Source organism: Pseudomonas viridiflava, from assembly GCF_001642795.1.
Classification (GTDB): Bacteria; Pseudomonadota; Gammaproteobacteria; order Pseudomonadales; family Pseudomonadaceae; genus Aquipseudomonas; species Aquipseudomonas viridiflava.
In genome coordinates, this window is record NZ_LKEH01000026.1 from 1 (window position 1) to 115,343 (window position 115,343).

Consider the following 115,343-nt stretch of genomic DNA (forward strand, 5'->3'; position numbering starts at 1 on the left):
TTCGTTTCCGTCTGCGCCGGAAGTGGGGCGAATTATAGACACCTCAACGAGCGCGTCAACCGTTATTTTCAGGTTTTTGCCGGCCGGCTCGCTCCGACATTAACAAGACGCGGGATTCGCCTAGCAATTACGGGGATTCGCAGCAAAAGCAGCCCTGCCCCTATTGCCGCATAAAGCGCCCACTCCTTGAGATCGGCCCGGACAATCCAGAACATATGCAGCAAACCAAGCCCGAGAATCACGTAGACCAGCCGATGCAGCTTCTTCCAACGCGCGCCCAACCGGCGCTGACTGTATCGATTCGACGTCACCGCCAGCACCAGAAGACAGAGAAACGCGAGCGCTCCGACAATAATGTAGGGTCGCTTGACCAACTCAACGCCCAACTGCCCGAAATCCAGCCCGAGAACAAAGAGCGTATACATGGTCATGTGCAAAACCACATACGCAAAACACCAAAGGCCCAACTGCCGACGCACTACAATCCAGAACGGCCAGCCGCTCAGCTTCTGCAGCGGCGTCATGGCCAGGGTGATCAACAGCAGTATCAGCGCCCCCAACCCGAAGTTCTCGACCAGCGCCTTGCCCGGATCAGGACCCAGCGCAAATATCCAGGCCTGATAAAGCCACAGGACGGGCGCAACACAGGCAGCAAGAAATACGCAAAGACGTAGCAACGGATAGCGCATCAATAGTCCTTCCGCAGATCCATGCCTGTATAGAGAGAAGCCACCTCCTCCTCATACCCGTTGAACATCTTTGTATCCATGACATTGGGACTGAACAGCCCGCTTGGCAGACGTCGTTCGCGGGCCTGCGTCCAGCGCGGGTGATCCACGGTCGGATTGACGTTGGCATAGAAGCCGTACTCATTGGCCGCGATGCTTTGCCAGGTCGTCTTGGGCTGCTCGCTTACCAAGCTTATGCGCACAATGGATTTCACGCTCTTGAAGCCATACTTCCATGGCACCACCAACCGAAGCGGCGCGCCGTTCTGATTGGGCAATTCGCGGCCATACATCCCTACCGCCAGAATCGCCAGTGGATTCATCGCCTCATCCAGACGCAGCCCTTCTACATAAGGCCAGTCAATCAGTGCGAAATCGGAACGCTGTCCGGGCATCGACTTGGAATCTTCAAGTGTCTCGAAACGAATGTATTTGGCCTTGGACGTCGGCTCGACCTGCTTGAGCAATGCCGAGATGGGAAACCCGATCCACGGGATGACCATCGACCACGCTTCCACGCAACGCAGACGATAGATGCGCTCCTCAAGTTGATAAGGCTTCATGAAGTCTTCGAGTGCATAGCGGCCCGGTTTACCGACCTCACCATCGATCACCACACTCCACGGCTCGGCTTTCAAGGAACCTGCGTTTTTCGCCGGATCGCCCTTGTCAGTCCCGAACTCATAAAAGTTGTTGTAGTGCGTCGCGTCCTTGAAAGGCGTGATTGCCTCGCCCTTGACGTCGACCGCCTGCCATTTGGTATTGGGAAGTTTTTCAGCAAACCAGCCCGGCGCCTTGCCCGCCTCCACATCGGCGTAACGGGAAGGGTCTGCGGCACTGGCCCAGCGCGGCAAGGCGCTCACGGCCAATCCGGCCAGAGAACTGGCCATCAGCGTACGTCGGGAAAGGTAAATGGATTCAGGCGTAACGTCGGACTCTTTGGAGTCGGACGCAGAAGGAAGCTTTATTAGCATGATGACTCCGCAGCCTAGGGGAACTGATGCACCAATAGACTACGGAGTATGGGGGAAAATAGATCAGTTGGAGGATTTGTGGCGACGAAGACGCAACAAATACTGAGCTGGCCCCGATAGCGCGTAACCGAGGAAGATCAGCAGCAGAATACGCGGCGGATCACTGAACACCACAGCGAATACCAGAACCACTGCCAGAATCGCAACGAACGGTACGCGCCCTCTCAGATCCAGCTCCTTGAAGCTGTTGTACTTGATGTTGCTGACCATCAACATACCGGCACCGGCCACCAGCAGCGCGACCAGGAACGACAACTTGGAACCCTGAATGCCGAAGTCGCTGAACGCCCAGACAGTACCTGCCACCACACCCGCAGCAGCCGGACTGGCCAGCCCGATGAAGTAACGCTTGTCAGCCTTGCCCACCTGAGTGTTGAAACGCGCCAGACGCAACGCCGCACCGGCCACATAGATGAAGGCAACCATCCAGCCGACCTTGCCCATATCGCCCAGCGCCCAGCCAAATGCCAGCAAGGCAGGCGCCACACCAAAGGCAACCATGTCGGACAGCGAGTCGTACTCGGCGCCGAACGCACTTTGCGTGTTGGTCATGCGTGCCACACGGCCGTCGAGACCGTCCAGCACCATGGCCACGAAGATGGCGATGGCGGCAAAGGCGAAGTACTTGCTGGCACCTGCCGTATCACCTGCGCTCAAGGCGCTCTGGGCGCTCATGGAACTGATGATGGAATAGAAGCCCGCAAACAGATTGGCGGTGGTGAACAGATTGGGTAGCAGATAGATGCCGCGGTGACGGACCTTGCGGCCTTCGTCATCGTGCCCTTCTTCAACGTGTTCATCGATTGGTAGCAGACTTTCAGCGTCAGAGGCCTTGTTCGGCTCTTCAGGACGTTCGCTCATGGACATTACCTTGCAGCGGTTTGAAAAGGTTCGACAGATGTCTGCGACGAGGGTTCGTCGGCAAACGATGCAGCTTTATACCAGAGCCAGGCCCCATAACGAAAAAACGCGGCCTGTTGGCCGCGTTTTTTCATGAACTGAAAGAGATCAGTTCTTGTCCTTGTCGACGATTTTGTTCGCCGCGATCCAAGGCATCATCGAGCGCAGTTTCTCGCCGATGATTTCGATGCCGTGCGCAGCGTTGTTGCGACGCTTGGCGGTCATCGATGGGTAGCCGGTAGCACCTTCGCTGATGAACATCTTGGCGTATTCGCCGTCCTGGATGCGCTTCAGAGCGTTGCGCATGGCCTGACGGGATTCAGCGTTGATGACTTCAGGGCCCGTCACGTACTCGCCGTATTCGGCGTTGTTGGAGATCGAGTAGTTCATGTTGGCGATACCGCCTTCGTACATGAGGTCAACGATCAGCTTCAGTTCGTGCAGGCACTCGAAGTAAGCCATTTCCGGCGCGTAACCGGCTTCAACCAGGGTTTCGAAGCCAGCCTTGACCAGCTCGACGGTACCGCCACACAGAACAGCCTGCTCGCCGAACAGGTCGGTTTCGGTTTCGTCCTTGAAGGTGGTTTCGATGATACCGGTACGGCCGCCGCCAACGCCCGAAGCGTAGGACAGCGCGACGTTCTTGGCGTTGCCCGAAGCGTCCTGGTAAACAGCGATCAGGTCAGGAATACCGCCGCCCTTGACGAACTCGGTACGCACGGTGTGGCCTGGAGCCTTCGGCGCGATCATGATCACGTCCAGGTCAGCGCGTGGCACGACCTGGTTGTAGTGAATGGCGAAACCGTGGGAGAAGGCCAGTGTTGCGCCCTTCTTCAGGTTCGGCTCGACTTCGTTCTTGTACAGCTGGGACTGGAACTCGTCCGGGGTCAGAATCATGACGAGGTCGGCAGCAGCAACGGCGGAAGCAACGTCAGTCACTTTCAGGCCATGAGCTTCAGCTTTGGCGACAGTGGCTGAACCCTTGCGCAGGCCAACGGTGACATCAACGCCGGAGTCTTTCAGGTTGCACGCTTGAGCGTGGCCCTGGGAACCGTAACCGATGATGGCAACTTTCTTGCCCTGGATGATCGAAAGGTCGCAGTCTTTGTCGTAAAAAACTTTCATGGAAATCCCCTGTTATCTTGGCCGTTCAGGCCATTTGCTTAATGAGTTAAACGCTCAGCACTTTGTCGCCACGGGCAATGCCCGTCACGCCACTGCGTACTGTTTCCAGGATGGCGGCAGTGCCGATGGCCTGAATGAAGCTGTCCAGTTTGTCGCTCGTACCGCTCAACTGCACGGTATAGACGCTGGCGGTCACGTCGACGATCTGCCCGCGGAAGATGTCCGTGGTGCGCTTGATCTCGGCACGCTGTGCGCCGGTGGCCTTGACCTTGACCAGCATCAGCTCGCGCTCGATGTGCGCGCTTTCCGACAGATCGACGAGCTTGACCACTTCGACGAGCTTGTTGAGGTTCTTGGTGATCTGCTCGATCACTTCATCATGGCCAACAGTGGTCAGCGTCAGACGCGACAGGGTCGGGTCCTCGGTTGGCGCGACCGTGAGGCTTTCGATGTTGTAGTTACGCTGCGAGAACAGCCCGACGACACGAGACAACGCACCCGGTTCGTTTTCCAGCAGTAGGGAAATGATGTGCCGCATGATTATGTCCGCTCCGTCTTGCTCAACCACATATCGCGCATGGAGCCGTCCTTGATCTGCATCGGATAGACGTGCTCGGTGACATCAACCTGAATGTCGAGGAAGACCAGACGATCAGTCATGGCAAAGGCTTCTTCCATTTTCGGCTTCAAATCTTTCAGGTCAGTGATGCGCATGCCGACGTGGCCGTAAGCTTCGACCAGCTTGACGAAGTCAGGCAGCGATTCCATGTAAGAGTGGGAGTGACGAGCGCCGTAGCTCATGTCCTGCCACTGGCGAACCATGCCCAGTACGCCGTTGTTGAGCAGAATGATCTTCACCGGCAAACCGTACTGCAGGCAGGTCGACAGCTCCTGAATGTTCATCTGGATGCTGCCCTCACCGGTCACACACGCAACGTGCGCATCCGGGAAGTTCAGTTTGACGCCCATGGCTGCCGGAAAACCGAAGCCCATCGTGCCCAGGCCACCCGAGTTGATCCAGCGGTTCGGCTTGTTGAAGCGGTAGTACTGAGCCGCGAACATCTGGTGCTGACCCACGTCGGAAGTGACATAGGCATCACCCTTGGTGACTTCGCACAAAGTTTCAATCACGGTCTGCGGCTTGATGACCGAGCCATCGCCACGGTTGTAAGGGAACAGGTCACCGCCTGCACGCCACTCGTCGATCTGCTTCCACCAGGCAGCAACGGATGCCTTGTCAGGTGTCTCGCCGATGTCTTTGAGGGTGGCGACCATTTCGGTCAACACGCTTTCGACAGGTCCGACGATTGGCACGTCGGCCTTGATGGTCTTGGAGATCGAGGCCGGATCGATGTCGATGTGGATGATCTTGGCGTTCGGGCAGAATTTGCTCGCGCCATTGATGACCCGGTCATCGAAACGCGCGCCGACTGCGAGGATCACATCAGTGTGGTGCATGGCGAGGTTGGCGGTGTAGCTGCCGTGCATGCCGAGCATGCCGACGAACTGACGATCCGTCCCCGGATAGCAACCCAGGCCCATCAGGGTGTTGGTGACCGGCGCGTTGAGCAGTTGAGCCAGCTCGGTCAATTGCGCCGAGGCATTGCCCATGATCACGCCGCCGCCGGCATAAATGATCGGACGCTTGGCCGCCAGCAGCATTTCGACGGCCTTGCGGATCTGACCGGAGTGGCCGCGAACCGCCGGGCTGTAGGAACGCAGCTTGGCTTTCTTCGGGAAGACGTATTCGAACTTCTCGGCCGGGTTGGTCATGTCCTTCGGAATGTCGACGACGACAGGACCAGGACGACCGGATTGCGCCAGATAGAACGCTTTTTTCAGGATTTCCGGGATTTCGGACGCATGCTTGATCATGAAGCTGTGCTTCACGATCGGACGGGAGATACCGATCATGTCGGTCTCCTGGAACGCATCGGTACCCACCAGCGTACTGGCGACCTGACCAGACAGAACCACCATTGGAATGGAGTCCATGTAAGCGGTCGCGATACCGGTGATTGCGTTGGTTGCACCCGGACCGGAAGTGACCAGTACCACACCCGCCTTGCCAGTCGCACGTGCATAGCCATCGGCCATGTGCGTGGCAGCCTGCTCGTGACGAACGAGGATATGGCTCACAGCCGGTTCCTTGAACAGGGCATCGTAGACATGCAGGAGAGCACCACCCGGGTACCCATAGATGTGCTCAACGCCTTCGTCACGCAAAAAGCGGACGATCATTTCAGCGCCAGATAAAAGCTCCACGTTGTTCACCTCTAAAACGCCAGAATACCGCCCACTCCGGGACGGGTCTTAATAGGTTTACTGCCAAGCAGAGCATGAGCGACGGTGGTCGCCGACTACGTCAGCACTGACTGAGCAAGTATTGGGATGCCCCTGAGTGTTTCGGAACATTCCCACCCAGCGCGAGGTAACGCGTTGCGGGTGTTACAGGTCGGCGCGGGTGTGCGCCTCATGATCTACCGAGAGGGTCTGCTTCTGGCAGTCCTTCTACAGCGAACTTTGGATTGTTGTGATTCGCCCCCCTCAAGTCAAGTCATCGTTGAGCTTTCTTGTTACCAAGGCCCTGAAATTGCACTGTTTCAGACTGAAGCGCACCGTTATGGTAGCTTTCCTGTGGCATAGACATTTCAAGGAAACACCATGCAATGGATGATCTTCGCTGCCGCGCTGGCCATGGCAGCGAGCACGAGTAGTCAGGCGGCACCCATCTATAAATGGGTGGACGCCCAGGGTGTCACCCACTTCGACGCCCATCCGCCTGCGGACAAGGAGGCGCAGCAGATTAATGTGCAAACCCCACAGCCTTCGTCTACTCCCTCGCCTTCTGCCACCTCACCATCGGATGACGCCCAGCAACGCGCCGTCGATGCAAAAGTGAAGGCTCAGGTCAAAGTCCAGGAGGCGAAGCGGGAGGAAAGCTGCGAGGGGCTGCGCAACAATCTTGCGCAGTTGCAGAACAATCCGCGGATTCGGGAGCAGGTCGGTGGAGAAATCAGGCGTCTCACGGAAGAAAACCGCAAGACGCGCATCGAAGAGACGGAGAAAGCCATCAGCGAGTACTGCCGCTAGGCAGCACCCGGTCAGCTGACGGCAGTGATCAATTGATCGAAACGGGCCAGACTTTGCTGCAACAGTCTGGTTTCGCCCAAGCGGCCGGAATAGACCATCTCAGCCATTTCAAGAATCCCGGACGCATTGGGCAGCGGCAGGTCGCGCTCGAGGATGATCTTCATCCGGGGCAGAAAAATCCACTGCAGCCACTGCGCAAACTCCAGCGTGTCCACACAGAAAGGCTCCTGACTGGACAGCGCCTGCTCGCTGGGCGGTGTGGTTTCCCACCACCCCAGCACCCGCAGTTCCCGCTCGATCAACAGCAACTGTTCGGCAATTTCAGGAAAGCGCTCGTCCATCAGCGGGCCTTTTGACGCGCCAGTGCCGCACCGGCAGCGTCGCCCTGCTTCTCGCGGGATTGAGCGATCAGTTCCCACAGGCTCGCCTGAAGGCTGGCGCGACCATTGGCATACGTCAGACCACGACGCGCGAGCTGCTCGGCCTGGGCGGCATCACCCTGGGCCAGGCGAACCTGCGCCAGACGGTAAAGCACTTGCGGTTCGCGAGGCGCGACACGCTGGGCACGTTCAAGACTGGACGATGCACCGTTCAGGTCACCCCCGCTCTGCTGTTGCTGGGCGGTGGTCAGCAAGGCCAGCACCGGACCATCCAGCTGCTCATCTTCGGAAAGCCCTCCACCGCTGGACGGAATCCCGGTAGGCGCCGATGAAGGCGGCATGCTGTAACTGGTATTGCCGGCAGGCGCAGGGTTGACCGGAGCCTGGTTGACTGGCGAGGTGTCGATAGCGGGCGCGTCGACACTGAAAGGAGCCTGACTGGCCGGCGGCGAGAAAGTCTGCCCCGGATTGCTGCCACCAGCGCCAGGGATCATCACCACGACACCGGAGTCCTGCGGCACTGCCTGGGGTTGAGCCTGAGCTGTGTTTGTCTGGTTCGCGCCATTACGCGACGCAGAGACACGTTCGCCGTTTGACACTTTCGAACTCGAATCCACAACCGGAATCGAGCCGCGCTCCACACTGGCGCAACCGTTGAGCAACGCCAGAGTCGTTAGAGCTGGAATCCACCATTTATTCACTTCAAACCCTCATTGCTTAGTTCAACCACCCCTTGACCCAGTCCATCACCTCAGTGGCAGGTGCCGGAGTGCCGCCGCATGTGGCGCCGGGCTGGGGTTCACTGCCGCGAATATACGGCATCTGTACGGCATTCGGGCAGCTGGCATCAGAACCCTGTCCGGTCTGGGCGTTGACCCAGGCCTGGACGACGTTATCCGGCATGGCCATGTCCAGTGGCAACGGATCGGCCTTGCGCATGAAACTGGTCCAGACCTGCAACGCACCCGTTGCGCCGGTGAACGGCGTCTTGCCGTTGTCGTCGCGGCCCATCCACACCACGGCCAGCAGGTCCTGGCTGAAGCCAGCGAACCAGCTGTCACGCGAATCGTTACTGGTACCGGTCTTGCCCGCGAGGTTCAGCGAGCTGGGCAACACGTTATAGACCGACTTGCCGGTACCTTCACGCATGACGCGCTGCATCGCATTCTGCACCAGATAAATGGCACCCGGATCGAAGCGCTGTTCGATCTGGAACGGATAGCGCTTGAGCGGCTCGCCTTCAGCAGTCAGCACACTGCGAATTCCGCGCATCGGCGTATTGAAACCACCGCTGGCAATGGTCTGGTACATGGTGGCGACTTCCATCGGCGTCAGCCCGCCAGCACCCAGCAGCATGGACGGATAGGCCGGCCACTCACGCGTCACGCCCAGCTTCGCCAGCGTCTTGAAGACGGTAGGAACACCCAGTTCAAGGCCCAGCTTGGCGGTGGACAGGTTGTAGGAATGCGCCAGCCCCTGATACAGGAAGATATTGCCGTGTGACTTGTGATCGTAGTTCTGGGGCTTCCAGACCTGGCCATCAGCGCCCTTGACCTGAAACAGTTCATCGGCGATCCAGCTGGTCAGCGTGTACTGACTCGGGCGTTCAAGCGCGGTTAGGTAAATAGCCGGCTTGACCAGCGAACCGATCGGGCGCACGGCGTCGATGGCGCGGTTGAAGCCTGCGAATCCGGCCTGACGACTGCCCAGAAGGGCCTGCACTTCACCGGTCTCCGGGTTGGTCACGACCATTGCCGCTTCAACGTCGTCCGAACCCTTGCGCCCGGCCAGCCGCTTGAACGTATCGTCCATGGCCGCCTGAGACTTCATCTGCAGGATCGGGTCGAAGCTGGTGAAAATCCGCAGCCCCTCTTCGGTCAAGTCTTCGTCGCGGTAGTCTTCGCGCAATTGACGTTTGACCAGATCAAGGAAGGCGGGGAACGAGCTGTCGGCCAGCGTACCGGTCTTGGTCACGCCCAATGGCATCTTCTTGGCTGCGGCCACGACTTCAGCCGTGGCAACGCCTTGCTGCTCGAACAGATCAAGCACCAGATTACGGCGCTCGAGCGCGCGCTCGGGATTACGACGTGGGTTATAGAAAGACGGTCCTTTGACCAGCCCGACCAGCATCGCCACCTGATGGATTTTCAGCTCGGACAGAGGCTGACTGAAGAAGTACTGGCTGGCCAGACCGAAACCATGCACTGCACGCTGACCATCCTGACCGACGAACACCTCATTAAGGTAGGCCTCGAGAATCTCCTGCTTGCTGTAATGAATCTCCAGCAGCACGGCCATCATGGCCTCGGTGAGTTTGCGCGAGAGACTGCGCTCGTTGGTCAGGTAGAAGTTCTTCACCAACTGCTGGGTCAGCGTACTGCCGCCCTGACGCATCTGCCCCTGGGACGTGTTGACCCAGATGGCGCGCGCAATGGACTTAGGCGACACACCGAAGTGGTGGTAGAAATCACGGTCCTCAACCGCTACCAGCCCGTCGAGCAGGTATGGCGGTGCCTGATCCAGTTTGATGAGGATCCGGTCTTCAAGATTCTTGGGGTAAAGCCCGCCGATCAGCAGCGGTTCGAGACGGGCCACAGCCAGCTTGCTGCCGTTGCCGGACGACAGGTCGGCCACGTAATCACCGGAGAAGCGCACGCGGACCTGTTGGGCCGGGTCGGTGCCTTCGTAAAACTGGAAGCCACGGGTATTGAGGTCGACTGTATTGCCGTTGACGGCGGCGGCGCCAGGGCCGTTTGCCACGCTTTCACGGCGGTAGCCCAGCGCATCGAGTTCGATGAGAAAGTCATCGCGGCTGAGCTTCTGACCAACGAACAGCTCCAGCGGACGCGCGTAGACCTTCGCAGGAATCGTCCAGCGCTTGCCGGAGAATTTTTCCTGGACGATCGCGTCAAGGTAGATGGCCAGGCCAGCCAGAAGTACCAGACCGACAATGCTGAGCTTCAACGCCCAGCCCAGCCACTTGCGCAGGCTGCCGGAGGGTTGTTTTTTCGAGGGACGAGAGGTGCGGGATCGAGTCATGGGCGCGGATTATACGCACTTTGCATGGCTTCGACAGACGCCCGAGTCGCCGGTTTGCAGCGTCGCGCCAAGCGGCCATAATAGCCGCATCTAACAGTTACATTTTTGAATCCATTCCTGAAGGATCGCCCGTGAGCCAGTCTTTGATCGCAGCCCTGCAAAATCCCGCTCTTTTTCCCCATCCGGTAGAAGATTTTCAGGTTATCGAAACCCATATCTCCTGGGTATTGCTCACCGGCCCCTACGCCTACAAGATCAAAAAGCCCGCGAACTTCGGCTTCCTCGACTTCACCACGCTGTCGTCGCGCGAGCATTTCTGCAACGAAGAACTGCGCCTGAACCAGCGCATGACCGACGATCTGTACCTCGAAGTGCTGCCGATTACCGGTTCTGTCGAAGCCCCGCAACTGGGCGGCAGCGGTGAAGTCATCGAGTACGCGCTCAAGATGCGCCAGTTCTCGCAAGCCAACCTGCTGAGCACCCTGCAGGCCAACGGCGAGCTGACTGCCGGGCATATCGACGAACTGGCGATCCAGATCGCCGGGGTTCATGAGCAGGCACCACGCGTCATGGCTGATACTGATCTCGGTTCGCCCGACAGCGTTATGGCGCCAGTGCTGCAGAACTTCGAGCAGATTCGCCCCCTCATCAGCGAAAAATCTGATCTGACTCAACTCGATGCCTTACAGGCATGGGCAGAATCGAGCTTCGAGCGCCTGAAGCCGTTGATGACTCAGCGCAAGGCAGAAGGCTTTATCCGCGAATGCCATGGCGACATCCATCTGGGCAACGCGACCGTGATCGACGGCAAGGTTGTCCTGTTCGACTGCATCGAGTTCAACGAGCCGTTCCGTAAGACCGATGTCTATGCCGACATCGGCTTTCTGGCCATGGACCTGGAAGACCGCGGCTTGAAATCGCTTTCTCGACGCCTGATCAGCCTGTATCTGGAAAAGACCGGCGACTATGACGGCCTTGAGCTGCTCAACTTCTACAAGGCCTACCGGGCCATGGTGCGCGCCAAGGTTGCGCTGTTCAGCCAGCCCGCCGACGCCGACGGCGTTCAACGTGCTGCGACCCTTCGCCAGTACCGCAATTACGCGAATCTGGCCGAGAGCTACAGCGCCATTCCGTCGTGCTTTATGGTGGTGACCCACGGGGTTTCTGCTGTCGGCAAAAGCCATGTCGCCATGCGTCTGGTCGAATCGCTGGGCGCGATCCGTCTGCGTTCGGACGTCGAGCGCAAGCGCATGTTCTCCGATGAAAGCACCGCGCTTTACGGAGATCAGGCCAGCAGCGCGACTTACAATCGTCTGCACGAGCTGGCGGGAACAGCATTGCGCGCAGGCTTTGCCGTCGTGATTGACGCCACCTATCTCAAGCACGAACAGCGCGTTGCAGCCGCCAAAGTGGCTGAAACCACTGGCGTACCGTTCCTGATTCTGGATTGCGAAGCGCCGGACGCCGTTATCGAAGGCTGGCTGGCACAGCGTCAGGCGCAGAACTCCGATCCTTCGGACGCGACCATGGACGTCATCAAGGCCCAGCAGGCCAGCCGCGAGCCACTGACCGAGGAAGAAATCGTCTACAGCAAGCACGTAGCGACCAACCAGAGCAGTGATCTGGATGGCCTGATCGATCAGTTGCGCCAGCGTCTGCCCGGCCTCTGAAATCAAGGCTCAGCCGTTGGGCAGGTAGTGCTTCACGGCTGAGCAATGGTGGCGATATACTGGCGCCATAATTCCAACGCAAACCACGAGGCCATCATGAGCCAGCCCAAACAGATCGACTCACCGCTTTACATCATGCTGCGTAGAGACGACGTCGAAGGCTTCAACCAGGAAAAGCCGAAGACCGGCACCATCGACATGGCCGGGGGCGATTTCCGGGGGCTGGATCTGCGTGAACTGGATACCACCGGTATCGACTTCACCGATGCCTACTTCCGCTCGGCAGATCTTCGCGGCCTGGATTTGCGCAACACGCCTATGGAAGGTGCGAGCATTGCGCATGCACAGATCTCGGGTGCTTATTTCCCGGCAGAGCTCACCGCAGACGAAATTCTGATGTCGGTGAATTTCGGTACCCGCCTGCGCTATCGCACTCACTGAGCACTGCTTTTCAGCTATTGCTCTTGAAACACCGTCTGAACCGGTATGCGCAACGCATGCCGGATGTGAGCGGTTTTTTGTTCGTTCATGCACGTCCTGCGACGCCCTCCCCCTTGCTGCCCAATGCTTTTTGGCATTGATTTCTGGCACCTGACAGGCGGGAAAAAGAACTGTTGACTTACAAATGAGAATCGTTATGATTATCACATCCGGTCGCGAGACTGGACGATAACTGAAAGACCTTGGTTCGGACTTTCGGATTATCTCCTCATCAGGCTAATCACGGTTTTTGACCCGGCTCTTTGCCGGGTCTTTTTTTTGCCTTCGAAAAATGCTTAGCGACCTGTACATGCATTCAAGCCAAGCCTTCCCAGCAGGTCATCAAGCAGACTCGATCCGCACAGCCGTACTCGCTCACTTACTATCCAGTGAGCTCCAAACCTGGCATGAGCCAACTGGATGAAAAGCCTGGCGTCTTCGAAGGTGCGAAGCCCGCCTGCGACCTTGAAGCCGACCTGCCCGCCCGTGTCGGCAATGGATTCCAGCATGATTCGCGCAGCCTGAGGTGTTGCGTGACGCGCGGACTTGCCGGTGCCGGTTTTGAGAAAGTCGGCCCCCGCCTCGATGGCTGAGCGGCACGCCGTATGAATGATTTCCGAATCTCTCAATTCGCCAGTCTCAAGCGTGGCCGTCAATTTGACCCGCCCATCGAGCCGGGATCGGCAGGCCGAGAGCAGATCCATACCGGTCTGCTGATCGCCGCCGAGCAACGACCTAAAGGGATAGACCACATCGATCTCGTCGGCACCCGCAAGCATAGCCGCGCGCGTCTCGGAAGCCGCTGCCTCGGGATCCGTTCCCCCGTGGGGAAAATTGACCACAGCCACAACCCGGACCTGATGCGCCCGAAATCGATCCAGCGTCGTACGCGCCAGACAGACAAAACGCGGAGACACACAGACTGCAGCTACAGGCCCCAGCGGCGTCAGTGCCCGCTGACAGACCCCGATGATGCGCTGCTCGGTGTCGTCGTGATTGAGGGCGAAGAGTTCCATCAAGGCTATGGCCTGGCGTGCCAGTTGCTCATCATCGGCAGTGATCGCTGTCATGGGTAGATCGCTCGCAAAAACGGGAGCGAGACGATATACGAGCCAGCGCTTCGGAAGGACGCGCCCTTGCTGCTCGGGACAAGTACCACGTCAAACAAGGAAAAATCCGATGCTACCGAATGCCTGGATCCTGCCTGGGCCTGGCAACTGTGTACCAGACGTAGTCGGCACTTCCCTCAGCAATCTCATCCCCGATCTGAGCCAGCAGCAACACGAGCGGCGCGGCGCCCGTATCAAGGTCCGCCATGTGCAAGGGCGCGCCCGCATCCTTGCGCGCATGCCAGAAACCCGCGATGAGAATGGCGGGCGTGGGTGCGTCGAGCAGGCTTTGGGCCAGACGTCGATCACGCTGCTGCTGCACAGCCAGTGTCGCCGCCTCCTGATCTACAGGCAGAAGACCTTCATGCGAGGCACGCAGATGCCCCAGCAACAGTGTCTGCACTTCAGGAGCGGTAGAGCGCGGACCCAGAAGTGCGGGAACGTGCTGATAAATCGACTTTACTTCGCCAAGATCCAGATTGGCTGACAGCAACGGGTAAGGCTGAGCCAGCGCAAATCGCATGACCGGACCATGCAGGGTCCAGTCCCAGCCCGGTTGCCATTGCAAGGCTGCGAGCAAGTCCACAGGCCCGTCCGACTGGGTAATCTGCTCTCTGACCGAGTCGACGGAGGCCTGCTGGTTCGGACTCAGCGCTTCGAGCAGCACACTCCCCTGGGCGCGCTGGTCGGCCAGCACCTGCAAAAGCCATAATTGCACGGCATGGTGATCGGGGTTGTCGTGCTGTTCGCCCACCAGAACCCTGGGGGCGGCAGCGAGGCGCTCAGCAAGCTGCCTGCTTGTCAGCACCAGGCCACTCTGGGTGTCACGAATCATTCCTGAATCCAACTGCTCACGTGTGGCCCGAAAACTCAGGCATCAGGCAACATTACCTGATCACATCGGCGCGCGGCCAGACTAACATCACACCCAATGACCCTGGCGGCAGACATTTCGATCAGGGCAACGTCAAAGACCATTCATGCTTCACGGGGTTTTCTTGAGATTTCTTTGCACATCCAGCCACCTGCCGGAATCACAGAGCCGGGGGTTCGAGCTGGAAGACTACAAGCTTCTGGCGATACGCCGACAGGGCGAGGTTTTCATCTACAGGAATCGCTGCCCGCATCGCGGCATCCCTCTGGAATGGCAGCCCGACCAGTTTCTGGACAGCAGCGCCAGCCTGATCCAGTGCGCCACCCACGGTGCGCTGTTTCTGATCGAGGATGGCGAGTGCGTGGCCGGCCCCTGCGAAGGTCAGTCGCTGACCGGACTCGATTGCCATGAAGATGCGCAGGGCATCTGGGTAACGCTGCCCGAAGACGACCTGCGGGACTGAGCGTTCAGGGCGTCGATGCGTTACTCCAGCCACTGCACCTGCAGGCGCCGGTCAATGCGTACTTCCTGCGGATCCAACTGCACGCCATAGGCCAGAACCTCGACACCGGCATCCATTGCGTCCTTCAACGCCAGCGCATAAGCGGGATCAATCTCCTGCGCCGGTCGCACCGATTCGATCCCGGTGAGGTTGACGCAATACAGCAGGACCGAGCGCACGCCATCCCGTGCCAGCGCCGCCAGTTCACGCAGGTGACGCGCTCCACGTTGTGTCACGGCATCAGGAAATGCCGCGACGGCCGACCCGTCAAAGCCGAGCGTGACGCTCTTTACTTCCAGATACACAAAACCGTCGGGATACTCGAGACGGAAATCGACCCGGCTTTTTTCCTGCCCATACGCCACCTCGCGCTTGAGCGCGGTGAAACCGTCGAGTTCACTGATCACTCCCGCCCGCAAAGCCTCCTCCACCAGGGTGTTGGCGCGCCCGGTATTGATGCACGCGAAACGACCCTGCGGCGTTTCACTGATTTCCCAGGTTCCCGGCAATTTGCGCTTGGGATCACTGGAGCGACTGAACCAGACGCGCCCTCCCGGCATCATGCAATTGAGCATCGAACCGGTGTTGGGGCAATGAATGGTCAACAGCTCGCCGCTGTCGGTCTCGATATCGGCCAGGAAACGTTTGTAGCGAACAATCAGGCGACCCTGCTCCAGCTCAGGCGAAAACCGCATCAGGCGCTCCAGCTGCGCAGGCCGCGGGCGATACGCTCTACAGCCTCCTGCAATCTGGGCAGGCTCTGGGTGTAGGCAAAGCGCACATGGTGTCCGGCCAGATGACGACCAAAGTCCAGCCCGGGCGTGAACGCGACATATTCGGTTTCAAGGAAGTGTCGACAGAAACCAAAGGCATCACCACCGAAGGCGCTGATGTCGGCATACAGGTAAAACGCGCCCTCAGGCTCGACAGCGATGCCAAAACCCAACTCACGCAAGGCAGGCAGCAGAAAGTCCCGACGGCGACAGAACTCTGCGCGGCGCTGCTCAAGGATCTCCAGCGTTTGCGGCTCGAAACAGGCAAGCGCTGCGTATTGCGCCATGCTGGGCGCGCTGATATAGAGGTTTTGAGCCAGCTTTTCCAGGTCGGCAACCGCGTCTGTCGGCGCGACCAGCCAGCCCAGGCGCCAGCCGGTCATGCCGAAGTACTTGGAAAAGCTGTTGAGCACAAAGGCGTCATCATCGACTTCCAGCACGCTGCTGGCGTCCATGCCATAGGTCAGGCCGTGGTAAATCTCGTCGACCACCAGATGCCCGTTGCGCTCCTTCAGGGTCTGCGACAGGGCGGCCAATTCATCGCGATGCAACAGGGTGCCGGTGGGATTGGCGGGCGATGCCACCAGCGCACCGACACTGTCGTCATTCCAGCACTGCTCGACCAATTCGGGCGTCAGTTGGTAGCGCTCCTGCGGGCCGACCGGCACCAGTTGCGCGCCACCTTCGACCAGACGCAGAAAATGCCGATTGCACGGATAACCCGGATCGGCAAGGAGCCAGTGCTTGCCCGGATCCACCAGCAGACTGCTGGCCAGCAGCAGCGCCCCCGAACCGCCCGGCGTGACCAGAATTCGCTCGGGATCGATATCGACCTGATAACGCTGGGCATAGAAACCAGAAATCGCCTCACGCAGCTGGGGCAGCCCACGGGCGGCGGTATAGCGTGTCTTGCCGTCTGCCAGCGCCGCCTGGCCGGCCGCAATAATGGGTGCGGCCGTCGTGAAATCCGGCTCGCCTATCTCCAGATGTATCACGTCGTGGCCCGCCGCCTGCAGTTCATTGGCACGCGCCAGCAGCGCCATGACATGAAACGGTTCGATGGCGCGACTGCGCGCACTGTAAGGCTGGGCCATGGGTCTTCCTTTATGACGAAGGCTTCTGGAAATGTGATTGTCACGACAGAGGCGCACGATTCTACCCACCCTGCGCCAGCGGCACCCTAAATGATCTTGCAGGGCGTATCGATAAACCCGAAAGAAAAGAAAGCTACGACGGCCGTCCAGAGCTAGAGTTCATTTAAGGTACGGCCGGTTTCGTTACGGTCGTCTCTGCAAGCAGACCGCTTCGTCATGCTCGACAACCGGGAGTAGCGCACTCCGATTTGATCTGGTAAGTTCGCCCGCTTGCAGCTGCAGGGCCGACGGGTGTCGGTGATGGAACAATCCTGCGCAATAGATTAGAAGAGTGAGAGGCGGTCCATACATGCCCACCCCAGAAAAGCAACAGAACCATCTAATCAGCGGCTTTTCACCCTACGTTCCGACGAAGGATGAAGAGTACATGAGCGAGCCTATGCGCGCGCACTTCACCAAGATCCTGAACAAGTGGAAACAGGACTTGATGCAAGAGGTCGACCGCACGGTGGACCACATGAAGGACGAAGCTGCCAATTTCCCTGACCCGGCGGACCGCGCCAGTCAGGAAGAAGAGTTCAGCCTTGAACTTCGCGCCCGTGATCGCGAACGCAAACTGATCAAGAAGATCGACAAGACGCTGCAGCTGATCCTTGACGAAGAATATGGCTGGTGCGAATCCTGTGGCGTCGAGATCGGCATCCGCCGCCTCGAAGCCCGCCCGACAGCGGATCTGTGCATCGACTGCAAGACGCTGGCGGAAATCAAGGAAAAACAGGTCGGTAAGTGACCTGCAGGACCTGCCTTGAATAAAAAAGACGCTTCGGCGTCTTTTTTTGTCTTTACGGATCAGGAAGTCGCTTTTGATCGCGCACGTCGCTCTACGTGGAGATGCAGTTCGCCTCACGCTTGCTCGCCAAAGCTGCGCACCCGTAACATCCGGCCCATGAAAAAATCTGCCTACATCGGGCGCTTTGCGCCGACGCCCAGTGGTTATCTGCATTTTGGTTCGCTGGTCGCAGCGCTTGCGTCCTATCTCGACGCGCGCGCAGCAGGCGGAAAGTGGCTGATGCGCATGGAAGATCTGGATCCGCCCCGTGAAGTGACCGGTGCGCAAGCCGCCATTCTCGAAACACTGGAACGTTACGGTTTCGAGTGGGACGGCGAGCTGGTCCGTCAAAGCGAGCGCCACGACGCCTACGCCGCCATTATCGATCGCTGGTTCAGCCATGGCCTGGCCTATGCCTGCACCTGCTCACGCAAACAACTCGAAGAATATAACGGCGTTTATCCCGGCCTGTGCCGCAACGCAGGGCATTCGCCCGACAATGCCGCCATCCGTATTCGTGTACCGGAACTGGAATATCGCTTCGAAGACCGGGTGCAAGGCACGTTCCGCATGCACCTGGGCAATGAAAGCGGAGATTTCGTGATTCGCCGCCGGGATGGCCTGTACGCCTATCAACTGGCAGTCGTCATCGACGATGCCTGGCAAGGCGTGACGGATATCGTGCGCGGCGCGGACCTGCTGGACTCGACTCCCCGCCAGTTGTATCTGCAGGAGTTGCTGGGCATTCCTGAGCCGCGCTACCTGCACGTGCCGCTGATTACCCAACCAGACGGCCACAAGCTCGGAAAATCCTATCGCTCGCCGCCCTTGCCTGCCGATCAGGCCATGCCCCTGCTGCTGCGTGCCTTGCGTGCGCTGGGTCAGCCCACCGATTCGCAGTTGATGTACGGAACAGCGCACGAAGTGTTGGCCTGGGGCGTCGAGCACTGGAATCCGGACCTTATCCCCAGGCTGCACCACATTGAAGAAGCCCGGATAGACTGAGCCAGAGCGGTTGTTGAAAACTACTGCTTATGGCTACTTGCAGCTTGTCGCGCATCCGTTACCATGCCGCTCCTCATCTACCAGCGCAGGGAGACCAGATGTACATATACCGGTTGGTTTTGCTTCTGGTGGTAGGTATTTACCTTTTCTCCCCGGCCATCATGGACTGGTGGATCGACGCGACAGGTGCCTGGTACCGGCCTTATCTGCTTTGGCTGATCCTGATCGTGGTGACGTTCATTCTTCAGAGCCAGCGAGATGCCGATGAGCTTTAGCCTGACGCAGATGTTGCTGGTGAGCGCCGGCTATCTGCTGGTGCTGTTTGGTGTTGCCTGGGTCAGCGAGCGCGGCCTGATTCCGCGCGCAATCATTCGTCATCCACTGACCTACACCCTGTCGTTGGGCGTCTATGCCAGTGCCTGGGCGTTCTACGGCACGGTCGGGCTGGCCTATCAGTACGGCTATGGCTTTCTGTCCAGCTACCTGGGTGTGTCCGGTGCATTCCTGCTGGCACCGGTGCTGCTTTACCCGATTCTGAAAATCACCCGTACCTACCAGCTGTCATCACTGGCCGACCTGTTCGCGTTCCGCTTCCGCAGTACCTGGGCGGGCGCGCTGACCACGGTGTTCATGCTGATTGGTGTGCTGCCCTTGCTGGCGCTGCAGATTCAGGCGGTTGCCGACTCGATCAGCATCCTGACGCGCGAGCCGGTGCAGGACCGTGTGGCCGTGGCGTTTTGCGCGATCATCATGCTGTTCACGATCTTTTTCGGCTCACGGCACATCGCGACGCGTGAAAAACATGAGGGGTTGGTGTTCGCCATCGCCTTTGAATCGCTAGTCAAACTTATCGCTCTGGGCGGCGTTGGTCTGTATGCGCTGTACGGCGTGTTCGATGGCCCGCAGCAACTGGAACTCTGGCTGCTGCAGAATCAGACCGCCCTGGCTTCGCTGCATACACCGCTGCAGGAAGGTCCGTGGCGCACGCTGTTGCTGGTGTTTTTCGCCTCGGCGATCGTGATGCCGCACATGTACCACATGACCTTTACCGAAAACCTCAACCCGCGCTCACTGGTCAGTGCAAGCTGGGGCCTGCCCTTGTTCCTGCTGCTGATCAGCCTCGCCGTCCCGCTGATTCTCTGGGCCGGACTCAAGCTCGGCGCGACCACCAGCCCCGAATACTTCACCCTCGGCATCGGCATGGCCGCCAACAAGCCGGCCCTGGCGCTGCTCGCCTACATTGGCGGTCTGTCAGCGGCCAGCGGACTGATCATCGTCACCACGCTCGCGCTGTCGGGCATGGCGCTCAACCATCTGGTGCTGCCGCTTTATCAGCCTCCGGCTGAAGGCAACATCTATCGCTGGCTGAAATGGACCCGACGCGGGCTGATCGTGGCGATCATCGCCGCAGGCTATGGCTTCTACCTGATGCTCGGCGCCCAGCAGGATCTGGCCAATCTGGGTATCGTGGCCTTCGTTGCGACGCTGCAGTTTCTGCCGGGCGTGCTCTCAGTGCTCTATTGGCCGACGGCGAACCGGCGCGGCTTTATTGCAGGGCTGCTGGCCGGGATCGCGGTCTGGGTGGTGAGCATGCTGCTGCCGCTGATCAGCAACCTGCAGGGCTTCTACATTCCGTTGCTGAACATGATCTACGTGCTGGACGACACCAGTTGGCACATGGCGGCCATCGCATCCCTGGCCGCCAACGTGCTGTTGTTCACCCTGGTGTCGCTGTTCACCAATGCCAGCGCCGAAGAAGTCAGCGCAGCCGAGGCCTGCGCGGTCGACAACGTGCGCAGGCCGCAACGCCGCGAACTGCATGCCGTGTCGCCCCAGGAGTTCGCCACGCAACTGGCCAAGCCGCTGGGCGCGAAGGCGGCGCAGAAAGAAGTCGAACAGGCCTTGCGCGATCTGTATCTGCCCTTCGATGAACGCAGGCCTTACGCCTTGCGGCGCCTGCGCGACAGAATCGAGGCCAATCTGTCCGGCCTGATGGGCCCCAGTGTCGCTCAGGACATGGTGGAGACGTTCCTGCCCTACAAATCGGGCAGCGAAAAATACGTCACCGAAGATATCCACTTCATCGAAAGCCGGCTTGAGGATTACCACTCGCGCCTGACCGGTCTCGCTGCCGAGCTCGATGCGCTGCGCCGCTACCATCGCCAGACCCTGCAGGAACTGCCGATGGGCGTGTGCTCGCTGGCCGAGGATCAGGAAATCCTGATGTGGAACCGGGCCATGGAAGAGTTGACCGGCATCGTCGCGCAGCGCGTCGTGGGTTCGCGCCTTGAAACCATTGCCGATCCATGGAAAGGCCTGCTGACCGGCTTCGTCAGCGTGCCTGATGAGCACTTGCACAAGCAGCGCCTTGGCCTGGACGGGCAGACCCGCTGGCTCAACCTGCACAAGGCGGCCATCAACGAACCGCTCGCGCCAGGCAACAGCGGTCTGGTACTGCTGGTCGAAGACCTGACCGACACTCAGATGCTTGAAGACAAGCTGGTCCACTCGGAACGACTGGCGAGCATTGGCCGCCTGGCGGCCGGTGTCGCCCACGAAATCGGCAATCCGATCACCGGTATTGCCTGTCTGGCGCAGAACCTTCGGGAAGAGCGTGAAGAAGACGACGAACTGAAGGAAATCAGCAGCCAGATTCTCGAACAGACCAAACGCGTGTCGCGTATCGTGCAGTCGCTGATGAGCTTTGCCCACGCCGGTGCTCACCAGCACAGCGACGAAGCCGTCTGTCTGGCCGAAGTGGCTCAGGATGCCATCGGCCTGCTGGCATTGAACCGACGCAATTTCGAAGTGCAGTTCTATAACCTGTGCAACCCCGAACACTGGGTCGATGGTGACCCGCAACGGCTTGCGCAGGTGCTGATCAACCTGCTGTCAAATGCGCGCGATGCTTCGCCTGCGGGCAGCGCGGTCAGGGTCAAGAGTGAAGCATCCGAACACACTGTGGATTTGATCGTCGAGGACGAAGGCAGTGGAATACCCAAGGCAATCATGGATCGATTGTTCGAGCCATTCTTCACCACCAAGGACCCCGGTGAAGGAACAGGACTGGGGCTTGCGCTGGTCTATTCCATCGTTGAAGAGCATTATGGACAAATCACCATCGACAGCCCGGCCGACCCCGAGCACCAGCGTGGTACCCGTATCCGGGTGACTCTGCCACGCCATGTCGACGCGACGTCCACCGCGAACTGAGACCGTCGAGAGAACTGAATCAATGCCGCATATTTTGATCGTCGAAGACGAAACGATTATCCGCTCAGCCCTGCGTCGCCTGCTTGAACGCAATCAGTATGAAGTCAGTGAAGCCGGTTCTGTTCAGGAGGCTCAGGAACGTTTCAGCATCCCGTCCTTTGACCTGATCGTCAGTGACCTGCGGCTGCCGGGCGCGCCCGGTACCGAGCTGATCAAGCTGGGCGAAGGCAAGCCGGTGCTGATCATGACCAGCTACGCCAGCCTGCGCTCGGCAGTCGACTCGATGAAAATGGGTGCGGTGGATTACATCGCCAAGCCCTTTGATCACGACGAAATGCTTCAGGCCGTGTCGCGCATCCTGCGCGACCGCCAGACGGTCAGCAGCCTGCAGGCCGAACGCAGCGCCATGGGCAAGGTGAGCAGTGCCGAAAAAGGTACGGCGCCGAACAACAATGGCGAGATCGGCATCATCGGTTCATGCCCGCCGATGCTCGATCTTTACAGCAAGATTCGCAAAGTCGCGCCGACCGACTCCAATGTGCTGATTCAAGGCGAGTCGGGCACGGGTAAAGAGCTGGTCGCCCGCGCCCTGCACAACCTGTCGCGCCGCGCCAAGGCACCGATGATTTCCGTCAACTGTGCAGCCATTCCAGAGTCGCTCATCGAGTCCGAGCTGTTCGGCCACGAGAAAGGCGCGTTCACCGGCGCCAGCGCCGGGCGTGCCGGTCTGGTGGAAGCGGCGGATGGCGGCACACTGTTTCTCGACGAGATCGGCGAACTGCCGCTTGAAGCCCAGGCGCGCCTGTTACGCGTCCTGCAGGAAGGCGAGATTCGCCGGGTTGGCTCAGTGCAGTCGCAAAAGGTCGATGTGCGACTGATTGCAGCCACTCACCGGGACCTCAAGACCCTGGCCAAGAACGGCGAATTCCGTGAAGACCTTTTTTATCGCCTGCACGTCATCGCCCTCAAGCTTCCGGCATTGCGCGAACGTGGCAGCGATGTGCTGGAAATCGCTCACGCCTTTCTGGCACGTCAGAGCGCCAAGGTCGGCCGCAACGACCTGAAGTTCGCACCGGATGCCGAGCAGGCGATTCGTCACTACAGCTGGCCGGGCAACGTCCGGGAACTGGAAAACGCGGTAGAGCGTTCGGTGATTCTCTGCGAGAACCCGGACATCACCGCCGACCTGCTGGGTATCGACATCGAGCTGGACGGTCTGGGTGACGATGAGTACATGGGCCTTGCGCCGCTGCCCAGTGGTTCGACCTCCGGCAGCAGCGAGCCGACCGAGGACCTGTCACTCGAAGATTATTTCCAGCATTTCGTTCTGGAACATCAGGACCATATGACCGAAACCGAGCTGGCTCGCAAACTCGGGGTCAGCCGCAAGTGCCTGTGGGAACGTCGTCAGCGCCTGGGCATCCCCCGTCGCAAGGGTGTGGCCAACGAAACCTGACACCTTGCGCGAGGCTCTGGCACGCGGTGCTCAGGGTTTTGCGCAAACTGTTACCCTCCTCGCGTCACGTAACAGAAGCCGGGTCTTACGGTAACGAAGTCCCGGCTTTTTTATGTCTGCCGTTCTCGGCAAAAGCCAGCGAAGCCCCGGTTTACGGGACTTTTCAAAAGTTGGCACAGGTCCTGCTATATCTCTTGTACAAGAAGAACAACAAGCAGCACGACACCCATAACAAGAACAATACGAATCGACTCACGCATAACAAGAACAACACGGCGGAGGCGCAGCTAACTGATTCTTTTGGAGAGGAGTTGTATTTGGGGCTTGCCCCGCAACCAGGCCGAGAACAACAAAAACTACCCTTAGGTAGAGCCTGAACTGGTTGGATCGAATGATCATTGCAACGCAGCGACCAAAGCAATCCGTTTGCTCTTGACTCCCGATTGGGAGGTTTCACAGACGAAAGTCTCGTGAATGGGCACTCAACAAAAACAAGAAGCCCTAACAGAAAATAATAATAAAGAGCACACACTTTGGGGGAGCTTCGGCTCCCCCAGTAGCTTCCAGAGTAAAACCCGGCCGCACTTTCCCCGCCTTCAGCGACAGCTTCCTACACCATCCCTCGACTAAATGCTAGAATCCCCGCCCATCATGCGGTCATTCCACGTTTTTGGCCGAATATTCCTTCAAACAGTGCATCCCATGCTGAAGAAGCTGTTCCAGTCATTTCGCTCTCCACTGCGCAAGCCGCAGCAACACACGCGCACCACGCCTGAAGTGCTCAATAGCGGCCAGCATTCGCTGCAGCGCGGTCAGTTCAGTCGCTACGCCGTCAATATCGTCGAGCGCCTGCAGAACGCAGGCTACCAGGCCTATCTGGTCGGTGGCTGCGTCCGTGACATGATGCTCAATATCACGCCCAAGGATTTCGACGTCGCCACCAGCGCCACGCCGGAACAGGTGCGTGCCGAGTTTCGCAACGCCCGCATCATTGGCCGCCGCTTCAAGCTGGTCCATATCCACTTCGGTCGAGAAATCATCGAAGTCGCAACGTTCCGCGCCAATCATCCACAGGATGACGAAGAAGAGGACAGCAATCAGTCCTCGCGCAACGAAAGCGGGCGCATCCTGCGTGACAACGTGTACGGCACCCTTGAAGAGGACGCCCAGCGTCGCGACTTCACGATCAATGCCCTGTATTACGACCCGGTTACCGAGCGCGTGCTGGATTACGCCAACGGCGTGCACGATATCCGCAATCGCCTGATCCGCCTGATTGGCGATCCCGAGCAGCGCTACAAGGAAGACCCGGTGCGCATGCTGCGTGCCGTGCGTTTCGCCGCCAAGCTGGATTTCGGCATTGAAAAGCACAGCGCCCTGCCGATTCGTCCTCTGGCCGCCATGCTGCGTGATATTCCGTCGGCGCGCCTGTTCGAAGAAGTGCTCAAGCTGTTCCTTTCCGGTCATGCCGCATCGACGTTCGAAATGCTGGTAGATCTGGAGCTGTTCGAACCGCTGTTCCCGGCCAGCTCCAAGGCGCTGGAATACAACCCGACCTACACGCACACACTGATCAGCAACGCTTTGATCAACACTGATCTGCGCATCAAGCAGAACAAGCCGGTCACTCCGGCCTTCCTGTTTGCTGCCCTGCTGTGGCCCGCCCTGCCTGCCAAGGTGCTGCGCGCCCAGGAACGCGGCATGCCGCCGATCGCCGCGATGCAGGAAGCGGCACATGAACTGATCATCGAACAATGCCAGCGCATCGCGATTCCGAAGCGCTTCACCATGCCGATCCGCGAGATCTGGGACATGCAGGAGCGCTTGCCACGTCGCTCCGGCAAACGCGCCGATCTGCTGCTCGACAACTCACGCTTCCGCGCCGGTTACGACTTCCTGCTGCTGCGCGAATCCGCAGGCGAACAGACTGATGGTCTGGGCCAGTGGTGGACCGATTATCAGGAGTGCAATGAAAGCGAGCGCCGCGATATGATTCGCGACCTGAGCGGCAAGCCTGAAGCCGCCGGGGCCGCGCCGCGCAAACGTCGTCGCACCAGCGGCGCAAAGCGCAAGCGCACCGGTGCCGAGACATCCGGCGGTGAGTAACACGTTGTTCAAAACCGAACGCGTCTATATCGGCCTGGGCAGCAACCTTGCAGACCCGGCCGAACAACTGCGCAGCGCCCTCAAGGCACTGGAGCAGTTGCCGGGCAGCCAACTGGCGGGCGCCTCATCGTTTTACGTCAGCGACTCGCTGCTCCCCGGCCAACCGCGCTTCACCAACGCGGTCGCCGCACTGGACACGTCTCTCGCCCCGCTGGTCTTGCTCGACGCGCTTCAGTCCATCGAACTGGATCAGGGCCGTGAGCGCCACGAGCGCTGGGGCCCGCGCACACTGGATCTGGATATCCTGCTGTTCGGCAACCACCTGATCGACGAACCCCGTCTCAAGGTGCCGCATTACCACATGCAGGAAAGACCGTTCGTGCTGTACCCGCTGGCCGAGCTGGCACCTGGGCTGATCCTCGCAGACGGTCGCGAACTGGGTCAGTTGCTGAGTAATTGCCCGTTCGTTGGCCTGGAACGTTTGCCCGCTCAGGCGTAGTGTCCTCCTGCCACCCGTTACCCTTGCTGTAACCGCCCCGGCAAACGGTAACACCCGCAATTGACTTCACGCCCCCTCCTCACGAAGATAGGCCTCCCGCCGCCACCCCTGTGGCGAACGGGCGCGAAACAGGCCTTTGCAAAACACCGCGACACGACGGTGTGCCTGCTTTTCCAGGATGACTCTCACGCGCTGAGTCCCGCAGTTTTCAGCGCCTGATGGAGGACTTTACATGCCGAACATAACCGTTACGTCGCTGCTGGGTATGAAACAGAAAGGTGAAAAGATCACCATGCTGACCTGCTACGACGCAACCTTCGCCCACGCTGCCAGTCAGGCGGGCGTCGAAGTGCTGCTGATAGGTGACTCGCTGGGCATGGTCCTGCAGGGTCATGACAGCACGCTGCCTGTTACCACTGCGGAAATGGCTTACCACGTCGCCTGCGTCAAACGCGGCAACCAGGGTGCGCTGATCCTCGCTGACCTGCCGTTCATGGCCAACGCCACCCTCGACCAGACCTTTATCAACAGCACCACGCTGATGCAGGCTGGTGCGCACATGGTCAAGGTCGAAGGCGCTGCCTGGCTGGCCGAGTCGATCCGTTTGCTGGCAGAGCGCGGTATTCCGGTCTGCGCCCACATGGGCCTGACGCCACAGTCGGTGAATGTGCTGGGCGGTTACAAGGTGCAGGGTCGCCTGGAAACACAGGCACGCCAGATGCGTGCCGATGCCATTACGCTGGAACAGGCCGGTGCGGCGATGATTCTGCTCGAATGCGTGCCGAGCGAATTGGCAGAGGAAATTACCCACGCGGTGAAGATCCCGGTCATCGGTATCGGCGCAGGCAGCGCCACCGACGGTCAGGTGCTGGTGTTGCACGACATGCTCGGCCTGTCCATCACCGGACGGGTTCCCAAGTTCGTGAAGAACTTCATGGTCGGCCAGCCTGATATCCAGTCGGCCATCCAGGCGTACGTCAGCGCCGTCAAAGACGTCAGCTTTCCAGCTATCGAACACGGATTCTCGGCATGATTACAGTCTCAACCGTTTCGGAACTGCGCGCAGCGGTCGCCAATGCACGCCGTGAAGGCAAACGCATCGGCCTGACGCCGACCATGGGCAACCTGCACAGTGGCCATGCCGCACTGGTCACTCGAGCGACTCAGTGCGCAGACTTCGTGGTCGCGACCATCTTCGTCAACCCTTTGCAGTTCGGCGCCAACGAAGACCTGGCCACCTACCCGCGCACATTGGCGGCAGATCAGGAACGCCTTCAGGAAGCAGGCTGTGACCTGCTGTTCACGCCCACCGTTGAAGAAATGTACCCCAACGGCATGGGCGTACAGACGCTCGTCAGCGTGCCGCTTGTTTCCGAAGGCCTGTGCGGCGCAAGTCGCCCCGGCCATTTCGACGGCGTCGCAACCGTTGTCAGCAAGCTGTTCAACATGGTCCAGCCCGATGTTGCGGTGTTCGGCGAAAAGGACTTTCAGCAACTGGCCGTGATTCGCGCCATGGTCCGCGACCTGAACATGCCGATCCAGATCATCGGCGAGCCGACAGTACGTGCCGACGACGGTCTGGCGCTGTCCTCACGCAACGGCTACCTGAACGAAGAACAACGTGCCGCTGCGCCCGCGCTCTACCGCGTGCTTCGCCAGATTGGTGAGGCGATCACCGCTGGCGAACAGGATTTCGACGGCCTGCTGCAGCGCAACGGGCAACAACTGGAAGCCGCAGGCTTTCGCATCGACTATCTGGAAATACGCGAGGCCACCGGTCTGCGACCGGCCACAGTGCAGGATCGCGACCTGGTCGTCATAGCCGCCGCGTTCATGGGCAAGACCCGCCTGATCGACAATCTGCACCTGATCAAGGAATAACAACAAGATGCACACCGTGATGCTCAAAGCCAAACTGCACCGCGCGGAAGTCACCCATGCGGTGCTCGACTATGAAGGCTCATGCGCCATCGATGGCGAGTGGCTGGACCTGTCGGGGATTCGCGAGTACGAACAGATCCAGATCTACAACATCGACAATGGCGAACGCTTCACCACCTATGCCATTCGCGGTGAAGAAGGTTCGCGCATGATTTCGGTGAACGGCGCCGCGGCGCACAAGGCGAAAGTCGGCGACCGGGTGATCATTTGCGCCTACGCTCATTATTCGGAAGCAGAACTGGTCCATTTCAAGCCACGCATGCTGTACATGGCGCCGGGCAATGAACTAAGCCACACCAGTAATGCCATACCCGTACAGTTTGCGTAACCGATTGCCGACAGCATTCAACTGAAAAGCCCGCCCGTTGTGTGAGAAATAGTACCGGGCTTACGTACGGCAAAGCGCAGACAAACAGGTAGACGAGGGCGTAGTCTGCGTAATGTGGCCAATGGGTCAAATCGCAACCTCGCTCCATAAAGCCCCAGAAGATCCAGTTAAGGAAACCCGCAGCGATGGCGTACTACCGCACTCCTTCCGATGTGACCGCTCTGCCCGCCTGGCAGGCGTTGAGTGAACACCGCAAAGCCATGCAGGATTTCAGCATGCGCGAGGCGTTCAATGCAGATCCCCAGCGCTTCAGTGAATTCACCCTGAGCAGTGCTGGCCTGTTCCTCGATTACTCGAAAAACCTGATTACCACCGAAACGCGTGACTTGCTGGTAAGCCTGGCCAATGAAGTGGGCCTGAAAGACGCGATCAAGGCACAGTATGACGGCGAGCTGGTCAATTCCTCCGAAGGCCGCCCTGCCCTGCACACGGCACTGCGTCGTCCTGTCGGCGACAAGCTGAAGGTCAATGGCGTCGACGTCATCCCGGATGTACACCGAGTGCTCAACCAGATGACTGAACTGGTCGGCCGCATCCACGACGGTCTGTGGCGCGGCTACACCGAAAAGCCGATTACTGACGTGGTCAATATCGGTATCGGTGGCTCCTTCCTCGGCCCGGAGTTGGTCTCCGAAGCACTGGTTGCCTACGCCCACAAAGGCGTTCGCTGCCATTATCTGGCGAACATCGACGGCAGTGAGTTCCACGAGCTGTCGATGAAGATTCGTGCAGAAACCACGCTGTTCATTGTTTCGTCGAAGTCGTTCAACACCCTCGAAACATTGAAGAACGCTCAGGCTGCACGCGCCTGGTATCTGGCGCAGGGTGGCTCCGAAGCGGAACTGCATCGTCACTTTATCGCGGTCTCCAGCAACAACGCTGCGGCTGTGGCCTTCGGTATTCGCGAAGAAAACATCTTCCCGATGTGGGACTGGGTCGGCGGTCGCTACTCGCTGTGGTCGGCGATCGGTCTGCCGATTGCACTGGCAATCGGCATGTCCAACTTCAAGGAACTGCTGTCCGGTGCCTACACCATGGACCAGCATTTCCAGAGCGCGCCGTTCGAGAAGAACATGCCGGTGCTATTGGCCTTGCTGGGTGTCTGGTACGGCAATTTCTGGAATGCGCAGAGCCATGCGATCCTGCCGTATGACCACTACCTGCGTAACATCACCAAGCATTTGCAGCAGCTGGACATGGAGTCCAACGGCAAGAGCGTGCGCCAGGATGGCACGCCAGTCTCTACCGACACCGGCCCGGTCATCTGGGGCGGCGTAGGCGCCAACGGTCAGCACGCGTATCACCAGCTGCTGCATCAAGGCACCCAGATGATCCCGGCCGACTTCATTGTGCCGATCGTCAGCTTCAACCCGGTTTCCGACCACCATCAGTGGCTGTACGCCAACTGCCTGTCGCAAAGCCAGGCCCTGATGATGGGCAAGACCAAGTCCGAGGCCGAAGCCGAACTGCGCGAAAAAGGCATGGCCGAAGACGAAGTGCAGAAGCTGGCACCGCACAAGGTCATCCCTGGCAACCGTCCGAGCAACACGCTGGTCGTCGAACGCATCAGCCCACGTCGTCTCGGCGCGCTGGTCGCGATGTATGAGCACAAGGTGTTCGTGCAAAGCGTGGTCTGGGGCACCAACGCCTTCGACCAGTGGGGCGTCGAGCTGGGCAAGGAAATGGGCAAGGCGGTCTACCATCGCTTGACCGGCGGCACCGAAGAGCCGGCTGATGATGCTTCGACCCAGGGCCTGATCAACTACTTCCGCGGTCGTCATCGCGGTTGATGCACCCTGTCTGATCCGATCGTGCTCATGCTCTGCGTGAGCACGATCAGCCTGCCATACCTCTCTACGCATTGAACCCCTCTCCCCACGCATGACTCCCATTTCTGTGGATCACAGAATAAGGAAGCCGTCATGTTCGATATCAGCGCTTTCCCCAAGGCCGACGCGGTGCGCAAAAATGCGCAGCTCAGCGAAGCCGACTATCAACGTCTCTATCGCCAATCGATCGATCATCCCGAAGAGTTCTGGGCCGAACAGGCCAACGCCTTTCTCGACTGGTCAGCCCCCTGGAGCCAGGTGCATCAGGCTGATCTCACCACAGGGCACGCCACCTGGTTTAAGGACGGCAAGCTCAACGTCAGCCACAACTGCATCGACCGCCACTTACCCGATCGAGCCGATCAGATCGCGATTATCTGGGAAGGCGACAACCCTTCCGAATCAGCCGAAATCACCTACAGCAAACTGCACCACCACGTTGCCCGGCTGGCGAACGTGCTGAAGATGCGTGGCGTGAAAAAAGGCGACCGTGTGTGCATCTACATGCCGATGATCCCCGAAGCCGCCTACGCCATGCTGGCCTGCGCGCGCATCGGCGCGGTGCATTCGGTCGTGTTTGGCGGCTTCTCGCCCGATGCGCTGCGTGACCGGATTCTCGACGCTGACTGCCGAACCGTGATTACCGCCGATGAAGGCATCCGTGGCGGCAAGTACATACCGCTCAAGGCCAATGTCGATCAAGCGCTGCAAAGTTGTCCCGATGTCAGCACGGTGCTGGTTGTCGAGCGCACCCAAGGCGAAATCGACTGGGTAAAAAACCGTGACATCTGGTATCACGAAGCGATTCACGGCGTTGGTCACGACTGCCCGCCGGAGCAGATGGATGCTGAAGATCCGCTGTTCATTCTGTATACCTCCGGCAGTACCGGAAAACCCAAGGGCGTGTTGCATACGACAGGCGGCTATCTGTTACAGGCGGCCATGACGCACAAACACGTCTTCGATTACCGGGATGGCGAGGTGTTCTGGTGCACGGCGGATGTCGGCTGGGTCACTGGGCACAGTTACATCGTCTACGGGCCGCTGGCCAATGGCGCGACCACATTGATGTTCGAGGGCGTTCCCAACTATCCCGATGCATCGCGTTTCTGGCAGGTCATCGACAAGCATCACGTGAATATCTTCTATACGGCACCCACTGCCCTGCGAGCGCTGATGCGTGAGGGCACGGGACCGCTGCAAGGATCATCCCGCGAGAGCCTGCGATTGCTGGGCAGTGTCGGCGAGCCGATCAACCCGGAAGCCTGGGAATGGTATTTTCATCAGGTTGGCAAACAGCGTTGCCCCATCGTCGATACCTGGTGGCAGACCGAAACCGGCGGCATCATGCTCACGCCTCTCCCCGGCCTCAGCCGGATCAAACCGGGCTGCGCCACCGCACCGCTGTTCGGGGTGCAGCCAGTGTTGCTCGACGAGCAAGGCAAGGAAATAGACGGACCCGGCAGCGGCCTGCTGGCAATCAAAGCGAGCTGGCCGGGGCAGATTCGCAGCGTGTACGGCGATCCGCAGCGCATGATCGATACCTATTTCAAACCCTTCCCCGGCTACTACTTCAACGGTGACGGCGCGCGACGTGACGCAGACGGCGATTACTGGATCACGGGCCGCGTGGATGACGTGATCAACGTCTCGGGGCATCGCATCGGCACGGCTGAAGTCGAAAGCGCGCTGGTCCTGCACGACAACATTGCCGAGGCCGCGGTCGTGGGTTATCCCCACGACGTAAAAGGCATGGGCATCTACGCTTTCGTCACGCCCATCAACGGGATCGACCCCAGTGATGATCTGAAAAAAGAATTGCTCGGTCATGTGAGCAAGGAGATCGGCAGTTTCGCCAAACCTGATCATGTGCAATGGGCATCAGCGCTGCCGAAAACCCGCTCGGGCAAGATCATGCGCCGCATTCTGCGCAAGATTGCCTGCAACGAACTCGACAGCCTTGGGGATACGTCTACCCTGGCAGATCCGGGCGTGGTTGAGGACCTGATCGACAAACGCTTGAATCGCTGAAGCGCACAAGGCATGGTCAGCGCCGCGCATGCAGTATTAATCCTGAGGGAACATGGAATTCATTCGCAGTCGTATCGAAGCTCAGGTGATCAATCTGACCGGCCTGTCACTGGGCCAGCTGGACCTGGAAAACCCCAAGGGCGACCCAGGTCTGTTCGGCCCGCAGGCTGTCTGCTGGAAAGTGCACGGCGACTTCACCAGCATGCTGGTCGGCGGTATCAGCGCACTGATGCTGCAGGCGCTGCATCCACTGGCGCTTGCCGGCATCTGGGACCACTCCAACTTTCGCGATGACATGCTCGGTCGTCTGCGGCGCACCGGGCAGTTTCTGTCGGGCACGACCTTTGGCTCGACTCAGGACGTCAACTGGCTGATAGAAAAAGTGCGCACCATCCATCTGCAAATCACTGGAACCGCTCCGGACGGCCGACCCTACGCAGCCAGCGATCCGGCTCTGCTGACCTGGGTGCACGTGGCCGAAGTCAGCAGTTTCATGGCAGCGCATCTGCGCTACGTAGACCCTCTGCTTTCAACGGCAGATCAGGACACCTACTACGCCGAGACCGCTGTGGTTGCCGAGCGGCTTGGAGCGCAGGACGTGCCGCGCTCACGCGATGCGATTGCCGACTACCTTGTCAGGGTTCGCAAAGACCTTGTGTGCGACGAGCGCAGCCGGGAAGTGCTGCGACTGCTGCTGGACGCGCCAGCGCCGAACTGGCTGGCCAAGCCTTTTGGCGTGCTGATGATGCAGGCCGGTATCGAGCTGTTGCCAACCTGGGCCAGCGACATGCTGGATGTTCCTCAGGGACCGGTGAAACGAAAGATGATCCGTTCAGGGGTAAACACCTGCGCACCTGTTTTGCGCTGGGCAGTGCGCGACGGCTCCTCTCATAGAGCCAGGCGACGAATGGGGCTCTGATCGAGGCGAAAAAGTGACCGACGGGTTCGCAGTTGGAAGGTTGATCCCCATCTGTGACACCATGAGCCACGTGATCACGGCAGGCCCCACTGATCGGCTCGCCATCCAAAAACAATGAGGATCCGCACCATGCAAGACGTCGTTATCGTTGCCGCCACCCGCACTGCCGTGGGCAGTTTTCAAGGCTCTCTGGCCACTGTCCCCGCTGTCGATCTGGGCGCTGCGGTCATTCGCCAGCTTCTGGAACAGACCGGCGTGGACGGTGCGCAGGTCGATGAGGTCATCATGGGCCAGGTGCTCACTGCCGGTGCCGGTCAGAACCCGGCGCGTCAGGCGGCTATCAAGGCTGGTCTGCCCTTCGCCGTACCGGCCATGACCCTGAACAAGGTCTGCGGTTCGGGTCTCAAGGCACTGCATCTGGCAACCCAGGCGATCCGCTGTGGCGACGCTGAAATCATCATTGCCGGCGGTCAGGAAAACATGAGCCTCGCCAACTACGTCCTGCCCGGCGCGCGCACCGGTCTGCGCATGGGCCACGCCACGATGATCGACACCATGATCAGCGATGGCCTCTGGGACGCCTTCAATGACTATCACATGGGCATCACTGCCGAAAATCTGGCTGAGAAGTACGAGATCAGCCGTGAGGCGCAGGATGCTTTCGCCGCGTCATCCCAGCAGAAAGCGATCGCTGCCATCGAAGGCGGACGCTTTGTCGATGAAATCACCCCGATCCTGATTCCGCAGCGTAAAGGCGACCCGCTGTCCTTCGCCACCGATGAACAACCACGCGCTGGCACCACCGCCGAAGCGCTGGCCAAGCTCAAGCCTGCGTTCAAGAAAGACGGGACGGTAACGGCCGGTAATGCGTCGTCGCTGAACGATGGCGCGGCGGCGGTCATGCTGATGAGCGCCGCAAAGGCTGAACAACTGGGCCTGCCTGTACTGGCGCGAATTGCAGGTTACGCCAACGCTGGCGTAGACCCGGCCATCATGGGCATCGGCCCGGTCAGCGCCACCCGCCGCTGCCTGGACAAGGCAGGCTGGACGCTGGAACAACTGGACCTGATCGAAGCCAACGAAGCCTTCGCAGCGCAATCGCTGTCGGTCGGCAAGGAACTGGGCCTGGATCCCGCGAAACTCAACGTCAACGGCGGCGCCATCGCCCTCGGCCATCCCATTGGCGCATCAGGCTGCCGCGTACTGGTCACCCTGTTGCACGAAATGATCAAACGCGACGCCAAAAAGGGTCTCGCGACTTTGTGCATTGGTGGCGGTCAGGGTGTGGCGCTGGCGTTGGCTCGATAAGTGACGCCTACTCCGGGCCGTGGGAGGCGGCTTGCCGGCGATGCAGTCGACGCGGTATCTCAGGATAAATCGCGTCATCGTTCATCGCCGGCAAGCCGCCTATTATCAAACACTCTGTAATCTACTGAATGCGTGCACGCCTGCTTATGCCCGGAGGGCGTGGGAGCTCTCGGAGGCTACGACGGCAGCGATGGGCTGCGCAGCGGCCCCAGATTGCCCCTGACACACTGCATGTGAATGTGCAGGTTTTGCTACCGATTCCCGGCAGATCGCCGGCAAGCCGCCTCCCACAGTCCCGTGTTTACTGCCTGACAGTGCTACAGGAAGACGTGGTGGCGCCTCCCACAGAAAAGGCGTTTACATCTACGAACAGGTATCTGCTGTGAGACGCGAAGGCGTCGTTTGCAGCGATGCATCTCCAGACTGCCAGTAACTGGTAAACTCCCGCGCCTCATTCCATCCAGCCCGAGGCGCGTTGTATGTCTTCCTTGAATCAGGCGCTCAGCGTCGCCCTCGATAATCGTCAGCGCCTGCTGGGCGAACTTCATGAGCAAGGGACCGATTGTTATCGTCTGTTCCATGGCAGCCAGGAGGGTGCGAGCGGCCTGACCATCGACCGTTATGGCCCGCAGCTGCTGGTGCAGAGCTTTCACACAGGGCTTGATCGCGAAGCGCTGCTCGAGCTGCATGCACAGGTGAACCGTCATCTGGGGCTGGAAACACTGCTGGTATACAACGATCGTACGCAGGGCAATTCGCGTATTGATCGTCAGGACGCCGTCTACAAGGCCGATGATGCCGCGCTTGAAGATCAGGTCGGTCACGAGTGGGGCTTGAATTATCGGGTCCGTGGTCGCCATGCCGGGCAGGATCCGCTGCTGTTTCTCGACCTGCGTAATACGCGCGGCTGGGTCAAAGAGCACAGCGCAGGCAAAAGTGTCCTCAACCTGTTCGCTTATACCTGCGGCGTCGGGCTGAGCGCCGCGGCCGGTGGTGCGAGCGAGGTGTGCAATCTGGATTTTGCCGAGGGCAATCTGGCCGTCGGCCGCGAGAATGGCGCGCTGAATCCGCAACTGCCGACCATGCAGTTCATCCAGTCGGATTACTTTCCGGCGATCCGCCAACTGGCTGGCCTGCCGGTTTCGGCGCGACGCAGCCAGAAACTGCCTGATTACATCAAGCTGCAGCCACGCCAGTACGATCTGGTGCTTCTGGATCCACCTGCCTGGGCCAAGAGCGCATTCGGCACCGTCGACCTGTTGCGCGACTACCAGAGCCTGCTCAAGCCTGCGCTGTTGAGCACCGCAGATGACGGCGTGCTGATCTGCTGCAACAACCTGGCGAAGGTCAGCATGGAAGACTGGCGCGAACAGGTGCTGCGCTGCGCCACCAAGGCGGGTCGTCCGGTGCGCGAATGGCAGGTAATGAAGCCTGCCGAGGATTTTCCGTCCATGGATAATCAGCCGCCCCTGAAAACCCTGATCCTGCAATTCTAGATCGCCGGAATACCAGAAACTTCCTACGAGCAAGGTCGGCAGTGGCTTGGGAACCGAACAGGCATGCCATACTCCAAGCACCTCCGAAACAGCGAGACGCCGTAGCCCATGTCCAGAGGATTGAAAATCACGTTTGGCTCCCTGCTGACCGTGATCGTGCTCTACAGCCTGTTGGGGTTTTTCATCCTTCCGGGGATCGCTTTGCGAATCGCCAATCAGCAACTGGCGAATTATTCGACGGCGCCCGCAAAAATCGAGCGTCTGGAGTTCAACCCTTACACACTCGAACTGACCCTGTGGGGCCTGAACATCGGCACGCCAGGCCAGGAGCAGATCGCCTTCGAGAAGCTTTACGCCAATCTCCAATTCGACAGTCTCTGGACCCGCGCCCTGCACCTGCAGCGCGTCGAATTGCTGCAGCCCAAAACGGAGCTGCTGTTCGACAAGCAAGGCAAGCTGAACCTGGCGCAACTGTTTACATTCCCGGCCAGTGAGCCCGTCAAGGACGAGCCACCGAGCAAGCCGTTTCCGCTACGTATCGACGAAATAAAACTGGCTGACGGTTACCTGCATTTCCGCGACCTGCGCCCCAGCGAACCCATCGAGTTTCTTTACGACAAGCTGAACTTCGAGCTGAAGAACCTCAGCACGCTGCCCGAAGACAACGCCGACATGACTCTGGTCGCGGCAGGTCCTGATGGCGGGCAGATCGACTGGGTGGGACGCATCAGCATCGTGCCAATCACCTCTGAAGGCACACTGAAAGTCACTGACGGCAAGATGAAACTCTGGTGGCCTTACGTTCGCGACGCCCTGCCTCTGGCGCTTCAGGACGGCGTGCTGAATTTCAGCACCGCTTACACACTTGATCTGTCCAAGGAAACCGAATTCAAGCTGACCAACCTTTCTGCCAGTGTCGCGCCATTCGGGCTCAATGCACCCGACGGCCGCCCACTGGTGCGCCTCAAGCGTCTGGATGTCAGCGAAACCACGGTTGATCTGGCGCGGCAACACGTCAACGTTGGCAAGATCCGCAGCCAGGGCCTCGAAACCTGGGCAGCCCGTGAGGCGGACGGTCAACTGGACTGGCAGAAACTGTTTGCCAGCAAGCCCGGTAAACCCGCTGCACCGCAGAAACCGCCGGTCGATGAGAAAGCTGCAGAGCCTGCACCGGTCACCGATGCCTCGGCCAAGGCGACAGCAAGCTCCGGCAAGCCCGCAAAACCGTGGCAGGTGGTGCTGCGCGATGTTCAGCTTCGCAATTATCAGGTCCATCTGGCAGACCGCGTGCCCACAGAGCCTGTACTTCTGGATGTAGGCCCGCTGAATCTGGATGTGCAGAACTTCGACAGCCTCAACACGTCGCCTTTCACCCTCAAGCTCGACACCGGCCTGGGCAAGCAAGGCAATCTGACGGCAGCTGGCGAGGTCAATCTCAACCCGGTCACGGCGCAGTTGAACGTCACTACCCGTGACATCGATCTGCGACTGGCGCAGTCCTACATCAGCCCTTTCATCAAGCTTGAAATGCGCAGCGGCATGCTGGGCAGTGATCTCGCCGTCAACCTGAAAAGCACCGAACCGCTGGCGTTCAGCGTGACCGGCAAGGCACAAGTCAGTCAGCTCCATACGCTTGATACCCTCAAGCAGCGCGATTTCCTCAAATGGGAGAAGCTTGATCTGGAGGGCCTGGACTATCAGCATGGCACCAGCCTGTCGATTGCCAAGGTCAACATGCTGCAGCCTTACGCGCGCTTCATGATCAACGACGACCGCACCACCAACGTTGACGACCTGCTGATTCCACAGCCTGAAGATAAAAAACCGGCGACGACGTCGAAAACCACTGCCAAAAACACACCCAAAGCTCCCAAAGAGAATCCTCTGGGGATTTACGTGGGTGAGGTGAACATCAAGGATGGCTCGGCCAACTTTGCCGACCTGACGCTGACGCCCAATTTCTCCACGGCCGTGCAGCAGCTCAACGGGCGCATTGGCACCATCGACAATCGCCAGTCAAAACCGGCTCCGGTGAACATTGAAGGCAAAGTCGATCGCTACGCGCCAGTCACGATCAAAGGCAGTCTCAATCCGTTCGACCCGATGGCCAGTCTGGACATCGCGACGAGCTTCAAACGCGTCGAACTGACAACGCTGACGCCCTACTCGGGCAAGTTCGCCGGCTTCAGGATTCGCAAGGGTCGACTCAATCTTGACTTGCATTACCTGATCACCAACGGCCAGTTGAAGGCGCAGAACAAGGTGCTGGTGGAGCAACTGCAACTGGGCGAAAAGGTGGACAGCCCGGATGCGGTCGATCTGCCGATCCGTCTGGCGGTCGCGCTGCTCAAGGACACTCAGGGCCGCATCTCCATCGAACTGCCGATAGAGGGTGATCTGAACAACCCGCAATTCAGCGTGATGCCCATTGTCTGGCAAACCTTGCGCAACCTGGTGCTGCGTGCGGCTCAGGCACCGTTCAAGATGCTGGGCGGTCTGGTATCCGGTGGCAGCTCCGAGGACCTCGGTAACGTGAGTTTTGCGCCCGGCTCAAGCGACCTGAGCGCGGACACGCAAAAGGCGCTGGACAAGCTCTCTGCCGCCCTCAAGGAGCGTCCGACCCTGAAGCTTGAGATCGAAGGCACCAGCGCGGCCAGCAGCGACGGCCCGCTGATCGCTCGGCAGCGGCTGGAGCGTGAGTATCAGGCCACCTACTACAAGATCCTGCAGCGTCGCGGCGACAAGGTGCCTGCCCGGGCAGGCATGCTCCAAGTACCGGAAGACGAGAAGGCACCCATGCTTGAAGGCATCTACCGGGCGCGCCTGAAACAGCAGCCACCGGCCGAGTGGGCAAATCTGGGCAAGGAAGAACGCACCAACCAGATGCGTGCCGCCATGCTCAAGTTCTGGAGCGGCAATGAAGTCCTGTTACGCGAGCTGGGACAGAACCGCGCCAGCAGCATCAAGGATTATCTGGTCGACAAAGGAAAGCTCGAGGATGAGCGCGTCTACTTCGTCGATGCCCGCCTGGGTCAGGCGCAGGCGGACGGCAGTGTCATCAGCCCACTGCATCTGGATAGCGAGTAACTACCTTGCACAAGCCACTTCGATTCTCGCTGTACCTAGCCCTCCTCGTGATGACCGGGGCAACAACGCTCAACGCGCAGGCGGCTTCGACCTTGCGTTGCGGCAGCCAGTTGGTCAGTACAGGTGATAGAACCTTCGAGGTTCAGCAGAAATGCGGCGAGCCTGTCAGTCAGCAGGTGGTGAGCAGCAAAGAGGTCGTGAATTACTACCGTCAAACCGAAGAAGTCATTGTTGAAGAATGGGTCTACGGACCCAGCCATGGCATGTATCAGTACCTGCGCTTTGTGGGCGGCCGACTGACCGAAATCCAGAGCAAGCGCGGCAACTGATTCCTTTATTACCTTTTCCTTTCCCACAATAGAACAGGCCCCGACTCAAGAGCCGGGGCCTGTAATGGCTACATCCTTGTAGCCTCGCATGAACTTTCCATCGGTCAGATGACTGGGATGCTCATGGGCAGAAGCTGATTACTCAGCTTTCAGGCCAGCGGCGGAAACGTCTTTCACGCCTTTGATTTTCTTGGTGATTTCAACAGCCATTTTTTTCTGGCTATCGGTCACAGCAACTGTCGAGGACAGGGAAACCACGCCTTTGTTGGTCTCAACCTTGATGTCCGAACCTGGGATGCCTTTTTCAGTCAGCAGGTCAGCTTTGACTTTGGTGGTGATCCAGGTGTCAGAGGTATCTTCTTTGACTTCTTGAGTGGTGGTGTTAGCTGCCAGAACCATTGGAGATTGAACAGCGGTCTGTGCGAAAGCAGCGCCAGCCATGGTCAGAGTCAGGGTAGTAGCGGTAGCAGCAGCGATAACGAACTTCTTCATACGATAACTCCTGTTTTTCTCAAAATCTGCGCCAGCGTGTGGCGGCAGGGTTAACAGGTATATCGCAAGGGGTGTGCCAATCTCCGAAAGCTTGATAAATCCAATAAAATCAATGGGTTGAAAATTAAGCCATTTTACGAAATCGTGCAGATTGCCCGCTTCGTCTCGTTTACGCATGCAAGATGCATGTTTGAATCATGCTGCGTGAAGCATGGTCCTGTAAGCCTCTAATTGCGCTGATAAAAAAAGGACCCCGAAGGGTCCTTTTTCAATACCGCCTGATCAATCAGACGCCGGATGCTTTCGCAGCGGCTACGTCCTTGATCGACAGTTTGATACGGCCGCGGTTGTCCACATCCAGTACCAGTACTTCCACTTCCTGACCTTCTTTCAGAATGTCGGTCACTTTCTCGACGCGAGCATCGCTCAGCATGGAGATATGAACCAGACCGTCCTTGCCAGGCAGGATGTTGACGAATGCGCCGAAATCGACGATGCGCTCAACCTTGCCGACATAGATCTTGCCGATTTCCGCTTCTGCGGTGATACCCAGAACGCGCTGACGAGCTGCCTCGGCCGCTTCCTTGGATTCACCGAAGATCTTGATCGAGCCGTCGTCTTCGATATCGATCGAAGCCTTGGTCTCTTCACAGATTGCACGGATGGTCGCGCCGCCTTTACCGATGACGTCACGGATCTTGTCGGTGTCGATCTTCATCGCGATCATGGTCGGAGCGTTGGCCGACAGTTCGGTACGCGACTGACCGATGATCTGGTTCATCTGACCGAGGATGTTCAGGCGAGCTTCCAGGGCCTGGCCCAGGGCGATCTCCATGATCTCTTCGGTGATGCCCTTGATCTTGATGTCCATCTGCAGCGCGGTGACACCTTTGGCGGTACCGGCTACCTTGAAGTCCATGTCGCCCAGGTGGTCTTCGTCACCCAGGATGTCGGTCAGAACAGCGAACTTCTCGCCTTCCTTGACCAGACCCATGGCGATACCGGCAACCGGCGCCTTCATAGGTACGCCGGCGTCCATCAGTGCCAGGGAAGCACCGCAGACCGAAGCCATGGAGCTGGAGCCGTTGGACTCGGTGATTTCCGATACAACACGAATGGTGTACGGGAACACATCGGCGCCCGGCAGCATGGCCTGTACGCTGCGGCGTGCCAGACGGCCGTGACCGATTTCGCGACGGCCTGCGCCGCCCATACGACCACACTCGCCCACCGAGAACGGAGGGAAGTTGTAGTGCAGCATGAAGGGGTCTTTCTTCTCGCCTTCAAGGGTGTCGAGCAGCTGTGCGTCACGCGCGGTACCCAGCGTGGCAACGACCAGTGCCTGGGTTTCGCCGCGGGTGAACAGTGCCGAACCGTGAGTCTTTGGCAGAACGCCGACTTCGATGTTCAGAGGACGAACGGTGCGGGTGTCACGGCCATCGATACGCGGCTTGCCGTTGACGATGTTCTCGCGAACGGTACGGTATTCGATTTCACCGAAAGCGGCTTTGACTTCGCTGGCAGACGGGCTGCCTTCTTCGACAGCCAGCTTGGCAACGATCTGCTCACGCAGCTCGCCCAGACGCGCGTAACGGTCGGCCTTGATGGTGATGGTGTAGGCCTGGGAGATCGCTTCGCCGAACTCGGCACGGATCGCGCCCAGCAGTGCGGTCGCTTCAGGCTTCGGCTGCCAGGTCCAGGTAGGCTTGGCGGCTTCGGCAGCCAGCTCCTTGACTGCATTGATCACAACCTGGAACTCGTCGTGTGCGAACAGCACAGCGCCCAGCATCTGGTCTTCGGTCAGTTCCTTGGCTTCCGATTCAACCATCAGAACGGCTTCGGAAGTACCGGCTACGACCATGTCCAGGCTCGACGCCTGAAGCTGCTCGTAAGTCGGGTTCAGCAGGTAGCCGGTGCTCTCGTGGAAAGCAACGCGCGCAGCGCCGACCGGGCCATCGAACGGAATGCCGGAGATCGCCAGGGCAGCCGAAGTACCGATCATCGCAGCGATGTCCGGATCGGTTTTCTTGCTGGTGGAAACGACGGTGCAGACAACCTGCACTTCGTTCATGAAGCCTTCAGGGAACAGTGGGCGGATCGGGCGATCGATCAGACGCGAGGTGAGGGTTTCTTTCTCGGAAGGACGGCCTTCACGCTTGAAGAAACCGCCAGGAATTTTGCCGGCAGCGTAGGTCTTTTCCTGATAGTGCACAGACAGGGGGAAGAAGCCTTTGCTGGCGTCGGCTTGCTTGGCGCCGACAACAGTCACCAACACGCTGACGTCGTCGTCAACGGTGACCAATACTGCGCCGGAGGCCTGACGGGCGATACGGCCTGTCTCGAGGGTTACGGTCGATTGACCGAACTGAAACTTCTTGATTACCGGGTTCACGGTTTCCTACCTTTCTTTGTGGCTCTTGGGGAACTGGTTTCTTGCGAATTCTTGGGCAGCGTGGGGAATCGGCCCCTTCCACAGTCCAGATAAAACTTGAGGCTGGGAGCCTGCCCGAACCACCGGGTAAACCCGATGATTCGCGACAGACAACCAACCTCTAGCAACGTCGTTATTAGCGACGCAGACCCAGACGACCGATCAGGGCGCTGTAACGGCTAACGTCCTTACCTTTCAGGTAATCCAGCAGCTTGCGGCGCTGGTTTACCATACGGATCAGACCACGACGCGAGTGGTGGTCCTTACCGTTGGCCTTGAAGTGGCCTTGCAGTTTGTTGATGTTGGCGGTCAGCAGTGCAACTTGCACTTCTGGCGAACCAGTGTCACCAACAGCTTGCTGGTAGTCGGTTACGATCTGAGCTTTTTCTTCAACGCTGAGTGCCATGTGGGCAATCCTTTTATTCAAGGAACCGCTTCCGAAGAAACGTTTCCAACAGGCCGAGGACAGATCCTCGTATTAAAAAAAGAGGCTTGACCGTGCCTGTTGACAGCCATCCTCGTTCCCTCCCATCTGCAGGCTGGCCTGACGATGGACGGGTTCCGGTCACTCTGACCGAATCAATCGACGCGGCGCAATACGCCCGTCTTCACTGACTTCACCGATACCGATGAAGCGACCTTCATGATCCTGCACCCGCACCATGCCGAACTTTGGCGCGTCCGGTGCTCTCACTGGCTGACCATGCAACCAGTAGAACGAACTGTGCTCCGAAAACTTCAGCAGCGGCCAGTCAAGCAGGCCACTGTCCGAAGGCATCAGGAAGCGGTCTACCGCTTCATTACCGCCGTCGGCATGCACCTGCTCAAGCTCTTCCAGCGTGACCGTCTGGGCCAGACTGAACGGTCCGGCCTGGGTACGACGCAGTTCTGCGACGTAGGCACCACAACCGAGCTGCTCACCGATATCCTCGACCAGGGTCCGGATATAGGTGCCTTTGCTGCAATCGACCGACAGACGTGCCGTGTCGCCTTCGCAGGCAAGCAATTCCAAGCGCGCAATAGTAACAGAACGGGGCTCGCGCTCCACTACTTCCCCTGCACGTGCCAGCTTGTAAAGAGGCTGTCCGTCCCGCTTGAGGGCGGAGTACATCGGCGGTATCTGGCTGATTTGCCCACGAAAAGCGGGCAATGCGGCTTCGATATCGTCACGACCAACGGTCACGGGACGCGTCAGCAGAACATCGCCTTCGGAGTCGCCCGTGGTCGTGGTCTTGCCGAGTTGCATCATGGTTTCGTAGGACTTGTCCGAATCGAGCAGGTATTGCGAAAACTTGGTGGCCTCACCGAAGCACAAGGGCAATACACCCGTTGCCAGCGGATCGAGGCTGCCAGTGTGGCCAGCCTTCTCGGCATTGAGCAACCAGCGAACCTTCTGCAAGGCCGCGTTGGAGGTAAAACCCAGCGGCTTGTCGAGCAGGATGATCCCGCTGACGTTGCGGCGTATACGCTTGACCTGAGCCACCCTTTACTCCTCGGTACTTTCAGGCTTGACGCCTTGTGGCGCAGAACCTTCCTGGTGCTGCCCGTCTTCGGCCACGGCCCGCTCGATCAATGCCGAGAGGTGGGCGCCACGCACGACGCTTTCGTCGTAGTGGAAGTGCAACTGCGGCACGCTGCGCAGCTTCATTTCACGCGCCAGCTGCATGCGCAGGAAGCCTGCGGCAGAGTTGAGCACCTTGATGCTCTGCGCGATTTCCTCAGCGCTGTCCTGGCCCATGACGGTCATGAAAATCTTGGCATGACCCACGTCGCGGCTGACATCGACAGCGGTGATGGTGACCAGACCCACACGAGGGTCCTTGATTTCGCGACGGATCAGCTGAGCCAGCTCGCGCTGCATCTGATCGCCAATACGTTGGGTGCGGCTATATTCTTTTGCCATGTTTGTTACCTGTTACTGATCCGGGACCAAACCCTGACAGTCTGAAAGCGGCAAACGCCCGGCCTGACAAATGCCAGACCGGGCGTTGCGTTGAGAGCCCATGATGAAGACAGCGGCATTTGCATGCGATGTTTCACCATGGCTCCTGAAGCTCGCGATTTAGAGGCTGCGAGCCACTTGGACCTTCTCGAAGACTTCGATCTTGTCACCGACCTTGACGTCGTTGTAGCTCTTGACGCCGATACCGCATTCCATGCCGGCACGCACTTCGGCAGCGTCGTCCTTGAAGCGGCGCAGGGATTCCAGCTCGCCTTCAAAGATAACGATGTCTTCACGCAGTACGCGGATTGGACGGTTACGGTGAACAACGCCTTCCAGCACCATACAACCTGCGATCGCGCCGAATTTCGGCGAACGGAACACATCGCGGACTTCGGCGATACCCAGGATGTTCTCCCGGACGTCGCTGCCAAGCATGCCGGTGAGGGCCTTCTTGACGTCTTCGATGATGTCGTAGATCACGTTGTAATAACGCATGTCCAGACCTTCCTGCTCGACGATCTTGCGAGCGCCGGCATCGGCACGCACGTTGAAGCCGAACAGTACAGCGTTGGAGGCCAGTGCCAGGTTGGCGTCGCTCTCGGTGATACCACCGACACCGCCACCGACTACGCGCACTTGCACTTCATCGTTACCCAGGCCGCCGAGGGCACCCTGCAATGCTTCCAGAGAACCGCGGACGTCGGATTTGAGGACGATATTGAGCGTCTTCTTCTCTTCCTGCCCCATGTTCTCGAAGATGTTTTCGAGCTTGCCGGCATGAGCACGAGCCAGTTTGACCTCGCGGAACTTGCCTTGGCGGAACAGAGCGACTTCACGGGCTTTCTTCTCGTCAGCCAGTACAGACATCTCGTCGCCAGCGTCCGGCGTGCCATCAAGACCCAGGATTTCGACCGGAATCGAAGGACCTGCTTCTTTGACCGGCTTGCCGTTCTCGTCGAGCATGGCGCGGATACGACCGAAGTTCGAACCGACCAGAACCATGTCGCCCTGACGCAGCGTACCGTCCTGAACCAGAACCGTCGCAACCGGGCCACGGCCCTTGTCCAGACGGGACTCGACAACCACACCACGGCCAGGAGCCGAAGGCGTTGCCTTGAGTTCCAGAACTTCGGCCTGCAGCAGAACGGCTTCGAGCAGTTCGTCAACGCCGGTACCCATCTTCGCGGAGACCGATACGAACGGCGTATCACCGCCCCACTCTTCGGATGTCACGCCATGAACCGACAACTCGCTACGGATGCGATCGAGATCTGCGCCCGGCTTGTCGATCTTGTTCACGGCAACCACCAGAGGCACGCCAGCAGCAACAGCATGCTGAACCGCTTCGATGGTCTGTGGCATCACGCCGTCGTCCGCCGCAACCACCAGGATCACGATGTCCGTCGCCTTGGCACCACGGGCACGCATTGCGGTAAACGCAGCGTGGCCCGGGGTGTCGAGGAAGGTGACCATGCCGCGTTCGGTTTCAACGTGGTAGGCACCGATGTGCTGGGTGATACCACCGGCTTCGCCAGCAGCGACCTTGGCACGACGGATGTAGTCGAGCAGGGAAGTCTTACCGTGGTCAACGTGGCCCATTACGGTCACGACGGGTGCACGGGAGAACGTCTCGCCTTCGAACTTCAACGATTCAGCCAGGGAATCTTCCAGGGCATTGTCGCTGACCAGCGTGACCTTGTGGCCCAGCTCTTCGGCGATCAACTGGGCAGTTTCCTGATCCAGTACCTGGTTGATGGTCACCGGAGTGCCCATCTTGAACATGAACTTGATGACTTCGGCAGCCTTGACCGACATCTGCGCAGACAATTCGCCGACAGTGATGGTCTCGCCGATGGCAACGTCACGAACCACAGGGCCGGTAGGGCTCTGGAAACCGTGCGCATTGCGCTTCTTCAGCTTGGACTTGCCACGACCACCACGACGGAAACCATCGCTTTCTTCGTCGGTAGTGCGAGGGGCAACGCGTGGAGCCGGAGCCTTCTCTTTGACCGAAGCGCGATGAGGCGCGTTCTTGCGGTCGCCATCGCCACCACGGGCATTGCGATCATCGGCGCGCGGCTTGTCCGGGCGACGCTGGTCGTCACGCTTGCGGACTTCAACGGTCGGCGTTGCGTTCGGATGTGCCGGAGCAGGAGCCGCAGACGCTTCACGCGCAGGCTCGGCAGCGGCAACAGGCTGGGCAGCTGCGGGTGCAGGTTGCTCGGCAGTCTGTGCAGCAGCAGGCTGGCGCGGCGCTTCTTCTTCGCGACGCTTGGCTTCTTCTTCAGCCTTTTGACGTGCGGCATTTTCTACCGCACGGCGCTCGTCCATCTCACGCTTGCGCTCGGCTTCGATTTCTTCCGGGCTGCGCTGTACGAAGACTTTCTTCTTGCGCACTTCAACGCTGATGCTCTTGCTGCCAGCAACGCGCAGGGTGCTGGTGGTCTTGCGCTGCAAAGTGATCTTGCGCGGCTCTTCCACCTTGGCCTTGTGACCGCTTTTCAAATGCGTCAACAGGGCTTGTTTTTCGTTATCGGTCACAACTTGCTCGGCGGCGGTGTGCGGCAGACCTGCCTCACGCATCTGCTGTAACAGGCGCTCTACCGGTGTGTCGACCACTTTGGCCAGTTCTTTCACCGTGACTTGCGTCATGCACTTCTCTCCTCAGGCCGCGCCTACTTACTCGAACCAATGGGCTCGGGCGGCCATGATCAACTTGCCGGCACGATCATCGTCAATGCCGTCGATGTCGAGCAGGTCATCTATAGACTGCTCGGCCAGGTCTTCGCGGGTAACTACGCCGCGCACCGCCAGTTCCATCGCCAAATCCTTGTCCATACCCTCAAGCGAGAGCAGGTCTTCGGCCGGATGGGCGTCTGCCAGCTTTTCCTCAGTAGCGATGGCTTTAGTCAACAAACGATCCTTGGCACGAGCGCGAAGCTCGTTGACGATGTCTTCGTCAAAGCCGTCGATGTTGAGCATTTCTTCCAACGGTACGTAGGCAATCTCTTCCAGGCTGGTAAAGCCTTCATCAACCAGAACCTGTGCCAGTTCTTCATCGACTTCCAGCTCTTCGATGAAGTTGCGCAGGATGTCACCGGTTTCAGCTTGCTGCTTGGCCTGGATGTCCGATTCGGTCATTACGTTCAGGGTCCAGCCAGTCAACTGACTTGCCAGACGCACGTTCTGACCGCCACGACCAATCGCCTGGGCCAGGTTGTCCGCGCCAACCGCGATGTCCATTGCATGCGCATCTTCATCTACGATGATTGCCGCTACTTCAGCAGGGGACATTGCATTGATCACGAACTGTGCCGGGTTATCGTCCCAAAGCACGATATCCACACGCTCGCCACCCAGCTCGCCGGAAACGGCCTGAACTCGCGAACCACGCATGCCGATGCAGGCGCCTTGCGGATCGATTCGTTTGTCCTTGGAGCGAACAGCGATTTTTGCACGCGAACCCGGGTCACGGGAGGCAGCCATCACCTCGATCAGACCTTCGGCAATTTCCGGTACTTCGATACGGAAAAGCTCGATCAGCATCTCTGGCGCAGTACGCGACAGGATCAGCTGAGGGCCACGGTTTTCGGTGCGGATTTCCTTGAGCAGCGCTCGAACGCGAACACCCACCCGGAAAGTCTCCCGGGAAATGATGTCTTCACGAGCCAGCAGTGCTTCGGCATTGTTGCCAAGGTCAACGATGACATTGTCACGCGTAACCTTTTTGACAGTACCGGAAATGATTTCGCCCAGACGCTCACGGTAGGCGTCGACAACCTGAGCACGCTCAGCCTCACGAACCTTCTGCACAATGACTTGCTTGGCGGTCTGCGCGGCAATACGGCCGAACTCGATGGAGTCGATTTTCTCTTCGATCAGATCGCCAGCAACGGCGCCCGGCTTTTTGGCCTGGGCCTGATCAACAGCCAACTCGTAGGCCGGATCGTCCAGATCTTCGTCTTCGACCACTGTCCAGCGACGGAAAGTCTCGTAGTTACCCGTGTGACGGTTGATTTCCACACGCAGTTCAACTTCATCTTCAAAACGCTTCTTGGTAGCAGTGGCAAGCGCCAGCTCCAGTGCTTCGAAAATTACACCTGCCGGAACGCCCTTTTCATTGGACACCGACTCAACAACCAGCAGTACTTCTTTGCTCATCGTACGCCTCGCCTTTCGCAAGCCATTGGATCCGCGGGATCCGCAGTATCTGGCACGTCTCAGTCAAACGTGGGAATAATGTTGGCCTTGTCGATCAAGTCGATCGGCAACAGGTATTCGTGATCTTCTACATGCACCACGACGTCCTGCTCCTCCACCCCGCGGAGAAGGCCTTGAAAGTTGCGTCGGCCATCGAAGGGCGAGCGCAGCTTTATTTTCACTTGTTCCCCAGCGTGCAAAGCAAACTGTTCAAGAGTGAACAGTGGGCGGTCCATGCCGGGAGAAGACACCTCAAGCGTGTATTCGGCAGCGATTGGATCTTCTACGTCCAACACACCACTGATCTGGCGACTGACGATTTCGCAGTCCTCCACCAGAACACCACCTTCCTTGTCGATATAAATGCGCAGCAGTGAATGTCGGCCCTGGGAAAGAAACTCTATTCCCCAGCATTGATAGCCAAGAGCCTCGACCACCGGGGCCAACAAGGCCTGCAACTGTTCTAGCTTGCTCGACACCTGAACCCCCTCGTGCATGCTTTAAAAATAAAAAAATGGGCAAAAGCCCATCCATGAGAACGCCGCTGAACATCGACGTCATGTACTGTCCAGCTAACAAAAAGCCCCTGAAAAGGGGCTCCGCTAAAACTGGTTGCGGGGGCTGGATTTGAACCAACGACCTTCGGGTTATGAGCCCGACGAGCTACCAAGCTGCTCCACCCCGCGACAAAGCTGGGGCGGAAGTATACGACCGATCCATCTATGGGTCAATCGAACATCCACCTACAAGAAAGCCCGCTAGTGCGGGCTCTCCTGTTCAATTGGTACCGAGAAGGGGACTCGAACCCCTACACCCTATGGGCACAACCACCTCAAGGTTGCGTGTCTACCAATTCCACCACCTCGGCATTACAACTCTTTTTGGCGACCTCAAGAACATCGCCTGAATTCTTTTACTTCTGCTCTGGAGCCTGAGGTACGTCAGCTGGAACAACAGCTGGCTTTTGCCCTTCGAGCACCGGCACATCATCTGCCGCCGGCTTTTGCTTCACTTCCAGTACCGCTGGATCTGGCAACCCTACTTGAGTCAGCTGTTGAGCTTTCTCTTTAGCAAAGTAACCTAACCCCAAGCTGGTTATGAAAAAACATGCGGCAAGTATAGCAGTAAACTTACTCAGAAAGGTAGAGGTTCCTTGCCCTCCGAAGACAGTATTTGATGCACCTGCTCCGAAAGACGCACCTGCGTCCGCACCTTTACCCTGCTGCAGCAATACCAGAGCAACAACGCCCAGAGCGCCCAACAGATGAAAAACGACTACGACTGTTTCCAGCATTTTTTCAGTTTCCCGCGGCGCGACAGATCGCACCGAACTCATCTGCATTCAGGGAGGCACCACCAATGAGCCCCCCATCGATATCCGGCATGCTGAATAACTCGACCGCATTGGTCGACTTAACGCTGCCGCCATAAAGAAGTCGCACGCCTTGTGCGACTTCGGCATTCTTTTCCGCCAGCCTGGCGCGAATGGCTGCGTGAACTTCCTGCGCCTCTTCAGGCGAAGCAGTCAGTCCGGTGCCAATGGCCCAGACCGGCTCGTACGCGATAACCGCATTCACGAACGCTTCAACACCAAACTCGGCAATGACGCTGTCCAGCTGGCGACCGACCACTTCAAGTGTCTGGCCCGCCTGACGCTCCTCCAGGGTTTCACCAATGCAAAGCACCGGCGTAAGACCTTCAGCCTGGATGGCTGCAAACTTGCGATTAAGCACATCGTCCTGCTCGCCAATCAACTGACGACGCTCGGAGTGCCCTACCAAGACCAGCTTGCAACCCGCATCAGCCAACTGACTCGATGCAACTTCGCCTGTCAGTGCGCCCTGCGCAGCCTGTATCGCTGCATCCTGAGCGCCGACGATGATCGACGTCGCTTCAAGCGCCTGAATCACCTGACCGATGAACAGACTCGAAGGCATCACGGCAACATCAACGTTGCCCGGCATCGATTGCAGGGCAAGACCCTTGGTCAGCTCAGCGACGCTGGCGCGGGTACCGTGCATTTTCCAGTTACCAGCTACCATTGGGCGACGCATGCTACACCTCGTGGGTCAAAGTGGGCGCAGATGTTACCCAACACTTAGAGCACTGGCAAGCCGAAATCAGGCGCAAACTTCAGCAACCAGTTTTGCCAGCTCTTCGGCATGGGCCCTGACCTGGGATTCGTCTTCACCTTCGACCATGACGCGGACCAACGGCTCAGTACCGGACTTGCGCAGCAGAACCCTGCCACGCCCCGCCATTTGTTCGGTCACCCGTGCACAGGCCTCCTGAACGGACGGATGCGAAACGGGGTCGACACCGTCTCCACCAAAACGAACGTTGATCAGGATCTGCGGGCACTTGCGCAGCCTCAGACGCGCTTCCGCGAGGCTGATGTCACTGCGACGCAATGCCAGAATCACCTGCAGCGCGGCGATGATCGCGTCGCCCGTGGTGGCATGCTGGAAGCAGACGATATGCCCGGAGTTCTCCCCACCGACCTGCCAGTTACGCTCAAGCAGCTCGGCGATGACATAACGGTCGCCGACATTGGCGCGCACGAACGGAATATTCTGCTCGGCCAGGGCCAGCTCAAGACCCAGGTTACTCATCAGCGTCCCGACCACTCCGCCCTGCAAGCGACCCCGCTCGTGCAAATCGCGAGCGATGATGTACAGCAGTTCGTCACCGTCGACGATGGTGCCCGTGTGATCGACCATCAGGACCCGATCGCCATCACCGTCGAAGCCGATACCCATGTCAGCCTTCTCGGCCAGCACGGCAGCCTGTAGCGCCTCCATATGGGTAGAGCCACAGCCCTTGTTGATGTTGAGACCGTCAGGCTGAGCCGACAACACGATAACCTGTGCGCCCAGCTCACGAAACACGTTGGGCGCGACCTTGTACGTCGCACCGTGTGCGCAATCGATAACAACTTTCAAACCGGCAAAGTCGGTACTGGTAGGAACACTGCTCTTGCAGAACTCGATGTAACGGCCAGCGGCGTCGTTGATGCGGGAGACCTTGCCCAGGTTCTCGGACTCGGCAACGGTCATTGGCGCGTCGAGCAGTTCCTCGATCATCATTTCGATCTCGTCCGGCAGTTTCGTACCCTGCCCGGAAAAGAACTTGATGCCGTTGTCGTAATGAGGGTTGTGCGAAGCGCTGATCACGATGCCAGCCTCAGCGTGGAAGGTGCGCGTCAGGTAGGCAATGGCCGGCGTGGGCATCGGACCCAGCAGCATCACATCGGCACCGGCAGCGGACAAACCGGCCTCGAGTGCCGACTCGAACATATAGCCCGAGATGCGCGTGTCCTTACCGACCAGGATCCGGCAGGTACCCAGCTTGCGGAAAGCCATGCCCGCCGCCCAGCCCAGCTTGAGCATGAAATCGGGAGTGATCGGGAACTGGCCAACACGACCGCGAATGCCGTCGGTTCCGAAATATTTTCTGGTAGTCATGGATGCCCCACTGTTGTTATTCAGCTGCTTCGACAGCTGCAATCATGCGCACCACGTCGGCCGTTTCGGCGACATCGTGCACACGCAAGATTCTTGCACCTTTGGTCATGGCCAGTGCGGCCAACGCCAACCCACCTATCAGTCGCTCGCCCACAGGACGACCCAGAACCGCGCCGATCATGCTTTTGCGTGATACGCCGACCAGCAGGGGGCGACCCAGAGCATGCAGCGCTTCCATGTGCCTGAACAGACTGAGATTGTGCTCCAGCGTTTTCGCAAAGCCGAAACCGGGATCAAGAATGATACGGTCTTTGGGGATGCCTGCCGCCTCGCATCGCTCCATGCGATCAGCCAGGAAGACACTCACTTCGCCGACGAGGTTCTGATAATGCGGATTATCCTGCATGTCGCCCGGTTCGCCCAGCATATGCATGAGACAGACCGGCAGACCGGTCGCGGCAGCCGCCTCCAGCGCACCTGGACGCCGCAACGAACGGACATCGTTGATAAGCCCGGCGCCCAGTCTGGCGGACTCGACGATAACCTCAGGGGTCGACGTATCGACGGAGATGATGACGTCCAGCTCTCGAGCAATGCGCTCGACAACCGGCGCGACACGATCGACCTCCTCGGCAGGCGAAACAGGACGAGCCCCTGGACGCGTGGATTCGCCACCCACATCAATCAGCGTAGCGCCCGCAGCAACCATCTCTTGCGCATGACGCAAGGCCGCATCGAGCTGGCTGTAGCGGCCGCCGTCCGAAAAAGAGTCAGGGGTTGCATTGAGAATGCCCATCACATGCGTATGGGCCAAATCAAGAACCCGGTTGCCGCAAGGCAACCGGGTTGGGTACAGCGCAGAAGTCATGTCAGACCTTAATGTTCAGCAGCCGGGCCACCGATCGGTGTTTCCGGGCGTGGATCAGGGGTGATCGGCGTACCTTTGGTACCCGAACCGCCTTCCCAATCCCGCGGCTCGCGCGGCGGACGACCCGACATGATGTCGTCGATCTGATCGGCATCGATGGTTTCATACTTCATCAGCGCATCTGCCATGGCATCGAGCTTGTCACGGTTGTCCGTAAGCAGCTGTTTCGCGGTGCCGTAGCAGAGATCGATGATGCTGCGAACCTCGGAGTCGATCAGCTTGGCCGTTTCTCCGGAGAAGTTGGAGTTCTGACTGCCGCCACGACCCAGATAACCGGCGTCTTCATCCTCGGAATACATCAGAGGACCCAGTTTTTCCGACAGACCCCACTTGGTCACCATGTTCCGCGCAATCTGACTCGCACGCATGATGTCGTTGGAAGCGCCAGTCGTGACGCCATCAAAGCCAAGCGTCATCTCTTCAGCGATACGACCGCCGTACAGCGAGCAGATCTGACTGATCAGCGCACGCTTCGACAGGCTGTAACGATCTTCTTCCGGCAGGAACATGGTCACACCCAGCGCGCGACCGCGCGGGATGATCGACACCTTGTAAACCGGGTCATGCTCAGGCACCAGACGACCAACGATAGCGTGACCCGCTTCGTGGTAGGCCGTGTTCTGCTTTTCCTTCTCGGACATGACCATCGATTTGCGCTCGGCGCCCATCATGATCTTGTCCTTGGCCAGTTCGAACTCTTTCATCTCGACGATGCGCTTGCCGGAGCGAGCAGCAAAGAGTGAAGCCTCGTTGACCAGGTTGGCCAGGTCGGCACCCGAGAAGCCAGGTGTACCGCGAGCGATGACGCCAGGATTCACATCCTCGCCCATCGGAACCTTGCGCATGTGAACCTTGAGAATCTGTTCGCGACCACGAATGTCCGGCAGACCGACCACGACCTGACGGTCGAAACGGCCCGGACGCAGCAGCGCAGGGTCAAGTACGTCAGGGCGGTTGGTCGCAGCGATGACGATGATGCCGTCATTCATTTCGAAACCGTCCATCTCTACCAGCAACTGGTTGAGAGTCTGCTCGCGCTCGTCATGACCACCGCCCATGCCAGCGCCACGATGGCGACCGACAGCATCGATTTCGTCAATGAAGATGATGCATGGCGCATGCTTCTTGGCCTGTTCGAACATGTCACGAACGCGGCTCGCACCAACACCCACGAACATCTCAACGAAGTCGGAACCGGAAATAGTGAAGAATGGCACTTTCGCTTCGCCAGCGATGGCTTTGGCGATCAGCGTCTTACCGGTACCCGGAGGACCGACCATCAGCACGCCACGGGGAATTCGACCACCCAGACGCTGGAACTTGCCCGGATCGCGGAGGAACTCAACGAGCTCGCCGACTTCTTCCTTGGCCTCGTCACAACCTGCAACGTCAGCCAGCGTGGTCTTGACCTGATCTTCAGACAGCAGACGCGCCTTGCTCTTGCCAAAGCTCATCGGGCCGCCTTTACCACCGGCTCCGCCCTGCATCTGGCGCATGAAGAACATGAAGACCGCGATGATCACCAGAATCGGGAAGCTGGCGACCAGCAACTGTGTCCAGATGCTCTGCTGCTCAGGCTGCTTGCCTTCGACGACAACGTTGTTGTCGACCAGATCGCCGATCAGACCGTTGTCCTGGATAGCCGGACGAATGGTCTTGAAGGTGTCGCCATCGCTGCGCTTGCCAGTGATGACGTAGCCGTCGACGGAAACCTTCTCAACCTTGCCATCCTTCACTTGCTGGATGAACTCGGAGTAATTGAGGGTCTGCGGCTCGTTCGGGCTGGAGAAGTTGTTCATCACCGTCACAAGGACAGCAGCGATGATCAACCACAGGATCAAATTCTTTGCCATATCGTTCAATTAGCTACCCTCTGAAGCAAGCTCCACGCAGCAAGCGTGCCTCGCATGATATTCACCGGCCTAACTTACTACAGAACCTACAGATGTGGCAGGCGACGTCTGTAACCCTTTGTGAAACTTTGACTACGCGATGTTCGAACATGCTGCATCGACAACGCTATTTAAAAAAAGCTATCGCTCTGTGTCAGAGACGCTCATCGCTGGCAGCGCCTTCGATGCCTTTGAAGCCACGCCCCAGCAGGTACTGCTCGCGGGAACGGTCGCGTGAGGACAAGGGTTTGCGCATCTGTACCTTGTCGAACAGCTTGCGAATGTCCTTGTGGTACACATCGAAACCCTCACCCTGGAAGACCTTGATGAGGAAATCGCCACCCGGACGCAGAACCCGCCCGGCCAGATCAAGCGCCAGTTCGCAAAGAAACATTGCACGCGGCATGTCGACAGCGCTCAATCCACTCATATTGGGGGCCATATCGGAAATCACAAGGTCTACCTGCGTATTACCGACTGCCTCCAGAATTTGTGCGAGCACAGCATCTTCGGTGAAGTCACCCTGAATGAAGGTCACATCGGGGATGCTGTCCATTTCAAGGATGTCGGAAGCGATCAGGCGGCCTTGACCGCCAATCAGACGACTGGTCACCTGCGACCAGCCTCCAGGCGCGGCGCCGAGGTCGATCACGGTCATGCCGGGACGGATGATCTTGTCCTTTTCCTGGATCTCGAGAAGCTTGTAACTGGCACGCGAACGGTAGCCGTCCTTCTGCGCCATTTTGACGTACTTGTCGTCGAAGTGTTCTTTGAGCCAGTTATGGCTTGTCTTGGAACGGGCCACGGGGCACCTCAAAAATAAACGAGTCGTGATTAACTGGGCGGTCCCGGACTCGCTCGGGTAAACTGGCCGCCGCTTTTTACAAGATCAGACGCAGAGGTCAGATTATGCCGCTCACTCAAGAGCAGAAGAAACAATACAAATCCATTGGCCACCACCTGAAACCGGTATTGATCGTGGCTGACAATGGTTTGACTGAAGGTGTGCTGGCAGAGCTTGAACGCGCACTGAGCGATCATGAGCTGATCAAGATCAAGCTCAACATCCTCGACCGCGAGAGCCGCCTGCAGGCCATTGCAGAAATCTGCAAAGCCGGCTCGGCCGACCTGGTTCAGGTCATCGGCAAAATGGCGTTGATCTATCGCAAGAACCCAAAGGTAAACAAGCTGTTGTCCAACGTCCACCGCGCGCACTAAAAAAAACAGAAGCCAGGGCCGTTTTCAGCGCGCCCTGCTCCTGATTCTCTCGCACCAAACTATCGAACAGGCTACCGCCAGACCCTTCAAGGCCAGAACCCTGAAGGCTGACAGGTTGCGCCCGCCATAAGCGGGCACCGAGCCTTAGATGTGACGAACCTCGACGATTTCGTACTCGATCACGCCGCTGGGCGTTTTCACGACAACGACGTCGCCTTCTTCCTTGGCAATCAAGGCGCGGGCGATGGGCGAACCCACCGAAATCTTGCCCTTCTTGATGTCCGCTTCATCCTCACCGACGATCTGATACGTGACGCTCTCGTCCGTTTCAACGTTGGCGATTTCCACGGTCGTGCCGAAAATCACCTTGCCGGTGTGAGGAATGGTGGTGACGTCGATCACCACGGCATTCTGCATACGGCCTTCGATGTCACGGATACGCGCCTCGACCATGCCCTGCTGCTCGCGCGCAGCATGGTATTCAGCGTTTTCCTTCAGGTCGCCCAGTTCCCGCGCCGTGCCAATGTCCTGGCTCAGCTTGGGACGGACCACCTTGGTCAGATGCGTCAATTCTTCTTCCAGGGCGCGAGCGCCCTGAACAGTCATTGGGTATTTGATCATGCCTTCAATCCTGCATGGAGATCCTGCAAGCGACGTACAGTCTTCTCTGGACCGAACTTGAGCGCTTCGCAGATGGCTTCGCCTGCTGCAATAGTAGTGGTGCAGTAAATCTTGTGCTGCAAGGCGTTGCGACGAATGGAATAGGAATCCGCGATCGACTGACGGCCTTCGGTGGTGTTGATGATCAGGGTAACTTCGTCATTCTTGATCATGTCGACCACGTGCGGACGACCTTCGGTGACCTTGTTGACGCGGCGAACCTTCAAGCCCGCCGCTTCGATCAGCTTGGCGGTACCCGCTGTCGCAACGATCTGGAAGCCAAGACTGATCAGGTCACGCGCGACACCCGCCACCAAAGGCTTGTCATCGTCACGAACGCTGATGAATGCGGTGCCACCGGTCGGCAGCACTTCGCTGGCGCCCATCTGAGCCTTGGCGAACGCTTCACCGAAGGTGTCGCCCACGCCCATCACTTCACCGGTCGACTTCATCTCCGGGCCGAGGATCGGGTCAACACCCGGGAACTTGGCGAACGGGAACACCGCTTCTTTCACACTGTAGAAATTAGGAATGATTTCCTTGGTGAAGTTCAGCTCTTTCAAGGTTTTGCCTGCCATTACGCGCGCGGCGATCATGGCTAGGGAAACACCGATGCACTTGGACACGAACGGCACGGTACGCGACGCACGCGGGTTGACCTCGATGACGTAGATGTCTTCGCCCTGCAAGGCCAACTGCACGTTCATCAGGCCGACAACGCCCAGTTCCAGCGCCATCTTCTTGACCTGTTCGCGCATCTCGTCCTGGATGTGAGCCGGCAGCGAGTAAGGCGGCAGCGAGCACGCGGAGTCACCGGAGTGAACGCCCGCCTGTTCGATGTGCTGCATGATCGCGCCGATCACAACGTCGGTGCCATCGCAGACAGCATCGACGTCCATTTCGATGGCGCAGTTCAGGAAGTGGTCCAGCAGCACCGGGCTGTCGTTGGAGACCTGAACCGCTTCACGCAGGTAACGCTTGAGTTCGTCTTCCTGGTAAACGATTTCCATCGCACGACCACCCAGTACATAGGATGGACGCACAACCAGCGGATAACCGATCTTGGCGGCAGCACGAATCGCTTCGTCTTCGCTGCGCACAGTTGCGTTTGGCGGCTGACGCAGATTCAGACGCTCGACCATCTGCTGGAAGCGCTCACGGTCTTCTGCACGGTCGATGGCGTCAGGGCTGGTGCCGATGATCGGCACGCCTGCGGCTTCCAGCGCACGAGCCAGTTTCAGCGGCGTCTGGCCGCCGTACTGGACGATCACACCCTTCGGCTTCTCGACGCGCACGATTTCCAGTACGTCTTCCAGCGTGACCGGCTCGAAGTATAGACGATCGGACGTGTCGTAATCAGTGGAAACGGTTTCCGGGTTGCAGTTGACCATGATGGTCTCGTACCCGTCGTCACGCAGCGCCAGAGCGGCGTGTACGCAGCAGTAGTCGAACTCGATGCCCTGGCCGATACGGTTTGGACCGCCGCCCAGAATCATGATCTTGTTGCGCGTAGAAGGGTTGGCTTCGCACTCTTCTTCGTACGTCGAGTACAGGTACGCGGTGTCGGTCGCGAACTCGGCGGCGCAAGTGTCGACGCGCTTGTAGACCGGGAACACTTCCAGCTTGTGGCGATGTGTACGCAGGTTCTTCTCGGTCACGCCCAGCAGCTTGGCCAGACGGGCATCGGAGAAGCCCTTGCGCTTGAGGCGGAACATCAGGTCGCGGTCGATGGCCGACAGCCCCAGCGTCTTGACCTTCTCTTCGTCCTTGATCAGATCTTCGATCTGGACCAGGAACCAGGGGTCAATCATGTTCATGGCGAAGATATCTTCGACGCTCATGCCGGCGCGGAAGGCGTCAGCGACGTACCAGATACGCTCGGCACCCGGAACGGTCAGCTCACGCTTGAGCGTGCTCATGCTTTCCGGATGGCTCAGATCGAGCTTCGGATCAAGACCGCAGACGCCCACTTCCAGACCACGCAGGGCTTTCTGCAGGGATTCCTGGAAGGTGCGACCGATGGCCATGACTTCACCCACCGATTTCATCTGGGTGGTCAGGCGAGCATCGGCCTTGGCGAACTTCTCGAACGCAAAGCGCGGCAGCTTGGTGACGACGTAGTCGATGGATGGCTCGAACGAAGCCGGGGTCTTGCCGCCGGTGATGTCGTTGGACAGCTCGTCCAGCGTGTAGCCAACAGCCAGCTTGGCCGCGATTCTGGCAATCGGGAAACCGGTCGCCTTGGAAGCCAGTGCCGAGGAACGCGAAACACGCGGGTTCATCTCGATCACGACCATGCGGCCAGTATCCGGGCAGATACCGAACTGAACGTTGGAGCCACCGGTTTCAACGCCGATCTCGCGCAGCACCGCCAGGGAGGCGTTACGCAGAATCTGGTATTCCTTGTCGGTCAGGGTCTGTGCTGGCGCAACAGTGATCGAGTCACCGGTGTGCACGCCCATCGGGTCGAAGTTTTCGATGGAGCAGACAATGATGCAGTTGTCCTTTTTGTCGCGGACAACTTCCATCTCGTACTCTTTCCAGCCGATCAGCGATTCGTCGATCAGCAGTTCCTTGGTTGGCGAAAGGTCCAGACCACGAGCACAGATTTCTTCGAACTCTTCACGGTTGTAAGCGATACCGCCACCGGTGCCGCCCATGGTGAAGGACGGACGGATAATGCAAGGGAAGCCGAGGCGCTCAAGAACAGCATTGGCTTCTTCCATCGAGTGGGCGATGCCGGAACGCGGGCAGTCAAGACCGATGGATTTCATCGCTTTGTCGAAACGCGAACGGTCTTCAGCCTTGTCGATGGTGTCAGCGTTGGCACCGATCATTTCGACGCCGAATTTCTCCAGAACGCCTTCGCGCTCCAGATCCAGCGCACAGTTCAGTGCAGTCTGGCCGCCCATGGTTGGCAGCAGTGCGTCCGGACGCTCTTTCTCGATGATCTTGGCAACGGTCTGCCACTTGATCGGCTCGATGTAGGTGGCGTCGGCCATGGCCGGGTCGGTCATGATGGTGGCCGGGTTGGAGTTCACCAGAATGACGCGGTAACCCTCTTCGCGCAGAGCCTTGCAGGCCTGGGCGCCGGAGTAGTCGAATTCACAGGCCTGGCCGATCACGATGGGGCCGGCGCCGAGAATCAGGATGCTTTTAATATCTGTACGTTTTGGCATGGGTTGTCACTCAAATCCGCAGGTCAGTCGGCAAGCCGTCTTGAACATTTCATGGAGGTGGCCTGGGTGGCAGCGACCGGATGTATTGTCCGGGTCCAGCCAGGTCACCTGCTTACTACAGTCTCAAGGCAACCGGTCAGCGTCGCTTGGCCATGGCTTCGATAAAGCGGTCAAACAGCGGCGCGACGTCGCTCGGGCCAGGGCTGGCTTCAGGGTGACCCTGGAAGCTGAAGGCGCTCTTGTCGGTGCGCTCGATACCCTGAAGGGTGCCGTCGAACAGCGACTTGTGGATGGCGCGCACGTTGGCTGGTAGCGTGGCTTCATCCACCGCAAAACCATGGTTCTGGCTGGTGATCATAACGACACCGGTGTCCAGATCCTGAACCGGGTGGTTGGCACCGTGGTGGCCGTGACCCATTTTTACGGTCTTGGCGCCGGAGGCCAGCGCGAGCAGCTGGTGACCCAGGCAGATGCCGAAGACCGGGGTTTCGGTTTCCAGCACTTCCTTGATCGCAGTGATCGCGTAATCGCAAGGCTCTGGATCGCCAGGACCGTTGGACAGGAACACGCCGTCCGGGTTGTAGGCCAGAACGTCCTTGGCAGGCGTCTGCGCCGGAACCACGGTCACGCGGCAGCCGCGCTCGACCAGCATGCGCAGGATGTTCAGCTTCACACCGTAATCGTAGGCAACCACATGGTAAGGCAGCTCGGAAGCAGCGATTTCAGCATGGCTGTCGGTCTTCAGGTCCCAGACGCTGGAACGCCATTCGTAGGTGTCCTTGGTGCTGACCTCTTTGGCCAGATCCATGCCCTTGAGGCCCGGGAAGCCGCGCGCTGCTGCAATGGCGGCTTCTTCAGAGATGTTGTCACCGGCCATGATGCAGCCGTTCTGTGCGCCTTTCTCACGCAGGATGCGGGTCAGGCGACGGGTGTCGATACCGGCGATGGCGACAACGTTATTGGCTTTCAGGTAATCGTCCAGCGACATCTTGTTACGCCAGTTGCTGGCGACCAGAGGCAGGTCACGGATGACCAGACCTGCGGACCAGACGCGATCAGACTCGGCGTCCTCAGGTGTGGTGCCGGTATTGCCGATATGGGGGTAAGTCAGGGTAACGATCTGCTGGGCATAGGAAGGATCGGTAAGGATTTCCTGATAGCCTGTCATTGCGGTGTTGAACACCACCTCACCAACGGTCTGACCGTCGGCTCCAATGGCTTCGCCGCGAAAAATGCTGCCATCAGCAAGGGCGAGTATGGCTGGCTTAGTCAAGAAGACCTCCCGTAAATAAAGCCTGAAAGGGCGTTCGCAGGTTGCAAAAAAGCGGAATGACGTAGATACGTCACCCCGCTTTCTTATAGAATCATCTGCGCGCTTTTAGTGGACACACTAAAGCTGTAGCTTACAGAAAAGGCCCATTTTGGTCTACCACCAATGTGCCTGAAATGCGGGGAAATGCGACAGCGGGTTGAAGCGAATCAGTCAGTAAAAGGCCGAATCCCGCAGCGTGTACGAAATCCGGCCTGTTAACTGCAGATGCAAGGATCAATGCAGATCCAGCACATCCTGCATGTCATACAGCCCCGGCGCCTTGCCATCGAGCCACATCGCGGCCCTCACGGCACCCTTGGCAAACGTCATGCGACTGGACGCCTTGTGAGTGATCTCGACCCGCTCACCATCGGCAGCAAACAGCACCGTGTGATCACCGACCACATCGCCGGCGCGAATTGTCGCAAAGCCGATGCTCTGACGATCACGCGCACCGGTCTGGCCTTCACGACCATAGACCGCGACCTTCTCCAGATCACGACCCAACGCACTGGCAACCACCTCACCCATGCGCAACGCAGTGCCTGACGGCGCGTCGACCTTGTGACGGTGATGCGCTTCGGTGATTTCAATATCGACGTCATCACCCAGAACCCGGGCCGCCGTATCGAGCAACTTCAGACACAGGTTGACGCCGATACTGAAATTGGCGGCGAACACGATCGGGATGTCCTTGCCCGCCTCAACCAGACGCTGCTTTTCCTCAACGCTGAACCCGGTCGTGCCAATGATCATGGCCTTGCCCGCCTTGCGGCAGAACGCCAGATTCTTGAGCGTCACCGACGGATGCGTGAAGTCGATCAGCACATCAAACTCGTCTGCGACCTTGGCCAGATCACCTGACAAAGGAACACCGATACGACCCAGCGCAGCCAGCTCGCCAGCGTCCGCGCCAACCAGCGTGCTGTCAGGACGATCGATCGCAGCGGTCAACCCGGCGCCGGGCGCCTGTTGAATCGCTTCGATCAAGGTTTTACCCATGCGCCCGGCGGCGCCCACTACAGCAATACGTCGCATGCCGATTTCCTTAGATAACCTTACAAATCACCGAAGAAGCGCTTCACACCCTCAAACCAGCCACTGGCCTTGGGAGAGTGGGACTCATCATTCTCAAGCGACGTGCGGAACTCTTCCAGCAGCTCGCGCTGACGCTTGCTGAGGTTGACCGGGGTTTCGACCGCCACACGACACATCAGGTCGCCCGCACCGCCACCGCGTACCGGAGCAACACCCTTGCCGCGCAGACGGAACTGCTTGCCGGTCTGGGTACCCTCGGGGATCTTCAGCTTGACGCGACCGTCGAGGGTCGGCACTTCAAGCTCGCCACCCAGCGCTGCATCGGTAAAGCTGATGGGTACTTCGCAGAACAGGTGCTTGCCGTCACGCTGGAAGATGTCGTGTTCACGCACGTTGATCACAACATACAGGTCGCCCGTCGGACCACCCTGAACGCCCGCCTCGCCTTCGCCGGACAGACGAATGCGGTCGCCGGTATCGACACCTGGCGGCACTTTGACGGAGAGCGTCTTGTACTCTTCGACACGGCCTTCGCCGTGGCACGAATCGCACGGATCGGAAATGATCTTGCCGTGACCATGGCAACGCGGGCAGGTCTGCTGCACGGAGAAGAACCCCTGCTGCATGCGCACCTGACCGATACCGCCACAGGTCGGACACGTGACCGGCGAAGAGCCCTTCTTCGCCCCACTGCCATCACACGGCTTGCAGTTGACCAGCGTCGGGACGCGGATACTGACCGTTGTGCCGCGAACTGCCTCTTCGAGATTCAGCTCGAGCGTGTAGCGCAGGTCGCTGCCACGCTGGGCACCACCGCGTCCACCGCCGCCAGCTCTGCCACCACCGAAGAAGTCACTGAACACATCACCGAAGATATCGGAGAAGTTCGCACCGCCAGCGCCACCACCAAAGCCTCCGCCGCCGCCCATGCTCGGGTCGACACCGGCATGACCGTACTGATCGTAGGCCGCACGTTTGCTGGCATCAGACAGGACTTCGTAGGCCTCGTTGGCCTCCTTGAACATCTCTTCCGACGCTTTGTCATCAGGGTTGCGGTCAGGGTGATGCTTCATCGCCAGACGACGATAAGCCTTTTTCAGCTCCGCCTCGCTGGAGCCTCGCTCCACTCCCAACACTTCGTAATAATCACGCTTTGCCATAATTCTTCCGCACTCTTGAGGACGTTCGGCAAGACCCTCCTGAGCCTCGCCAAACTCGTTGAGCCCCATACAGGCCCGGACCCAACTCACGTCAATTCAACGATCCTGGTCTTCGTTCAACGGCCAGAAACATCCGACCGAGAAAGCGGCAGAATGAGTCGCCACGCAGGAGCATCGCGATCTTGCCACATGGCATTCGGACCGAAATCCGCCTGCCGAAATTTTGCCTGTTCCAGACACGCCAACGCGGGAGCAAGCTCCCGCGCGGCGACATCCTACCAGCCACCACTCGAAAGAGGTCAACCGGCTTGCAAGTGAGCCTGCGCTTACTTGTGGTCTTTCACTTCTTCGAACTCGGCGTCGACAGCGTCGTCAGCCTTGGACGGTTCGTCAGCAGGCTTGGCCGCTGCTTCCGGGTTCTCGGCCTGCTCGGCGTACATCTTCTGAGCGATTGGCGCGGAAACCTTGGACAGCTCTTCAACCTTGGCTTCGATGGCCGCCTTGTCGTCGCCTTTGACAGCGGCTTCCAGAGCGACTACTGCAGCTTCGACTGCAGTCTTCTCTTCGGCAGTCACTTTGTCGCCTGCATCGGAGATCATCTTGCGAGTCGAGTGGACCAGCGCATCACCCTGGTTACGGGCAGAGGCCAGCTCTTCGAACTTGCGATCTTCTTCAGCGTTGACTTCAGCGTCACGAACCATCTGCTGAATTTCTTCCTCGGACAGACCGGAGTTGGCCTTGATCACGATGGACTGCTGCTTGCCGGTGGCCTTGTCTTTCGCGCCTACGTGCAGAATGCCGTTGGCGTCGATGTCGAAGGTCACTTCGATCTGTGGCACGCCACGTGGAGCCGGTGGAATCTCGGCCAGGTCGAACTTGCCCAGGGACTTGTTCTGACCGGCTTGTTTACGCTCACCCTGCAGCACGTGAATGGTCACAGCGCTCTGGTTGTCATCGGCAGTCGAGAACACCTGGGATTTCTTGGTAGGAATCGTGGTGTTTTTCTCGATCAGCGCTGTCATCACGCCGCCCATGGTTTCGATACCCAGAGTCAGCGGGCTGACGTCGAGCAGCAGAACGTCTTTGACATCACCGGCCAGTACCGCACCCTGGATGGCAGCACCCATGGCAACCGCTTCGTCCGGGTTGACGTCTTTACGTGCTTCTTTGCCGAAGAACTCGGTCACCAGCTTCTGAACCAGCGGCATACGGGTCTGACCACCGACCAGGATCACGTCGTTGATGCTGCCGATGTCGATGCCAGCATCCTTCAATGCAATGCGGCAAGGTTCGATGGTGCGCTGAACCAGGTCTTCAACCAGCGATTCCAGCTTCGAACGGGAGATTTTCACGTTCAAGTGCTTTGGACCGGTCGCATCTGCAGTGATGTACGGCAGGTTGACGTCGGTCTGCATGCTGGAGGACAGCTCGATCTTGGCCTTTTCAGCAGCTTCTTTCAGACGCTGCATCGCCAGAGGGTCGCCCTTCAGGTTCATGCCGCTTTCTTTCTTGAATTCGTCGACGAGGTAGTCGATCAGACGAATGTCGAAGTCCTCACCACCCAGGAAGGTGTCGCCGTTGGTGGCCAACACTTCGAACTGGTGCTCACCGTCGACTTCAGCGATTTCGATAACCGATACGTCGAACGTACCGCCACCCAGGTCATAAACGATGACAGTGTGGTCGCCCTTCGCCTTGTCCATACCGTAGGCCAGAGCGGCAGCGGTAGGCTCGTTGATGATGCGCTTGACGTCCAGACCCGCGATGCGGCCGGCGTCCTTGGTCGCCTGACGCTGGCTGTCGTTGAAGTAGGCCGGAACAGTAATGACCGCTTCGGTAACAGCTTCACCGAGGTAGTCTTCAGCGGTCTTCTTCATCTTCTTCAGGATTTCAGCGGAAATCTGAGGAGGCGCCATTTTCTGGCCATTCACTTCAACCCAGGCGTCGCTGTTGTCAGCCTTGACGATCTTGTAAGGGACCATCTGGATGTCTTTCTGAACGACTTCTTCGTCAAAACGACGACCGATCAGACGCTTTACTGCGTACAGCGTGTTGTGCGGATTGGTCACAGCCTGACGCTTTGCGGACTGACCGACCAGGATTTCACCATCGTTGGCGTAGGCGATGATCGACGGCGTGGTGCGAGCGCCTTCAGCGTTCTCGATAACCTTGGCCTTGCCGTTTTCCAGAATGGAGACACAGGAGTTGGTAGTCCCCAGGTCGATACCGATAATTCTGCCCATCTTGACTCTCCCGAAACTTTGATTTGGTTGCCGCAACTGCGTTTACAAATTGCGGTAGCTCTTAAACGCTTGACCTGTAAATGGGGGCCTTGCAGCTGATTTCAAGCCTGCTCGTCAATTGACGGCGTAACAGGCGACGGTGCCTTGCTGACCACGACCATGGCCGGGCGCAGCAGACGACCATTGAGCTGGTAACCCTTCTGAAACACTTTGAGCACCGTATTGGGCTCTACATCTGCACTTTCCTGCATGGCCATTGCCTGGTGCTGTTCGGCACTGAATGGCTGACCATGCGGGTCGACGGCTTCCAACTGATAACGCTTGAGGGTGTCTTGAAACATCTTCAAGGTCAGCTCGATACCTTCACGCATCGGGCGAATGCTCTCGTCGTCCGGACTGGACAGCTCGATACCTCGCTCCAGACTGTCGATGATCGGCAGCAGATCACCGGCAAATTTTTCCAACGCAAACTTGTGAGCCTTTTCAACATCCTGTTCAGCGCGGCGGCGGACATTCTGCAGATCCGCAGCCACTCGCAGGGATTGGTCCTGCGCGGCAGCCAGTTGCTCTTCGAGCACTTGCACACGGGTCGTCAGTTCGTCGCCCGCGCCTGCTTCGGCAGCCTGGTCCTGGCTCTGCGCATCCAGATTCTGTTCGTCAGCCATAAGTGTTCTCCTTTAAAAACGTCCGCGAACCCAACTCGCGCTTCTGCCCCCTATATGGGATCGGAATTTTCGGCTTCAAGGGCAGACAGCACTGGATATGTGCATTTCCTCACAAAAAAATAGGGAATAAAGAGCCAGAAAAAATCGACACGCCTCTCTGCGCGGACTAAAAAACAAGGAAGACCAATCAAATCGAGCTAAGCCAAGGCATTGTCAGCAGCAAATAAAACACTGTATAAATAACCAGACAAATAGCTCGGGAGCCGCTCAATGCTGGTGCACCTTTCCGTACATAACTACGCCATCGTCGAACACCTCGATCTCGAGCTTGATCGAGGCATGAGCGTAATCACTGGCGAAACCGGCGCTGGCAAATCCATCATGCTCGACGCGCTGGGCCTGACGCTGGGCGACCGGGCCGACAGCGGCGTGGTTCGTCCGGGTGCCGACAAGGCCGACATTCTGGCCACGTTCGATCTGGAAGACATTCCCGAAGCACAGGTCTGGCTCAAGGAGCGCGACCTGGACAATGACGGCCCCTGCATTCTGCGCCGGGTCATCACCGCAGAAGGCCGCTCGCGCTCGTACATCAACGGCTCGCCCTGCCCTCAAGGCGACCTGAAAGCGCTTGGCGAACTGCTGATCGACATTCACAGCCAGCATGAGCATCAATCCCTGCTCAAGACCGATACCCACCGCCGTCTGCTGGACGAATACGCAGGCGCGACCGATCTGGCGCGGCAGGTTCAACTGGCGGCACAGCGCTGGCGTCAAACCCGGCAAGAGCTGGAACGTCTTTCCAATTCGGGTGACGAGCAACGGGCACGTCACCAGTTGCTCAGCTATCAGCTGGAAGAGCTGGAAAGCCTGAGCCTGGGCGAGAACGAACTGGAGCAACTGGAGCAGGAACACAAGAACCTGACCAACGCCGAAAGCCTGCTGAGCATCTGCCGACAGGTCGTCGAGCAATGCAGCGAGAGCGATTCCGGCAACGTGCTCAATGCCCTGACGGCCAGCCTGCATCGCCTGGGCAGCGTGAATAACTCACCTACCGCACTCAGCGAAGCCACTGATCTGCTGTCCAGCGCCCAGATTCAGGTAGAAGAAGCCGTCGGCGAGCTCAATCGCTTTCTCGACCATTTCGACGCTGACCCGGCCAGACTTCAGCAGCTTGAAGAACGGCTCGATGCTATTTATACACTCGCACGCAAACACCGCATCCAGCCCAACGAAGTGGCGACCCTGCAGCAGAAATTGCTGGATGAAATCGAAACGCTGAATGCTAACGATGAATCCATCGAGCGACTGGAACATGAGGTGCAGGCTTTTGCCCGGCATTATCAGGAAAAGGCTCGCGAACTGAGCGACCTGCGTCACAGCTCGTCGACCCGACTGGCCAGTGCCGTCGAGCAGGAGATTCATCGACTGGGCATGCCCGGCGGTCGCTTCCAGATCGAATTGAAGGCCATTCCCGGCAGCGAGCCTCATCCTCATGGCCTGGAACATGTCGAACTGCTGGTCAGCGCCAACCCCGGTCAGCCGCTCAAGGCGCTGGCGAAGGTGGCGTCGGGTGGCGAGCTGTCACGAATCAGTCTGGCGATCCAGGTCATCACCGCCCAGACTTCTCGTGTACCGACGCTGGTCTTCGATGAAGTCGATGTGGGGATCGGTGGCCCGACGGCCGAAATCGTCGGCCAGTTGCTGCGACGCCTGGGCGAGCGTGGGCAGGTCATGACCGTGACGCACTTGCCGCAGGTCGCAGCGCAAGGCCATCAGCATCTGTTCGTGCACAAGGTCAGGGATAACGACGCGACACGCACTGCCGTGTCAAAATTGACCAAAGCCGAGCGTATAGAGGAAGTGGCGCGCATGCTGGGCGGCATCGACCTGACCAAGGAGTCGCTGGCTCACGCCAGGAAAATGGTCATTACCGCTAAAAACTGATCGACAGAGCGCCGATCCGGATTCATGGACCATAGAAAGCACAAAGGCGACACTGAGGTCGCCTTTGCCGGTGTGCTTACGCCTTTTTGTTGCGGACGTAGAGCACCAGATTGTGGTCCACCAGATCAAAGCCGTGTCGTTCGACGATGGCTTTCTGAAGCTTCTCGATTTCTTCGTCGAAGAATTCGATCACCTCACCTGACTCCACATTGACCATATGGTCGTGGTGGCCGCCATCAGCCAGTTCGAACACAGCATGACCACCATCGAAATTGTGGCGAACCACCAGTCCAGCGGCTTCAAACTGAGTCAGAACACGGTAGACCGTGGCCAGACCGACATCCTCGCTCGCCTCCATCAATGCCTTGTAAACATCCTCGGCACTCATATGGCGCTGCTCGGCAGAATCGAGCATTTGGAGTATTTTGACCCGCGGTAGGGTCACCTTGAGTCCTGCTTTACGTAGTTCGCTATTTTCAACCATGGTCAGCTTTCTCGCAGACGCTGCTTCGCAGCTTCTCTTAATGCAGGTATGATCGGGGTTTACGTTGTCCCAGCCAAGATAGTGGAAGTCGCCCACCGATGCAAAACACCAAGCTCTTGCTAACCAGTTTCACCTTCGTGGGACTGCTCGCACTCGCCGGTTGTTCATTCCCCGGGGTTTACAAAATCGACATCCAGCAGGGTAATGTCGTCACGCAGGACATGATAAACCAGTTGCGCCCCGGAATGACCCGGCGGCAAGTACGGTTTATCATGGGCAACCCGTTGCTGACCGACACCTTCCACGCCGATCGGTGGGATTACCTGTACAGCCTTCAGCCAGGTGGCGGTGAGCGCCAGCAGGAGCGCGTCAGTCTGATTTTCAATGAAAGCGATCAGTTGGTCAGCCTGTCGGGCGACTTCATGCCAGGCGTAAGCCGCGATGAAGCGATCCTCGGCAAGGACGGCGATACCACCACCGTGCCGGTCGAGAATCAGCCTCAGCAGCCGCCTGAAGAGCCGGCCAAACCGGGCTCGTTGCTGGATAAGATCCAGAAAGACGTCGACAGCGTCGAGACTGTACCTGTTCCGACCCAGGAGCCACTGGACGTCAACCCTCGCTGACGCCAGACGCTCGAAGAAAAGCCCGGCATGCCGGGCTTTTTTGTGCGTTACGTTCAGTAAACATTCAGCTGGCAGTGGGCGGCACCCTGTTCTGACGGGCCTTGGCCGCACGCTGACGGCGCGCTTCCATGGGATCGGCCAGCAACGGGCGATAGATTTCAATTCGCTCCCCCGCCTCGACACAACGCACGGAAGGGTCGCTGACCACCTTGCCGAAAATGCCGACTGGACAGCCCGCCAGGTCCAGTTCTGGAAACTGCCGATCAATACCGGAAGCAGCCAGCGCCTGTCGCACCGTTGAGCCAGCAGGCACCTCCACACTCAGCAATGCCTGACGATCGACGGCGGCATAGACCACCTCGACCGTTATCAGCGTGTCAGACATGCAACTGCTTGGCGCGCTGGCAGAATGCGTCCACCAGGGTATTGGCAGCCTGATTGAACAGCGGCCCCAGGGTTGCACGCACGATCGGGCCCGCATAGTCGAAGGAAAGATCCAGGCTGATCTTGCAGGCCTTTTCGCCCAACTGCTTGAACGTCCAGACGCCGTGCAATTGCTCGAAGGGGCCTTCAACCAGATCCATCACAATCGACTCGCCCGGTATCAGCGTGTTTCGCGTCACGAATTGCTGGCTTAACCCGCCTTTTGCGATTTCCAGACTGGCGCGCATCTGCTCGTCACTGGATTCAAGAACGGTTGCCGACGAGCACCACGGCAGAAACTCCGGGTAACGCGCGACATCATTGACCAGGTCGTACAGGAAACGAGCCGGGTACGGCAAAAGGGCAGAACGTTGAATATGCGTAGTCATGTGAGCGTCATTTCCAGAGCTGAGCGGCAAACACCACAAGAATGCCGAGCGGCGCCACGTAGCGCATCAAAAAGAACGTCAGGCTGAACAGCAGCGGGCTGCGAATCGACAACTCATCGCGCACCGCTTCACGGCCCATCACCCAACCGGCGAATACTACAAAACACAATCCACCCAGCGGCAACATGATCCGCGAGGTGAGGAAATCGATGACTCCGAAGAAGTCCAGGCCATTGGATGCGCCCCACTGGTAGAGATGAAAAGCGCCCCCATCGTTCACGAAAAACTTGGCCTTTTGCCAGATATTGAACGAGAACACCGTACCAAGGCCAACAAACCAGCAACTGAACGCCAGCCAGAACGTGACCCAGGCACGACGAACGCCGGTGCGTTCCACCAGATACGCAACCATCGGCTCAAGCAGGGAAATCGCCGAACTCCATGCTGCAACCGCCACCAACACGAAGAACACTACGCCCATCAACTGACCGAACGCTACGTTACCGAACGCGAATGGCAATGTGACGAACATCAGGCCAGGCCCCTCACTCGGGTTCAGACCTGCGGCAAAAACGATCGGGAATAGCGCAAGGCCCGCCAGGAGCGAAACGAACGTGTCGAGCAGTGCAATGCCGACCACCGTGGTGCTGATCGACGCGCCCTTGGTCATGTACGCACCGTAGACCATGATCGAACCGACACCCACACTCAGCGAGAAGAACGCATGCCCCATCGCGGGCAACAGGCCGTCGAGGACCTTGTCCGGATTGAAGTCGAACATGAAATGCACGCCTTCCATGAAGTGCCCGGTGGTCAGGCTGTAGCCCAACAGAATCAGCATCAACAGGAACAGCATCGGCATCATGATGCGCAGACTGCGCTCAAGACCGGCTTCGACGCCCTTACCGATCACGACCGCCGACAGCAGCATGAAAATGGTGTGCCAGAGAATCAGGCGCCAGGGATCGGCAATCACGCCACCGAAGTAAGCGCCGACCTGATCCGCCGTCACGCCCTGAAAGTCACCGCGCCCCATGTCGATGATGTAGTCCAGCGACCAGCCGCCGACCACACTATAGAAGGAGAGGATAAGCAGCGCCGTGATCATTCCGGCGAAAGCGCCCCAGGACCAGCGAGCCGAATGACCGGCTTCGACGGCCAGCGTCTTTAAGGCATTGGCCGGGCTCAATCGTGCGCGACGACCGATCAGCGTCTCCGCCATCATGACGGGGACGCCGATCAGCGCGATGCATGCCAGAAACACCAGCACGAATGCGCCGCCGCCATAGGCACCGACCATGTACGGGAATTTCCAGATACTGCCCAGCCCGACGGCAGAGCCGGTAGCAGCCAGAATGAATACCCAGCGGCTTGCCCAGCTACCGTGGACCGAGACTTTGTCTGTCGACATGACTGAAACGCCCAACCAAAAAAGAGCGCGCATTGTCCGGGATTCAACCATTGTGCTCAAGCACACGCTTTCCCGTAGCCGACATTGAAGCAACTCCCTATAATGCGCCCCCTATGGCTAAGCTCAAGAAACACCCTACAGGGACCATCGCGCAGAACAAGAAGGCGCGACACGATTACTTCATCGAACACAAGTTCGAGGCCGGTCTGGTCCTGGCTGGCTGGGAAGTAAAAAGCCTGCGTGCCAACAAGGTACAGCTGGTCGACAGTTACGTGCTGCTCAAGGATGGCGAGGCATGGCTGATGGGCTGCCATATCACGCCGCTCAAGACGGCCAGCACGCACGTCATCGCTGACCCGACACGCACCCGCAAACTGCTGCTGAACCAGCGCGAGCTCGAAAGGCTCATTACGTCTGTTCAGCAGAAAGGCTATGCCTGCGTGGCCCTCTCCCTTTACTGGAAGCAGCACTTGATCAAGTGCGAAATCGCTCTGGGCAAAGGCAAGAAGGAATACGACAAGCGCCACACCGAACGCGAACGCGACTCGGACCGTGAGCTGCAGCGCGCCGTGCGCAGCAAGGGCAAGGACGACTGAGCCTGAGCTGATCGCTCGCAAGCTCTGCGCCACATCCGAGAGCAGACGCGGAGCGTCCTTAGCGGCGTTAAAACTGACACCGCGAACTGATCGTTCCCATGCTCCGCGCTCATCGTTATACACAAGTCCGGAAGACGCGCAAAACGGGGGCCAAAACAAAAGTGACTGACTGAATGCATACCCCGTGGGAGGCGGCTTGCCGGCGATGGCGTCAGTTCAGTCACTGACANCACGATCGGCGTGCTTGAGATCACGCTGATCGTTCCTACGCTCCGCGTGGGAATGCCTCTCAGGACGCTCCGCGNGACTGCATGCCAATACCGATATCACATCGTATTACGCCGCTCCGCCCGGGCGGTACGCTGAACCTGCTGCCTGACTTCTTCCAGCACTTCCTGCACGTACGTCAGGTGCCTGCTCGACACCTCGCGCGCGTCTTCCGCACGGCCTTCAATGATCGCCATGTACAACTCCCGATGCTGCTTGATCAGCATGTCGCGGGTTTCCGTGCGCTGTTTGTACATGCCGCCAATGTTGATCACCACATTGCGCTTGAGCAGGTCGAACAGGCCACGGATGGTGTGCAGCAGGACGGCGTTGTGGCTGGCCTCGGCAATCGCCAGGTGGAAGCTGGCATCGGCTGCGCCCTCCTCGGCCCGACTGACCTCGTCGGCACGCGAATAACAATCCAGCAGTGACTCGAACGCCACGCGCAGACGCTCGCGATCCATCTCGGTGGCGCGCATCGCTGCGTAATACGCGCAGGACGCCTCCAGCGTGTGACGAAACTCCAGCAGGTCACGCTGCGCATCGGGACTGCTTTCCAGCAAGTGCAACAAGGGGTCGCTGAACGTCGAGCCGATGTTCTCGACCACGTAATTGCCGCCTCCCTGCCGACTGACCAACAGACCCTTGGCCGTCAGTTTTTGAATCGCCTCGCGCAACGACGGGCGCGATACACCGAACTGCTCGGCCAGCGCTCTTTCCGCAGGTAAACGCCCACCCGATTTGAGGGTGCCTTCCAGAATCATCTTTTCCAGCTGCTCGACGATATCGTCGGACAAACGGCGCTGACGCACCTGATCAAAGCCCATAGCACTTACTCCAACGTCCCGGCTCGCTGCCGGGCCCGCGTATTCTGGCTGATTGCCGCCACCAAGGCACCTGTCCAATTCAGCCGAAAACCCTGTCTGACACTGCCCTTCCAGAGCCCATGCGACAAAAGTCATGGCCCCGCAAATTGACACACCAATCACAAGGCCTCTAATCTAGCCAGCAGACATTGTAAATTGGTATTACCAATTAGCCAATGCCAGCGTTCGGCGGTTGATCTCCGTGGCGCTGCAAGGCCTTTCGAACCGAACGCCTTGAGCTGGTGAGCTGTGCGATTCAATCGTCAGCATCGACCAGACGCTCGCCAACACGACGTCGAATCGAAGCCGCGCACACAGAACACCGGGCCTTACCAACAATAATTAAGGGGCCTCCCGACATGCAGACATGGCAACAGCTCTACACACCGCTTGGCAGCCTCGGCCTTTCCGCCGCTGCCGCACTGATCCCCATCGTGTTCTTCTTCCTGGCGCTTGCCGTGTTCCGGCTCAAAGGCCATATCGCAGGCAGCATCACCCTGGCGCTGTCGATGCTGGTGGCGATCTTCGCCTTCCAGATGCCGACCGACATGGCGCTGGCAGCCGCAGGCTATGGATTCGCCTATGGACTGTGGCCCATCGCGTGGATCATCGTGGCGGCCGTGTTTCTCTACAAACTGACGGTCAAGAGTGGTCAGTTCGAGATCATTCGCAGCTCGGTCATGGCCATCACCGATGACCAGCGTTTACAGGTATTGCTGATCGCCTTCTGCTTCGGTGCCTTTCTGGAAGGTGCGGCGGGTTTCGGCGCACCGGTCGCCATCACCGCCGCCTTGCTGGTGGGCCTCGGCTTGAACCCGCTCTACGCGGCCGGCCTGTGCCTGATCGCCAACACTGCGCCCGTTGCGTTCGGCGCGCTGGGCATTCCGATCATCGTGGCAGGACAGGTCTCTGGGCTGGATGCGTTCAAGATCGGCGCGATGGCAGGTCGTCAATTGCCCTTCCTGTCTATCTTCGTGCCGTTCTGGCTGATGTTCATGATGGACGGTGTACGCGGCGTCAGGGAAACCTGGCCAGCTGCGCTGATCGCAGGCACCACCTTTGCGATCACCCAATTCCTGACATCCAACTTCGTCGGCCCGGAACTGCCGGACATCACATCGGCACTGGTCAGCATCGTCTCGCTGACCCTGTTCCTGAAAGTCTGGCAGCCGCAGCGCGCATCCGACACAGTCGTAGTCAGCAGCGGCTCTGCAGCGATCATGAGCGGCCCGGGCGGATTCAACAAACCCCGCTCCTCAGTCGCATCGCCTTACAGCCTCGGCCAGATCATCAAGGCCTGGTCGCCGTTCCTGATCCTGACCGGCATGGTCACGATCTGGACGCTGAAACCGTTCAAGGCGCTATTTGCCGCCGGTGGCGCCCTTCAGGCCTTCACCTTCAACATTCCGGTGCCGCATCTGGATCAGTTGGTGATGAAAACCGCCCCGATTGTCGCGAACGTGACGGCGATGCCTGCGGTGTACAAGTTCGACCTGATCGCCGCTTCGGGCACCGCAATTCTGTTCTCGGCCATCATCGCGATGCTGGTCCTGCGCATCACCCCGAAGATTGGTCTGACCACTTTCAAGGAAACCCTGATTGAGCTGCGCTGGGCAATCGTGTCCATCGGCATGGTGCTGGCCTTTGCTTTCGTCATGAACTACTCAGGCATGTCCTCGACCCTGGCGCTGGTTCTGGCCGGAACAGGCGCGGCGTTCCCGTTCTTCTCGCCGTTCCTTGGCTGGCTGGGCGTGTTCCTGACCGGTTCCGACACCTCGGCAAACGCGCTGTTCGGTTCGCTGCAGGCCACCACCGCCCACCAACTCGGCGTCAGCGACGTGTTGATGGTCGCGGCCAATTCAAGCGGCGGTGTGACCGGCAAGATGATCTCGCCACAGTCCATCGCCGTGGCCTGCGCTGCGACCGGGCTGGTCGGCAGAGAATCTGACCTGTTCCGCTTCACGCTCAAGCACAGCCTGTTTTTCGCCACCATCGTCGGCTGTATCACCTACGCCCAGGCGTACTGGTTCACCGGCATGCTGGTTCATTGATGCCTGAATGAAGCACCACTGGCGCCGAATCGACCCGTCGGCGTCAGCCATTCCTAACCGGGCCCACCCGGAGACTCAAACTGATGAGTACGCTTTTTCACAACGCAGCACCCAACCCAACAGCCAACGCCACCCGCGTCGCACCCGCTCGCCATGCGCCGCGTGAATACCCGACCGACAAACCGAAACGCGTTTATCTGTTCGGCACCTGCGTCGTGGACCTGTTTTTTCCGGACGCTGGAATGGACGCCATCCACCTGCTCGAACGCGAAGGCATCGAAGTGGATTATCCACAGGCGCAAAGCTGTTGCGGGCAACCGGCCTACACCTCGGGCTACACCGATCAGGCTCGCGAAGTCGCCCGCGCTCAGCTCGCACTGTTCAAAGGCGACGATCCGGTTGTCGTACCGTCCGGTTCTTGCGCCGGCATGTTTCGCGAACATTACCCCGACCTGTTCAAGGACGAGCCCGAGATGCTCAAGCACGTCCAGCACCTCGCCGCTCGCACCTATGAACTGACCGAATTCCTGCTGCACGTCTGCAAGACGCGCCTGAACGACCACGGCCAGCCCACCCGCATCGCCCTGCACACTTCATGCTCGGCACGCCGCGAAATGAACACCCACCTGCACGCCCGCGAGCTGTTGGCGCAACTGGGCAACGTCGAGCGCGTCGATCACGATCATGAAAGCGAATGCTGTGGTTTCGGTGGGACCTTCAGCGTGCGCATGCCGGACATTTCCGGTGCGATGGTCGCCGACAAGACCCGCGCATTGAAGGGATCAGGCGCCGACCAGATCCTCACCGCCGACTGCGGCTGCCTGATGAACATCAACGGCTCGCTGGAAAAACAGCGCGAATCCATCCGCGGCCAGCATTTGGCGAGCTTTCTCTGGCAACGCACCGGAGGTCAGCGATGAACATGCAGACCCGCATTCCCGCCGTCGAAATCCATCAGCCGGACTTTCGCGAGCGCGCCCATGAGGCGCTGGGCGATCCACAACTGCGCGGCAACTTCCGTCGCGCCATGGATTCGCTGATGACCAAACGCGCGGCGGCGTTCAGCAACCCGGACGAGCGTGAAGACCTGCGCTCGCTGGGCAACGCCATTCGCGCCCGCGCTCTCTCCAAACTGCCCGACCTGCTGGAGCAACTGGAACGCAACCTGATCCGCAACGGCGTGCAGGTGCACTGGGCGGAAACAGTCGAGGAAGCCAACGCCATCGTGATGTCCATCGTCGAAGCCCATGAAGCGAAACAGGTGATCAAGGGCAAGTCGATGGTCAGCGAAGAAATGGAGATGAACGACTTCCTCGGCGAGCGCGGTATCGGGTGCCTGGAAGCGGACATGGGCGAATACATCGTGCAGATGGACCACGAGAAGCCTTCGCACATCATCATGCCCGCCATCCACAAGAACGCTGGCCAGGTCGGCAAGCTGTTCCACGACAAGCTCGGCGTGGAATACACCACCGACGTCGATCAGTTGATCCAGATCGGCCGTCGCGTGCTGCGCCAGAAATTCTTCGAAGCCGACATCGGCGTCTCGGGCGTCAACTTCGCAGTCGCGGAAACCGGGACGCTGCTGCTGGTGGAAAACGAAGGCAACGGCCGCATGGTTACCAGTGTGCCGCCCGTGCACATCGCCGTAACGGGAATCGAAAAGGTCGTCGAAAACCTGCGCGATACCGTGCCGCTGCTGTCCTTGCTGACCCGTTCCGCGCTGGGCATTCCGATCACCACCTACGTCAACATGATCTCCGGCCCGCGCAAGCCCCATGAACTGGACGGCCCGCAGGAAGTGCATCTGGTGCTGCTCGATAACGGCCGCAGCCAGGCATTTGCCGACAGCGAACTGCGCCAGACACTGAATTGCATTCGCTGCGGCGCATGCATGAATCACTGCCCGGTCTATACCCGCGTCGGCGGTCATACCTACGGCGAGGTCTATCCCGGCCCCATCGGCAAGATCATCACGCCACACATGGCAGGCCTGGCGAAAGTCCCGGATCACCCCAGCGCGTCATCCCTGTGTGGCGCGTGCGGCGAAGTCTGTCCGGTGAAGATTCCGATTCCGGCGCTGTTACGTCGTCTGCGCGAAGAAAACGTCAAAGCGCCCGATGCGCCAAACCGGGTCATGCGTGATCAAGGCAGCAAATACTCGCGCAAAGAGCGCTTCATCTGGAACGCCTGGTCGAAGCTCAACACATCGCCCTCTCTGTATCGCCTGTTCGGCTTTTTCGCCACCCGGCTGCGCAACCTGACGCCCGGCAACATCGGCCCGTGGACGCAAAACCACAGCGCACCGAAACCCGCCGCCCGCTCACTGCACGAGCTGGCCCGCGAGCATCTGACACGGAAGTCTGGAGACCAGCCATGAATGCCAGGCACAACATCCTCGCCAAACTGCGCAACAGCTTGAGCGGCACCACACCGGTGGCCGACAATTTCGACGAGGCGTTGATGACCGAGCCGTGGCGCTACGCTCCGGAAAGTCGGGTCGCCCAACTGCGCAAACTGATGGAAGCCGTGCACACCGAGATTCACCTGTGCAGCGATCAGGACTGGCCGCGCCGGCTGGGCGAACTGGTCAAGGACCGCCAGCTACCCAGCCTGCTGATTGCGCCGGGCACGCCACACGGACGCCGGGTGAGCGAGTACTGGGCTCTGCAACCCGATCTGCCCGCACTCAAGGCCTATGACCGGCCCATCGAAGAATGGAAAAAAGACCTGTTCGACGACACGCCCGCCAGCTTTACCACCACCCTGGGCGCAATCGCCGCCACCGGCAGCCTGATCATCTGGCCCACCCGCGAAGAGCCACGCCTGATGAGCCTCGTGCCACCGGTGCATTTCGCCCTGCTCAAGGCCAGCGAGATCTACGACAACCTCTACGAAGCACAGCTCAAGCAGAACTGGGCGGGCGGTATGCCGACCAACGCGCTGCTGGTGTCCGGCCCGTCGAAGACCGCCGACATCGAACAGGTCCTGGCCTATGGCGCTCATGGTCCCAAAGACCTGATTGTCTTGATCGTGGAGGACGCATGAGTCTGCCCGCTGCATTTCTGGACAGCGTCCGCCGCCTGATCCCGCAGAAGCGTCGCTTCGATGACCCGCTCTCGACCCTGGCATTCGGCACTGACGCCAGCTTCTACCGCCTGATTCCGAAACTGGTGATCCGAGTCGAGTCCGACGACGAAGTCATCGCGTTGCTCAAACTGGCTCAAGCCGAAAAGGTCGCGATCACGTTTCGCGCCGCAGGCACCAGCCTGTCCGGCCAGGCGATCAGCGACTCGGTGCTGTTGGTATTGGGGGACAACTGGAACGGCCGCGAACTGCGCGATCAGGGAACGCAGATCCGCCTGCAACCGGGCGTCATCGGTGCGCACGCCAATGCCTGGCTGGCACCGTTCGGACGCAAGATCGGCCCGGACCCGGCCTCGATCAACGCCTGCAAAATCGGCGGCATCGTCGCCAACAACGCCAGCGGCATGTGCTGCGGCACGGCGCAAAACACCTATCACACGCTTGCAGGCATTCGTCTGATTCTGGCCGACGGCACCCTGCTCGACACCGAAGACGCCACCAGCGTCGCCGCATTTCGCGCCAGCCACGCCGACCTGCTGAACAACCTGGATCGCCTGGCACGAGAAACCCGCGCCAACACCGAACTGGCCGCCAGAATTCGCCACAAATACCGCCTGAAGAACACCACCGGCCTGTCACTCAATGCGCTGGTGGACTTCGACGAACCGCTGGATATCCTCAGCCATCTGCTGGTCGGCTCTGAGGGCACGCTGGGGTTCATCAGCGCCGTGACCTACAACACCGTGGTCGATCACCCACACAAGGCGTCGGCGCTGATCGTGTTTCCGGATGTGGAGACCTGCTGCAACGCTGTCACCATCCTCAAAACCCAGCCGGTGGCGGCCGTCGAACTGCTCGACCGACGCAGCCTGCGCTCGGTGCAGGACAAACCGGGCATGCCGGGCTTCGTGCGAGAGCTGTCTGCAAATGCCTGCGCCTTATTGATCGAAGCCCGCGCTGCCTCACGCGTGCTGCTCGATGAACAACTGCTGCAGATCATGGCGTCGCTGGCTGCCTTCCCGGTCGAAAAGCAGGTGGACTTCACCCACGACCCATTGGAAAACGCCCGCCTCTGGGCCATCCGCAAAGACACCTTCCCTGCCGTCGGTGCCGTGCGCCAGACCGGCACCACGGTCATCATCGAAGACGTGACCTTCCCCGTCGAACAACTGGCCATGGGCGTACGCCGCCTGATCGAGCTGTTCGACAAACACCACTACGACGAAGCCATCCTGTTCGGCCATGCGCTGGAGGGCAACCTGCACTTCGTGTTCACGCAGGGCTTCAACAACCCCGATGAAATCGCCCGCTATCAAGCGTTCATGGACGACGTAGCGCAACTGGTCGCGGTTGAATTCGGCGGCTCGCTCAAGGCCGAGCACGGCACCGGCCGCAACATGGCGCCCTTCGTCGAGAAGGAATGGGGCAGCGACGCCTATCAACTGATGTGGCAACTTAAACGTCTGCTCGACCCCAGCGGCATTCTCAACCCTGACGTGGTGCTCAGCACCGATCCGCACATTCATTTGAAACACCTGAAACCGATGCCCGCCGCCGACGAGATCGTCGACAAATGCATCGAGTGCGGCTTCTGCGAACCGGTCTGCCCATCCAACGGACTCACCCTCAGTCCGCGACAGCGCATCGTCATCTGGCGCGACATCCAGGCGAAAAAGCGCGCCGGAACAGACACCCGACAACTGGAGCGCGACTATCACTACCAAGGCATCGACACCTGCGCCGCGACAGGCCTGTGCGCCCAGCGCTGCCCGGTCGGCATCAACACCGGCGAGCTGGTGAAAAAGCTGCGCAGCCAGGAAGCCAACCACAGCAAAACCGCAACCTGGCTGGCGCACAACTTCAAGACCGCCCTGCAAGGCGCACGCTTCACCCTGCACGCCGCCAATGGCGCACGCATGCTGCTGGGCGCGCCACGACTCGCAAAACTGTCGGCGTCGTTAAGCAAACTGTCGGCCGGACGCGTCCCGCAATGGACACCCTTCATGCCCCAGGCTGAACACTCGATCCGCTTCACCGCGCCGGTCGACGACCAGCGTCCGCGCGTGGTCTATCTGGCTGCCTGCGTATCCCGCGTCATGGGGCCTTCCGCAGGCGACAGAGAACAGTCATCACTGCTCGACAAAACCCGCAGCCTGCTGGAAAAATCCGGTTATCAGGTGGTGTTCCCCGACGATCAGGACAACCTGTGCTGCGGCCAGCCGTTCGCCTCGAAAGGCTACAACGAACAGGCCGAAGACAAACGCCAACAACTGCTCGCTGCTCTGACCAAAGCCAGCCGCGGCGGCCTCGACCCCATCTATTGCGACACCAGCCCCTGCACCCTGCGCCTGATGCAGGACCTGAAGGACACGCGCCTCGACCTGTACGACCCGGTGCGCTTCATTCGCACCCACCTGCTGGACAAACTTACCTTCACCCCCCAACAGGAACCTATCGCCGTCCACGTCACCTGCAGCACCCAACACCTGGGCGAGAGCCAGGCATTGATCGACCTCGCCAGGTTATGCAGCGTGAACGTCGTCATCCCGGAAGGGATTCATTGCTGCGGCTTCGCGGGCGACAAAGGCTTCACGACACCGGAACTGAATGCCCATTCGCTGCGCACGCTCAAGCATGCCGTGCAGTTCTGCCACGAGGGTATTTCCACCAGCCGCACCTGTGAAATCGGCCTGTCGCAACACGGCGGAATCGACTATCACGGGCTGGTGTATCTGTTGGATCGCGTGACCACGGCAAAATCGCATGATCAAGACATAAAGCCGTAGATCGCCCCATTTTGGTGCTTTATATGCACCAGATGGCTTTTTCGAATGAGCCTGAAAATAAATAGAACCCCTGCGTTTCACCACAGTCCATCTTCTAGGCCCGGCGACTGAACGGGCCCTCAGAAACCTCGGGCGACGGCACCATTGACCGGCCACACCGAGTCCACAGGCTATAAGGAGAGACACATGAAGCGTACCGCCCTCACTGGATTGTTCCTCAGCGCTGCACTGTTGGCTTCGCCGGTTTTTGCTGCAGATGATTTGTGCGGCGCCAATCTGCAAGCCCTCAAGGATGCGCAGACTTCGTCCGGCACCAACCTGAGCCCCGACGTGAAAGAGATGCTCGAAAAGACTCAGAAAGATGCCATGGCTGCCAAGGCAAGCGGAGACGAGAAAAAGTGTGTCGAACTGACCACTCAGACCATCACCCGCCTGAAAGGCATCGGCTCGGGCAGCGAAGGCGCCAGCAAGTAATCATCCTCACAAGGCCAGCCGTCGTGGCTGGCCTTGACGGACGCAACACATGGGTCGACGTGCCTCGCCGATTGGCGTACACTCCGCCCAGCGACTGCGAAAGCAGTCTCGGGGCCGATTAGGATTCGACGCCGGTGATGAAACTTTAGGTGCATGCCGAGTTGGTAACAGAACTCGTAAATCCACTGTTGCAACTTTCTATAGTTGCCAATGACGAAACCTACGGGGAATACGCTCTCGCCGCGTAAGCGGTGCTAGCCTTCCTTCTGGTAGCTTCGGCTCCAGCAATCATCAGGGGATGCCTGTAAACCCGAAATGATTGTCATATAGAACAGGATCGTCGCCTAGTACGTTGTGGACGAAGCGACTAAAACTTACACAACTCGCCCAAAGCACCCTGCCCGTCGGGTCGCTGAGGGTTAACTTAATAGACACGGCTACGCATGTAGTACCGACAGCGGAGTACTGGCGGACGGGGGTTCAAATCCCCCCGGCTCCACCAAATTGAAAAAGACGTCCTTGGACGTCTTTTTTTGTGGGTGGGATTTGGTGACATCCAAAGCCTTGGGTCTATTATCGCCCATAGACGTCCGACACAGTCCATTATATCGGGTGTTCCAGGCCCTTCAGCGGTAATTTTTGGAATACCAGTTGATGTCATGGAACACATCATATGCGCCCAAGCCACCCGCCTCTCTGAACACCAGCTCAAAGCTGTAAAGCCGAAAGACAAGGACTATGTCCTTAGCGATAGAAATGACCAACAGCTGCGCATGAGGGTCAATGGCTCTACGCTATGGAACTTCAACTACCGCCAGCCGCTCACCAAAAACCGCATCAATATGGGCCTCGGCACCTACCCAGAACTCTCACTCGCACAAGCCAGGAAGAAAACGGTCGAGGCCAAGGAGCTTCTTGCCCAGAGCATCGACCCGAAAGAACAGCGTAGCGAGTTGGAGCAGGCAAAAAGGCAGGCAACCGAGCACACATTCGAGAACGTGGCGCTGGCCTGGTTTGAGCTGAAAAAGATTCGGTCACACCGGCCTATGCCGAGGACATCTGGCGCTCACTTACGCTGCATGTCTTTCCATCGCTTGGCACTACACCCATCTCCCAGGTCAATGTCCCGAGAATTATTGAGCTGCTGCGCCCTTTGGAAACCAAAGGTAGCCTGGAGACCGTGAAGCGACTGACCCAACGACTCAACGAGATCATGACGTACCGCGTGAACTCGGGAATGATCTTTGCTAATCCACTCACCGGCATTCGGGCCGTTTTCAAGAAACCGAAAAAGCAGAACATGGCAGCCCTCCGCCCTGAAGAACTCCCGGAGCTGATGATCGCCATTGCCAATGCGTGCATCAGTTCGGCCCCAGAAAAAACAAACACACAGATAGAGAGAAATAATTTGAAATTGATAATCGATAGAATAAAACAATTATGCTGAAATTGTTACAGAACGTAACTTGCAATCGAGAATCAATACGGAAATGGATTAAGACTTTTGGACGAGACCGTTTTGAATTTGTGCTTCTATCTAAGCCTTCAGGGAAACTCAGTTAACCCTACGCTTCTGCAAAGGGAGCTTGGGGCAATTAATTTCGTACCCGAAGAATTGTATAGAGCTGCTGCGGAGAGTCTAGGGTATAGACTTACACGTAGACAAAGTGCTTTAGGTACTAAAAGCAACCAACCTCTGATTATTAATCACATCTCATATGGGCATTGTGTGATTGTAAGACACGAGGGAAACTTATATCACTTATTCCAAGCCCGATCCCCTTCTCGGCCATTAACATTAACATCCGCCGACTTGCGCGAAGGTTGGGATGGAGCGGGTTTTTCGCTTGAGAAAAAATTTCAAGCCACCCAAGTATTTGACATACTCAAAAAATATTGCGGCAGAAAAGTAATTTCAACTATAGTTGCAGCCAGCTTATTGATTCAAATGTTCGCGATCGCAATACCACTGTTTAGCCAAATAATAGTCGATAAAGTATTAGTCCATCAAAACCAATCAGCCCTCTATGTTTTTGGCATTTTAATGGCTATCATGGTATGCGCCGAGCTATTATTTTCATGTGCGCGCATAAAAATAATGATTGACGCAGGAAAGAAAATAGATGCAGCCATTTCACATAGAGTATATCAAGCGATAATTGGCAAGCCACTTTCATTCTATCAAGAAAATAGAGTTGGCAGTTTAGTTAATATGGCGCGAAAAGCCAATATCACAAGCCCATTGATCGCTAGTGGCACATTATTTAACAGCTTAGACTTGGTATTCACGACCGTATTCTTCACTATAATGCTAGGCTACAGTTTAGCCTTGAGCACGCTATGTCTAGGCATCGTTATAATTGTCAGCTCTTTCAACTTCTGGGCAACGGGCAAACGAAGTGAAGACGACTATACCGACCCCACAGTAGACTTAACAGAAGCATTATATGGCATCGAAAGCTTGAAGCTTTCTGGCAGAGAAGGACTTACATTACGCAAATTCGAAAGCAGTATAGTAGAACAAGCGCAGAGTTTAGCCAAAACCTCAATGAGGTCTAATTTACTTCTATCATTGAATATGTGGATGCAGAGAATTGGAATGCTATGCACCTTATGGATCGGCGCCAACCTAGTCATAGATGGGCAGCTAAGCATGGGTCAACTTATAGCGTTTCAAATGTTTGCAAGTCGCGTTTTTCATCCTGCCGCACGCATGGCCTATACTATTAGAGAGTTGAGAAAAGCATTTACCGACTTAAAAGACCTTAGCTCAAAAATCAACGTAGCCATTAACCCAGCCAAGCATCAAGTCAACAACATAGATAGCATTGAACTAAAAAATGTTAGTTTTACGCATACTGAAAACCAGCCAATAATCTGCGGAATTAATATTTTTATTAAAAAAGCTGCCAAAATAGGGATAATTGGATCTAGTGGTAGTGGAAAAAGCACTCTGCTTAAATTAATCGTGAATATACACTCACCGCAAAAAGGCAGTCTATTAGTAAATGGCATAAATATTCGCCACATAGATGACACATTGCTGCGCATGCGCATAGTTTTAGTCCCACAACAATCGTTCTTATTTCGCGGATCGATTTTGGAAAATGTAGCACCTCTGGGTTCAGTTGTGTTCGATGACAACATATTCAAATATATAGACTTGTTAGAGCTAGATGACTTAATAGACTCACACCCGGATGGACTAAATAGAGCGATATCAGAGTCGGGGTCAAATTTTTCAGGAGGCCAAAGACAAAAACTATGTTTGTTAAGGGCATTAATGATGCGACCAGACGTATTACTTTTAGACGAATCTACAAGTGCGTTGGATGAGCAAACCGAATTGCGTATACATCACAAACTATTAACACATCTGACTAATACAACGATAATCACGGTAAGCCACCGTCCTAGCAGCCTGATAGGCTACGATGCTATTTATCGTATGAATAATGGAAACTTAGAGTTAATTGAAGATTCTGAGGGAATAAAGGTAACAGACGAAAAATGCGTAGTTCTAGCCTAGCGATTGATGAGTTCTTAAGTGAAAATAACGGTAAAAACACCCACTTCCTAATAATTGTAGGAACTGTGATTTTCCTTCTACTTTCAATCTTATTGTGCTTTATAAAAATTGATGTTGTTGAAAGTTTTCAAGGCAGACTTATTCCAGAAAAAAAAGTCAAAACTGTTCAATCGCCTCAATCAGGAGAAATCAGAAAAATCTTTGTTAGTGATGGTTCGTTTGTTAAGGCAGGACAACCCATAGCACTGATGGACACAACCGTAGCGAATGCTGAATTGGATAAACTATCCAAACAAAAAATGAAACAGTTGATCAGCCTAGAAAGAATCAACTCTTCGCTCCGAAATATTCCACCTGATTTCAGTGACTACCCAAAGGAGCTAGCGCGAGAAGAAACGGATTTATGGACTGCGGAAGAAACCAACTATAACGCACAAAGGGATGAGCTAAAAAAACAAATTAACCTAAAGAAAATCAGCATTGAAACCGCACGCTCATCTTTCGACAAAATCGAAGCTGAGTATAAGAATTCTAGCGCGCAAGAGGCTCTAGTACGGGATGGTGTTGGAGTTGCTATATCAGAATTCAGTTATATGAACTATAAATCGGCTAAAACCAAGTCCGCCATAGACATGAAAATCCAGCGCAGTAATCTTGCCCAAGCGGCGCAGGAGCTTTCGCTTGCAGAAGGTAAGTTTAGTGACTTATTTACTAAGCGGACCGAGGAGTTAGTAAAACAGCGAGAGCAGATCATTGCCGAAAAATCGACAGTCGATTTAGAGCTGATCAAAAGCGAAAGAAAGGCTGTACTTATGGAAATAAAATCACCGGAGGATGGGTATGTAGATAAATTAAAACTCACAAACGTCGGTCAAGCTCTGGGTTCTTCAGAAATAGTAGCTACTATAGTCCCTAAAGATCAAACCTTAGTAATGAGGGCTGAGGCCTCAACTAAGGATATAGCACTTATATCGGAAGGCGCTCCATCTCATATAAAGATAGATGCTTACCCGTATCAGCTTTATGGTGCAATAAAAGGATCAATAATATGGGTTAGTGCTGACTCAGAAGAAGACACGACTACGGTTGGACGCGAAAAAGGAGGAAGACACTATCTATTAGAGTCAAGCTTAGGAGAATGGGAATTAGGGACCAACGACATCACCCTAAAGCCAGGCATGTCCGCAACCATAGATGTAACTACTCAACGTAAAACCATTTTATCTATAATTTTTTCACCTGCAATTAAAAATATCGACCAAGCATTTCGGAGACTGTAAAATGAAAACAACCGCTAGCCTCGGTTATATATGCCTAACCACTCTGTTATCAACATATGCATTTGCGACACCCGTGGTTATCGATGGCCTTACCATTGACTACCAGAAACTAGAACTTCCGCCCGAAAAACTGGATAGCAATGCCGCGGCCGAAATAACAATTTCTAATGCTTATGAAAAATTATATGATTTAAAAACGACGTTAGAACCAGGATGCGCTCACCTTCCGGCTATTTCATCAATCAAAGTCAATACGAAAACTCTTCCGCTGCTTTGTGGCAATAATGGGGCGGGCCGAAATGAGACGCTGCAAGCAATAGGAGTTGTGAGCGGTAATCGGGCTATCGCAACTCTTGGATTCGGAGAGATGACCGCCGAGGTAAAAGTCGCAGGAGATAACAATTATTTCCTTACCGCTCAACGCAATCCTAGCGTGAACGGTTTTTTACAGTACACAGTTTACAAGCTGACTTCTGATGTTAGCGCTATTAGCTTTTCTCCGTCTGCAGACGAACAAGCTTTAAAAATTTATAGATCTACTCTAGCTAACTATCAAACGGTAGAAAACGTCACAGACAAAATAGCTCTCGAAACTTTACAATTGATTAGTCAGGTTAACATAAGCGCTATAGAACAATGTGCCGCCGTTAAAAGCCTATATAAAAAGGCTAAAGATGGTATAGGTAAAAATACAACTACTGAAGTGCTAAATCAACAAACCAAAATATGTGGAGCAAAATAATATGTCTTTAAATTCTACACAACTCAGCAATGCTCAAGCGATCACTGATTACGGTACAAAAAACGGCTTTACCGATTTACAAGTTGAGCTCGCAGTGAAAGTGGCATTTATCGAGTCCTCGTTAGGATTGAACATGACCAATCCACAGCCCGGGGTCACAGCTTCGGGATTATTTGGCTATAACAATGTGGGATGGACAAACCATGCAGGTTTAGGCTCAAAGGATAGTACTGACAACCAAATATCTGCGTTTTTCAGTGATATAACAACCTATACAGCTCGTTATGCCAACCCAGTGGTTCAAGGCTCAGGATTATCCGTTGATGAATATATTTATGTAAAACACCACGACGGCTCTAACGCGACAGATTTCGTCAACTCAGTGGGGCTTAGCATTTTTAGGTCTAGCGATTTTCATCCCGACGTCACTCAGTACAACAACCCTACAGGGGGCTTTGGATTTGGGTTTGACCTTTACGATCCGGTTTATCTTGGCTCACATGCTGCTTGGTTCACTGATGGCCAATACAATCCAACAGGAACAGTTACTATCGGCCCACTTGAAGTACAGCCAGGAACGGACCAAGATTAATGAAGCTAAATTTTTCCGCAGAGGAATTTAAATTAAACTTTTTTCAAAAAAAACCAAAGCACATTACCAAAGCATTCCAAGCTGGATTGTTTTCATGGGCCGACCTTGACGAATTACTATATGTCTTCGACGTGAGTGAAAAGAGTGTACGGCTCGTCAACGAGAAATTATTACCAGAAAGCGATTTCGCTGAAACCTCTTATCATTATGGGCTTACAAGGAAGACCTTTAACAAAAAAAAGATATACCAAGAGCTTGAATCAGGAGCATCATTGATTCTAAATAGGGTCGAGCAAAAGTCTTTGCGAATAAAGCGTCTATGCAATGCGCTGTCACATATCGCGAATGGTCAAGTTGTCGCCAACGGCTATTTGGCAAAGACTGGTGATAGTGCATTTGGTAATCACTGGGACAGTCATGATGTTTTTGCGTCTCAACTGCTCGGCAATAAACGATGGCTTATTTACCCCCCTACCTTTATCGACCCTATTGTCGGGCAGAAAAGTATAAAACACCTGGAGGATTGCCCGACAGAGGCTTATATGGATGTGATTACTGAGCCGGGAGATATATTGTATATACCACGCGGGTGGTGGCACTGCGCATTCCCGTCAGAAGGGCCCTGCTTCCACGTCGCAGTGGGAGTACACAAACCCTATATTATCGACTACCTTGGTTGGGTGAGCGCAAACATCCTGTCTAGAGATAAGATGTTTCGCCAAACGCTAGATCTTGACGGTCAAAATCCCATTAGCAGCTCCATGCTTTCGGACATTGCGGAAAGTTTGATGGACTTAGACAACTTCAAAGCCTTCGAGAATCAAATTTACAAGAAGGAAAACATTGATAATGGGATGCACCTATCTATTTACTACGGCCTTTCGACTGACCAGTATGCTAATTACTATGTAAAGCTAGCTTCTCCATTCACCGTGATGGTCGAGCGCGCAAATATTAATATAGCAGGCATCCCCATCAATCAACATCCAATTGGAAAATACCTTTCGTTTGAAGAGCAAAGCATCGCGAGTTTGAGGTCGAAAGCTGAAGTTTTAACCGAGGAGCAATTTTTTTCTAGCATCAAGACTTTAATCGCTTCAGGCTATGTATTTATCCACAACTAGATCTCCACGACCTCAACTGAGGTCGTGTTCAAAAATTTGATACTTGAGTTTGTAATGCGCGCTATATATTTCGTAATGGGCTCAATCTTTTACTGCTCACTGGCCACGGGGTCACCCTATATTGGTCTGTATAAAACATATCAAGACGCATCATCAAACAATCCTGATATATCCGCCTCTCGGTCTGAACTAAATGTTTCTCAGGAAGAAATCCCCCAGGCGATGGCAGGTCTTTTACCGAGTCTATCTGCGGAAGGATCTTTTTCGAATACTGCTACCGATGGGCTTCAAAACGATCAAAGCCTAAAACGGGATGGGACGGACTACAAACTCACTCTTAATCAACCTATATTTAGAGCTGATCGTTGGTTTCGCTACTTTGGAGCTAAAAAGCGAGTTGACCAAGCATTATTGAAGCTCTCGGCGGAAGAGCAGGATTTCATCATGAAGTCAGCAGAAACTTATATCACTGTACTAGTATCTCGTGACGAGTTGACCGCTATTTCCAATGAAACTGAGGCTCTAAACAAGCAGTTAATCCAAGTAAGACAACGTTATATAATAGGCATAGCGACACAAGCAGAACTTTACCAAGCACAAGCGATTGTCGATGCTACTAACGCAAACAAGATCGCCTCATCGCGCAAGCTTCAAGATGCTACAGAAGATCTGTATACATTCACACATGTCCACTATGACAACGTTCATTCAATCTCGGAGCGCTTTCCTATTAAAGAACCTTTTCCTGACTCAGTTGAGCGCTGGATCGACGGAGCCTTACAAAATAATTTAAAATTACAGGCAAGCCTCCAAGATGTTAGTGCTGCCCGCGATCAGCTGGACGAGTATAAAAGTCAACATCTTCCATCGGTTGACATGGTCGCGCAGATCGCACATGGCGACAACGATTCTTTTGGATATACCAACCAATATGCCTCCACACAGTATCGCGACCACATTGAGCAGCGCAGCCTTTCCATCCAATTAACAATACCAATTTTTAGTGGAGGAGCGACCCAATCAAAAGTCCGAGAAGGAGTTGGAAGACTAAGCATTAGCGAAGACAACTTAGCATCACTGAAATGGCAGATAGTTAGTAGTACTCGTAATTTTTACAGGGCGATAACGACAGAGACCTTGCAACTGGAAGTCCTTCGACAATCAATATTGTCAAATCGCGCCGCCGTCAAAGCGACTCAAGTTGGGTATGATATAGGTACGGGTAGCTTGGTTGATTTACTCAATGCGCAGCGCCAGCTCTATCAAGCCATTCGAAATTACAGCTCAACACGCTATAACTACATACTGGACACCCTCCATTTAAAACAAGTTGTAGGGACATTATCCACTGACGACCTTAGGAGCGTGGATCAATATATTGATAACCTCTAGTGTACTGTCTCAAAATTAACTCCTCTCATGCCCGTGTCGTCATTGCCGCGCGGGCTCGCTGTATTTTGTTCAAAATATCTTCGCCTTTAGCGTTCCAAACGTAGCGAGTCGGCTGGGCATTTCGCAGTGCCAGAAATGTGGTGATTGAGCTTTCCAATTCGCGAATCGAGCTGAAACTACCGTCGCGCAGATATACCGTGATGTCACGAAAGAAGCGCTCAACCATGGTAAGCGCTCCATAAACCCCACTTGGCTAAAGATAGGTAAAGCGCTTAGCTGTGAAGTCGAGGTTCGCAGTTCCACGGCAGCAAGGCTTCGTAATCCTCAACCGAAGTCGCCGTTGGCAGGCGTTCCAGTGCGTGGCGCAGCCACGCATAAGGCTCTTGGCCGTTGGCTTTGGCAGTCTCGACCAAGCTGTAAAGTTGAGCACTGGCCGTCGCGCCCTTGGGCGTGTCGCTAAACAGCCAGTTCTTTCTTCCGATCACGAAGGGGCGGATCGCGCGTTCTGCCGCGTTGTTGTCCATCGGCAAATACCCTTCCTCGACGTATCGCTCCAGCTTGCTCCAGTTACTTGCGAGGTAACTGATGGCTTTGCCCAAGGCATTNAGGTCAGCATCGCTACTGGCCTTCAAGTCGCGCTCGATGCCGTAAAGCTTGTTGATCAGGTTCAGCGCGATATCGGCACGCCCCGTTTTACCTTTGGGCTGCACTTTCTGTGCTTCAACAAACTTGCGTCGCGCATGCGCCCAGCAGCCTAGACGCTCAACTCCGTCCTGCGCGCCCAAGGCATTGTAACCGGCGTAGTCATCGGTCATCACGTAACCGCGATAACCTTCGAGCAGGCGCGTTGGCACCTCCTGCGCCCGGCTGGTGGAGTAGTCAAAAAGGATGACCGGCCTATCCGGTGGGCCGCCGGTTTGCACCCACATCCAGGATTGGCTGCTCGGTTCTCGATCTGGTTCTTTCAGCACTTGCACGCGCGTTTCGTCGCAGTGGATGACGCGGCTTTCCAGTAGCCGGTCGCGCATCAAATTCAGCAGCGGCTGAAAGTGTTCGCCGCACTGGATCACCCAGCGAGCCAAAGTCTGGCGCGGGATATCAATACCGTGGCGACCCAACACTTTTTCAAATCGATGAAGCGGTAAACCGTCAACGTATTTGGTAGTCAGCAACATCGCCAAAACGCTGGGGCTGGCCATGCTTTTTTCAATCAGTTGAGCAGGCTTGTCCGCAGTGACTGGGGCGGCTTCGCATCACGGCAACCGTAGATCTTGCGCACATGCTTGATCACGCGGATCTGCATTGGCACGATCTCAAGCTGCTCGCTGATTTCCTCACCAATGCTGTGTTTACGGCAACCGCAGGCGCAGGTCAGTTCGTGCTCGGGCAGTTCGTGGATGACTTCGATGCGCGGCAGATCGGCAGGCAGCGGCTTGCGCTTGCCACGGCGCTTGGCGGGGGCAACAACCTCTTCTTCAGCGTTTTCGTCGATAGCTTCGACGACGCTTTCGGCTTCGTTGAAGAGCGCCAACTGCGGTGTGGCCGGATCGGCTGTTTGCTCGGACTTGCGTCCGAACAAGCGCTGGCGCAGCAATGCGTTCTCTTCTTCTAGAAAACCGACCCGCGACTGCATCTTCGCAAGCATTTGCTTGAGCAGTTGGAGATCGTCGGGAAGGTTGTCGGGCATGGATTTCATGCCCTGGATTATACCGAATCAGGCCACGAATCGCGGCGTCAAAACCTGATGGGGACGGTTACGCCAGAGGTCAAAACCGTCGAGCAGCCAGTTCAGTTCCTGGACGGTGAGGACAATCGCCTCGTCGGTGGCATCGGGCGATGTTTTGAATCGCTCTGATTCCAGGCGTTTGAGCCAAAGGCAGAAGCCGTTGCGCTCCCAGTACAAGATTTTCACTCGGTTGCGCGGCTTGTTGAGGAAAACGAAAAGTACCGGGTCGAACACGGCAACCTTGATATCCAGTTCGACCAGCGCAGCCAGTCCGTCGATGGATTTTCGAAAGTCTACAGGTTTGGGGTAGAGGTACACTTTTTCGACTTTGGCGTCGGGTCGCATCATGGCGCACGGGCTCCTGAGAGTATCGGGAGCCCAGCATCCCGCGTTAGCTTAGTGCTTTGAATGTGGGGTTTATGGAGCGCTTACTAAAAATCAATGTCATATAAGCCAAATTCAGATTATCCCGGCCCACCAAATTGAAAAAGACGTCCTTGGACGTCTTTTTTTGTGGGTGGGATTTGATGAAATCCAAAGTCTCAGCGACACTTCGCACCTAGCGGTGCCTGAACCGTAACGTGAACACAGAAGCGCAACGAGCCCATCATGTTTTGCACTGCAATCCCGACGTCAGGCCAGCCACTTTAAGCTTGGCGTTAGCCAGCATTGCTGGAGCACCAGCATCCGAATGTCTGATGCCAAAAAACCTCAAAAAATCCAACCGGACGGAGATACCTGGTCACAGCAACAGATAGCTGCCATTACCCTAATAGCTTAAGAACCGCTTTGAGGTCTGACAACACTATCTACACTGCAAATAAGGCTTGCATACAGGCCAAGCAGAATCACAAATCAAGCAAACCTGTCATTTGATCGGGCTCAAAACCATGAGTATTTCTGTGCCAATCAAAATACTTAATAGTCTTATTATTCCAAGCAGACACAATATTACCTGATACTCCATCCATGTATCGCAATATCGCATCTGATACCTCAATAGAGGGATGCTTTACAACCATACCATTCCTAACCGAAATATATCCAAACTCGAAAAGAGGATCACACCCCATACGGCACATGGGAGCTGCAATATTTTCAATATCTAGCTTTTCTTTTTTATCGCACGCAGCACGTTTTTTTATGTGAGCGGCGACTAACATTCGCCTTGGATATTCGTTTAGACAGATGCAACACCTCCCCGAAGGCAGCCCTTTAAATAGGTGCCTGACAATGAAGTAGTGTTCGTGACGCGTCATCCTGGACCCTATTCCATCGGTCTCCATCTGCTGATTAATTTCGGCGCGAGCGCTTTCGAGGCTGACAGGCTCTCCAGCAACATCGAACAATAGTTCTTCGTGGCGGGCCAGTATTCGGGCGCTGTCATTTTCATCGAAGCGGTAGAACGACATTCTGGGCTGCTTCTCGGTACTGCGTAATATCTCAGGGTATGGAATGGAAACATGGCGCACATCCGATACGAAATAGATGTGCTCCCAAGTAGTCCCTTTTTCTGGGTCTTTTAACCCCCAAAGCTGAATAGCAAGCTTACGGTTATACGATCGATGAGTGAATCGCGATGCTACCGTAACGACGCCTTTACAGTTAAAAATGACGACATCGTTTGGCTGCATTGCTAACCAAGCGTTTTCTGTAAAACTGGGAGAAAGTCCCCAGATATGAAGCTCGCCGGACGGGTTTTCAGCTCGCAAGGCGGCAGCTAAAACAGGATCGAGAAGCGCCTCAATATCGTCGAGAAGTACAGGATTGAGAATAGTACTTTGGAGATTTTTCCTTGCGACTGGCTCACTGCAAGGCTGATATACAACATTTGCAGTCATTTCTCTCTCCTAGAGTACTTTATCGCGTTCCCCTTGGATTTCTCGACAGGATATTTCTCTGCATTAAGCTTGAGCTTTGCTTGAGCGGCGACTGTAACGTCTACTTGAAGCTTGTCAGCCAACCTCAACAAATAAAGCAATACATCTGCCAGCTCATCTTCAATAGCTTTTACTGATTCATTGGAAAGAGCGTTGCGCTCGCTTTGCTCTGGGGTGAGCCATTGAAAAAGCTCCAGAAGCTCTCCTGCCTCCCCCGATAAAGCCATCGCTAGATTCTTTGGCGTGTGGAATTGATCCCAGTCCCGCTCTGCAGCAAACGAGGCAAGATCAGCCTGCAACTTTTTCAGTAAATCCATTCCAATGCCGTCGCTTCATCCCAATAAGAGACTTGACGTTAGCGAGTCGGACAATGCCTGTCTATAGGTAGGAAATGCTCTCTCAAGCCTGTGGGAAAAATCTTCTCTCACCCTGTGCCACTAGCACATCCGAGCTATAGCCTCAGCCGCCCCCGTCCCCTACTTTTATCACTGCCGCCTGCCACAGGCGGTCATCCTCAAAACGTATAGGGACTTGTCATGAAAAAGCTAACTCGATGGCTAGCCGTCAGCGCAGTTCTGAGCCTGACGGGCATTACCGCTGTGCAGGCGAGTACAACTCGCGCATCAGTGATCGTTGCTGAGAAGTCTGCGACAGACCATGTCGCTGCCACGCAGGCCGCACCGAGCCCGTTTGTCACTGTGAGTCAGATCGAGAGCGCTCAGCCTCTCAAAGTGGCCATGCTCCAGACCAACTGCCAGGACCCGGATCCGTGGTACATGTTCAGTGGCATTCAAGCCATGACGTGCCTGCTCACAGGGCAGTGGTAGGTCACTGCCCAGACATGCGACAAAGGTCTTCTGACCTCCAACAGCTTCAGATTGGAAAGGCATGTGTTGATGCAGATAAAAGCCGACCCGCCCCGTTGAGCGCATTTGACGTGGGCGGGCCGCACTGAATCGATGGTTCAACTGCTTGCGGAAAGCCTTGTACAACACGCCCACCACAACCTCCTCAGCAAATGCCAAAATAACGGAGCCAGCGATACACGCCAGAAGCCTGCTGCCTTGGTCGATAAATTGAAGGTCGATATCGCTGACGCATTTCCCACTCGCCAGCGGACACGCCATGCACCCAAGAGCCCTCACCTTCTCCCTGCTCATCACCCTCCTCGCTTCATTCCAAGCCAACGCCTCCGAAAAATCCTGCGCCGAGGCCATCGGTCAAAAACGCGCTGAGTCTCTGGTCAAACAATGCATCAACGTCTCCCCCGCAACCCACCCGCCGTGCAACGTGGCCAACAGCTGCGGGATGATCAACAGTGAGGTCGAGCGCGGCTGCGGTTTGTTGGGCGATGATCCGAACGCGCCTGCCTATTGCCACTTCAACCTGACCAAACCGGAAACCTTGCAGGGCGCTTTGATTACTGGCGGTGGCATCGATGACTACACCATCACGGTGTTGGTCAATGACGGCCGACGGTTCACGGCTTATTGCGATGGGCAATGTGGTGAATGGTTTGTAGCAGAAGATGAAAGCGAAGCGACCTTGTTGCCGAGCATGGTTGGCAAGACTGTGAAGGTCACTGTTGCTAGCGAGCTCAACAACGAACGCATCGCCGGGCCTTCTGCCGAGGACTCGTTGATCTTCGTGAAGAAGATTGAGTTTGTGAAGTAGGTGTCGCTTGATTTCTGCGCGCTTAATGAAGCACCTAGAGCCTTTAGGGCTCAAGAGGTGAGACCCAGTGTGTCGCTGATACTTGCCGATATGGTTCTCTCGGACGTGGCAGACACACTCGTTCTGCCTTACACCCTTTACCTGCAATCGGAGCGTGGATCCGTCGTAGCCACTGGGTTAAGTGACTGATCGAGGATCAGCCTGCTGACGTATGGAGACAGTAATCTCTCGGCTGAACAACGACGCTGGCTGTACCATGCCTGATCAATACGAAGGCTTCCCGCTTAGCTGCGGGGAGCATGGTGAAAAGCAGAAGCATCGCTCGCCTCGCCAGCAGCCTCCCAAGAGATAGCAACCCATGCCCCAAGAAAAACTAGACCTCCTGCGACTCCAGAAACCCATCCGCGACCAGATGAACGACCTCCTCCGCGCCCTCAACGCCACTAGCACACGCGAGGACCTGGAGGCAGAGCGCGCTATCCAGATCGAGCTTATCCAAAGCCTGGAAAGCACCCGAAAGCTGCGCTCGTCAGATGCAGAGGCGTTGTTCATCATTTTCGATGACGCGGTAGAGGCTAAGTTGGACGAACTTCCCAAGGATTGATCCCGTCCCATACTCCATGCACGTGCAAAATCACAAGCTACACTGGGGTGGTATTAGATTTTTCGGAGATCACCATGTACGTCGATATAACGACTGTCCACGCCCGTCTGGTCAGTAAGATAACGGCATTCAATCAAATGTGGCCTCAGTGGGTGGTTCATGGTCAGGTGTGGCAGTTGCCGGTGCTGGCGCAGCAGAAGGCGCTGGATCTGATCGAGGTGCAGCCGCTGGAGGGGCAGGCGGCGATTGAGGCGGCAATTCGGGCGATGACGTTGTTTGAGCGCCTTCCCGGTCAGGCGCCGGGGACGGTGATGCGCTTGCCGGGTTATTTCGCGTTGAGCCGCAGCGTGTTGCCTTGGGTGAAGGAGATCAATCAGCTCAAGGATGACTTGATGGCGGCGGTCGAGCAGACGCGTATCGAGCTCAATCTGGCGACCACGGCGCGGTCGAAGATTCTGCGTCAGGCGTTGGGGCCGATGTTCAGCATGAAGCAGTTGGGGCGTCATACGCAGGTGTTCGATATCTGCCCTCGTCTGATCGTGTTCACTTGGGCCGGGCACACGACCGGCGGCGAGCGGGTGGCGGTGAGCAAGGTTCGGGAGCAGTTGAGCAAGGCGGCCGAGCAGCAGGCTTCGAAAGACCGCGTGGCCATCGAGCAAACGTCGGCGGGCGCCGAGCTGAGGCGCATCGTCAATCTGTCGGATCAGGCGAGTCTCATCAAGTACAAGAAGGTGGCACCGCATCCCAGGGCGATGGTGTATTTCTCGGCCAGCTCCCGTTACGACGCGATGATCCACAGCAACCTGCCGATGTTTGTGCTGGCAGGTGAAGAGCCCATCGATGTGCATGAGCTTCGTCACTTCAACCGGCATACGCGCCAGGCTGAGCGGCCTGACAAGAAGCCGCGCATAGAGGTGATTCCGCGCATGAATCTGTTTTTGAATCCGGATGATCTGGTGGGTCAGCGCAAGTCGGCTGCGGTGGTCAGCAAGCCGAGCGCGGTGGCGTCGACTTATTCGGATCGGAATCAGAACAAGGCGGAGGATGAGTAAACCCGGAGGCGACTCCTGCCATGGGTACAAGCGCTGTCTGGCAGGAGCGACTAATAAAAAGAAACCGCTGGTTATTAATCTGCTCGTTCAATAAACATAAAAATCCGACGAACAGTGGTTGCCTTTCTAAATATTGAACAGTTTTGAACGAAAACATCTACGGTAACTGGATCCATGTTTCCAACTACATCTGACGAGATGAGCAAAGCAATTTCTAAATACGGCCAAGAGCACAGTAATAAGTCAGACTTTTTAAGCCGTTAATTACCTTCACGAATAACGTTGAAACAGCCTTCACCTCCCATCGAAATTCACCGAGTCGGGAATGGATAACGATCAGTTTCACACTTATTTTCCATACAGAAAGTTATCACCGCTAACCAACAAAAAAGGGCCGTCACATGGACGGCCCTTTTCGTTACGATGACGCCTTGAGTTATATCTTGAAGCTGGCCACCAGTTGTTTCAAACGTCCGGCCTGTTGGGAAAGTGCCGCGCAATCCTTGAGGGTTTCGTTGAGGTTGGCGACGCCCTGCTGGTTGAGCGAGTTGATCTGGTTGATGTCGATATTGAGCGTTTCCACCACGGCGGTCTGCTCTTCGGTCGCAGCGGCAACCGACTGGTTCATGCCGTCGATTTCGCCGATGCGGCGGGTCACGTCGCGCAGGCGGTTACCGGCCTGGTTGGCGACTTCGACGCTGCCCTGGCTGGATGCCTGGCTCTCGTTCATGTTCACCACGGCGTCCTGGGAGCCGGTCTGCAGCTCGCCGATCATCTTGTGGATCTCGTCGGCAGACACCTGAGTGCGGTGCGCAAGGTTACGCACTTCATCGGCCACCACGGCAAAGCCACGACCGGCTTCACCGGCGCGCGCAGCTTCGATGGCGGCGTTGAGGGCCAGCAGGTTGGTCTGCTGCGAGATGCCTTTGATCACGTCCAGAATCTGCCCGATGTTGTCGGTGCTGGCGTTGAGCTGGGCGATCTGGGTGCAGGAATCGCTGATCTTGGTCGAAAGCTCGCTCATGGCGTGGATGGTTTTTTCCACCACCACCTGACCGTCTTCTGCCTGGGTGCGCGCTTCGCTGGCCTGGATGGAGGCATCCGAGGCGTTGCGGGCGATTTCCTGGGTGGCAGCGCCCAGTTCGTTGATGGCTGCGGCGACGCTGTTGGTGCGCGCGCTCTGCTCGTCGAAGCCGATGATCGATGAGTTGGACGACTGCACCACGCGCTGCGACAGGTCATGCACCTGCAGCGTGGCGGAAGACACTTCCACGATGGAGGCGTGGACACGCTCGACGAACTGGTTGAACGAGCTGCCCAGATCGGCGAACTCGTCGCGGCCCTGAATGCTCAGGCGGCGGGTCAGATCACCCTCACCCTGCGCGATGTCCTGCATGGCACGGCCCATGTCGGTCAACGGGCGCATCAGCGCTCGAATCAGCAGGCTCAGCAGCATGGCAATCACGATCACTGCGATCAGGCCGGCAACGATGGCAGAGCTGCGAAACTGGCTCAGTGGCGCGTAGGCCTTGTCCTTGTCGATCGACAGGCCGATGTACCAGTCAGCCGACGGCAGGCCGGTGATCGGGGTGAACGACAGGATGCGTTGCTGGCCATTCAACGTGACCTCACGCAGACGCTTGTCCAGGCTCAGCGTCTGGCCAGGATAGATGTCCTTCAGGTTCTTCATGACCTGTTCCTTGTCGGGGCTGACGATCACCTGACCGTCGCCACTGACCAGAAACGCATAGCCCATGCCGCCGAATTCCACCGAGTTGATGATCTTCACCAGCGTATCGAGGCTCAGGTCGCCGCCCGCGACACCGGCCAGTTGGCCGTTGACCTTAATCGGGCTGGCGATGGTCACGACCAGGCCGCCCACCGAGGCCAGATAGGGCGCGCTGATGATGGTATTGCCAGCATCGACTGTCGATTTGTACCAGGGGCGCTGACGGGGATCGTAACCGGCCGGCATCTCGACATTGGGACGCTGGGTGAAGGTGCCCTTGCTGTCACCGACGTAAGTGAACTGGAAGGTCGAGACCAGCGACGACTGGGAAACCAGCCCGCTCAGGTCCGAGCCAACGCCTTGATAGGCTACGTCCTGGGTCAGGTTTTCCAGGACCAGAATGCGTCCGCTCAACCAGTTCTGCACGCTGCTGGCGGTCAGTTGTCCGGCCTGCCCCACTGAGGATTCGAGGTTCTGATTGATGGTCGCGCGTTGCAGATAATCGTTGTAAAGCGTGAACAGAACGAAGGCCAGGACGACAACGCCCGATGCCGCCAGCAGGATTTTATGACGAAACTTCAAAGTCATTTCAAAGCATCTCTAAAGGTATAGGCAGGTCCGAGGAGTCGGATAATGGGCCATACATAGTTGTTTTCCCTGAACACTCCATGTGTTCAAACTTCTACAGCCTTTTCACAGTGCGAGCACAGGCAGCATTCCGGCAACTGTTTAACGACAGTGCCAGACTTTCAATGTGCTCGAGGCGCCCTTTATAGCTGCGTCCGGCAACGAAAGAAAGCCTGTGAAAGGGCGACAGACGGTTTTTGATTAATTGTATTTTTTAATTTCAGCTTGGCGGGATGCTGCCGATAGGGTCTGTATCCAATGCCTCGGCGGTCGTATTCACGTTAAATCCCCCAAAGGCCTTACTTTTTACAATGTTGTACTGGAGAACATCATGAACAGCTGGTTCGCGAACATCAGCGTGAATATGAAGCTGGCCCTCGGATTCGGGCTTGTACTTGTTTTTACTGCCATTCTTGCGCTCACGGGATGGACCAGCCTCAGTGGGCTGATCGACCGCAGCAACTGGATGAGCGACATCACCTCGCTCAATGCGCAGTTGACCAAGTTACGGGTAACACGCCTGCAATATATGGTGGCCGATGGCGATGAAAAGGTCGCCGAAACCGTTCAGGTCTCGCTGGACGGCTTCAAGGCCTACCAGGAAAAGCTGCTGACCTCGTTCAAGAGCCCCGCGAACGTGCAGATGCTCCAGCAGCTGGGCGTGGTGATCGCTGATTATCAGAAATCCCTGAACAACATGCGCAGCGGCTATAAGACCAGCATCGCATTGCGCAAGGATCTGACGGTTCATGCCACCAAGGCCACCGAAATGCTGGACCGGATTCTGGCCGACGTGAAGAAGCTGGACGCCACCGACGAAAGCCGTTTCAACCAGTACGAGCTGATTGTCGGTGCCAAGGACGACCTGATGCAGGCACGCTACGAAGTCCGCGGCTACCTGACGGACATCTCGCCGGAAAACGAGCAGTCTGCCGCAGGCAAGCTGGATGACGCGATCAAGAACCTCGATCAGCTGAAAGCAACATTCGGCGTTACCCATGCCGACGCACTCAAGCAACTGGAAACGTCTCTGCTGGCCTATCGCACTACCTTGCAGAACTTCAAGACGTCCAGCGGCGACATCGCCCAGGCGCGTAAGGAAATGACCGTACAGGGGCAGGACATCGTCAAGCTCAGCGAGGCCATGTATCAGCTGCAACTGGATCGCCGCGACGTGGAAAGCGCTCAGGCCCGCAATATGCAGATCGGCTGCACCCTGCTGGCGATGATTCTGGGCATCATTGCCGCTGTGATCATCACGCGTCAGATCACCCGTCCTCTGCAGGAAACCATGGCGGTGGTCGACCGAATCGCGTCGGGCGACCTGTCGCAGACCATGGTCGTGACCCGTCGTGATGAACTGGGTGTGCTGCAACAGGGCATCCAGCGCATGGGCACTACCTTGCGCGAGCTGATTGGCGGTATCCGCGACAGCGTGGTGCAGATCGCCAGCGCCGCCGAGGAATTGTCGGCCGTGACCGAACAGACCAGCGCCGGTGTGAACAGCCAGAAAGTCGAAACCGATCAGGTGGCAACGGCCATGCACGAAATGTCGGCCACGGTCGCCGAAGTGGCGCGCAACGCCGAGCAGGCTTCCGAAGCGGCGTCGACTGCCGACAAGGAAGCGCGTGCCGGTGATCAGGTGGTGAGCGAAGCCATCGGCCAGATCGAAAAACTGGCGGCCGAAGTGGTGCGTTCTTCCGACGCCATGACGTTGCTGGAGCAGGAAAGCGACAAGATCGGCAAGGTGATGGACGTGATCAAGGCGGTCGCCGAGCAGACCAACCTGCTGGCACTCAACGCCGCCATCGAAGCCGCACGTGCCGGTGAAGCCGGACGTGGCTTCGCAGTAGTGGCGGACGAGGTGCGTGGCCTTGCGCAACGCACTCAGCAGTCCACCGAGGAAATCGAGAATCTGGTCGCCGCGCTGCAGAACGGTACACGCCAGGTGTCCAGCATCATGCTCAGCAGCCGTGATCTGACGGTCAGCAGTGTGCAGCTAAGCCGCAAGGCCGGCACCTCGCTGAACAGCATCACGCAGACGGTTTCCAACATTCAGGCGATGAACCAGCAGATCGCGGCAGCCGCTGAAGAGCAGAGTGCAGTGGCCGAGGAAATCAGCCGCAGCATCATCAACGTTCGCGACGTGTCCGAGCAGACCGCTTCGGCCAGTGAAGAAACCGCCGCCTCCAGCGTCGAACTCGCACGCCTGGGCGGACAACTGCAGACGATGGTCAGTCACTTCAAGATTTGAAGAAAGTTGCAAGTTCAATCAAGCCCGGTTTAGCCGGGCTTGATTTTTTCCGGATCAGAATTTTATGCGTCGCATTATTTAACGCGATAACCGCTCAACATAATCAACCACCGCAATGTGATCGACTTTCCTTTTCCCCGCCTCCAAAAAAGCACGGTAATAATCGCTTTCCATCAACTGATCGATATCCTGCCGGATCTTCTTCTGTATCGAATAAGGAATATCAGGTTCTTCGTGGTGTATGGCATAAGCGCTTTCGAGCACATCTATCAAGCGGGATCGAAACTTGTCCAGACCCCGTCCGCTGGCGACGCGTTTGTACGTTGAAAGAAAGAACGTTTCACCACGGCCCGGTCCCGGGCGGGTCACGTAGGCCACGGCGCACAGGCCGACCCCGCTGCGCTTGCGCCAGTGCACGGCAGCGTGCTCGTCGAGCTGCAGTACATCCTCGCGCCGCCAGGCATGGCCGCTGTGGATCAGGTGAATGATGGCGGCGTTCAACGCCCGGCGGGTCCCGCTGTAACGCAAATCAGGAAAACGCGCGTAGACCTGCACCTGTTTGTTCTTCAGGACACGGACGATCCAGACACGACCGCGGGCTTCTCGGGTAATGCCGCGTGGAACGCTATAGGTGACAGCTTCGACAGTTTTGTCGTAACACCTCAGACCTGAAATATCGATTTCAGACGATGTGTTCATGGGTAGCTTCGACTTGAAAGTTTAAAGACCTGACGCAGGAGCGCGATGAACCGAACCGGCAACGGCCGCCCTGCGCTGTTATATAAATGGACACTGTTTCAGTGATGAGCTTACAAAACAGTGTTCAACTCTTTAACACTGTCCGGCTCTGGAACTTCGTCGCGCACTGTACTTAACTGTAGTCCATCAGCCGTACCCGCTAATGCTTCCTGAACAGTCAGGCTCATTTCATGATGGCGAATACGATCACCCTTGATGCATTGAAGGTTGCCGTAGTCATTCCTTGCTTCAACGTAAGAAAGCATATAAACGACGTCATTAACGGTATTGGCAAGGAAGTCGATCGCATCTACGTGGTCGACGACTGCTGCCCCGAGCGTTCCGGCAAGGAGGTCGAGCAGCACTGCCGCGACGCACGTGTGGTCATCCTGTTCAACACCGCCAACCTGGGTGTGGGCGGCGCGGTGATGGCTGGTTACGCCGCTGCACTGGCCGACGGCATGGACATCATCGTCAAGCTCGACGGTGACGGCCAGATGGATCCGGCCCTGATTCCTGCGTTCGTCGCCCCGATCACCACCGGCGAAGCGGATTACACCAAGGGCAATCGCTTCTTCAACCTCGAAGAAATCAGCCGCATGCCGGGATTGCGCATCGCTGGCAACGCGACCCTTTCGCTGCTCAATAAGCTCTCGTCCGGGTATTGGGACCTGTTCGACCCGACCAATGGCTACACCGCCATTCATCGAGACGTTGCCCGTCAGTTACCGATGAGCAAGATCAGCCAGCGTTACTTCTTCGAGAGCGACATGCTGTTCCGTCTGGGCACCCTGCGCGCCGTGGTGGTGGACATCCCGATGCACGCCCTCTACGGCGACGAGGTCAGCAACCTCAAGGTTTCCCGCGTTCTTGGCGAGTTCATGACCAAGCATGCTCGCAATCTGTTCAAGCGCCTGTTCTACAACTACTACCTGCGGGATATGTCACTGGCGTCGTTCGAACTGCCTCTGGGCATGTTGCTGTTGATATTCGGCAGCGTATTCGGTGCGTTTCACTGGGTGCATGCCTGGCAGACCGGCGTCGCCAATTCGGCAGGGACCGTGATGGTCTCGGCGCTGCCCGTTCTGGTCGGTATCCAGCTGATTCTGGCCTTCATCGGACATGACGTTCAGGCGGTGCCCAGACGCCCCATTCACCTCCAGACCCGGTACCTGAACAGTGGCGCCTGATCGGGCGGTGTACCTGGCAGCCCTGCTCTGCGTGCTGGGGATTTCCATCGGGCAAATTCTGTTCAAGGTCACTGCGCGGACCTATGACAGAAGCGGCGACCTGCTCGACCCGGTCATGCTGACCTGGTTCTTTCTGTCCCTGGCGCTCTACGGCATCACCACCCTGGGCTGGATCTGGGTGTTGCAGAAAGCCGATCTGGGAAGGATCTATCCGCTTATGGCGCTGGCCTTCGTGCTGGTGCCGATCGGCAGTCATTTCATCTTCGGCGAACGCTTCCACGTTCAGTACTTCGTTGGCGTGATCACCATCATGGTCGGCATCGTGATCACGGCCTCCTCGTGATCGCTCATGCCCCACACGCAAGGACCGGCCCTTGATCAAGTTCATCATTCTGACTGCGTTGCTGGGTGCGGCGATCAGTTTCGTTCGCACCGCCTGGATCACTCGGACGGTCAGTGCTCGACTGAAGATAGGCATGAGCGAGCCGACTGCCTTCAGTCTCTGCGTGGTGCTTGTCTTCCTGCTGTTCACGGCACTGGGGCTTACCGGTTCGTCCTTGAACCTCGGGCTGCGTAACACGCCGTTCGTGGATGCCGACATGACACGCATCTGGGGCCACGAGCGCCCGATTCGCAGTGACGAATGGCTGGTGCTGACGCCCATGGCCATCGCCCAGCACAACCATACGCCGCGTTATCCGGTGCTCAACACGTCGCTGGGCCTGGACGGACAGAACATGCTGGTTGTCGGTATGGCTGGGGTGCCTGTAGCGCACGTGTCGGCACTGGCCAAACCGGCGACGTGGGGATTCTTTGTTTTCGATCTGAAACGGGCGCTGGCGTGGTACTGGTGGTTTCCGGCATTCGGCTGTTTTCTGGCGCTGGCGCACCTGTTGAATGCGCTGTCGCCGGGCCGCTGGCGACAGGGTTTTCTGTTCGCCCTGCTGTTTGTCGCTGCGTCTTATGCGGTGGCCTGGTCGTTCTGGCCGGCGTATGCCGTGTTCTTTCCCTGCGTCGCGTTGTTATGCCTGCTGAAAATTCTCAGCGCGCGCAGCACATGGCTCCTGTTGCCACTCGGGGTGCTGGCCGGACTTGCGCTCGCAGGTTTTGTGTTGCTGTTGTATCCACCCTGGCAGGTCTCGGTGAGCTACGTGTTTATCGCGCTGCTGGCAGGTCTGGTCTGGCGCGACCGGTTGTACCGGGGCATCAGACTCGAGCATCTCCTGGCCATTCTGCTGGCAGTGCTGATCGCAGGCATCGTGCTCATCAGTTGGTGGCTGAGCGCGCAGGACGCCATCCACGCCATGATGCGCACGGTGTACCCGGGCCAGCGTCATATCGAAGTGGGCGGCGATATGCCGTGGCACATGCTGCTCAAGGGTTTTACCAATCTCGTCGCGTTGCAATACGCCGAAAACACTTCGGTGAATCAGAGCGAGATCGCCTCATTCCAGTATTACCTGTTGCCGCTGGCCGCACTGTTTTTCATGCGGGCCAGACAAGGCAGGCTGACTGCCGTCGAGGTCGCGCTGGCTGGCATGGCAGGCCTCATCCTGATCTACATGCTGATCGGCATCGGCACTACGCTGTCCACGTATTCGCTGTGGTCGTACGTGACGGCAAAACGCGCAGATCTGGCCTTGGGATTGACCAGCATCCTGCTGACGCATCTGATGATCGCTCCCAGACGCCTGCTGGCCGTCAGGCACGAAAGCCAGGCTTTTATCGCATGGAGCGTTGCGCTGATCTGGACGGCGCTGGTGTACGACAGTTTCCGGGCAATCGAAGGTTCCGCCTTGTCGGCCTCTGGCACCTCAATCACCCTCGGCCTGATGCTGATAGTCCTCGCCAGCAGCTATTTCATGCTCACCCGGCAAAGCGCAGCCTTCCTTGGGCTCAATCTGGGTTTGTCGCTGGCGGCAACGCTAGGCTTCCACCCTCTGTCGATAGCCCCGACCAACGTGAGCGCCAGCACCAGCGAACCGGCCTTGCCCGTCCTGACGCTGGGTTCGCAGATCCCGGCGATGATGCTCGCCGCTTCAGGCCGACAGGTGGTCAACGGTATTTTCTATTACCCGCAGCCCACGCTGTGGAAACGACTGGACCCGGACGGTGTGCAGGTTGAACGCTACAACCGTTATCAACACCTGATCTTCCTCAGCCGCCCATCCGTCGATCACGATGCTCAAATCGAGGTGCCGCAGCCTGATGTGGTGAATGTGCTGGTCAGCACTCGACATCTGGACTTCACACGAATCGGCGCGGGACTCGTTGTCGCACCCGACAGCGACAAACCACAACTGAGCCTCAACCCGACGCTGTCACTGCAACACAGCGAAAAAGGCTGGTCATGGTTCAGGGTCCACGGCGCGCCCTGAACCCTCTAGTCAGAAGCACGCGGAGGCCAGGCCAGCCCGAAATCAATGTCGTCCAGCGTCAGGTTGGGGTTGTAGGCATAGTCGCTTTTGATTTTCGGCCAGCGCCGGGCCATGTAAGCCACTTCATCATCGAAGCGTTCCTGTTTTTCCGGCGAGTCCTCGAAACCACGGGTCGCCGACTCGTAGTGGTACAACTCGGCATACGGTGTCCAGACGTTGACGTACCCGCCCTCCTGAACCCGCAGGCAGAAGTCGACATCGTTGAACGCTATTTTCAGGTTGACCTCGTCAAGCCCGCCGACCTGCTCGAAGACTTTTTTCCTGATCACCAGACACGCCGCCGTCACCGCAGAAAACTCCTGAATCAGCACGGCACGGGCGAAATAGCCATATTCGCCTCGGGGCAGAAACTTGTGCGCATGGTTGGCGATGCCGCCGATACCGAGGACGACCCCGCCATGCTGCAGGCGATCATCGGGAAACCACAGCCGCGCGCCGACAGCCCCGACGCCTGGCTGCAACGCCAGCGAGACCATCTCATTCAGCCAGTCCGGCGAGATAACCTCGATATCGTTGTTGATCAGCCCGACCAATTCACCGCGCGCCTGGCTGACCGCCCGATTGTTCAACGCTGAATAATTGAAGGGTCCATCGTCCCGCAGAACGCGGATATCGGGTTGCTGATTGATCTGGGCGAAATACGCCAGCGACTCGGCTTCGTCCGAGCCGTTATCGATCACGATGATTTCATAATGCGGATAGGTGGTCAGGCGCTGGATGCTGTCGATGCATTGCTTGAGCAAGGCCCACGCATTGCGGGTCGGGATGATGAGGCTCACCAACGGTGCGGGCTCTGGCAGCGTGTAATGCACCCGATACATGCCAAAGGGCAACAACTCCACCTCACCCTTTCGTCCCGTGCGATGCAGATGATTGTTCAACGCTTTCACCGCGGCATGTACCGCGTATGGCTTCTCATCCGACGCCACAGCCGTGCTGCCAGCGTGAATACGCCAGTGATAAAGCACGCGGGGAATGTGGATGATCTGCGCGGGGCTCAGTTTTTCCGTGCAGCGCAACGCCAGATCGTAATCCTGCGAACCTTCGAACCCTTCCCTGAAGCGGCCCACACGATTGACCAGATCGCGCTGATAGACGCCCAAGTGAGAGATCATGTTCTGTGAACGGAACAGAAAGGCATTCCAGTCGGATTTGAAGTACGGGGCACTTCGGGCTCCCTGCTGATCGATCTTGTCTTCGTCGGAATAGATCACCCCGGCCTCCGGGTTGTGGACGATGGCGCGGGCCACCCAGTACAAGGCGTGCTCCGGCAGCAGGTCATCATGGTCCATCAGCGCGACATAGCGCCCGCTGGCAAGGTCCAGAGCGCAATTGCTGGCCGCCGAGATATGACCGTTTTCGCTGCGCAGCACGATTTTGATCTGTGCGCTCTGACGCTGCACTTTCCTGAGAAAGTCGCGTACGGCGGGTTGCCGGGAAGCGTCGTCGGCAATGCACAGTTCCCAGTGCGGATAGACCTGCTGTCTGACGCTGTCGATGGCCTCGCGAAGCATATCCAGCGGTGGATCGAAGACCGGCATGATGACCGAGATCAGCGGAGGACTTTCCCAATTGCCGATCTCTTCCAGCATGGCGTCACGAGCGCTGTCATTCAGCGTGTCATAGCGTTTGATCCACGCCGCGTAATCATGACGGTCAGGTGCCTCGTTTTCAGGTGCCGCAGCGTGACCCACGGCATTGAACCAGCGCACGCGTTCGATGAGACCACGCACACCGTGCTCGCGCAGTACCGTGGTGGCGCGCCGTGTAGTGGCCTTCAACCCGCCGCCCCGGCGAATCAGCGCAGGCAGGCGCCGCGAGGCTATGACCAAACGATGTGTGCTCAAAACCGTATGCCGAATCGGCGCAGCCAGCCTGCGGCTGTAGGAGTTTTCCAACTCATGGATGCGCAGATTCAGTTGATGAATGCGCGTGTCCTTTTCACGCTGCAACTCGAGCATCGCACTCTGCAGCTGCCTGATCAGGTCCTCACGTTCGCGCAGGTCATGACCATTTTCATTCAACAACCGCTCGACGGTCTGGATGGTGCCTATCTCGCCCTCGATCACATGCCGTTCGATCAGTTGCGTGGCGCTGTCCAGTTCACTCACCCGCCGCGTCAGGGCCTGAATCTGATCGGACAGGGGCTGCACGGCCGTGCGCAACGAGGTCTCGTGCTGCTGGCTCCAGTTGAGTCCCTGACTGATGCGGCGAGCAATGACTTCATCGGTGTACAGCACCAGATCGAGGGTCAGCACCAGGTCGCGAATGTCGTGACGTTGCGACAGATCGACGGGCAGTTGCAGATAGGGGTCATCGTCAAGGCTGACGAACAGCAGAGAGGATCCGGTGCGCTCCACCTCTTGCAGACCTGATACCGAAGGCAGCGCTGCGGTCTGGCCATCCCACTGCCAGATCACGGTCTGCTCCTTTTCAATTTGCAGGTTGTCCAGCGAAAAGGTCATGCGCCGGTCGACCGGATCGAGCCGCAATGATCGAGGTCGGGGTTCAACATCGCTGAGCGAAAATCGCAGATGCTGGTGACCGGGCAGCACTTCAAGGTTCAGGGCTGCCTCCTCTCTAAAGTTACCCGCCTCATCGCTGTAATACAGCCGGGCCTGGATTTTGGGAGCGATCGGCGACACCCGCTGATTGATGATCCGGTCCGCCTCCCAGTTCAGAAAACGGCTCGCCTCAAGGCCGGTCACGAAGGCCTGAAAATGCGCTTCCTGTTCGATGAAACCGTCCAGTTGCGTCGGGGTGATTTCCAGCCCTGCGTGAAACAGTGTTTCGGTGACGAACTGCCTGCGTGTCAGTGGCATCACACTGCTGCAGAACGGCGAGGCACTGGCGATCAGCAGCAACAGCGCGCGTATCAACAAATGTCCCAGTTCGATACCCGCAGCGGCCTCCCATTCAATGTCGATCAGCGTGGGCCGTTCGTCGGCGTCGCGGATGATGTTCTGCGGTACGGCATCGATGAGTACGCCAGGCAGCCGTTCATCCAGACGCTGCAATGGCAACTCGTGGCCCTGCCCGGCCAGCAGATCCCTTAACGCCTGACAATAGCGCGCCACAAACGCACCGAATTGTTTGACGGTCCAGTTGGGCGTGCTGGCGATGTCGAGAAACTGTTGGCTGAGCACGCTGCCGCGTCGATAGGGATCGACACGCGAGAGCACATGGCGAAAGTCCTTATGGGGCGCACCGTCCGAGCGCAACGGCTCATGCCGCACTTCAATGTCGTCCGGTGTTTCGATAAACAGGGTTTGCTTGCAGTAGCCGGGCTTGCGACTGACGTTGTAGTGCCCCGCCAACAGGTTCGGCATGGCCAGCGGCGTCAGCGAACAGGACGCGGCAATCAGAAACGAATTGGCCAGATCCATGCCCAGCCCGTTGTCGACCACCACGGGCCAGGCACGCTCCAGATTGAACAACGTGGCTCCCGGCAGTTGCGGGTCCTTGCGTACGTTCTGCCACAGCAACGCGGCGGCATCGAAGTCCGGGTGTTCGAAGCCGCGTTGAGTGACGATGGAATTGGGCAGTTTGTAATCAGGGGCGGGAAACAGAAATTCCGAACGGCTGAAACCGGCCCGCTCAAGGAGATGGGTCAGTCGCTTGCGTCCGAACGTCTGCGGGCCATGGGTCGAATAACGTCCTTCCACGCCAGCCATGGGTATGGCCAGATGATCCTCTGGCGCGCCCGCGAAGTATTTCAGCCCCAACTGGTTTTCAATCGCCAGCAGCAGGATGCCGTCGGGCTCCAGCAGTTCGCGGACCCTGACCAGCATGTCCAGCGCCGGATCATCGCCCTGATTGAACAGGCTGGCATATTCGAGCACGCCGATCAGGGTGATGACGTCGAAGCGTTGCGGCGGCTGGAACTGCTCGAACCGCTCGGCAATCACCGTGACATTGTCCAGATCACGGGTCCGGCTGGCCGCGATCCGGGCCCGGCGCAGGCTGCCTTCAAGGCTCAGCACCGTAGCGCCGCACTCGCCCAGATACCGGCTGATCGCCCCACAACCGGCGCCAATTTCAAGCACCCTGCCTGTCAGGCAATGCTCGAAGGGACGCAGCAGATTGCCCCGCGCGCGACCCAGGTGATAAAGCGACACCCAGTCGGTGCAGTGCTGACCCAGTTCGGTTGAAAGCACGCTCAGGTCTTGCGCCTGGCGCACGATGTCGGCCAGACGTTCTTCATGCTCGTCGCCATCGCTGTAAGCCAGCCCCTCGTAATCGGGACGTGCCCACACGCCCGTACGCCGGTCCAGCCGATACCCGCTCTGCTCAAGGTGACTCATTGTGCTGTTCCTGATCGAAGTCCATGGTGAGGGCCAGATCGACCAGTCCGAACAGCGTGGGGGTCGGGGCCACGACAATGTGAATGGCGTCGTAGCGACGATCGTGGGGAACGATCTCTTCGCCCTCGCGAGAGGCAACGCCCAGAGAAATGAAGTAATCGCCTGCTGACAGCCGGTTCCTGAAACTCAGACACGCCCTGAGTTGCGAACCCGGCTCGTAGAGTTGCCGGCTGGCGGCGCACTCCAGCAGCCAGGAATTGCTGCCATAGACCGTGACGCCCTCTTTGGTCTTGACCGTGAAGCCCAGCACCGGATGGCTGATGAGCCGGTTGAAACGGATGGCCACCTGCAACAGCACCTCGGCACCCGGCTCGATACCGAGTGGAAATTCCCGCGCTTCCACGGACAGGTGAAAGTCCATCAGCATCGCCGCACCATCGCCCCAACGGTACTCATGTGGATTGAAACCGGGGCGCGACTCGAAGGCATCCTGCTCGAAGTTCAGTACCGGTCTCTGGACGCTTACAGCGGGCTGCCGAACGGGAGACTCGTTTGTCACAGGGCTCGGCGATACCTGTGTCATCTGGCGATTGCGGCCGAACAGAATGTCCATGTAGCGATTGACGACAGCACGCGGCGCGCCGCTTGTTTCCACCCGGCCACCCTCCAGCAGAATCGCCCGGTTGCAATGGGTGACCACCTGTTCGCTGGCATGCGTGACCAACAGGATGCTGGTGCCGTTCTGCTTGAGTTGTCGCAACCGCTCAAAGCATTTGGCCTGAAATTTTGCGTCGCCGACCGACAGCGCCTCGTCGACGATCAGGATCTGCGGATCGACCTGCGCCTGCACGGCGAACGCCAGACGCACCGCCATGCCGCTGGAATAGGTCTTGACCGGCTGATCGATGAAGTCACCAATGTCGGCAAACCCGGCAATGGCGTCAAAGCGCTGATCGACTTCGTCGCGGCTCAACCCCAGTACCGAAGCGTTCAGGTAAACGTTCTCCCGACCGGTGAATTCGGGGTTGAAGCCAGATCCAAGCTCCAGCAATGCCGCGACACGCCCCTGGGTATGAACCGAGCCGCCGGATGGCCGCAGGGTGCCGCAGATGATTTGCAGCAGCGTCGATTTGCCTGAGCCGTTGCGACCGACCAGCCCGACGGTTTCTCCGCGCCGCACGTCGAAATCGACATTGCGCAGCGCCCAGAACTCCTGCCCGTAGCTCTTCACCGGCATGCCAAACCGACGCTGCAGTCGCGGCACAAGCGAGTGCAGGACTCGATCCATGGGCCGGTCGTAGCTGTAAAAGCATTTGGAAATATCACGGACGCTGATCGCGATTTCGTCAGAGGACATCGGCGAACCCCCTGCGGGCTTTCTGAAAGAAGCCGAAGCCTGCCGCCGCGATTGCAGAGGCGATCAGCATCGCCAGGGCCAGGCTTTGCCAGTCCGGCCAGTTTCCGAACAGCAGCACGTTGCGGCTTTCTTCAATGATGTAGGTCAGCGGGTTGAGCTTCAGCCAGGGTTGGTAGACCTGAGGCAATGCCGCCACCGGATACAGCACCGGCGAGAGGAACAGCAACACAGTGGTCAACACGCCGATGACCTGACCCACGTCGCGCAGGTACACGCCCAGCGCGGCCAGCAACCAACTGAAGCCCAGGGTCGCGATGGCCAGCGGCAGCAGCACCAGCGGAAACAGGAGCGCCGTCCAGTAGAGAGTCTGGGTCAGAATGAACTGCGCCAGCAGCAGTACGACAAGGCTGGTGCCCGCATGAAAAATGGCCGAGCCCAGCGTCACGACGGGCAGCACCTCCAGGGGAAACACTACTTTCTTCACGAAATTGCCGTTGTTCATGATCAGCGACGGCGCGCGGTTCGCACATTCGGCGAACAGTCCATGCACGATCATCCCCACAAACAACAGAATGGCAAACCCGCCCTTGCCGGTGTCCTGCCCGACCCAACGGGCCTGGAAGACTTCGGAGAACACAAAGGTGTACACCGCAAGCATCAGCACCGGGTTGAAAAACGACCAGGCGATACCGATCACCGAACCGCGATAACGGCCAATCACTTCGCGCCGGGTCATGGTGATGATCAATTGTCGGTGACGCCACAGGCTGCGCAGCAGATCCAGAGGACCGGCAGCCGGCGCCAGATGAGCGCTCAACATGATGGCTCCTGCATTTCGGGGAAGAGGATCAAGGCAATGGGGAATTCAGATCGCCACGGGCATGGCTACCGCCCCTGAGACAGACTCACAGGCGTGGAACGCAACGAAGGGGTCGAGGCGTCGGAAAGGGTTCGCACAGACAGTGCTGCGAGGACATTTCCGAAAATCAGTGTGGCAGCCAATACGCGGGACAGATGCGTCGGGCGATGGATGGTTGCAGGTGTTTCGACGGGTTTACAGCTCGGATCGCCCGCAAGCCGCCCCTAATCAAACAACACGTAACCTGCTGAGTGAACATGTTTTTGTGGGAGGCAGCTTTCCGGCGATGCAGTCAACGCGGTATGTCAGAAAAATCGCGTCATCGTTCATCGCGGGCAAGCCCCCTCCCACAGCCCGGTGTTTGCTGCGCGACAGCGCTACGTCGAAGACGTGATGGCGCCTCCCACAGTCCGGTGTATCAAGCCTGCGGGGGCTGTCCGTTGGAAGCCGACAGACCGCCATCCACCGGCAGGTTGACGCCGGTGACAAAGCGCGCGTCGTCGCTGGCCAGGAAGGCAATCACGTCACCGATGTCTTCAGGCTCGGCGGGACGGCCCAGCGCGATGCGTTCCTTGAACTTGGCCATCAGCGCGTCGTTGTCCATCATGTCGTCGGTCAGTTCACTGCGGGTCAGCGACGGGCACACCGCGTTCACCCGCACGCCGTCGGCGCCATGGTCCAACGCCAGCGCGCGGGTGAAGTTGGTGATCGCGCCTTTGGCCGCGTTGTAGAAACTCATGCCCCAGTCCCCGCCCATCCCGGACACCGACGAGACGTTGACGATGTTGCCCTTGCTGACAATCAGTGCAGGCATCGCACTGCGGGTGCAATAGAAGACGCCATCCAGGTCCACCGACATCAGCTCTTTCCAGTCTTGCACTTCAAGTTCGGTGACCTTGCCGGACTTCACGATGCCCGCATTGTTGACCAGCACGTCCAGACGGCCGAAGTGACTGGCGACTTCCTTGAACAGTGCCTCGACGTCGCTCAGGTCCGCCACGTCGGCCGCCCTGACCACATGACCTTCGCCCTCCAGTTGCGCATGTACTTTTTTCAGCTTGTCTTCGTTGCGGCCGACCAGCACCACGCTGGCGCCTTCCCTGGCAAAACGCTTGGCAGTGGCTTCGCCAATTCCGGAACCGGCGCCTGTGACCACAACGACTTTCTGGGTGAAACGATTCATTGAAAATGCTCCGAAAAAGTGAATACGTGTCTGGTGGACTGTGAGGCCCCCGGCCGCGTTCACTCTCATTCACGTGAGGCATTTTCAGGTCATTCCAAACGGTCGATATTCGACTAATCGTGCGTTGACAAACCCTTCACACCCTGTAAATAATCGGCGAAGTTGTACGACAACCTATGACGCCAAAACAATAAAAACAAAGCCGGGGCCCATTACATGAAGACTCGCGTCCGTATGCCCGCTCTACCTTGCGTAACCCCCTGGATCGCCGTCGCCGCGGCAAGGTTCTATCCTCTCGCAGCATTCCAAGACACACGTGTTTTATAGATTTCGCTGACTGTCAGCGAACGGTACCCGGCTGTCTTTCAGCCAGGGCCATGCCTGGAAACGGGCATCACATAATCCTCGTCGGTGTCGGCTCTTGCCTGTGCAAGGCCAGAAAAGAGGACGGTTTCGTTAAACCAAGGGAGCACAACAATAATGACATCTCACACCACCCGTTCGCGCATCCTGATGGGCGTTGGCAGCATGACGCTGCTCTGCCCGCTGATGAGCATGGCCGAAGGCTTCGTGGACGACACCAAGGCCACGCTCAACCTGCGTAACGCCTACTTCAACCGCAACTTCACCAACCCCGCGTTTCCCAACAGCGCGGCCCCGCAAAGCAAGGCTGAAGAGTGGACGCAAAGCTTCATTCTCGACGCCAAGTCGGGCTTCACCCAAGGCACGGTCGGGTTCGGTGTCGACGTACTCGGGCTGTATTCGATCAAGCTCGATGGCGGTCGCGGTACGGGCGGCACGCAATTGCTGCCGATTCACAGCGACGGGCGTCCAGCGGATGATTTCGGTCGTCTGGGCGTGGCGGGCAAGGCGCGTTTTTCCAAGACCGAACTGAAGGTCGGCGAATGGATGCCGGTGCTGCCGATCCTGCGTTCCGATGACGGCCGTTCGCTGCCGCAGACTTTCCAGGGCGGACAGATCACCTCCAAGGAAATCGACGGCCTGACGCTGTATGGCGGTCAGTTCCGCGGCAACAGCCCGCGTAACGACGCCAGCATGGAAGACATGTCGATGAACGGTCGCGGTGCCTTCACGTCCGACCGCTTCAACTTTGGCGGCGGTGAGTACGTCTTCAATGAAAAGAGCACACAGGTCGGCGTCTGGTACTCGGAACTGCAGGACATCTACCAGCAGCAGTTCTTCAACCTGCTGCACAGCCAGACCTTCGGTGACTGGACCCTGGGCGCGAACCTGGGCTACTTCATTGGCAAGGAGGACGGCAACAAGCTGGCCGGCGATCTGGACAACAAAACGGCCTATGCCCTGCTCTCGGCCCGTTACGGCGGCAGCACCTTCTATGTCGGTCTGCAGAAGCTCAGCGGCGACACGGCCTGGATGCGCGTCAACGGCACCAGCGGCGGCACACTGGCCAACGACAGTTACAACTCCAGCTACGACAACGCCAAGGAAAAATCCTGGCAGCTGCGTCACGACTACAATTTCGCCGTACTGGGCGTACCGGGTCTGACCCTGATGAACCGCTACATCAGCGGCGACAACGTCCACACCGGCAATATCACTGACGGCAAGGAATGGGGCCGGGA

General features: G+C 57.5%; 94 protein-coding genes, 2 tRNA genes, 1 other RNA gene and 6 pseudogenes (1 of these 103 running past the window's edge). 50 read left to right on the plus strand and 53 right to left on the minus strand.

Going from position 1 to position 115,343, the window contains the following annotated elements; all coding sequences use genetic code 11:
- Positions 1-68 precede the first annotated feature (68 nt).
- The 6 genes from msrQ to AO065_RS12940 all read right to left on the minus strand — a co-directional run bounded on the left by msrQ (position 69) and on the right by AO065_RS12940 (position 6,052).
- On the minus strand, positions 69-689 hold the full coding sequence (gene msrQ, locus AO065_RS12915; protein WP_004879896.1) for a protein-methionine-sulfoxide reductase heme-binding subunit MsrQ: 621 nt from the start codon (positions 687-689) through the stop codon (positions 69-71).
- Entirely contained in the window at positions 689-1,702 is a 1,014-nt protein-coding gene (gene msrP, locus AO065_RS12920) for a protein-methionine-sulfoxide reductase catalytic subunit MsrP (RefSeq protein WP_004879899.1), read from the minus strand. The genes msrQ and msrP overlap by 1 nt, the downstream gene beginning before the upstream one ends.
- Before the next feature lie 63 nt (positions 1,703-1,765).
- Positions 1,766-2,623, minus strand: coding sequence for a CDP-diacylglycerol--serine O-phosphatidyltransferase (gene pssA, locus AO065_RS12925; RefSeq protein WP_004879900.1), 858 nt, complete (start codon positions 2,621-2,623; stop codon positions 1,766-1,768).
- 147 nt (positions 2,624-2,770) lie between these two features.
- On the minus strand, positions 2,771-3,787 hold the full coding sequence (gene ilvC, locus AO065_RS12930) for a ketol-acid reductoisomerase (protein ID WP_002552076.1): 1,017 nt from the start codon (positions 3,785-3,787) through the stop codon (positions 2,771-2,773).
- 46 nt (positions 3,788-3,833) lie between these two features.
- Positions 3,834-4,325 (minus strand): acetolactate synthase small subunit, encoded by a 492-nt coding sequence (gene ilvN / locus AO065_RS12935; RefSeq protein ID WP_004879902.1) that lies wholly within the window; start codon positions 4,323-4,325, stop codon positions 3,834-3,836.
- 2 nt (positions 4,326-4,327) lie between these two features.
- A complete protein-coding gene (locus AO065_RS12940; protein WP_004879904.1) occupies positions 4,328-6,052 on the minus strand; it encodes an acetolactate synthase 3 large subunit in 1,725 nt (574 codons plus the stop codon).
- Positions 6,053-6,451: 399 nt separating this feature from the next.
- Here AO065_RS12940 and AO065_RS12945 point away from each other — a divergent pair, with 399 nt between their 5' ends.
- The gene (locus AO065_RS12945; RefSeq protein WP_004879907.1) at positions 6,452-6,880 is read left to right on the plus strand and encodes a DUF4124 domain-containing protein; all 429 of its coding nucleotides are present in this window, start codon (positions 6,452-6,454) and stop codon (positions 6,878-6,880) included.
- 11 nt (positions 6,881-6,891) lie between these two features.
- Here the strand turns inward: AO065_RS12945 and AO065_RS12950 are convergent, their stop codons facing one another.
- From AO065_RS12950 to mrcB, 3 genes are read right to left on the minus strand one after another with little or no spacing between them, the layout of a single operon-like run.
- Positions 6,892-7,221 (minus strand): YqcC family protein, encoded by a 330-nt coding sequence (locus AO065_RS12950; protein ID WP_004879908.1) that lies wholly within the window; start codon positions 7,219-7,221, stop codon positions 6,892-6,894.
- Complete coding sequence (locus tag AO065_RS12955) at positions 7,221-7,961, minus strand: hypothetical protein (protein WP_004879911.1); 741 nt, start codon at positions 7,959-7,961, stop codon at positions 7,221-7,223. The genes AO065_RS12950 and AO065_RS12955 overlap by 1 nt, the downstream gene beginning before the upstream one ends.
- A 16-nt stretch (positions 7,962-7,977) precedes the next feature.
- A complete protein-coding gene (gene mrcB / locus AO065_RS12960) occupies positions 7,978-10,299 on the minus strand; it encodes a penicillin-binding protein 1B (protein WP_004879913.1) in 2,322 nt (773 codons plus the stop codon).
- Positions 10,300-10,430: 131 nt separating this feature from the next.
- Here mrcB and AO065_RS12965 point away from each other — a divergent pair, with 131 nt between their 5' ends.
- Both AO065_RS12965 and AO065_RS12970 read left to right on the plus strand, forming a co-directional pair.
- Positions 10,431-11,969 (plus strand): bifunctional aminoglycoside phosphotransferase/ATP-binding protein, encoded by a 1,539-nt coding sequence (locus AO065_RS12965; protein WP_004879914.1) that lies wholly within the window; start codon positions 10,431-10,433, stop codon positions 11,967-11,969.
- A gap of 96 nt (positions 11,970-12,065) precedes the next feature.
- The gene (locus AO065_RS12970; protein WP_004879917.1) at positions 12,066-12,410 is read left to right on the plus strand and encodes a pentapeptide repeat-containing protein; all 345 of its coding nucleotides are present in this window, start codon (positions 12,066-12,068) and stop codon (positions 12,408-12,410) included.
- Between the two features lie 335 nt (positions 12,411-12,745).
- Here AO065_RS12970 and deoC read toward each other — a convergent pair whose 3' ends face one another.
- Positions 12,746-13,519 (minus strand): deoxyribose-phosphate aldolase, encoded by a 774-nt coding sequence (deoC, locus tag AO065_RS12975; RefSeq protein ID WP_004879918.1) that lies wholly within the window; start codon positions 13,517-13,519, stop codon positions 12,746-12,748.
- 112 nt (positions 13,520-13,631) lie between these two features.
- On the minus strand, positions 13,632-14,393 hold the full coding sequence (locus AO065_RS12980; RefSeq protein ID WP_004879921.1) for a ChaN family lipoprotein: 762 nt from the start codon (positions 14,391-14,393) through the stop codon (positions 13,632-13,634).
- A 163-nt stretch (positions 14,394-14,556) separates the two neighbouring features.
- Here AO065_RS12980 and AO065_RS12985 point away from each other — a divergent pair, with 163 nt between their 5' ends.
- A complete protein-coding gene (locus AO065_RS12985) occupies positions 14,557-14,895 on the plus strand; it encodes a Rieske (2Fe-2S) protein (protein WP_080597879.1) in 339 nt (112 codons plus the stop codon).
- A gap of 20 nt (positions 14,896-14,915) precedes the next feature.
- On the opposite strand, the gene sfsA is transcribed toward AO065_RS12985, so the two are convergent.
- Together sfsA and AO065_RS12995 are read right to left on the minus strand one after the other, a co-directional pair.
- Positions 14,916-15,629, minus strand: coding sequence for a DNA/RNA nuclease SfsA (gene sfsA / locus AO065_RS12990; protein ID WP_004879924.1), 714 nt, complete (start codon positions 15,627-15,629; stop codon positions 14,916-14,918).
- The gene (locus tag AO065_RS12995; protein ID WP_004879925.1) at positions 15,629-16,801 is read right to left on the minus strand and encodes a pyridoxal phosphate-dependent aminotransferase; all 1,173 of its coding nucleotides are present in this window, start codon (positions 16,799-16,801) and stop codon (positions 15,629-15,631) included. Before AO065_RS12995 ends, sfsA begins: the two co-directional genes overlap by 1 nt.
- A 349-nt stretch (positions 16,802-17,150) precedes the next feature.
- On the opposite strand from AO065_RS12995, the gene dksA reads away from it, so the two are divergent.
- The 17 genes from dksA (at position 17,151) to AO065_RS13085 (ending at position 39,237) form a co-directional block, all read left to right on the plus strand.
- The gene (gene dksA, locus AO065_RS13000) at positions 17,151-17,591 is read left to right on the plus strand and encodes an RNA polymerase-binding protein DksA (RefSeq protein WP_004879927.1); all 441 of its coding nucleotides are present in this window, start codon (positions 17,151-17,153) and stop codon (positions 17,589-17,591) included.
- Positions 17,592-17,747: 156 nt separating this feature from the next.
- On the plus strand, positions 17,748-18,635 hold the full coding sequence (gluQRS, locus tag AO065_RS13005) for a tRNA glutamyl-Q(34) synthetase GluQRS (protein WP_004879929.1): 888 nt from the start codon (positions 17,748-17,750) through the stop codon (positions 18,633-18,635).
- A 98-nt stretch (positions 18,636-18,733) separates the two neighbouring features.
- Entirely contained in the window at positions 18,734-18,910 is a 177-nt protein-coding gene (locus AO065_RS13010) for a hypothetical protein (protein WP_004879930.1), read from the plus strand.
- Positions 18,894-21,848 carry a sensor histidine kinase gene (locus tag AO065_RS13015; protein WP_086004529.1) on the plus strand — a complete coding sequence of 985 codons (2,955 nt, stop codon included), beginning with the start codon at positions 18,894-18,896 and terminating at the stop codon, positions 21,846-21,848. Before AO065_RS13010 ends, AO065_RS13015 begins: the two co-directional genes overlap by 17 nt.
- A 22-nt stretch (positions 21,849-21,870) precedes the next feature.
- Positions 21,871-23,304, plus strand: coding sequence for a sigma-54-dependent transcriptional regulator (locus AO065_RS13020; RefSeq protein ID WP_004879933.1), 1,434 nt, complete (start codon positions 21,871-21,873; stop codon positions 23,302-23,304).
- A 702-nt stretch (positions 23,305-24,006) separates the two neighbouring features.
- On the plus strand, positions 24,007-25,410 hold the full coding sequence (locus AO065_RS13030; protein WP_004879938.1) for a polynucleotide adenylyltransferase PcnB: 1,404 nt from the start codon (positions 24,007-24,009) through the stop codon (positions 25,408-25,410).
- Positions 25,403-25,909, plus strand: a complete 507-nt coding sequence (folK, locus tag AO065_RS13035; protein WP_004879940.1) for a 2-amino-4-hydroxy-6-hydroxymethyldihydropteridine diphosphokinase — start codon at positions 25,403-25,405, stop codon at positions 25,907-25,909. The genes AO065_RS13030 and folK overlap by 8 nt, the downstream gene beginning before the upstream one ends.
- A gap of 232 nt (positions 25,910-26,141) precedes the next feature.
- A complete protein-coding gene (gene panB, locus AO065_RS13040) occupies positions 26,142-26,942 on the plus strand; it encodes a 3-methyl-2-oxobutanoate hydroxymethyltransferase (protein WP_004879941.1) in 801 nt (266 codons plus the stop codon).
- Positions 26,939-27,790 carry a pantoate--beta-alanine ligase gene (gene panC / locus AO065_RS13045; protein ID WP_004879943.1) on the plus strand — a complete coding sequence of 284 codons (852 nt, stop codon included), beginning with the start codon at positions 26,939-26,941 and terminating at the stop codon, positions 27,788-27,790. Before panB ends, panC begins: the two co-directional genes overlap by 4 nt.
- Before the next feature lie 7 nt (positions 27,791-27,797).
- Complete coding sequence (gene panD, locus AO065_RS13050) at positions 27,798-28,178, plus strand: aspartate 1-decarboxylase (protein WP_004879946.1); 381 nt, start codon at positions 27,798-27,800, stop codon at positions 28,176-28,178.
- A 185-nt stretch (positions 28,179-28,363) separates the two neighbouring features.
- The gene (gene pgi / locus AO065_RS13055) at positions 28,364-30,028 is read left to right on the plus strand and encodes a glucose-6-phosphate isomerase (protein WP_004879949.1); all 1,665 of its coding nucleotides are present in this window, start codon (positions 28,364-28,366) and stop codon (positions 30,026-30,028) included.
- 132 nt (positions 30,029-30,160) lie between these two features.
- Positions 30,161-32,098, plus strand: a complete 1,938-nt coding sequence (acs, locus tag AO065_RS13060; protein ID WP_004879951.1) for an acetate--CoA ligase — start codon at positions 30,161-30,163, stop codon at positions 32,096-32,098.
- A gap of 52 nt (positions 32,099-32,150) precedes the next feature.
- Positions 32,151-33,017 (plus strand): oxygenase MpaB family protein, encoded by an 867-nt coding sequence (locus tag AO065_RS13065; RefSeq protein WP_004879953.1) that lies wholly within the window; start codon positions 32,151-32,153, stop codon positions 33,015-33,017.
- Positions 33,018-33,146: 129 nt separating this feature from the next.
- Positions 33,147-34,325, plus strand: coding sequence for an acetyl-CoA C-acetyltransferase (locus AO065_RS13070; RefSeq protein WP_004879954.1), 1,179 nt, complete (start codon positions 33,147-33,149; stop codon positions 34,323-34,325).
- Between the two features lie 479 nt (positions 34,326-34,804).
- Positions 34,805-35,821, plus strand: coding sequence for a class I SAM-dependent rRNA methyltransferase (locus tag AO065_RS13075; protein ID WP_004879960.1), 1,017 nt, complete (start codon positions 34,805-34,807; stop codon positions 35,819-35,821).
- Positions 35,822-35,929: 108 nt separating this feature from the next.
- Positions 35,930-38,908, plus strand: coding sequence for a DUF748 domain-containing protein (locus AO065_RS13080; RefSeq protein ID WP_004879963.1), 2,979 nt, complete (start codon positions 35,930-35,932; stop codon positions 38,906-38,908).
- A 50-nt stretch (positions 38,909-38,958) separates the two neighbouring features.
- A complete protein-coding gene (locus AO065_RS13085; RefSeq protein WP_004879964.1) occupies positions 38,959-39,237 on the plus strand; it encodes a DUF2845 domain-containing protein in 279 nt (92 codons plus the stop codon).
- A gap of 138 nt (positions 39,238-39,375) precedes the next feature.
- On the opposite strand, the gene AO065_RS13090 is transcribed toward AO065_RS13085, so the two are convergent.
- From AO065_RS13090 to rlmE, 16 genes are all read right to left on the minus strand, one after another.
- Positions 39,376-39,729, minus strand: a complete 354-nt coding sequence (locus AO065_RS13090; protein WP_004879967.1) for a BON domain-containing protein — start codon at positions 39,727-39,729, stop codon at positions 39,376-39,378.
- A 286-nt stretch (positions 39,730-40,015) separates the two neighbouring features.
- Positions 40,016-42,121, minus strand: coding sequence for a polyribonucleotide nucleotidyltransferase (gene pnp, locus AO065_RS13095; RefSeq protein ID WP_004879969.1), 2,106 nt, complete (start codon positions 42,119-42,121; stop codon positions 40,016-40,018).
- Positions 42,122-42,296: 175 nt separating this feature from the next.
- Entirely contained in the window at positions 42,297-42,566 is a 270-nt protein-coding gene (rpsO, locus tag AO065_RS13100) for a 30S ribosomal protein S15 (RefSeq protein WP_002555121.1), read from the minus strand.
- A 159-nt stretch (positions 42,567-42,725) separates the two neighbouring features.
- The gene (truB, locus tag AO065_RS13105) at positions 42,726-43,643 is read right to left on the minus strand and encodes a tRNA pseudouridine(55) synthase TruB (RefSeq protein ID WP_004879971.1); all 918 of its coding nucleotides are present in this window, start codon (positions 43,641-43,643) and stop codon (positions 42,726-42,728) included.
- Between the two features lie 3 nt (positions 43,644-43,646).
- Complete coding sequence (gene rbfA / locus AO065_RS13110; RefSeq protein ID WP_004879974.1) at positions 43,647-44,063, minus strand: 30S ribosome-binding factor RbfA; 417 nt, start codon at positions 44,061-44,063, stop codon at positions 43,647-43,649.
- A gap of 159 nt (positions 44,064-44,222) precedes the next feature.
- Positions 44,223-46,757 (minus strand): translation initiation factor IF-2, encoded by a 2,535-nt coding sequence (gene infB / locus AO065_RS13115; RefSeq protein WP_004879975.1) that lies wholly within the window; start codon positions 46,755-46,757, stop codon positions 44,223-44,225.
- Positions 46,758-46,784: 27 nt separating this feature from the next.
- Positions 46,785-48,266 (minus strand): transcription termination factor NusA, encoded by a 1,482-nt coding sequence (gene nusA / locus AO065_RS13120; protein ID WP_004879977.1) that lies wholly within the window; start codon positions 48,264-48,266, stop codon positions 46,785-46,787.
- A gap of 59 nt (positions 48,267-48,325) precedes the next feature.
- The gene (gene rimP, locus AO065_RS13125; protein ID WP_004879978.1) at positions 48,326-48,784 is read right to left on the minus strand and encodes a ribosome maturation factor RimP; all 459 of its coding nucleotides are present in this window, start codon (positions 48,782-48,784) and stop codon (positions 48,326-48,328) included.
- Between the two features lie 130 nt (positions 48,785-48,914).
- A tRNA-Met gene (locus tag AO065_RS13130) sits at positions 48,915-48,991 on the minus strand.
- A gap of 96 nt (positions 48,992-49,087) precedes the next feature.
- Positions 49,088-49,173 (minus strand) — tRNA-Leu (locus AO065_RS13135).
- A 45-nt stretch (positions 49,174-49,218) separates the two neighbouring features.
- Complete coding sequence (secG, locus tag AO065_RS13140; RefSeq protein WP_004879981.1) at positions 49,219-49,599, minus strand: preprotein translocase subunit SecG; 381 nt, start codon at positions 49,597-49,599, stop codon at positions 49,219-49,221.
- 4 nt (positions 49,600-49,603) lie between these two features.
- Positions 49,604-50,359, minus strand: a complete 756-nt coding sequence (gene tpiA, locus AO065_RS13145) for a triose-phosphate isomerase (protein ID WP_004879982.1) — start codon at positions 50,357-50,359, stop codon at positions 49,604-49,606.
- A gap of 66 nt (positions 50,360-50,425) precedes the next feature.
- Positions 50,426-51,769: a phosphoglucosamine mutase gene (gene glmM / locus AO065_RS13150; protein ID WP_004879983.1), complete on the minus strand. Its 1,344-nt coding sequence runs from the start codon at positions 51,767-51,769 to the stop codon at positions 50,426-50,428.
- Positions 51,770-51,785: 16 nt separating this feature from the next.
- Positions 51,786-52,637 (minus strand): dihydropteroate synthase, encoded by an 852-nt coding sequence (gene folP / locus AO065_RS13155; protein ID WP_004879986.1) that lies wholly within the window; start codon positions 52,635-52,637, stop codon positions 51,786-51,788.
- An 8-nt stretch (positions 52,638-52,645) separates the two neighbouring features.
- On the minus strand, positions 52,646-54,550 hold the full coding sequence (gene ftsH, locus AO065_RS13160; protein ID WP_004879987.1) for an ATP-dependent zinc metalloprotease FtsH: 1,905 nt from the start codon (positions 54,548-54,550) through the stop codon (positions 52,646-52,648).
- Positions 54,551-54,743: 193 nt separating this feature from the next.
- Positions 54,744-55,394 (minus strand): 23S rRNA (uridine(2552)-2'-O)-methyltransferase RlmE, encoded by a 651-nt coding sequence (gene rlmE / locus AO065_RS13165; RefSeq protein WP_004879989.1) that lies wholly within the window; start codon positions 55,392-55,394, stop codon positions 54,744-54,746.
- Between the two features lie 104 nt (positions 55,395-55,498).
- Between rlmE and AO065_RS13170 the strand changes: the two genes are divergently transcribed.
- On the plus strand, positions 55,499-55,807 hold the full coding sequence (locus AO065_RS13170) for a YhbY family RNA-binding protein (protein ID WP_004879990.1): 309 nt from the start codon (positions 55,499-55,501) through the stop codon (positions 55,805-55,807).
- Between the two features lie 144 nt (positions 55,808-55,951).
- Here AO065_RS13170 and greA read toward each other — a convergent pair whose 3' ends face one another.
- From greA to grpE, 7 genes are all read right to left on the minus strand, one after another.
- Positions 55,952-56,428, minus strand: a complete 477-nt coding sequence (greA, locus tag AO065_RS13175; protein ID WP_004879992.1) for a transcription elongation factor GreA — start codon at positions 56,426-56,428, stop codon at positions 55,952-55,954.
- Positions 56,425-59,646: a carbamoyl-phosphate synthase large subunit gene (gene carB / locus AO065_RS13180; RefSeq protein ID WP_004879993.1), complete on the minus strand. Its 3,222-nt coding sequence runs from the start codon at positions 59,644-59,646 to the stop codon at positions 56,425-56,427. Before carB ends, greA begins: the two co-directional genes overlap by 4 nt.
- Positions 59,647-59,782: 136 nt before the next feature.
- A complete protein-coding gene (gene carA / locus AO065_RS13185) occupies positions 59,783-60,919 on the minus strand; it encodes a glutamine-hydrolyzing carbamoyl-phosphate synthase small subunit (protein WP_004879995.1) in 1,137 nt (378 codons plus the stop codon).
- 273 nt (positions 60,920-61,192) lie between these two features.
- The gene (gene dapB, locus AO065_RS13190; protein ID WP_004879998.1) at positions 61,193-61,996 is read right to left on the minus strand and encodes a 4-hydroxy-tetrahydrodipicolinate reductase; all 804 of its coding nucleotides are present in this window, start codon (positions 61,994-61,996) and stop codon (positions 61,193-61,195) included.
- A gap of 20 nt (positions 61,997-62,016) precedes the next feature.
- On the minus strand, positions 62,017-63,156 hold the full coding sequence (gene dnaJ, locus AO065_RS13195) for a molecular chaperone DnaJ (protein WP_004880000.1): 1,140 nt from the start codon (positions 63,154-63,156) through the stop codon (positions 62,017-62,019).
- A 326-nt stretch (positions 63,157-63,482) separates the two neighbouring features.
- Positions 63,483-65,435: a molecular chaperone DnaK gene (dnaK, locus tag AO065_RS13200; RefSeq protein ID WP_257118501.1), complete on the minus strand. Its 1,953-nt coding sequence runs from the start codon at positions 65,433-65,435 to the stop codon at positions 63,483-63,485.
- Between the two features lie 65 nt (positions 65,436-65,500).
- Positions 65,501-66,064, minus strand: a complete 564-nt coding sequence (gene grpE, locus AO065_RS13205) for a nucleotide exchange factor GrpE (RefSeq protein ID WP_004880006.1) — start codon at positions 66,062-66,064, stop codon at positions 65,501-65,503.
- A gap of 270 nt (positions 66,065-66,334) precedes the next feature.
- Between grpE and recN the strand changes: the two genes are divergently transcribed.
- Positions 66,335-68,008, plus strand: a complete 1,674-nt coding sequence (gene recN / locus AO065_RS13210; RefSeq protein WP_004880008.1) for a DNA repair protein RecN — start codon at positions 66,335-66,337, stop codon at positions 68,006-68,008.
- Positions 68,009-68,084: 76 nt separating this feature from the next.
- On the opposite strand, the gene fur is transcribed toward recN, so the two are convergent.
- A complete protein-coding gene (fur, locus tag AO065_RS13215) occupies positions 68,085-68,492 on the minus strand; it encodes a ferric iron uptake transcriptional regulator (RefSeq protein WP_002555142.1) in 408 nt (135 codons plus the stop codon).
- A 98-nt stretch (positions 68,493-68,590) separates the two neighbouring features.
- Here fur and AO065_RS13220 point away from each other — a divergent pair, with 98 nt between their 5' ends.
- Positions 68,591-69,115, plus strand: a complete 525-nt coding sequence (locus tag AO065_RS13220; RefSeq protein ID WP_004880010.1) for an outer membrane protein assembly factor BamE — start codon at positions 68,591-68,593, stop codon at positions 69,113-69,115.
- Positions 69,116-69,179: 64 nt separating this feature from the next.
- Here the strand turns inward: AO065_RS13220 and AO065_RS13225 are convergent, their stop codons facing one another.
- The 3 genes from AO065_RS13225 to AO065_RS13235 are packed head-to-tail and all read right to left on the minus strand — an operon-like array spanning position 69,180 to position 71,338.
- Positions 69,180-69,500: an RnfH family protein gene (locus AO065_RS13225; RefSeq protein ID WP_004880013.1), complete on the minus strand. Its 321-nt coding sequence runs from the start codon at positions 69,498-69,500 to the stop codon at positions 69,180-69,182.
- Positions 69,493-69,927, minus strand: coding sequence for a type II toxin-antitoxin system RatA family toxin (locus AO065_RS13230; protein ID WP_004880014.1), 435 nt, complete (start codon positions 69,925-69,927; stop codon positions 69,493-69,495). Before AO065_RS13230 ends, AO065_RS13225 begins: the two co-directional genes overlap by 8 nt.
- A gap of 7 nt (positions 69,928-69,934) precedes the next feature.
- Positions 69,935-71,338 (minus strand): sodium-dependent transporter, encoded by a 1,404-nt coding sequence (locus tag AO065_RS13235; RefSeq protein WP_004880017.1) that lies wholly within the window; start codon positions 71,336-71,338, stop codon positions 69,935-69,937.
- Positions 71,339-71,451: 113 nt separating this feature from the next.
- Here AO065_RS13235 and smpB point away from each other — a divergent pair, with 113 nt between their 5' ends.
- Complete coding sequence (gene smpB / locus AO065_RS13240; protein WP_004880018.1) at positions 71,452-71,934, plus strand: SsrA-binding protein SmpB; 483 nt, start codon at positions 71,452-71,454, stop codon at positions 71,932-71,934.
- A 326-nt stretch (positions 71,935-72,260) separates the two neighbouring features.
- Here smpB and AO065_RS13245 read toward each other — a convergent pair whose 3' ends face one another.
- Complete coding sequence (locus AO065_RS13245; protein ID WP_004883375.1) at positions 72,261-73,028, minus strand: GntR family transcriptional regulator; 768 nt, start codon at positions 73,026-73,028, stop codon at positions 72,261-72,263.
- Between the two features lie 398 nt (positions 73,029-73,426).
- Between AO065_RS13245 and AO065_RS13250 the strand changes: the two genes are divergently transcribed.
- The 14 genes and pseudogenes from AO065_RS13250 (at position 73,427) to AO065_RS13305 (ending at position 90,124) form a co-directional block, all read left to right on the plus strand.
- Positions 73,427-75,118 (plus strand): lactate permease LctP family transporter, encoded by a 1,692-nt coding sequence (locus AO065_RS13250; RefSeq protein WP_004883372.1) that lies wholly within the window; start codon positions 73,427-73,429, stop codon positions 75,116-75,118.
- An 83-nt stretch (positions 75,119-75,201) separates the two neighbouring features.
- Positions 75,202-76,038 carry a (Fe-S)-binding protein gene (locus tag AO065_RS13255; RefSeq protein ID WP_004883370.1) on the plus strand — a complete coding sequence of 279 codons (837 nt, stop codon included), beginning with the start codon at positions 75,202-75,204 and terminating at the stop codon, positions 76,036-76,038.
- A complete protein-coding gene (locus AO065_RS13260; RefSeq protein ID WP_004883368.1) occupies positions 76,035-77,498 on the plus strand; it encodes a LutB/LldF family L-lactate oxidation iron-sulfur protein in 1,464 nt (487 codons plus the stop codon). The genes AO065_RS13255 and AO065_RS13260 overlap by 4 nt, the downstream gene beginning before the upstream one ends.
- The gene (locus AO065_RS13265) at positions 77,495-78,166 is read left to right on the plus strand and encodes a LutC/YkgG family protein (protein WP_004883366.1); all 672 of its coding nucleotides are present in this window, start codon (positions 77,495-77,497) and stop codon (positions 78,164-78,166) included. Before AO065_RS13260 ends, AO065_RS13265 begins: the two co-directional genes overlap by 4 nt.
- Positions 78,163-80,991 (plus strand): FAD-binding and (Fe-S)-binding domain-containing protein, encoded by a 2,829-nt coding sequence (locus AO065_RS13270; protein ID WP_004883362.1) that lies wholly within the window; start codon positions 78,163-78,165, stop codon positions 80,989-80,991. Before AO065_RS13265 ends, AO065_RS13270 begins: the two co-directional genes overlap by 4 nt.
- 186 nt (positions 80,992-81,177) lie before the next feature.
- Positions 81,178-81,465, plus strand: coding sequence for a hypothetical protein (locus AO065_RS13275; protein WP_004883361.1), 288 nt, complete (start codon positions 81,178-81,180; stop codon positions 81,463-81,465).
- Positions 81,466-81,575: 110 nt separating this feature from the next.
- Positions 81,576-81,967, plus strand: a transfer-messenger RNA (tmRNA) gene (gene ssrA, locus AO065_RS13280).
- 169 nt (positions 81,968-82,136) lie between these two features.
- Positions 82,137-82,828 (plus strand): annotated as a pseudogene (locus AO065_RS13285) (phage integrase central domain-containing protein); the annotation flags it as partial.
- Positions 82,829-82,969: 141 nt separating this feature from the next.
- The gene (locus AO065_RS13290; protein WP_155500415.1) at positions 82,970-84,994 is read left to right on the plus strand and encodes a peptidase domain-containing ABC transporter; all 2,025 of its coding nucleotides are present in this window, start codon (positions 82,970-82,972) and stop codon (positions 84,992-84,994) included.
- Positions 84,976-86,274, plus strand: a complete 1,299-nt coding sequence (locus AO065_RS13295) for an HlyD family type I secretion periplasmic adaptor subunit (RefSeq protein ID WP_004883358.1) — start codon at positions 84,976-84,978, stop codon at positions 86,272-86,274. The genes AO065_RS13290 and AO065_RS13295 overlap by 19 nt, the downstream gene beginning before the upstream one ends.
- Before the next feature lies 1 nt (position 86,275).
- Positions 86,276-87,016, plus strand: a complete 741-nt coding sequence (locus tag AO065_RS27070) for a hypothetical protein (protein ID WP_155500416.1) — start codon at positions 86,276-86,278, stop codon at positions 87,014-87,016.
- Between the two features lies 1 nt (position 87,017).
- Positions 87,018-87,608, plus strand: a complete 591-nt coding sequence (locus AO065_RS27075; protein ID WP_155500417.1) for a hypothetical protein — start codon at positions 87,018-87,020, stop codon at positions 87,606-87,608.
- Positions 87,608-88,732 carry a cupin domain-containing protein gene (locus AO065_RS13300; protein WP_004883355.1) on the plus strand — a complete coding sequence of 375 codons (1,125 nt, stop codon included), beginning with the start codon at positions 87,608-87,610 and terminating at the stop codon, positions 88,730-88,732. Before AO065_RS27075 ends, AO065_RS13300 begins: the two co-directional genes overlap by 1 nt.
- A gap of 54 nt (positions 88,733-88,786) precedes the next feature.
- Positions 88,787-90,124 carry a TolC family outer membrane protein gene (locus AO065_RS13305; RefSeq protein ID WP_080597951.1) on the plus strand — a complete coding sequence of 446 codons (1,338 nt, stop codon included), beginning with the start codon at positions 88,787-88,789 and terminating at the stop codon, positions 90,122-90,124.
- 25 nt (positions 90,125-90,149) lie between these two features.
- On the opposite strand, the pseudogene AO065_RS26650 reads toward AO065_RS13305, so the two are convergent.
- The 5 genes and pseudogenes from AO065_RS26650 to AO065_RS13330 all read right to left on the minus strand — a co-directional run.
- Positions 90,150-90,356 (minus strand): annotated as a pseudogene (locus AO065_RS26650) (IS630 family transposase); the annotation flags it as partial.
- A 40-nt stretch (positions 90,357-90,396) separates the two neighbouring features.
- A pseudogene (tnpC, locus tag AO065_RS13315) lies at positions 90,397-91,820 on the minus strand (IS66 family transposase).
- Positions 91,821-91,838: 18 nt separating this feature from the next.
- On the minus strand, positions 91,839-92,198 hold the full coding sequence (tnpB, locus tag AO065_RS13320) for an IS66 family insertion sequence element accessory protein TnpB (RefSeq protein ID WP_004883347.1): 360 nt from the start codon (positions 92,196-92,198) through the stop codon (positions 91,839-91,841).
- A 500-nt stretch (positions 92,199-92,698) separates the two neighbouring features.
- Entirely contained in the window at positions 92,699-93,691 is a 993-nt protein-coding gene (locus AO065_RS13325) for a hypothetical protein (protein ID WP_004883346.1), read from the minus strand.
- The gene (locus tag AO065_RS13330; protein WP_004883342.1) at positions 93,688-94,047 is read right to left on the minus strand and encodes a nucleotide pyrophosphohydrolase; all 360 of its coding nucleotides are present in this window, start codon (positions 94,045-94,047) and stop codon (positions 93,688-93,690) included. The genes AO065_RS13325 and AO065_RS13330 overlap by 4 nt, the downstream gene beginning before the upstream one ends.
- A gap of 219 nt (positions 94,048-94,266) precedes the next feature.
- Here AO065_RS13330 and AO065_RS27415 point away from each other — a divergent pair, with 219 nt between their 5' ends.
- From AO065_RS27415 to AO065_RS13350, 5 genes are all read left to right on the plus strand, one after another.
- Complete coding sequence (locus tag AO065_RS27415) at positions 94,267-94,557, plus strand: hypothetical protein (RefSeq protein WP_004883339.1); 291 nt, start codon at positions 94,267-94,269, stop codon at positions 94,555-94,557.
- Between the two features lie 298 nt (positions 94,558-94,855).
- Positions 94,856-95,404, plus strand: coding sequence for a hypothetical protein (locus tag AO065_RS13340; RefSeq protein WP_004883337.1), 549 nt, complete (start codon positions 94,856-94,858; stop codon positions 95,402-95,404).
- Positions 95,405-95,593, plus strand: a complete 189-nt coding sequence (locus tag AO065_RS27800) for a YceK/YidQ family lipoprotein (protein WP_080597950.1) — start codon at positions 95,405-95,407, stop codon at positions 95,591-95,593.
- 169 nt (positions 95,594-95,762) lie between these two features.
- Entirely contained in the window at positions 95,763-96,008 is a 246-nt protein-coding gene (locus tag AO065_RS13345; RefSeq protein ID WP_004883334.1) for a hypothetical protein, read from the plus strand.
- A gap of 74 nt (positions 96,009-96,082) precedes the next feature.
- Complete coding sequence (locus AO065_RS13350) at positions 96,083-97,060, plus strand: DNA replication terminus site-binding protein (RefSeq protein ID WP_032651385.1); 978 nt, start codon at positions 96,083-96,085, stop codon at positions 97,058-97,060.
- Between the two features lie 436 nt (positions 97,061-97,496).
- On the opposite strand, the gene AO065_RS27805 is transcribed toward AO065_RS13350, so the two are convergent.
- Positions 97,497-98,333, minus strand: a complete 837-nt coding sequence (locus AO065_RS27805) for a methyl-accepting chemotaxis protein (protein WP_374729070.1) — start codon at positions 98,331-98,333, stop codon at positions 97,497-97,499.
- Between the two features lie 69 nt (positions 98,334-98,402).
- Positions 98,403-99,377, minus strand: a pseudogene (locus AO065_RS27810) (PDC sensor domain-containing protein); the annotation flags it as partial.
- A gap of 505 nt (positions 99,378-99,882) precedes the next feature.
- On the opposite strand from AO065_RS27810, the pseudogene AO065_RS27815 reads away from it, so the two are divergent.
- Positions 99,883-100,767, plus strand: a pseudogene (locus AO065_RS27815) (methyl-accepting chemotaxis protein); the annotation flags it as partial.
- 303 nt (positions 100,768-101,070) lie between these two features.
- Positions 101,071-101,670, plus strand: a pseudogene (locus AO065_RS27820) (methyl-accepting chemotaxis protein); the annotation flags it as partial.
- A gap of 78 nt (positions 101,671-101,748) precedes the next feature.
- On the opposite strand, the gene AO065_RS13365 reads toward AO065_RS27820, so the two are convergent.
- The gene (locus AO065_RS13365) at positions 101,749-102,369 is read right to left on the minus strand and encodes a hypothetical protein (RefSeq protein WP_004883324.1); all 621 of its coding nucleotides are present in this window, start codon (positions 102,367-102,369) and stop codon (positions 101,749-101,751) included.
- Between the two features lie 230 nt (positions 102,370-102,599).
- Between AO065_RS13365 and AO065_RS13370 the strand changes: the two genes are divergently transcribed.
- From AO065_RS13370 to AO065_RS13380, 3 genes are read left to right on the plus strand one after another with little or no spacing between them, the layout of a single operon-like run.
- Positions 102,600-103,598, plus strand: coding sequence for a glycosyltransferase family 2 protein (locus AO065_RS13370; RefSeq protein ID WP_004883319.1), 999 nt, complete (start codon positions 102,600-102,602; stop codon positions 103,596-103,598).
- Positions 103,588-103,941: a DMT family transporter gene (locus AO065_RS13375; RefSeq protein ID WP_004883318.1), complete on the plus strand. Its 354-nt coding sequence runs from the start codon at positions 103,588-103,590 to the stop codon at positions 103,939-103,941. The genes AO065_RS13370 and AO065_RS13375 overlap by 11 nt, the downstream gene beginning before the upstream one ends.
- Before the next feature lie 31 nt (positions 103,942-103,972).
- A complete protein-coding gene (locus AO065_RS13380; RefSeq protein ID WP_004883315.1) occupies positions 103,973-105,976 on the plus strand; it encodes a DUF7657 domain-containing protein in 2,004 nt (667 codons plus the stop codon).
- 5 nt (positions 105,977-105,981) lie between these two features.
- Here the strand turns inward: AO065_RS13380 and AO065_RS13385 are convergent, their stop codons facing one another.
- From AO065_RS13385 to budC, 4 genes are all read right to left on the minus strand, one after another.
- On the minus strand, positions 105,982-110,340 hold the full coding sequence (locus AO065_RS13385) for a glycosyltransferase (protein WP_004883313.1): 4,359 nt from the start codon (positions 110,338-110,340) through the stop codon (positions 105,982-105,984).
- Entirely contained in the window at positions 110,327-111,697 is a 1,371-nt protein-coding gene (locus tag AO065_RS13390; RefSeq protein WP_004883311.1) for an ABC transporter ATP-binding protein, read from the minus strand. Before AO065_RS13390 ends, AO065_RS13385 begins: the two co-directional genes overlap by 14 nt.
- On the minus strand, positions 111,687-112,517 hold the full coding sequence (locus AO065_RS13395; protein WP_004883309.1) for an ABC transporter permease: 831 nt from the start codon (positions 112,515-112,517) through the stop codon (positions 111,687-111,689). The genes AO065_RS13390 and AO065_RS13395 overlap by 11 nt, the downstream gene beginning before the upstream one ends.
- Positions 112,518-112,974: 457 nt before the next feature.
- A complete protein-coding gene (budC, locus tag AO065_RS13400) occupies positions 112,975-113,739 on the minus strand; it encodes a meso-2,3-butanediol dehydrogenase (RefSeq protein WP_004883306.1) in 765 nt (254 codons plus the stop codon).
- Positions 113,740-114,219: 480 nt separating this feature from the next.
- Between budC and AO065_RS13405 the strand changes: the two genes are divergently transcribed.
- Positions 114,220-115,343: the 5' portion of an OprD family porin gene (locus tag AO065_RS13405; RefSeq protein WP_004883303.1), read on the plus strand. It continues 145 nt past the right edge of the window; 1,124 of the gene's 1,269 nt are visible here — the first part of the coding sequence; it begins with the start codon at positions 114,220-114,222; its stop codon lies beyond the right edge, outside the window.

What these genes read in the sequence shown, in the direction of transcription:
- msrQ (WP_004879896.1), bottom strand. Translation starts at nt 689, where the DNA reads ATGCGCTATCCGTTGCTACGTCTTTGCGTATTTCTTGCTGCCTGTGTT.
- msrP (WP_004879899.1), bottom strand. Translation starts at nt 1,702, where the DNA reads ATGCTAATAAAGCTTCCTTCTGCGTCCGACTCCAAAGAGTCCGACGTT.
- pssA (WP_004879900.1), bottom strand. Translation starts at nt 2,623, where the DNA reads ATGAGCGAACGTCCTGAAGAGCCGAACAAGGCCTCTGACGCTGAAAGT.
- ilvC (WP_002552076.1), bottom strand. Translation starts at nt 3,787, where the DNA reads ATGAAAGTTTTTTACGACAAAGACTGCGACCTTTCGATCATCCAGGGC.
- ilvN (WP_004879902.1), bottom strand. Translation starts at nt 4,325, where the DNA reads ATGCGGCACATCATTTCCCTACTGCTGGAAAACGAACCGGGTGCGTTG.
- AO065_RS12945 (WP_004879907.1), top strand. Translation starts at nt 6,452, where the DNA reads ATGCAATGGATGATCTTCGCTGCCGCGCTGGCCATGGCAGCGAGCACG.
- AO065_RS12950 (WP_004879908.1), bottom strand. Translation starts at nt 7,221, where the DNA reads ATGGACGAGCGCTTTCCTGAAATTGCCGAACAGTTGCTGTTGATCGAG.
- mrcB (WP_004879913.1), bottom strand. Translation starts at nt 10,299, where the DNA reads ATGACTCGATCCCGCACCTCTCGTCCCTCGAAAAAACAACCCTCCGGC.
- AO065_RS12970 (WP_004879917.1), top strand. Translation starts at nt 12,066, where the DNA reads ATGAGCCAGCCCAAACAGATCGACTCACCGCTTTACATCATGCTGCGT.
- deoC (WP_004879918.1), bottom strand. Translation starts at nt 13,519, where the DNA reads ATGACAGCGATCACTGCCGATGATGAGCAACTGGCACGCCAGGCCATA.
- AO065_RS12980 (WP_004879921.1), bottom strand. Translation starts at nt 14,393, where the DNA reads ATGATTCGTGACACCCAGAGTGGCCTGGTGCTGACAAGCAGGCAGCTT.
- sfsA (WP_004879924.1), bottom strand. Translation starts at nt 15,629, where the DNA reads ATGCGGTTTTCGCCTGAGCTGGAGCAGGGTCGCCTGATTGTTCGCTAC.
- AO065_RS12995 (WP_004879925.1), bottom strand. Translation starts at nt 16,801, where the DNA reads ATGGCCCAGCCTTACAGTGCGCGCAGTCGCGCCATCGAACCGTTTCAT.
- dksA (WP_004879927.1), top strand. Translation starts at nt 17,151, where the DNA reads ATGCCCACCCCAGAAAAGCAACAGAACCATCTAATCAGCGGCTTTTCA.
- gluQRS (WP_004879929.1), top strand. Translation starts at nt 17,748, where the DNA reads ATGAAAAAATCTGCCTACATCGGGCGCTTTGCGCCGACGCCCAGTGGT.
- AO065_RS13010 (WP_004879930.1), top strand. Translation starts at nt 18,734, where the DNA reads ATGTACATATACCGGTTGGTTTTGCTTCTGGTGGTAGGTATTTACCTT.
- AO065_RS13015 (WP_086004529.1), top strand. Translation starts at nt 18,894, where the DNA reads ATGCCGATGAGCTTTAGCCTGACGCAGATGTTGCTGGTGAGCGCCGGC.
- AO065_RS13020 (WP_004879933.1), top strand. Translation starts at nt 21,871, where the DNA reads ATGCCGCATATTTTGATCGTCGAAGACGAAACGATTATCCGCTCAGCC.
- AO065_RS13030 (WP_004879938.1), top strand. Translation starts at nt 24,007, where the DNA reads ATGCTGAAGAAGCTGTTCCAGTCATTTCGCTCTCCACTGCGCAAGCCG.
- panB (WP_004879941.1), top strand. Translation starts at nt 26,142, where the DNA reads ATGCCGAACATAACCGTTACGTCGCTGCTGGGTATGAAACAGAAAGGT.
- panC (WP_004879943.1), top strand. Translation starts at nt 26,939, where the DNA reads ATGATTACAGTCTCAACCGTTTCGGAACTGCGCGCAGCGGTCGCCAAT.
- panD (WP_004879946.1), top strand. Translation starts at nt 27,798, where the DNA reads ATGCACACCGTGATGCTCAAAGCCAAACTGCACCGCGCGGAAGTCACC.
- pgi (WP_004879949.1), top strand. Translation starts at nt 28,364, where the DNA reads ATGGCGTACTACCGCACTCCTTCCGATGTGACCGCTCTGCCCGCCTGG.
- acs (WP_004879951.1), top strand. Translation starts at nt 30,161, where the DNA reads ATGTTCGATATCAGCGCTTTCCCCAAGGCCGACGCGGTGCGCAAAAAT.
- AO065_RS13065 (WP_004879953.1), top strand. Translation starts at nt 32,151, where the DNA reads ATGGAATTCATTCGCAGTCGTATCGAAGCTCAGGTGATCAATCTGACC.
- AO065_RS13070 (WP_004879954.1), top strand. Translation starts at nt 33,147, where the DNA reads ATGCAAGACGTCGTTATCGTTGCCGCCACCCGCACTGCCGTGGGCAGT.
- AO065_RS13075 (WP_004879960.1), top strand. Translation starts at nt 34,805, where the DNA reads ATGTCTTCCTTGAATCAGGCGCTCAGCGTCGCCCTCGATAATCGTCAG.
- AO065_RS13080 (WP_004879963.1), top strand. Translation starts at nt 35,930, where the DNA reads ATGTCCAGAGGATTGAAAATCACGTTTGGCTCCCTGCTGACCGTGATC.
- AO065_RS13085 (WP_004879964.1), top strand. Translation starts at nt 38,959, where the DNA reads ATGACCGGGGCAACAACGCTCAACGCGCAGGCGGCTTCGACCTTGCGT.
- AO065_RS13090 (WP_004879967.1), bottom strand. Translation starts at nt 39,729, where the DNA reads ATGAAGAAGTTCGTTATCGCTGCTGCTACCGCTACTACCCTGACTCTG.
- rpsO (WP_002555121.1), bottom strand. Translation starts at nt 42,566, where the DNA reads ATGGCACTCAGCGTTGAAGAAAAAGCTCAGATCGTAACCGACTACCAG.
- rbfA (WP_004879974.1), bottom strand. Translation starts at nt 44,063, where the DNA reads ATGGCAAAAGAATATAGCCGCACCCAACGTATTGGCGATCAGATGCAG.
- infB (WP_004879975.1), bottom strand. Translation starts at nt 46,757, where the DNA reads ATGACGCAAGTCACGGTGAAAGAACTGGCCAAAGTGGTCGACACACCG.
- nusA (WP_004879977.1), bottom strand. Translation starts at nt 48,266, where the DNA reads ATGAGCAAAGAAGTACTGCTGGTTGTTGAGTCGGTGTCCAATGAAAAG.
- secG (WP_004879981.1), bottom strand. Translation starts at nt 49,599, where the DNA reads ATGCTGGAAACAGTCGTAGTCGTTTTTCATCTGTTGGGCGCTCTGGGC.
- tpiA (WP_004879982.1), bottom strand. Translation starts at nt 50,359, where the DNA reads ATGCGTCGCCCAATGGTAGCTGGTAACTGGAAAATGCACGGTACCCGC.
- glmM (WP_004879983.1), bottom strand. Translation starts at nt 51,769, where the DNA reads ATGACTACCAGAAAATATTTCGGAACCGACGGCATTCGCGGTCGTGTT.
- folP (WP_004879986.1), bottom strand. Translation starts at nt 52,637, where the DNA reads ATGACTTCTGCGCTGTACCCAACCCGGTTGCCTTGCGGCAACCGGGTT.
- ftsH (WP_004879987.1), bottom strand. Translation starts at nt 54,550, where the DNA reads ATGGCAAAGAATTTGATCCTGTGGTTGATCATCGCTGCTGTCCTTGTG.
- AO065_RS13170 (WP_004879990.1), top strand. Translation starts at nt 55,499, where the DNA reads ATGCCGCTCACTCAAGAGCAGAAGAAACAATACAAATCCATTGGCCAC.
- greA (WP_004879992.1), bottom strand. Translation starts at nt 56,428, where the DNA reads ATGATCAAATACCCAATGACTGTTCAGGGCGCTCGCGCCCTGGAAGAA.
- carB (WP_004879993.1), bottom strand. Translation starts at nt 59,646, where the DNA reads ATGCCAAAACGTACAGATATTAAAAGCATCCTGATTCTCGGCGCCGGC.
- dapB (WP_004879998.1), bottom strand. Translation starts at nt 61,996, where the DNA reads ATGCGACGTATTGCTGTAGTGGGCGCCGCCGGGCGCATGGGTAAAACC.
- dnaJ (WP_004880000.1), bottom strand. Translation starts at nt 63,156, where the DNA reads ATGGCAAAGCGTGATTATTACGAAGTGTTGGGAGTGGAGCGAGGCTCC.
- grpE (WP_004880006.1), bottom strand. Translation starts at nt 66,064, where the DNA reads ATGGCTGACGAACAGAATCTGGATGCGCAGAGCCAGGACCAGGCTGCC.
- recN (WP_004880008.1), top strand. Translation starts at nt 66,335, where the DNA reads ATGCTGGTGCACCTTTCCGTACATAACTACGCCATCGTCGAACACCTC.
- fur (WP_002555142.1), bottom strand. Translation starts at nt 68,492, where the DNA reads ATGGTTGAAAATAGCGAACTACGTAAAGCAGGACTCAAGGTGACCCTA.
- AO065_RS13220 (WP_004880010.1), top strand. Translation starts at nt 68,591, where the DNA reads ATGCAAAACACCAAGCTCTTGCTAACCAGTTTCACCTTCGTGGGACTG.
- AO065_RS13225 (WP_004880013.1), bottom strand. Translation starts at nt 69,500, where the DNA reads ATGTCTGACACGCTGATAACGGTCGAGGTGGTCTATGCCGCCGTCGAT.
- AO065_RS13230 (WP_004880014.1), bottom strand. Translation starts at nt 69,927, where the DNA reads ATGACTACGCATATTCAACGTTCTGCCCTTTTGCCGTACCCGGCTCGT.
- AO065_RS13235 (WP_004880017.1), bottom strand. Translation starts at nt 71,338, where the DNA reads ATGTCGACAGACAAAGTCTCGGTCCACGGTAGCTGGGCAAGCCGCTGG.
- smpB (WP_004880018.1), top strand. Translation starts at nt 71,452, where the DNA reads ATGGCTAAGCTCAAGAAACACCCTACAGGGACCATCGCGCAGAACAAG.
- AO065_RS13245 (WP_004883375.1), bottom strand. Translation starts at nt 73,028, where the DNA reads ATGGGCTTTGATCAGGTGCGTCAGCGCCGTTTGTCCGACGATATCGTC.
- AO065_RS13250 (WP_004883372.1), top strand. Translation starts at nt 73,427, where the DNA reads ATGCAGACATGGCAACAGCTCTACACACCGCTTGGCAGCCTCGGCCTT.
- AO065_RS13255 (WP_004883370.1), top strand. Translation starts at nt 75,202, where the DNA reads ATGAGTACGCTTTTTCACAACGCAGCACCCAACCCAACAGCCAACGCC.
- AO065_RS13260 (WP_004883368.1), top strand. Translation starts at nt 76,035, where the DNA reads ATGAACATGCAGACCCGCATTCCCGCCGTCGAAATCCATCAGCCGGAC.
- AO065_RS13265 (WP_004883366.1), top strand. Translation starts at nt 77,495, where the DNA reads ATGAATGCCAGGCACAACATCCTCGCCAAACTGCGCAACAGCTTGAGC.
- AO065_RS13270 (WP_004883362.1), top strand. Translation starts at nt 78,163, where the DNA reads ATGAGTCTGCCCGCTGCATTTCTGGACAGCGTCCGCCGCCTGATCCCG.
- AO065_RS13275 (WP_004883361.1), top strand. Translation starts at nt 81,178, where the DNA reads ATGAAGCGTACCGCCCTCACTGGATTGTTCCTCAGCGCTGCACTGTTG.
- AO065_RS13295 (WP_004883358.1), top strand. Translation starts at nt 84,976, where the DNA reads ATGCGTAGTTCTAGCCTAGCGATTGATGAGTTCTTAAGTGAAAATAAC.
- AO065_RS27070 (WP_155500416.1), top strand. Translation starts at nt 86,276, where the DNA reads ATGAAAACAACCGCTAGCCTCGGTTATATATGCCTAACCACTCTGTTA.
- AO065_RS27075 (WP_155500417.1), top strand. Translation starts at nt 87,018, where the DNA reads ATGTCTTTAAATTCTACACAACTCAGCAATGCTCAAGCGATCACTGAT.
- AO065_RS13300 (WP_004883355.1), top strand. Translation starts at nt 87,608, where the DNA reads ATGAAGCTAAATTTTTCCGCAGAGGAATTTAAATTAAACTTTTTTCAA.
- AO065_RS13305 (WP_080597951.1), top strand. Translation starts at nt 88,787, where the DNA reads ATGCGCGCTATATATTTCGTAATGGGCTCAATCTTTTACTGCTCACTG.
- tnpB (WP_004883347.1), bottom strand. Translation starts at nt 92,198, where the DNA reads ATGATGCGACCCGACGCCAAAGTCGAAAAAGTGTACCTCTACCCCAAA.
- AO065_RS13325 (WP_004883346.1), bottom strand. Translation starts at nt 93,691, where the DNA reads ATGACTGCAAATGTTGTATATCAGCCTTGCAGTGAGCCAGTCGCAAGG.
- AO065_RS13330 (WP_004883342.1), bottom strand. Translation starts at nt 94,047, where the DNA reads ATGGATTTACTGAAAAAGTTGCAGGCTGATCTTGCCTCGTTTGCTGCA.
- AO065_RS27415 (WP_004883339.1), top strand. Translation starts at nt 94,267, where the DNA reads ATGAAAAAGCTAACTCGATGGCTAGCCGTCAGCGCAGTTCTGAGCCTG.
- AO065_RS13340 (WP_004883337.1), top strand. Translation starts at nt 94,856, where the DNA reads ATGCACCCAAGAGCCCTCACCTTCTCCCTGCTCATCACCCTCCTCGCT.
- AO065_RS13345 (WP_004883334.1), top strand. Translation starts at nt 95,763, where the DNA reads ATGCCCCAAGAAAAACTAGACCTCCTGCGACTCCAGAAACCCATCCGC.
- AO065_RS13350 (WP_032651385.1), top strand. Translation starts at nt 96,083, where the DNA reads ATGTACGTCGATATAACGACTGTCCACGCCCGTCTGGTCAGTAAGATA.
- AO065_RS13365 (WP_004883324.1), bottom strand. Translation starts at nt 102,369, where the DNA reads ATGAACACATCGTCTGAAATCGATATTTCAGGTCTGAGGTGTTACGAC.
- AO065_RS13370 (WP_004883319.1), top strand. Translation starts at nt 102,600, where the DNA reads ATGATGGCGAATACGATCACCCTTGATGCATTGAAGGTTGCCGTAGTC.
- AO065_RS13385 (WP_004883313.1), bottom strand. Translation starts at nt 110,340, where the DNA reads ATGAGTCACCTTGAGCAGAGCGGGTATCGGCTGGACCGGCGTACGGGC.
- AO065_RS13390 (WP_004883311.1), bottom strand. Translation starts at nt 111,697, where the DNA reads ATGTCCTCTGACGAAATCGCGATCAGCGTCCGTGATATTTCCAAATGC.
- AO065_RS13395 (WP_004883309.1), bottom strand. Translation starts at nt 112,517, where the DNA reads ATGTTGAGCGCTCATCTGGCGCCGGCTGCCGGTCCTCTGGATCTGCTG.
- budC (WP_004883306.1), bottom strand. Translation starts at nt 113,739, where the DNA reads ATGAATCGTTTCACCCAGAAAGTCGTTGTGGTCACAGGCGCCGGTTCC.